This is a genomic window from Deinococcus depolymerans, assembly GCF_039522025.1.
GTDB lineage: Bacteria > Deinococcota > Deinococci > Deinococcales > Deinococcaceae > Deinococcus > Deinococcus depolymerans.
In genome coordinates, this window is record NZ_BAAADB010000029.1 from 169659 (window position 1) to 280341 (window position 110683).

General features: G+C 71.3%; 109 protein-coding genes and 5 tRNA genes (2 of these 114 only partly in view). 47 read left to right on the forward strand and 67 right to left on the reverse strand.

Annotation, left to right across the window (positions count from 1 at the left end):
* The 5 genes in view from ABDZ66_RS13360 to ABDZ66_RS13380 are tightly spaced (at most 18 nt apart) and all read left to right on the forward strand, a layout consistent with a single transcriptional unit that may run on beyond the window.
* Positions 1-297, forward strand: the 3' portion of a protein-coding gene (locus tag ABDZ66_RS13360) for a TolC family protein (protein ID WP_343759806.1). The gene continues 786 nt to the left of window position 1, outside the view; the window shows 297 of its 1083 coding nt (coding positions 787-1083); the start codon falls outside the window, past its left edge; its stop codon occupies positions 295-297.
* Entirely contained in the window at positions 294-1673 is a 1380-nt protein-coding gene (locus tag ABDZ66_RS13365) for an efflux RND transporter periplasmic adaptor subunit (RefSeq protein ID WP_343759808.1), read from the forward strand. The genes ABDZ66_RS13360 and ABDZ66_RS13365 overlap by 4 nt, the downstream gene beginning before the upstream one ends.
* A complete protein-coding gene (locus ABDZ66_RS13370) occupies positions 1670-2443 on the forward strand; it encodes an ABC transporter ATP-binding protein (RefSeq protein ID WP_343759810.1) in 774 nt (257 codons plus the stop codon). Before ABDZ66_RS13365 ends, ABDZ66_RS13370 begins: the two co-directional genes overlap by 4 nt.
* Positions 2440-3768 (forward strand): ABC transporter permease, encoded by a 1329-nt coding sequence (locus tag ABDZ66_RS13375; protein WP_343759812.1) that lies wholly within the window; start codon positions 2440-2442, stop codon positions 3766-3768. The genes ABDZ66_RS13370 and ABDZ66_RS13375 overlap by 4 nt, the downstream gene beginning before the upstream one ends.
* Before the next feature lie 18 nt (positions 3769-3786).
* Complete coding sequence (locus tag ABDZ66_RS13380) at positions 3787-4386, forward strand: hypothetical protein (RefSeq protein ID WP_343759814.1); 600 nt, start codon at positions 3787-3789, stop codon at positions 4384-4386.
* A gap of 181 nt (positions 4387-4567) precedes the next feature.
* Here ABDZ66_RS13380 and guaA read toward each other — a convergent pair whose 3' ends face one another.
* Together guaA and ABDZ66_RS13390 are read right to left on the reverse strand one after the other, a co-directional pair.
* Positions 4568-6085 carry a glutamine-hydrolyzing GMP synthase gene (gene guaA / locus ABDZ66_RS13385; RefSeq protein WP_343759816.1) on the reverse strand — a complete coding sequence of 506 codons (1518 nt, stop codon included), beginning with the start codon at positions 6083-6085 and terminating at the stop codon, positions 4568-4570.
* Between the two features lie 260 nt (positions 6086-6345).
* Positions 6346-8337, reverse strand: coding sequence for a hypothetical protein (locus tag ABDZ66_RS13390; RefSeq protein WP_343759822.1), 1992 nt, complete (start codon positions 8335-8337; stop codon positions 6346-6348).
* 118 nt (positions 8338-8455) lie between these two features.
* On the opposite strand from ABDZ66_RS13390, the gene ABDZ66_RS13395 reads away from it, so the two are divergent.
* From ABDZ66_RS13395 to ABDZ66_RS13405, 3 genes are read left to right on the forward strand one after another with little or no spacing between them, the layout of a single operon-like run.
* Complete coding sequence (locus tag ABDZ66_RS13395; RefSeq protein WP_343759825.1) at positions 8456-9520, forward strand: Mrp/NBP35 family ATP-binding protein; 1065 nt, start codon at positions 8456-8458, stop codon at positions 9518-9520.
* Positions 9517-10170, forward strand: coding sequence for a helix-turn-helix transcriptional regulator (locus ABDZ66_RS13400; RefSeq protein WP_343759827.1), 654 nt, complete (start codon positions 9517-9519; stop codon positions 10168-10170). Before ABDZ66_RS13395 ends, ABDZ66_RS13400 begins: the two co-directional genes overlap by 4 nt.
* Positions 10171-10194: 24 nt before the next feature.
* Positions 10195-10776 (forward strand): 2'-5' RNA ligase family protein, encoded by a 582-nt coding sequence (locus ABDZ66_RS13405; RefSeq protein WP_343759829.1) that lies wholly within the window; start codon positions 10195-10197, stop codon positions 10774-10776.
* Between the two features lie 78 nt (positions 10777-10854).
* Here the strand turns inward: ABDZ66_RS13405 and ABDZ66_RS13410 are convergent, their stop codons facing one another.
* The 5 genes from ABDZ66_RS13410 to ABDZ66_RS13430 form a co-directional block, all read right to left on the reverse strand.
* A complete protein-coding gene (locus tag ABDZ66_RS13410) occupies positions 10855-11949 on the reverse strand; it encodes a bifunctional 3-deoxy-7-phosphoheptulonate synthase/chorismate mutase (protein WP_343759831.1) in 1095 nt (364 codons plus the stop codon).
* Positions 11950-12070: 121 nt separating this feature from the next.
* On the reverse strand, positions 12071-12472 hold the full coding sequence (locus ABDZ66_RS13415) for a globin domain-containing protein (RefSeq protein ID WP_343759833.1): 402 nt from the start codon (positions 12470-12472) through the stop codon (positions 12071-12073).
* Between the two features lie 261 nt (positions 12473-12733).
* Positions 12734-13507: an ABC transporter permease gene (locus ABDZ66_RS13420; RefSeq protein ID WP_343759837.1), complete on the reverse strand. Its 774-nt coding sequence runs from the start codon at positions 13505-13507 to the stop codon at positions 12734-12736.
* 40 nt (positions 13508-13547) lie between these two features.
* Positions 13548-14486: an ABC transporter ATP-binding protein gene (locus tag ABDZ66_RS13425; protein WP_343759839.1), complete on the reverse strand. Its 939-nt coding sequence runs from the start codon at positions 14484-14486 to the stop codon at positions 13548-13550.
* 83 nt (positions 14487-14569) lie between these two features.
* Positions 14570-15454 carry a 1,4-dihydroxy-6-naphtoate synthase gene (locus ABDZ66_RS13430; RefSeq protein WP_343759841.1) on the reverse strand — a complete coding sequence of 295 codons (885 nt, stop codon included), beginning with the start codon at positions 15452-15454 and terminating at the stop codon, positions 14570-14572.
* 95 nt (positions 15455-15549) lie between these two features.
* Here ABDZ66_RS13430 and ABDZ66_RS13435 point away from each other — a divergent pair, with 95 nt between their 5' ends.
* Positions 15550-16101 carry a DUF6174 domain-containing protein gene (locus ABDZ66_RS13435; protein WP_343759843.1) on the forward strand — a complete coding sequence of 184 codons (552 nt, stop codon included), beginning with the start codon at positions 15550-15552 and terminating at the stop codon, positions 16099-16101.
* A 98-nt stretch (positions 16102-16199) separates the two neighbouring features.
* Here ABDZ66_RS13435 and ribF read toward each other — a convergent pair whose 3' ends face one another.
* Both ribF and ABDZ66_RS13445 read right to left on the reverse strand, forming a co-directional pair.
* Positions 16200-17096: a riboflavin biosynthesis protein RibF gene (gene ribF, locus ABDZ66_RS13440; protein ID WP_343759845.1), complete on the reverse strand. Its 897-nt coding sequence runs from the start codon at positions 17094-17096 to the stop codon at positions 16200-16202.
* Entirely contained in the window at positions 17093-17638 is a 546-nt protein-coding gene (locus ABDZ66_RS13445; RefSeq protein ID WP_343759850.1) for an NUDIX domain-containing protein, read from the reverse strand. Before ABDZ66_RS13445 ends, ribF begins: the two co-directional genes overlap by 4 nt.
* A 59-nt stretch (positions 17639-17697) precedes the next feature.
* Between ABDZ66_RS13445 and dgt the strand changes: the two genes are divergently transcribed.
* A complete protein-coding gene (dgt, locus tag ABDZ66_RS13450) occupies positions 17698-18828 on the forward strand; it encodes a dGTP triphosphohydrolase (protein WP_343759852.1) in 1131 nt (376 codons plus the stop codon).
* Between the two features lie 92 nt (positions 18829-18920).
* A tRNA-Ile gene (locus ABDZ66_RS13455) sits at positions 18921-18997 on the forward strand.
* 273 nt (positions 18998-19270) lie between these two features.
* Here ABDZ66_RS13455 and ABDZ66_RS13460 read toward each other — a convergent pair.
* Positions 19271-20149 (reverse strand): CBS domain-containing protein, encoded by an 879-nt coding sequence (locus ABDZ66_RS13460; protein ID WP_343759855.1) that lies wholly within the window; start codon positions 20147-20149, stop codon positions 19271-19273.
* 71 nt (positions 20150-20220) lie between these two features.
* On the opposite strand from ABDZ66_RS13460, the gene ABDZ66_RS13465 reads away from it, so the two are divergent.
* Positions 20221-20772: a chloramphenicol phosphotransferase CPT family protein gene (locus ABDZ66_RS13465; protein ID WP_343759858.1), complete on the forward strand. Its 552-nt coding sequence runs from the start codon at positions 20221-20223 to the stop codon at positions 20770-20772.
* Positions 20773-20934: 162 nt separating this feature from the next.
* On the opposite strand, the gene lipA is transcribed toward ABDZ66_RS13465, so the two are convergent.
* The 3 genes from lipA to ABDZ66_RS13480 all read right to left on the reverse strand — a co-directional run bounded on the left by lipA (position 20935) and on the right by ABDZ66_RS13480 (position 23571).
* Positions 20935-21924 (reverse strand): lipoyl synthase, encoded by a 990-nt coding sequence (gene lipA, locus ABDZ66_RS13470; RefSeq protein ID WP_343759860.1) that lies wholly within the window; start codon positions 21922-21924, stop codon positions 20935-20937.
* A 6-nt stretch (positions 21925-21930) separates the two neighbouring features.
* Positions 21931-22647, reverse strand: coding sequence for a lipoyl(octanoyl) transferase LipB (lipB, locus tag ABDZ66_RS13475; RefSeq protein ID WP_343759862.1), 717 nt, complete (start codon positions 22645-22647; stop codon positions 21931-21933).
* Positions 22648-22785: 138 nt separating this feature from the next.
* Entirely contained in the window at positions 22786-23571 is a 786-nt protein-coding gene (locus tag ABDZ66_RS13480; RefSeq protein ID WP_343759864.1) for a coiled-coil domain-containing protein, read from the reverse strand.
* A 193-nt stretch (positions 23572-23764) separates the two neighbouring features.
* On the opposite strand from ABDZ66_RS13480, the gene rplS reads away from it, so the two are divergent.
* From rplS to ABDZ66_RS13495, 3 genes are all read left to right on the forward strand, one after another.
* Positions 23765-24229 (forward strand): 50S ribosomal protein L19, encoded by a 465-nt coding sequence (gene rplS / locus ABDZ66_RS13485; protein ID WP_343759867.1) that lies wholly within the window; start codon positions 23765-23767, stop codon positions 24227-24229.
* Between the two features lie 120 nt (positions 24230-24349).
* Positions 24350-25123: an HAD family hydrolase gene (locus ABDZ66_RS13490; protein WP_343759869.1), complete on the forward strand. Its 774-nt coding sequence runs from the start codon at positions 24350-24352 to the stop codon at positions 25121-25123.
* Positions 25120-25932 carry an HAD-IIB family hydrolase gene (locus ABDZ66_RS13495; protein ID WP_343759871.1) on the forward strand — a complete coding sequence of 271 codons (813 nt, stop codon included), beginning with the start codon at positions 25120-25122 and terminating at the stop codon, positions 25930-25932. Before ABDZ66_RS13490 ends, ABDZ66_RS13495 begins: the two co-directional genes overlap by 4 nt.
* Before the next feature lie 265 nt (positions 25933-26197).
* Here the strand turns inward: ABDZ66_RS13495 and ABDZ66_RS13500 are convergent, their stop codons facing one another.
* Positions 26198-26779, reverse strand: a complete 582-nt coding sequence (locus tag ABDZ66_RS13500; RefSeq protein ID WP_343759874.1) for a PsbP-related protein — start codon at positions 26777-26779, stop codon at positions 26198-26200.
* Between the two features lie 5 nt (positions 26780-26784).
* Positions 26785-28248, reverse strand: coding sequence for an ATP-binding cassette domain-containing protein (locus ABDZ66_RS13505; RefSeq protein WP_343759875.1), 1464 nt, complete (start codon positions 28246-28248; stop codon positions 26785-26787).
* A 359-nt stretch (positions 28249-28607) separates the two neighbouring features.
* Here ABDZ66_RS13505 and ABDZ66_RS13510 point away from each other — a divergent pair, with 359 nt between their 5' ends.
* Positions 28608-29525 carry an SPFH domain-containing protein gene (locus tag ABDZ66_RS13510; RefSeq protein ID WP_343759877.1) on the forward strand — a complete coding sequence of 306 codons (918 nt, stop codon included), beginning with the start codon at positions 28608-28610 and terminating at the stop codon, positions 29523-29525.
* A 4-nt stretch (positions 29526-29529) separates the two neighbouring features.
* On the forward strand, positions 29530-29997 hold the full coding sequence (locus ABDZ66_RS13515; RefSeq protein WP_343759879.1) for an NfeD family protein: 468 nt from the start codon (positions 29530-29532) through the stop codon (positions 29995-29997).
* A gap of 145 nt (positions 29998-30142) precedes the next feature.
* Here ABDZ66_RS13515 and ABDZ66_RS13520 read toward each other — a convergent pair whose 3' ends face one another.
* From ABDZ66_RS13520 to murF, 15 genes are all read right to left on the reverse strand, one after another.
* On the reverse strand, positions 30143-30748 hold the full coding sequence (locus tag ABDZ66_RS13520; protein WP_343759882.1) for an antibiotic biosynthesis monooxygenase: 606 nt from the start codon (positions 30746-30748) through the stop codon (positions 30143-30145).
* Between the two features lie 438 nt (positions 30749-31186).
* A complete protein-coding gene (rpsI, locus tag ABDZ66_RS13525) occupies positions 31187-31588 on the reverse strand; it encodes a 30S ribosomal protein S9 (protein WP_343759884.1) in 402 nt (133 codons plus the stop codon).
* A gap of 2 nt (positions 31589-31590) precedes the next feature.
* On the reverse strand, positions 31591-32016 hold the full coding sequence (gene rplM, locus ABDZ66_RS13530; protein WP_055362765.1) for a 50S ribosomal protein L13: 426 nt from the start codon (positions 32014-32016) through the stop codon (positions 31591-31593).
* Positions 32017-32186: 170 nt separating this feature from the next.
* Entirely contained in the window at positions 32187-32582 is a 396-nt protein-coding gene (locus ABDZ66_RS13535; RefSeq protein WP_343759889.1) for a hypothetical protein, read from the reverse strand.
* 154 nt (positions 32583-32736) lie between these two features.
* Entirely contained in the window at positions 32737-33168 is a 432-nt protein-coding gene (aroQ, locus tag ABDZ66_RS13540) for a type II 3-dehydroquinate dehydratase (protein ID WP_343759891.1), read from the reverse strand.
* Between the two features lie 25 nt (positions 33169-33193).
* Positions 33194-34282: a 3-dehydroquinate synthase gene (gene aroB, locus ABDZ66_RS13545; protein ID WP_343759894.1), complete on the reverse strand. Its 1089-nt coding sequence runs from the start codon at positions 34280-34282 to the stop codon at positions 33194-33196.
* On the reverse strand, positions 34269-34967 hold the full coding sequence (locus ABDZ66_RS13550; RefSeq protein WP_425544438.1) for a shikimate kinase: 699 nt from the start codon (positions 34965-34967) through the stop codon (positions 34269-34271). Before ABDZ66_RS13550 ends, aroB begins: the two co-directional genes overlap by 14 nt.
* Before the next feature lie 96 nt (positions 34968-35063).
* Positions 35064-36212 carry a chorismate synthase gene (gene aroC, locus ABDZ66_RS13555; RefSeq protein WP_343759902.1) on the reverse strand — a complete coding sequence of 383 codons (1149 nt, stop codon included), beginning with the start codon at positions 36210-36212 and terminating at the stop codon, positions 35064-35066.
* Between the two features lie 106 nt (positions 36213-36318).
* A complete protein-coding gene (locus tag ABDZ66_RS13560) occupies positions 36319-38319 on the reverse strand; it encodes a secretin N-terminal domain-containing protein (protein ID WP_343759904.1) in 2001 nt (666 codons plus the stop codon).
* Between the two features lie 3 nt (positions 38320-38322).
* A complete protein-coding gene (locus ABDZ66_RS13565) occupies positions 38323-39450 on the reverse strand; it encodes a hypothetical protein (RefSeq protein ID WP_343759906.1) in 1128 nt (375 codons plus the stop codon).
* Positions 39447-40088: a type IV pilus inner membrane component PilO gene (locus ABDZ66_RS13570; protein WP_343759908.1), complete on the reverse strand. Its 642-nt coding sequence runs from the start codon at positions 40086-40088 to the stop codon at positions 39447-39449. Before ABDZ66_RS13570 ends, ABDZ66_RS13565 begins: the two co-directional genes overlap by 4 nt.
* The gene (locus ABDZ66_RS13575) at positions 40078-40770 is read right to left on the reverse strand and encodes a fimbrial assembly protein (RefSeq protein WP_343759910.1); all 693 of its coding nucleotides are present in this window, start codon (positions 40768-40770) and stop codon (positions 40078-40080) included. Before ABDZ66_RS13575 ends, ABDZ66_RS13570 begins: the two co-directional genes overlap by 11 nt.
* Positions 40763-41941 (reverse strand): type IV pilus assembly protein PilM, encoded by a 1179-nt coding sequence (gene pilM / locus ABDZ66_RS13580; protein WP_343759912.1) that lies wholly within the window; start codon positions 41939-41941, stop codon positions 40763-40765. Before pilM ends, ABDZ66_RS13575 begins: the two co-directional genes overlap by 8 nt.
* Before the next feature lie 388 nt (positions 41942-42329).
* Positions 42330-43088 (reverse strand): hypothetical protein, encoded by a 759-nt coding sequence (locus ABDZ66_RS13585; protein WP_343759914.1) that lies wholly within the window; start codon positions 43086-43088, stop codon positions 42330-42332.
* 68 nt (positions 43089-43156) lie between these two features.
* Positions 43157-44449 carry a UDP-N-acetylmuramoyl-tripeptide--D-alanyl-D-alanine ligase gene (gene murF / locus ABDZ66_RS13590; RefSeq protein ID WP_343759916.1) on the reverse strand — a complete coding sequence of 431 codons (1293 nt, stop codon included), beginning with the start codon at positions 44447-44449 and terminating at the stop codon, positions 43157-43159.
* 165 nt (positions 44450-44614) lie between these two features.
* Here murF and ABDZ66_RS13595 point away from each other — a divergent pair, with 165 nt between their 5' ends.
* Complete coding sequence (locus tag ABDZ66_RS13595) at positions 44615-46345, forward strand: bifunctional metallophosphatase/5'-nucleotidase (protein ID WP_343759918.1); 1731 nt, start codon at positions 44615-44617, stop codon at positions 46343-46345.
* A gap of 210 nt (positions 46346-46555) precedes the next feature.
* Positions 46556-47545, forward strand: coding sequence for an acetamidase/formamidase family protein (locus ABDZ66_RS13600; RefSeq protein ID WP_343759921.1), 990 nt, complete (start codon positions 46556-46558; stop codon positions 47543-47545).
* A 12-nt stretch (positions 47546-47557) separates the two neighbouring features.
* On the opposite strand, the gene ABDZ66_RS13605 is transcribed toward ABDZ66_RS13600, so the two are convergent.
* The 3 genes from ABDZ66_RS13605 to ABDZ66_RS13615 form a co-directional block, all read right to left on the reverse strand.
* The gene (locus ABDZ66_RS13605; RefSeq protein ID WP_343759923.1) at positions 47558-47740 is read right to left on the reverse strand and encodes a hypothetical protein; all 183 of its coding nucleotides are present in this window, start codon (positions 47738-47740) and stop codon (positions 47558-47560) included.
* A gap of 326 nt (positions 47741-48066) precedes the next feature.
* On the reverse strand, positions 48067-49638 hold the full coding sequence (locus ABDZ66_RS13610; RefSeq protein WP_343760324.1) for a DAK2 domain-containing protein: 1572 nt from the start codon (positions 49636-49638) through the stop codon (positions 48067-48069).
* Between the two features lie 55 nt (positions 49639-49693).
* Positions 49694-50026 (reverse strand): Asp23/Gls24 family envelope stress response protein, encoded by a 333-nt coding sequence (locus ABDZ66_RS13615; RefSeq protein ID WP_343759925.1) that lies wholly within the window; start codon positions 50024-50026, stop codon positions 49694-49696.
* Positions 50027-50138: 112 nt separating this feature from the next.
* Between ABDZ66_RS13615 and ABDZ66_RS13620 the strand changes: the two genes are divergently transcribed.
* Entirely contained in the window at positions 50139-51467 is a 1329-nt protein-coding gene (locus tag ABDZ66_RS13620) for a M17 family metallopeptidase (protein WP_343759927.1), read from the forward strand.
* Between the two features lie 49 nt (positions 51468-51516).
* On the opposite strand, the gene ABDZ66_RS13625 is transcribed toward ABDZ66_RS13620, so the two are convergent.
* The gene (locus tag ABDZ66_RS13625) at positions 51517-52437 is read right to left on the reverse strand and encodes a DUF4032 domain-containing protein (protein WP_343759932.1); all 921 of its coding nucleotides are present in this window, start codon (positions 52435-52437) and stop codon (positions 51517-51519) included.
* Between the two features lie 253 nt (positions 52438-52690).
* Here ABDZ66_RS13625 and ABDZ66_RS13630 point away from each other — a divergent pair, with 253 nt between their 5' ends.
* From ABDZ66_RS13630 to ABDZ66_RS13655, 6 genes are all read left to right on the forward strand, one after another.
* Entirely contained in the window at positions 52691-53287 is a 597-nt protein-coding gene (locus ABDZ66_RS13630; RefSeq protein WP_343759936.1) for a sulfite oxidase-like oxidoreductase, read from the forward strand.
* A gap of 52 nt (positions 53288-53339) precedes the next feature.
* Positions 53340-53861 carry a mismatch-specific DNA-glycosylase gene (locus tag ABDZ66_RS13635; RefSeq protein WP_343759939.1) on the forward strand — a complete coding sequence of 174 codons (522 nt, stop codon included), beginning with the start codon at positions 53340-53342 and terminating at the stop codon, positions 53859-53861.
* Positions 53862-53932: 71 nt separating this feature from the next.
* Entirely contained in the window at positions 53933-55744 is a 1812-nt protein-coding gene (locus tag ABDZ66_RS13640; RefSeq protein WP_343759941.1) for an HSP90 family protein, read from the forward strand.
* Between the two features lie 37 nt (positions 55745-55781).
* Positions 55782-56876 carry a hypothetical protein gene (locus ABDZ66_RS13645; RefSeq protein WP_343759943.1) on the forward strand — a complete coding sequence of 365 codons (1095 nt, stop codon included), beginning with the start codon at positions 55782-55784 and terminating at the stop codon, positions 56874-56876.
* Between the two features lie 61 nt (positions 56877-56937).
* Positions 56938-57699, forward strand: a complete 762-nt coding sequence (locus ABDZ66_RS13650) for a hypothetical protein (RefSeq protein WP_343759945.1) — start codon at positions 56938-56940, stop codon at positions 57697-57699.
* Positions 57700-57807: 108 nt separating this feature from the next.
* Positions 57808-59325 carry an alpha/beta hydrolase gene (locus tag ABDZ66_RS13655; protein WP_343759947.1) on the forward strand — a complete coding sequence of 506 codons (1518 nt, stop codon included), beginning with the start codon at positions 57808-57810 and terminating at the stop codon, positions 59323-59325.
* Between the two features lie 246 nt (positions 59326-59571).
* Here the strand turns inward: ABDZ66_RS13655 and ABDZ66_RS13660 are convergent, their stop codons facing one another.
* Both ABDZ66_RS13660 and ABDZ66_RS13665 read right to left on the reverse strand, forming a co-directional pair.
* Positions 59572-59970 carry a hypothetical protein gene (locus ABDZ66_RS13660; protein WP_343759949.1) on the reverse strand — a complete coding sequence of 133 codons (399 nt, stop codon included), beginning with the start codon at positions 59968-59970 and terminating at the stop codon, positions 59572-59574.
* The gene (locus ABDZ66_RS13665; protein WP_343759951.1) at positions 59967-61481 is read right to left on the reverse strand and encodes a glycine--tRNA ligase; all 1515 of its coding nucleotides are present in this window, start codon (positions 61479-61481) and stop codon (positions 59967-59969) included. The genes ABDZ66_RS13660 and ABDZ66_RS13665 overlap by 4 nt, the downstream gene beginning before the upstream one ends.
* Positions 61482-61906: 425 nt before the next feature.
* Between ABDZ66_RS13665 and ABDZ66_RS13670 the strand changes: the two genes are divergently transcribed.
* The 3 genes from ABDZ66_RS13670 to dusA all read left to right on the forward strand — a co-directional run bounded on the left by ABDZ66_RS13670 (position 61907) and on the right by dusA (position 65369).
* Complete coding sequence (locus tag ABDZ66_RS13670; protein ID WP_343759953.1) at positions 61907-63991, forward strand: HelD family protein; 2085 nt, start codon at positions 61907-61909, stop codon at positions 63989-63991.
* A 63-nt stretch (positions 63992-64054) separates the two neighbouring features.
* Positions 64055-64276: a hypothetical protein gene (locus ABDZ66_RS13675; protein WP_343759955.1), complete on the forward strand. Its 222-nt coding sequence runs from the start codon at positions 64055-64057 to the stop codon at positions 64274-64276.
* A gap of 67 nt (positions 64277-64343) precedes the next feature.
* A complete protein-coding gene (gene dusA / locus ABDZ66_RS13680; protein WP_343759958.1) occupies positions 64344-65369 on the forward strand; it encodes a tRNA dihydrouridine(20/20a) synthase DusA in 1026 nt (341 codons plus the stop codon).
* An 89-nt stretch (positions 65370-65458) separates the two neighbouring features.
* Here the strand turns inward: dusA and ABDZ66_RS13685 are convergent, their stop codons facing one another.
* Positions 65459-66514, reverse strand: coding sequence for a M42 family metallopeptidase (locus ABDZ66_RS13685; protein WP_343759959.1), 1056 nt, complete (start codon positions 66512-66514; stop codon positions 65459-65461).
* Between the two features lie 38 nt (positions 66515-66552).
* Here ABDZ66_RS13685 and apaG point away from each other — a divergent pair, with 38 nt between their 5' ends.
* On the forward strand, positions 66553-66957 hold the full coding sequence (gene apaG, locus ABDZ66_RS13690) for a Co2+/Mg2+ efflux protein ApaG (RefSeq protein ID WP_343759961.1): 405 nt from the start codon (positions 66553-66555) through the stop codon (positions 66955-66957).
* Here apaG and ABDZ66_RS13695 read toward each other — a convergent pair.
* The 5 genes from ABDZ66_RS13695 to ABDZ66_RS13715 all read right to left on the reverse strand — a co-directional run bounded on the left by ABDZ66_RS13695 (position 66950) and on the right by ABDZ66_RS13715 (position 72525).
* Positions 66950-67210, reverse strand: a complete 261-nt coding sequence (locus tag ABDZ66_RS13695; RefSeq protein ID WP_343759963.1) for a hypothetical protein — start codon at positions 67208-67210, stop codon at positions 66950-66952. The two genes, apaG and ABDZ66_RS13695, sit on opposite strands and share 8 nt — an antisense overlap.
* 257 nt (positions 67211-67467) lie before the next feature.
* The gene (locus ABDZ66_RS13700; protein ID WP_343760326.1) at positions 67468-69120 is read right to left on the reverse strand and encodes a GAF domain-containing sensor histidine kinase; all 1653 of its coding nucleotides are present in this window, start codon (positions 69118-69120) and stop codon (positions 67468-67470) included.
* 235 nt (positions 69121-69355) lie between these two features.
* Positions 69356-70141 (reverse strand): RNA methyltransferase, encoded by a 786-nt coding sequence (locus ABDZ66_RS13705; RefSeq protein ID WP_343759965.1) that lies wholly within the window; start codon positions 70139-70141, stop codon positions 69356-69358.
* 60 nt (positions 70142-70201) lie between these two features.
* A complete protein-coding gene (locus ABDZ66_RS13710; RefSeq protein WP_343759967.1) occupies positions 70202-71137 on the reverse strand; it encodes a hypothetical protein in 936 nt (311 codons plus the stop codon).
* A complete protein-coding gene (locus tag ABDZ66_RS13715; RefSeq protein WP_343759970.1) occupies positions 71134-72525 on the reverse strand; it encodes a glycogen synthase in 1392 nt (463 codons plus the stop codon). Before ABDZ66_RS13715 ends, ABDZ66_RS13710 begins: the two co-directional genes overlap by 4 nt.
* Before the next feature lie 108 nt (positions 72526-72633).
* Here ABDZ66_RS13715 and ABDZ66_RS13720 point away from each other — a divergent pair.
* A tRNA-Ile gene (locus ABDZ66_RS13720) sits at positions 72634-72709 on the forward strand.
* A gap of 5 nt (positions 72710-72714) precedes the next feature.
* Positions 72715-72789 (forward strand) — tRNA-Val (locus ABDZ66_RS13725).
* Positions 72790-72875: 86 nt separating this feature from the next.
* Here ABDZ66_RS13725 and ABDZ66_RS13730 read toward each other — a convergent pair.
* The gene (locus ABDZ66_RS13730; protein ID WP_343759972.1) at positions 72876-73085 is read right to left on the reverse strand and encodes a hypothetical protein; all 210 of its coding nucleotides are present in this window, start codon (positions 73083-73085) and stop codon (positions 72876-72878) included.
* 110 nt (positions 73086-73195) lie between these two features.
* On the opposite strand from ABDZ66_RS13730, the gene ABDZ66_RS13735 reads away from it, so the two are divergent.
* The 3 genes from ABDZ66_RS13735 to ABDZ66_RS13745 all read left to right on the forward strand — a co-directional run bounded on the left by ABDZ66_RS13735 (position 73196) and on the right by ABDZ66_RS13745 (position 74170).
* Entirely contained in the window at positions 73196-73894 is a 699-nt protein-coding gene (locus tag ABDZ66_RS13735) for a TrmB family transcriptional regulator (RefSeq protein ID WP_343759975.1), read from the forward strand.
* Positions 73895-73982: 88 nt separating this feature from the next.
* Positions 73983-74058: transfer RNA gene (locus ABDZ66_RS13740), tRNA-Ala, on the forward strand.
* A gap of 35 nt (positions 74059-74093) precedes the next feature.
* Positions 74094-74170, forward strand: a tRNA-Met gene (locus ABDZ66_RS13745).
* 252 nt (positions 74171-74422) lie between these two features.
* Here the strand turns inward: ABDZ66_RS13745 and ABDZ66_RS13750 are convergent.
* Entirely contained in the window at positions 74423-76540 is a 2118-nt protein-coding gene (locus tag ABDZ66_RS13750) for a hypothetical protein (protein ID WP_343759978.1), read from the reverse strand.
* Between the two features lie 206 nt (positions 76541-76746).
* On the opposite strand from ABDZ66_RS13750, the gene ABDZ66_RS13755 reads away from it, so the two are divergent.
* Positions 76747-77553 (forward strand): Nif3-like dinuclear metal center hexameric protein, encoded by an 807-nt coding sequence (locus tag ABDZ66_RS13755; protein ID WP_343759980.1) that lies wholly within the window; start codon positions 76747-76749, stop codon positions 77551-77553.
* Positions 77554-77564: 11 nt separating this feature from the next.
* On the forward strand, positions 77565-78194 hold the full coding sequence (gene tmk / locus ABDZ66_RS13760; protein ID WP_343759982.1) for a dTMP kinase: 630 nt from the start codon (positions 77565-77567) through the stop codon (positions 78192-78194).
* Positions 78195-78368: 174 nt separating this feature from the next.
* Here the strand turns inward: tmk and ABDZ66_RS13765 are convergent, their stop codons facing one another.
* From ABDZ66_RS13765 to gnd, 6 genes are all read right to left on the reverse strand, one after another.
* Positions 78369-79196: a glutaminyl-peptide cyclotransferase gene (locus ABDZ66_RS13765; RefSeq protein WP_343760329.1), complete on the reverse strand. Its 828-nt coding sequence runs from the start codon at positions 79194-79196 to the stop codon at positions 78369-78371.
* A gap of 314 nt (positions 79197-79510) precedes the next feature.
* Positions 79511-80614, reverse strand: a complete 1104-nt coding sequence (gene queG / locus ABDZ66_RS13770) for a tRNA epoxyqueuosine(34) reductase QueG (RefSeq protein ID WP_343759984.1) — start codon at positions 80612-80614, stop codon at positions 79511-79513.
* 63 nt (positions 80615-80677) lie between these two features.
* Positions 80678-81364 carry a 6-phosphogluconolactonase gene (gene pgl / locus ABDZ66_RS13775; RefSeq protein ID WP_343759988.1) on the reverse strand — a complete coding sequence of 229 codons (687 nt, stop codon included), beginning with the start codon at positions 81362-81364 and terminating at the stop codon, positions 80678-80680.
* The gene (locus tag ABDZ66_RS13780; protein ID WP_343759990.1) at positions 81361-82314 is read right to left on the reverse strand and encodes a glucose-6-phosphate dehydrogenase assembly protein OpcA; all 954 of its coding nucleotides are present in this window, start codon (positions 82312-82314) and stop codon (positions 81361-81363) included. Before ABDZ66_RS13780 ends, pgl begins: the two co-directional genes overlap by 4 nt.
* Before the next feature lie 88 nt (positions 82315-82402).
* On the reverse strand, positions 82403-83899 hold the full coding sequence (gene zwf / locus ABDZ66_RS13785) for a glucose-6-phosphate dehydrogenase (protein WP_425544439.1): 1497 nt from the start codon (positions 83897-83899) through the stop codon (positions 82403-82405).
* A gap of 290 nt (positions 83900-84189) precedes the next feature.
* Entirely contained in the window at positions 84190-85257 is a 1068-nt protein-coding gene (gene gnd, locus ABDZ66_RS13790; protein WP_343759994.1) for a phosphogluconate dehydrogenase (NAD(+)-dependent, decarboxylating), read from the reverse strand.
* Between the two features lie 208 nt (positions 85258-85465).
* Here gnd and mqnC point away from each other — a divergent pair, with 208 nt between their 5' ends.
* Complete coding sequence (gene mqnC / locus ABDZ66_RS13795; RefSeq protein WP_343759996.1) at positions 85466-86653, forward strand: cyclic dehypoxanthinyl futalosine synthase; 1188 nt, start codon at positions 85466-85468, stop codon at positions 86651-86653.
* 14 nt (positions 86654-86667) lie between these two features.
* Positions 86668-87024 (forward strand): hypothetical protein, encoded by a 357-nt coding sequence (locus ABDZ66_RS13800; protein ID WP_343759998.1) that lies wholly within the window; start codon positions 86668-86670, stop codon positions 87022-87024.
* Between the two features lie 31 nt (positions 87025-87055).
* Here ABDZ66_RS13800 and ABDZ66_RS13805 read toward each other — a convergent pair whose 3' ends face one another.
* The 4 genes from ABDZ66_RS13805 to ABDZ66_RS13820 form a co-directional block, all read right to left on the reverse strand.
* Entirely contained in the window at positions 87056-87325 is a 270-nt protein-coding gene (locus ABDZ66_RS13805) for a hypothetical protein (protein ID WP_343760000.1), read from the reverse strand.
* A 220-nt stretch (positions 87326-87545) separates the two neighbouring features.
* Positions 87546-88148, reverse strand: coding sequence for a YcjF family protein (locus ABDZ66_RS13810; RefSeq protein WP_343760002.1), 603 nt, complete (start codon positions 88146-88148; stop codon positions 87546-87548).
* Between the two features lie 268 nt (positions 88149-88416).
* On the reverse strand, positions 88417-89895 hold the full coding sequence (cysS, locus tag ABDZ66_RS13815; RefSeq protein WP_343760004.1) for a cysteine--tRNA ligase: 1479 nt from the start codon (positions 89893-89895) through the stop codon (positions 88417-88419).
* Between the two features lie 118 nt (positions 89896-90013).
* A complete protein-coding gene (locus ABDZ66_RS13820) occupies positions 90014-90973 on the reverse strand; it encodes a LysR family transcriptional regulator (RefSeq protein ID WP_343760006.1) in 960 nt (319 codons plus the stop codon).
* Between the two features lie 156 nt (positions 90974-91129).
* On the opposite strand from ABDZ66_RS13820, the gene ABDZ66_RS13825 reads away from it, so the two are divergent.
* Both ABDZ66_RS13825 and ABDZ66_RS13830 read left to right on the forward strand, forming a co-directional pair.
* On the forward strand, positions 91130-91429 hold the full coding sequence (locus ABDZ66_RS13825; protein WP_343760008.1) for a hypothetical protein: 300 nt from the start codon (positions 91130-91132) through the stop codon (positions 91427-91429).
* A gap of 196 nt (positions 91430-91625) precedes the next feature.
* A complete protein-coding gene (locus ABDZ66_RS13830) occupies positions 91626-92225 on the forward strand; it encodes a phosphate signaling complex PhoU family protein (RefSeq protein ID WP_343760331.1) in 600 nt (199 codons plus the stop codon).
* 68 nt (positions 92226-92293) lie between these two features.
* Here ABDZ66_RS13830 and ABDZ66_RS13835 read toward each other — a convergent pair whose 3' ends face one another.
* From ABDZ66_RS13835 to ABDZ66_RS13850, 4 genes are all read right to left on the reverse strand, one after another.
* Complete coding sequence (locus tag ABDZ66_RS13835; protein WP_343760010.1) at positions 92294-93421, reverse strand: LLM class flavin-dependent oxidoreductase; 1128 nt, start codon at positions 93419-93421, stop codon at positions 92294-92296.
* 202 nt (positions 93422-93623) lie between these two features.
* Positions 93624-94472, reverse strand: a complete 849-nt coding sequence (locus ABDZ66_RS13840) for a carbohydrate ABC transporter permease (protein WP_343760012.1) — start codon at positions 94470-94472, stop codon at positions 93624-93626.
* Complete coding sequence (locus ABDZ66_RS13845) at positions 94472-95392, reverse strand: carbohydrate ABC transporter permease (protein WP_343760014.1); 921 nt, start codon at positions 95390-95392, stop codon at positions 94472-94474. The genes ABDZ66_RS13840 and ABDZ66_RS13845 overlap by 1 nt, the downstream gene beginning before the upstream one ends.
* Before the next feature lie 103 nt (positions 95393-95495).
* The gene (locus ABDZ66_RS13850; protein ID WP_343760016.1) at positions 95496-96731 is read right to left on the reverse strand and encodes an ABC transporter substrate-binding protein; all 1236 of its coding nucleotides are present in this window, start codon (positions 96729-96731) and stop codon (positions 95496-95498) included.
* 194 nt (positions 96732-96925) lie between these two features.
* On the opposite strand from ABDZ66_RS13850, the gene ABDZ66_RS13855 reads away from it, so the two are divergent.
* Positions 96926-98695 carry a M3 family oligoendopeptidase gene (locus tag ABDZ66_RS13855; RefSeq protein ID WP_343760334.1) on the forward strand — a complete coding sequence of 590 codons (1770 nt, stop codon included), beginning with the start codon at positions 96926-96928 and terminating at the stop codon, positions 98693-98695.
* A 79-nt stretch (positions 98696-98774) separates the two neighbouring features.
* On the opposite strand, the gene ABDZ66_RS13860 is transcribed toward ABDZ66_RS13855, so the two are convergent.
* The 3 genes from ABDZ66_RS13860 to ABDZ66_RS13870 form a co-directional block, all read right to left on the reverse strand.
* A complete protein-coding gene (locus tag ABDZ66_RS13860; protein WP_343760018.1) occupies positions 98775-100388 on the reverse strand; it encodes a S49 family peptidase in 1614 nt (537 codons plus the stop codon).
* A gap of 8 nt (positions 100389-100396) precedes the next feature.
* Positions 100397-101248 (reverse strand): group III truncated hemoglobin, encoded by an 852-nt coding sequence (locus ABDZ66_RS13865; protein ID WP_343760020.1) that lies wholly within the window; start codon positions 101246-101248, stop codon positions 100397-100399.
* A gap of 242 nt (positions 101249-101490) precedes the next feature.
* Positions 101491-102159 carry a c-type cytochrome gene (locus tag ABDZ66_RS13870; RefSeq protein WP_343760022.1) on the reverse strand — a complete coding sequence of 223 codons (669 nt, stop codon included), beginning with the start codon at positions 102157-102159 and terminating at the stop codon, positions 101491-101493.
* A gap of 89 nt (positions 102160-102248) precedes the next feature.
* Between ABDZ66_RS13870 and ABDZ66_RS13875 the strand changes: the two genes are divergently transcribed.
* Positions 102249-102992, forward strand: a complete 744-nt coding sequence (locus ABDZ66_RS13875; RefSeq protein WP_343760024.1) for a helical backbone metal receptor — start codon at positions 102249-102251, stop codon at positions 102990-102992.
* 167 nt (positions 102993-103159) lie between these two features.
* On the opposite strand, the gene ABDZ66_RS13880 is transcribed toward ABDZ66_RS13875, so the two are convergent.
* The 4 genes from ABDZ66_RS13880 to ABDZ66_RS13895 form a co-directional block, all read right to left on the reverse strand.
* Positions 103160-103759, reverse strand: coding sequence for a TetR/AcrR family transcriptional regulator (locus ABDZ66_RS13880; RefSeq protein WP_343760026.1), 600 nt, complete (start codon positions 103757-103759; stop codon positions 103160-103162).
* A gap of 86 nt (positions 103760-103845) precedes the next feature.
* On the reverse strand, positions 103846-104502 hold the full coding sequence (locus tag ABDZ66_RS13885; RefSeq protein ID WP_343760028.1) for an LrgB family protein: 657 nt from the start codon (positions 104500-104502) through the stop codon (positions 103846-103848).
* Positions 104499-104909 carry a CidA/LrgA family protein gene (locus ABDZ66_RS13890; protein WP_343760030.1) on the reverse strand — a complete coding sequence of 137 codons (411 nt, stop codon included), beginning with the start codon at positions 104907-104909 and terminating at the stop codon, positions 104499-104501. The genes ABDZ66_RS13885 and ABDZ66_RS13890 overlap by 4 nt, the downstream gene beginning before the upstream one ends.
* Positions 104910-104916: 7 nt before the next feature.
* Positions 104917-105615: a 5'-methylthioadenosine/adenosylhomocysteine nucleosidase gene (locus tag ABDZ66_RS13895; RefSeq protein ID WP_343760032.1), complete on the reverse strand. Its 699-nt coding sequence runs from the start codon at positions 105613-105615 to the stop codon at positions 104917-104919.
* Positions 105616-105692: 77 nt separating this feature from the next.
* Between ABDZ66_RS13895 and ABDZ66_RS13900 the strand changes: the two genes are divergently transcribed.
* Complete coding sequence (locus ABDZ66_RS13900) at positions 105693-106886, forward strand: MalY/PatB family protein (RefSeq protein ID WP_343760035.1); 1194 nt, start codon at positions 105693-105695, stop codon at positions 106884-106886.
* Between the two features lie 65 nt (positions 106887-106951).
* Here the strand turns inward: ABDZ66_RS13900 and hisG are convergent, their stop codons facing one another.
* Positions 106952-107587, reverse strand: a complete 636-nt coding sequence (hisG, locus tag ABDZ66_RS13905) for an ATP phosphoribosyltransferase (protein ID WP_343760037.1) — start codon at positions 107585-107587, stop codon at positions 106952-106954.
* The gene (locus ABDZ66_RS13910; protein ID WP_343760039.1) at positions 107584-108786 is read right to left on the reverse strand and encodes an ATP phosphoribosyltransferase regulatory subunit; all 1203 of its coding nucleotides are present in this window, start codon (positions 108784-108786) and stop codon (positions 107584-107586) included. Before ABDZ66_RS13910 ends, hisG begins: the two co-directional genes overlap by 4 nt.
* A 111-nt stretch (positions 108787-108897) precedes the next feature.
* Between ABDZ66_RS13910 and ABDZ66_RS13915 the strand changes: the two genes are divergently transcribed.
* From ABDZ66_RS13915 to ABDZ66_RS13925, 3 genes are all read left to right on the forward strand, one after another.
* A complete protein-coding gene (locus tag ABDZ66_RS13915; RefSeq protein WP_343760041.1) occupies positions 108898-109473 on the forward strand; it encodes a hypothetical protein in 576 nt (191 codons plus the stop codon).
* A gap of 71 nt (positions 109474-109544) precedes the next feature.
* Positions 109545-110132, forward strand: coding sequence for a DedA family protein (locus tag ABDZ66_RS13920; RefSeq protein WP_343760043.1), 588 nt, complete (start codon positions 109545-109547; stop codon positions 110130-110132).
* A gap of 138 nt (positions 110133-110270) precedes the next feature.
* Positions 110271-110683: the 5' portion of an endonuclease III domain-containing protein gene (locus tag ABDZ66_RS13925; protein ID WP_343760045.1), read on the forward strand. It continues 304 nt past the right edge of the window; 413 of the gene's 717 nt are visible here — the first part of the coding sequence; it begins with the start codon at positions 110271-110273; the stop codon falls past the right edge of the window.

Below are 110683 nucleotides of genomic sequence, written 5' to 3' on the forward strand. Positions count from 1 at the left end.
ACCGCCAGCAGGAACGCGCAGCAGACCCTGGCGAGCGCCTACCAGAACGCCCAGAACGCCGCCGACCTGCTGGTCGTCGCGCAGAGCCGCGAGGCCGCCGCGCAGAAGACCTACACCCAGGACGCCGCCCGCCTGAAGAGCGGCACCATCAGCGCCGTCGAGTTGCAGGGCACGCAGCTGACCCTGAAGAAAGCGCAGTTCAGCCGACTGCAGGCGCAGAACAACCTGACCGAGGCGCTCGCGGCGCTGTCCGTCGCCGCCGGGCAGAACCTGACCGGCCTGGGCGGGACGTTGTGAGCGCCGTGACCGTACCGGCCGACCGCCCGGCCCGCCGCGCCCGCTGGCCCTGGATCGTGGGCGGCCTGCTGCTGATCGGTGCGGTCGGCGGGACCCTCGCGTACCGCGCCCGCAGCGCCGAACCCACCCGGGCGGTCGCCACGACCACCACCGCCCGCGCGCAGCAGGGCGTGATCCGCGTGTCCGTCAGCGGTCCCGGCACGCTGGAAGCCGCGCAGACCCGCACGGTCGGCGCGGACCTGACCGCCACGGTCGGCGCGGTCCCGGCGGTCGGCGAGCGCGTCACGCGGGGGCAACTGATCACCACCCTGAGCAGCGACACGGTCGAGCAGAACGTGGCGTCGGCGCAGCTGAACCTCGACAAGGCCCGCGCCGGACTGGAGGGTGCGCGCGCCTCGCAGGCCAGCAGCGCCGCGCAGCGCCAGAGCAGCGTGACCAGCGCCCAGAATTCCCTCACGCAGGCGCAGCAGACCCTCGCGGACGCCCAGCGCACCCTGGACGGCCAGCGGCAACTGGCCGCCATCGGGGCGCTGAGCGCCTCGGCGCTGGCGGACGCGCAGTCGGCCGTCACGAAGGCGCAGCAGACCGTGGACAGCGCCCGCGCCAGCCTGAGCGCCGCGCAGACCCAGGCGGAGACGGGCGGCGCCAGCGACGCCCAGAACCTCCGCAGCCAGCAGATCGCCGTGCAGCAGGCGCAGGACAGCCTGGAAGCCGCGCAGCAGGCCCGCGCGGACCTGAAGGTGTACGCCCCCATCACCGGCGTGGTCAGCACCGTCACCGCCACCGAGGGCGTGGTCGTGAACAGCGGCGCGACCATCCTGACCGTCCTGGACGACACCACCCTGAACCTGCCCGTTCAGATCGACGAGACCGAGATCGCCGGCGTGAAGGTCGGCCAGAGCGCCGACGTGACCCTGGACGCCTTCGACGGGCAGACCTTCACGGGCCGGGTCGTGCGCGTCTCGCCCGGCGCGACCCAGAGCAGCGGCATCAGCGTGTTCACCGCCACCGTGGGGCTCCCCAACCCCGACGGGCAGCTGCGCGCCGGCATGACCGCCGAGGCCGAGATCATCCAGAGCGAGGAAACCGGCCTGCTCGTGCCCAGCCGGGCCATCCAGACCGTGCGGGGCCGCAGTTACGTGCAGCTCCCCGCCGGGCAGGGCGCGGAACCCGAACGCATCCGCGTGGAGACCGGCGCGACCGACGGCACGAACACGGTCATCACCAGCGGCCTGGAACGCGGCCAGGAGGTCGTCGTGCCCGGCGCGGCCCGCACCACCGGTACGGGCAGCGGCAGTGGGAACCGCCAGAACAGCCAGGGCGGTTTCGGGACGGGCGGCCCGCCCGCCGGCGGCTTCGGCGGGGGCGCGCCGTGAGTGCCGCGCAGACCGCCGGTCCGGTCGTGGACCTCCGCGACGTGCGCAAGGTGTACGAGCAGGGCGACGTGATCTTCGAGGCCCTCAAGGGCGTCAGCGTGCAGATCGCGCAGGGCGAGATGGTCGCCCTGATGGGCCCCTCGGGCAGCGGCAAGACCACCCTGATGCAGGTCATCGGCCTGCTCGACCGGCCCAGCGGCGGCTCGTACCGGCTGGCCGGGCGGGACGTGACCACCCTCAGCGAGAACGAACGCGCGGAGGCCCGCAACAGCGACATCGGCTTCGTGTTCCAGGCCTTTCACCTGCTGCCGCGCCTGAACCTCGTCGAGAACGTCGAGGTGCCCCTCACGTACGCCGGCGTGCCGCCCCGCGAACGCCGCGAGCGGGCCATGCAGGTCCTGGACCGCGTGGGGCTGGCCGACAAGGCCCGCAACCTGCCCAGCCAGATCAGCGGCGGACAGAAACAGCGCGTGGCGGTCGCCCGCGCCCTGGCCGGCAGCCCGCGCCTGCTGCTGGCCGACGAACCCACCGGGAACCTCGACACCCGCACCAGCGAGGAAGTCATGGCCCTGTTCGGCGCCCTGCACGCCGAGGGCACCACCGTCGTCCTGGTCACGCACGAGGACGACATCGGCGCGTACGCCGAGAGGGTCATCCGCGTCCGTGACGGACTGATCGAATCCGACCGCCGCCAGACGCCCCGCACGTCCATGACCCACCACGCGCCCGCGCCCCTTCCCAGCGAGTCGCCCAGCGGACGGCGCCCGTGACGGCCACCGAACGGCCCGCCCCGGACCACATCCCCGCCCCCGTCCAGGCCGCTGCCCCCGCGCCGCGCCGCAACGGCGGCATCGGCCTGGGCGGCGCGTTCACCATCGCGCAGCGCGCCATCGTGGGCACCCCGCTGCGCTCGGTCCTCACGGCGCTGGGCGTGATCATCGGCGTGGCTGCCGTCGTCGCCCTGACCGCCATCGGGCAGGGCAGCACCGCCGGCGTCACGAAGAACCTCGAGAGCCTGGGCACCAACCTGCTGACCGTGCAGAGCGCCCGTGGCGGCGGCGGCGGCAGCCTGGTCCGCGCCGGCCCCCGCCAGACCGTCACCGTGAAGGACGCCGAGGCGCTGGCCGCCGCCTTTGCGGACCGCGTGGCGGGCGTGGCCCCCACCGTGAACAGCTCCGTGCAGGCCAAGGTCGGCAGCGCCAACACCCAGGCCAGCGTGCTCGGCACGTGGCCCGCCTACGAGACGGTCCGCAACAGTCCCGTCGAGACCGGCGCGTACTTCACGGACGCCGACAACAGGAGCCGCAAACGGGTCGCCGTGATCGGCCATCAGGTCCTGACCGACCTGTGGGGCGAGGACGCGACACCCGAACAGGCCATCGGGCAGAAGGTCCGGCTGGGCAGCGTGTCCTTCACCGTGACCGGCGTGCTGCCCGACAAGGGCAACAGCGGCTTCGGGAACGCGAACAGTCAGGTGCTCGTGCCGCTCGGCACGTACCTTCAACGCTTCGCGCGCACCAACAGCGCGGGCGGCGACCCCACCGTCAGCAGCGTCTACCTCCAGGCGGTCAGCGCCGACGACCTCACCGCACTGCAGGCGGACGTGACCGAACTGCTCAGCACCCGCCACAAGCAGACCGACCCGGACAACCTGGACTTCCAGGTGCAGAACCAGGCGGACAGCCTCGCCAGCCTCAACAGCGTGACCACCACCCTGACGCTGCTCGTCGGCGCGATCGCCGGGATCAGCCTGCTGGTCGGCGGCATCGGGATCATGAACATCATGCTGGTGTCCGTCACGGAACGCACCCGCGAGATCGGCGTCCGCAAGGCCCTGGGCGCCAAACCCCGCGACATCCTCACGCAGTTCCTGGTCGAGGCCAGCCTGCTGTCCATCAGCGGCGGCGTGATCGGCATCCTGCTCGGCGTGGGCGTGGCGTACCTGGGGAACCTCGCGGGCATCGCCCCGGTGTTCAGCCCGGCCCCCATGATCGTCGCGTTCCTGTTCAGCGCACTGGTCGGCGTGTTCTTCGGGTACTACCCGGCCGCCCGCGCCGCCCGCCTCGACCCCGTCGATTCCCTGCGTTACGAGTAACCCTCAAGGAGATCCACCATGAACAAGACCCTTCCCGCCCGCCTCGTTCCCGCCGCCCTCACCCTGACCGCCCTGACCCTGGGGGCCGCCTCGGCGCAGCAGAGCGCGCAGCGCCAGATGACCCCGGAAATGCAGGCCCGCATGAAAGCCATGCAGCCCATCACGGACCTCGCGCAGACCGTGCGCCTGCTCCCGGACCTCGAGAAGAACAGGGCCACCGCCCTGACCAAGGCGCAGGCCGCGCAACTGCTGCCCATCCTGACCACCCTTCAGAAGGCGGCGGCCGTGCAGCCCAACGACGCGAAAAAGTACCTCACGCAGATCGAGGATAAGATCCTGACCGCCAAGCAACTCACGGCGCTGGACGGCCTGTTCCTGAAAGCCGAGAAGGAACGCGAAGCGCAGCGCGCCCAGCGCCAGAGCAGTGGCCAGAACGCCGGAACCCGCATTCCCGGCCTGCCCGGCGGCGTGGGCGGCTTCGGCGGCAACCGCAGCGGCGGGCAGAACGCCCAGGGTCAGAACGGACAGGGTGGACAGCCCGGACAGTTCAACCCCTTCAAACAGGAACGCACGGCCGAGCAGCTGAAAGCCTACGTGGCCGTGCTGAAGAAGAAGTAAGTACCCACTCCGATGGAAGGGGATTCAAAGACCCTTCAGTCCGAGCGGATGCGAGTAGGAGAGAAACGGGTTCCGATCTGTTGACGAAACAAACGGAACCCGATAAGACGCACTCCGATTAAGCAGGAGGCCCCCACCGCTGATACGGGTGGGGGCCTCCTGCCTGTGTCGCTTCAGCGGGTCATTCCCACTCGATGGTCGCCGGGGGTTTGCCCGTGATGTCGTACACCACGCGGTTGATCTCGTGGACCTGGTTCACGATGCGGTTGCTCATGGTCGCCAGGAAGTCGTACGGCAGGCGGGCCCACTCGGCGGTCATGAAGTCGTCGGTGGTGACGGCCCGCAGCGCCGCCGTGAACGAGTACGTGCGCTCGTCCCCCATCACGCCGACCGACTGGATGGGCGTGAGGATCGCCAGCGCCTGCGAGCAGCCGTCGTACAGCCCGAACTCGCGCAGGCCGCTGATGAAGATGTCGTCCACGCGGCGCAGGATGTCCAGTTTCTCCTCGGTGATCGCGCCCAGGCAGCGGATCGCCAGGCCCGGCCCCGGGAAGGGGTGACGCATGCGCACGGCGTCCGGCAGGCCCAGCAGGCGCGCGATCTCGCGGACCTCGTCCTTGAACAGCGTGCGGAACGGCTCGACCAGCTTGAAGGCAAGGTCGTCGGGCAGGCCGCCCACGTTGTGGTGGCTCTTGATGTTCGCGGCGCCCTCGCCCCCGGCGGACTCGATCACGTCCGGGTACAGGGTGCCCTGCGCGAGGAAGTCGAAGGGACCGTACTGGCGGGCCTCGCGTTCGAAGGCGCGGATGAACTCCCGGCCGATGATCTTGCGTTTCTGCTCGGGGTCGGAGACGCCGTTCAGGGCCGCCATGAATTCCGCGCGGGCGTCCACGGTCACGAGGTTCACGCCCAGTGGCCGCAGCGCCGCCTCGACCTGCTCGCGCTCACCGAGGCGCAGCAGGCCGTGGTCGATGAACACGGCGGTCAGACGTTCGCCCACCGCGCGGGCCAGCAGCAGGCCCAGCGTGGAACTGTCCACGCCGCCGCTGATGGCCAGCAGCACCCGGCCGTCCCCGACCTGAGCCTGCACGTCCGCGATCAGCTCGTCGATGATGTGCTCGGCCGTCCAGTCGCGCGTGACGCCGCAGATGTCCAGGAAGTTGCCCAGTAGCTGCCCGCCCTTGGGCGTGTGCACGACTTCCGGGTGGAACTGCACGCCGTAGCGGCGCGTGACCGTGTTCTCGATGGCCGTGACGGGCGTGTCGGCGGTCTGCGCGACGACCTCGTACCCTTCGGGCAGCGCCGTGACGGAGTCGCTGTGGCTCATCCACGCGACGAACTCGCCCTGGATTCCCGCGAACAGCTGCCCGCCGTACGAGGTCAGGTCGGCCTTGCCGTACTCGCGTTTCCCGGCGCGTTTCACGTCGCCGCCCGCCTGCTGCGCCAGGAACTGCATGCCGTAGCACACGCCCAGCACCGGCACGTCCAGGTCCAGCACGCCTGGCGCGGGTCTGGGGGCGTTCTCGTCGTACACGCTGCTGGGGCCGCCGGACAGCACGATCCCCTGCGGGTTCTCCTGCAGGATGCGTTCCAGGGGCGCGCTGCCGGGAAGGATCACGCTGTACGCCCCGAGTTCACGGAACCGCCGCGCGATCAGACGCGTGAATTGACTGCCGAAATCCAGAATGACAACGCTCATCACCCTGATTGTGTCACGCGCCCGGCCCGCAGGCGTCCCGCCGGAGCAGACGGGTTCATGCCCGTCCCCCGCGCCGGGGCTGCGCGGGCCACGCCTCGGGCGGACCGCCGTTCGTTCCGACCGGTCCGCTCCGGGCCCGGAACCCGCCCAGCTCCTCCTCTGCGGAGCAGCTCTCCGAGCAGGAGAGAAGCGGGTTCCGGACGTGGAGCTGGCAATCCGGTGAACTTCCGGATTGTCGGCGAAACAAACGGCAGTCCGTATCACTTGCCCAGGTCGATGACCAGCGGGGCCGGGTGCGGCACGGTCACATTCAGGGTCGCCGGCGCGTACCCGCTGGCCCTGACGTTCAGGCGGTACGCGCCGCGCACCGGAAACAGGACGCGGCCCGGCGCGCTCCCGAACTCCTGGCCCGGCGTGAGGTTCGCGTCCGCCGGGGCCTCCTGCACCGTCAGGGCCAGCTGGACCTTCCCGGCGCCCTTCACGACAAACTCGACCGGACAGCACGGTGCGCCGCTGTCCGCCCCTCCGGCGGGCGCGGCCGGCGACGGGCGGTCACTGGCGAACGCGCTGACCGTCCCGCCGGGCCCGCTCGCCGCGTCGCCCGTGACCGGACCGCCCACCGCGGAGCCGCGCAGCGCCCACCACGTCCCGGCGATCAGCAGCGCCAGCGCCGCCAGCAGCGCCCAGCGGGGCCAGCGTGAACGTACCGGCGGCGGGGCGGGCGCCTCACGCACCACCCGCCAGGAGTCGTCCTCGTCCCAGCCGATCCGGATCGGATCGCCCGGCGCGCGGCGCGCCGGAAGGCGCGTGACAATCTCGGGTTCGGGTTCCGGCAGCGGGGCGCGCCGCAGGCCGGGCGGCAGGCGTTCCACGTCCCGGAGGTTCAGGCGCCGTGGCGTTCCCTCCTCGCCGCGCTCCTCGCCGGCGGGTGTCCAGGCCGGCAGGTCCTCGCCTTCCGCACCGCTGAACCCGATCCTGACCGGGCCGGGCTGGGCCGCCTGCTCTGTCTGCCGCGCGCGTTCGGTCCGCAGCCGCTCGGCCTTGCGGGCCGCGGCGGCCTGCGCGTCCAGCATGGCCTGCGCGCGGCGTTCCTCGTTCTGCCGGCGGCGGCGTTCCTGCGGCGTCTCCGGTTGCGCCGGGGCCGGCGGCCCGCCGGTCAGGGGCGCCGGGAGGTCGGGCTGGGTGGGCAGGGGAGCCGCGGCCTGCTCCGGGGCTGCCGCGCCGGGACCGTCCGGGGCGGTTCCGTCCGGGTTTCCCGCCTCCGCCGGGCCACCGTCCACCGGTCCCGGCAGGTCCGCCACTGCCGCTTCCGCCTCGCCCAGGATGATCGGCGACCCGTCGTGGGCCGCCCCGACCGGCGTGACAGGGTCCGGCGGCACGCGGTCCCGGGAGGCCCGCCACTCGAACGGGGCCGGGGCGGACAGGGCAGGTCCTGCCGCGCCGCCGGCCGGGCTGTCCGGTGCGGACGACGGTGGTGCCGGCGTGACCGGCTCCGCAGGCCTGCCGGCGCGGTTGCGGCGCCCCCGTTTCGATCCCCCGCTGCCGCCCAGCCGCGCCGCAACGGGCGCGGACGGCGCCGGAACGTCGGTGGCCGGCTCGGTGCCGCTCGGGGAGGGTTCCGGCAGGGACGTCCCGGCAGGTGGCGCCGGTGGAGCCGCGGGTTCCGCTGGGGCCTGCGCCGCCCGGCTTCCCGACGTGGCGGCGCCCTGCGTGCCGGGCGTGGCGTTCAGGCGGCTCAGGGCCTGCGCGGCACTCAGGGTGCCGGGCTGCTCGGCCAGTGGGCGCAGCGCCGCTGGCAGCGGCCCCATCCCGGAGAGGATCACCGCCAGCGCGTACAGGTCGTCGGCCGGGCCCGGATCGCCGCCCCACGGCAGGCCCGCGCCGGCCACGAGGACCTGCCCGTCCACGCTCCACAGTTGCGCCGGACTGAGGCCCCCGTGGACCACACCCTGCCCGTGCAGCGCTGCCAGGGCGCCCAGCGCGCCGCGCGCCGTGAGCAGCGCGTCCGAGGCGGGGCGGGCCTGCAGGGGCAGCTCGGTCACGAGGTAGCCGTGCTCGCCGTCCACACCGCTGTCCACGACCGGCAGCACGTTCGGATGTTCCGGCAGTGCGGGCAGCGCCGGGGGGTGAGGCAGCACGTGCAGCAGCACCGGCATGCCCGTCAGGCGGTCCGTGGCGCGCAGCGTCCGGACCGGACTGCCCGTCCGGCCTGGTAATTCACGCGCGGCCACATAGGGGCCAATGGACTTCATCCCGCGCAGTATATGTCGCGCCGCTGGGCGGCAGCGGCGATCTGTCGCCCCGCTACCGCGCGCTACTGTGACCGCGTGGCTTGCCCTGCCCCGGTGGATGCGCTACTAATTGCGGGATATGCGTGACGCCGTGATGGCCGCCCTGAGTACCGTGAACGATCCGGAACTCCACCGTGATCTCGTCTCCCTGGGCATGATCGAGCAGGCCACCGTGGAGGCGGGTGTGGCCAGCGTGAAGGTGAACCTCACGACGCCCGCCTGCCCCCTGAAAGGCAAGATCGAGGGAGACGTCCGTGACGCCGTCCTCGCTGTGCCCGGCGTGACGCGCGTGGACGTCACCTTCGGCGCCATGGTGCGCCCCCCCGCGCAGCCCGCCCTGCCCGGCGTGAAGCACGTCCTGCTGATCGGCAGCGGCAAGGGCGGTGTCGGCAAGAGCAGCGTCGCCGTGAACATCGCCGCCAGCCTGGCCCGCGACGGCGCCCGCGTGGGCCTGCTTGACGCCGACGTGTACGGCCCCAGCGTGGCGCACATGATGGGTCAGGGCGGCGCGAAGGTCACCGCGAACGCCGAACGCAAGATGCAGCCGCTCACGGCGCACGGCGTGCAGTTCATCTCCATGGGCAACCTCTCGCCGGCCGGTCAGGCGCTGGTGTGGCGCGGCCCGATGCTGCACTCGGCCGTGCAGCAGTTCCTGAAGGACGCCGCCTGGGGTGAACTCGACTACCTGATCGTGGACCTGCCGCCGGGCACCGGGGACGTGCAGCTCTCGCTCACGCAGACCATCCAGGTGACGGGCGCCGTGATCGTCACCACCCCGCAGGACGTCGCCCTGATCGACGCGGCCCGCGCCATCGACATGTTCCGCAAGGCCAGCGTGCCCGTGCTGGGCGTCGTGGAGAACATGAGTTACTTCGTGGCGCCCGACACCGGGCACACCTACGACCTGTTCGGCCGGGGCGGCAGCCGCAAGCTCGGCGAGGAGTACCCGCTGCTGGGCGAGGTGCCCATCGACATCGACGTGCGACAGGACGCGGACCGCGGCACCCCGGCCGTGCTGGCCCACCCGCAGTCGGCTGCCGCGCAGGCCCTCACGCAGGTTGCCCGTAACCTCGCCGGACAGGTCAGCGTCCGCTCGCTCGCGCAGTCCCTGGCAGACCTGCCCGACCAGCTGACCGTCGTATGAGCGCCGCGACCGTCCCTGCCCCGCAGCCGCCCGTGCCGGAACGCACCAAGACCCGGCTGCTGGAACTCGTCAAACGGCACGGCGCGCAGACCGCGCAGGACCTCGCGCAGGGCCTGGACATCAGCGTGCCGGCCGCGCGGCGGCACCTGTGCGACCTGCAGGAGCAGGGACTGGTCGAGTCGCGCACCGAACGGCCCGGCGGCCGGGGCCGCCCGCAGCACGTGTACGCCCTGACCGAACGGGGCGAGGCGGCCTTCCCGAAAACGTACTCCAGTCTGTGCGTGGACGTCCTCAAGCACATCGAGGGTCTGTTCGGCGGCGAGGCGCTGCTGCAGGTCCTGGACGCCCGCAACGCCGAGATCGCCGCGCGGCTGCGCCGCGACCTGCCGGCCGAACTGCCGCTGGGTGAACGCGTGCAGAACCTCGTGCGCCGCCTCAACGAGCACGGATTCGACGCCAGCGCTACCCAGGATGACCAGGGTGGCTGGACCTTCACGCAGCACAACTGCCCGAACCTGACCGTCGCCCGGCAGTACGCGCAGCTGTGCAGCGCCGAGATCACCCTGTACGCCGACCTGCTGGGCGTCCCGGTCGCCCGCGAGACCCGCATCGCCTGTGGGCAGGGCAGCTGCCGGTACCGGGTCGGGTAAAGGCCAGGGAACCGCGCCGTGCCCATGTTCCTGCCCCCGCTCGACGAGGCCCCCAGACCGCTGTACTCCATCGTGGCGTGGCCGCCCGAGGCCCTCGACAGCTGGCTGCGGCGCCTGCAGGACCGGCTGAACGTGCGCGGCTTCGGCCTGCCGCACCTGAACGTCCGCGCGCCCTTTCAGACACCGCTGCGCAGCGCGGAACTCGTGGACGCCTGCCGCGACGTCCTGCGCGGCCAGCCGGCCTTCGACGTGCAGGTCCGCGGCTGGAAACAGCTGCCCGGCGTGATCTTCCTGGAATGCGAACTCGGCGCCGAACTGCGCGCCCTGCACGACCGGACCCTGAGCATCGAACCCAGCAGCCGCGCCCGGTACGACGGGCCGGACTACCGCCCGCACCTGACGCTCGCGCTGGGCGTGCTGCCCTGGGCGGAACCGGTGCTGTGGGAGCAGGTCCGCGACCTGATCCCGCCGGTCCTGTCCTTCCGGGTGGAGGCCCTGAGCCTCACGCGGGAACACCGGGGAGAGGTGCAGGAACTCCACACCTTCCCACTGACCGGCCCCGCCGACCCCACCCCCGCACCCACCGCCGAGAGCGCCCCCAGCTGACCCCGGCGCGCAGTCCGCAACGCAGAGGCCGGTTTCCCAGATGGGAAACCGGCCTCTGCGTTGCGCCAGGGGGTGGGATCAAACCCCGACGGGGACCTTCAGCATGCTGCCCAGCGCCTCGCTGAACTGCTCGTACCCGGCGAAGTCCAGCTGCTGCTCGTTGTCGCTCAGGGCGGTGGCGGGGCTGGGATGCACTTCCACGTGAATGCCGTCGGCACCCACGGCCAGCGCGGCCTTCGCGAGGGGAATCAGCAGGTCGCGGCGCCCGGCGGCGTGCGTGACGTCCACGATCACCGGCAGGTGCGTTTCCTTCTTGGCGATCGCGACGGCGCTCAGGTCCAGGGTGTTGCGCGTCCACTTCTCGTACGTGCGGATGCCACGCTCGCACAGGATGACCTCGTTGTTGCCTTCCGACAGGATGTACTCGGCGGCGTACAGCCACTCCTCGATGGTGGCGCTCAGGCCGCGCTTGAGCAGCACCGGGCGGCGGGCGCGGCCCACCTCGCGCAGCAGCGCGAAGTTGTGCATGTTGCGCGCTCCGACCTGCAGGATGTCGGCGTACTCGGCGACGATCTCCACGTCACGGGTGTCCATGACCTCCGTGATGAACAGCATGCCGTGCTCCTTGGCAACGCGGTTGCCGAGAATCAGGCCGTCCACGCCCATGCCCTGGAAGCCGTAGGGGCTGGTGCGGGGCTTGTACGCGCCGCCGCGCAGGATCTTGATGCCCTTGCTGGCCAGGAACGCGGCCGTCTGCTCCATCTGCTCCTCGCTCTCGATGGAGCAGGGACCGGCGATGATGGTCGGCAGGGAGTTGCCGCCGATGCGCACGCCGTCAATGTCGAGCACGGTGTCCTCACTCTTGACCTTGCGGGAGACCAGCAGCTGTTTCTTGTCGTTGCTTTCTTCCAGGTCCAGGCTGGCCTTGAAGATCTCCTTGAAGATCGCCTTGACAGCGGCGCTCGTGAAGGGCCCCTGGTTGAGCGACTCGAGTTCCTTGAGCTGCTTGTCCTCGCGGGCCGGGTCGTAGTGGTTCGGGCGGCCCTCCTGGGTCTTGGCGTGTCCGATCTGCGCGACGACATGCCCGCGCCGGGACAGGAGGTTCAGAAGGTCACGGTTGATCTGGTCGACCTCGGCGCGGAGGTCCTCGATACTGCGTTGCGGCTGGGTCATGCTCAGCAGTGTAGGTAAGCCGCGCGGAACCCCGCACCCACCTTGCTAGTCAAATGCAAAGAGTTGTCCAACTCCGGCGCCGGTCACGATGTCCCGCGCGGGCGTCGCCGGCGGCATCCGGTCAGGTGGGGGGCGTGTTCACCATGTGCGCCGCGACCCGCGCCAGCGCCGCGTGCAACTCGCGGGCGTCGTCCGGCGCGATGCCGGGCGTGTCGCGCAGCGCGGCGTTCATGCAGGCCAGCCACGCCTGCGCCCGTTCCGGCGTGATCGGGAACGGCAGGTGCCGCGCCCGCAGCCGCGGGTGCCCGAACCGCTGGTGGTACAGCGGCGGGCCGCCCAGGAACCCCGTCAGGAACGCCAGCTGCTTCTCGGCCGTCAGGGTCAGGTCCGCCGGGAAGATCGGGGCCAGCCGCGGATCCAGGGCCACCAGGCCGTAGAAGCGGGTCACCAGGGCCGCCAGGGCCTCCGGTCCGATCCGGTCGTACAGGCTGCCGCCCGTGGTCAGCGAGAGGGGAGCCGTCATGCCCGCCAGGGTAGCGCCTGAACACCTACGGCGGAAAGGGGAGGGCGCGCCGTGCAGAAACGCGAGACCGGCACACGCGGGTGCGGTGTGCCGGTCCGGAATGAGCCGGGATCGTGAGGCGGCCCCTACACGAACTCCGATTGGATGGCTTGCAGAGCCGTTCAATCCGAGCGGATGCGAGTAGGAGCCGGGCGGGTTCCGGACGTGGAGTTGACAGATCGGTGGTGTTCCGATCTGTTAACGAAACAGACGGAATCCGTATTACACGTCGCGGCGGTCGAAGGCGAAGATGCTCATCAGGCCGAACCCGGCGGTGTAGATCAGCAGCAGCACCATCGGTTGCGCGATGTCCCCCTGCTGCACGTACAGGTTCAGCTGGCTGGTCAGCAGGATGCGCTGGATGGCCTCGGGCAGCACGACCAGCAGGCGCATGACGATCAGGGTCGCGAAGGTCGCCAGGGCCGCGGCGGCTGTGTTCAGGTACAGCACGCCGAACAGCAGGGACAGCGCCGCGATGGGCATCAGGACCACGCCGGCCAGGAACGAGCCGCGCAGCACCTCGGCGAAGGCCGCGTCGCTGGTCAGCTGGCCCACGCCCACGAACAGGCCCGGCCCCAGACCGGTGCCGCCCGTGAAACTCCCGAACCCCAGCGGAATCCCGGCCAGCAGGGAGCCCAGCACGGTCGAGAGGATCAGCAGGAAGGGGTAGGACAGCGCCGCGATCAGTTTGCTGGCGATGACCTTGGTGCGGTCCACCGGGCGCAGCAGCAGCGGCGCCAGGGTGCCCTGCGAGACCTCCGAGCCGATCATCTCGGCGACGGTCACGGCGATGAACAGCGGCAGCAGGTAGCCGATGGTCACGCCGATACTCACGGCCGGCAGCTGCCACCCGCTGACCAGATTCACCTGGATCAGGGTGCTCAGGCGCGGCGCGAACGCCCACAGCAGCGGCATCAGGAACGTCACCAGCAGCGCCAGCCGGACGCTGCGCGCCCCGAACAGCTTGCGGTACTCCAGGGCCAGCAGGGTCAGCATGCGCTCACCCGGCCGGTGCGGTCTTTGGGGTCAGGGGTCATCAGGCTTGCTCCACGCGTTCACGGTAGTACTCGTACAGGTCGAAGTGGTCCGGGCTGGCCTCGAACACCCGGATGCCCTCGGCACTCAGGTGCGACAGCGCGTCCGGCACGCGGGACTCGCCGCCCAGGTGAGCGATGGCGTACGGCGTGCGGGTGCTGACCCGGCGCACGAACGGCAGGCGTTCGAGCACGGCGGCCGCGCCGACCGGGTCGTCCACCCGGAAGCGGTACGCGGCCTGCCGGGCCCGGAGGTCCACGGTGTCCACCAGCCGCCCGCCGGTCAGGATGCCGACCGTGTGCGCGTACGTGGCGATCTCCCGCAGGTGGTGGGTGCTGAGCACGACCGCGCAGCCGCTCGTGGCGAGGCTGGTCACGATCCGGTGGATCAGGCCGATGCCCAGCGGGTCCAGGCCGCTGGTGGGTTCGTCGAGAATCAGGACCTTCGGTTCGGCCAGCATGGCGCTCGCCACGCCCAGCCGCTGCCGCTGCCCCAGCGAGTACTCCTGCACGCGCCGGTCGGCCATGCGGGTCAGTTCCAGCAGGGCCAGCACCTCGCGGATGCGGTCGCGGCTGATCTTGCGGCCGCCCGGCGCCATGGCCGAGAGGTTCGCGTGCACCTGCAGGTTCTGCGTGCCCGTGAACTGCGGGTAGAACTTCGCCGGGGCCTCCACCACCGCGCCCAGGTAGGCGCGGGCACGCTGCCCGTCGGTATGCACGTCCCGGCCCAGCAGACGCACCTCGCCGTCCGTGGGGAAGGCAAGGCCGGTCATGGTCCGGATCAGGGTGGTCTTCCCCGCGCCGTTCGGCCCGGTCAGCGCGTACACCTCACCGGGCTTCACGGTCAGGTGCACGTCCTCCAGGACACTGTTCTGGCCGTATTTCTTGTACAGCCCCCGGACCTCAATGGCCGGGATGGCTGGCGCACCTTGCTTCGTCACCCGCACAGCCTAACCCAACCGTCTCCACATGCGCTTTACATCCGTCAGGCAGCCCCCCTACCTGGGGGCCCGCCGGGCCACGGTCAGTCCAGCGGCACGAACAGCGCGCGGTCCGTGCCGGGCGCCGCGCCCAGCGCCACCGCGCGGCGGTGCAGTTCCTGCACGGCCCGCTCTCCCTCCTCACCCACGTCCAGGCTGAAGGGATTCACGTACAGGTCGATGTGCGCCTGCATGACCTCGTCGGACATCTCCAGCGCGTGCCCGCGGATGTACGCGCGAGACGCTTCCGGGTGCGCGTACGCGTACTCCAGGCTGCCGCGCACCGCCGCGTTCAGGTCGCGCTGCACGGCCAGCGGCAGGTCGCGGCGCACCAGGATCGCGCCCAGCGGCAGGGGCAGCCCCGTGTCCCCCTCCCACCACGCGCCCAGGTCCAGCAGGCGGGTCAGTCCGTACTCGTGGAAGGTGAAGCGCGACTCGTGAATGATCAGGCCCGCGTCGATGGGCTGCCCGGCGTACTCGCCGCGCTGCACGGCGGGCATGACCTCGTCGTAGCGCATCCGCACGACATTCACGTCCGGGAAGACCATCTTCAGCAGCAGTTCCGCGGTGGTCAGCGCGCCCGGCGAGGCGACCGTGCGGCCGTTCAGGTCCTGCACGTCCCCGCGCGTCACGATCAGCGGCCCCACGCCCCGCCCCAGCGCCCCGCCGGAGCGGAGCGCCACGTACCGGTCCATCACCTCGAAGTACGCGCGGTAACTGATCTTCGTCATCGGCAGGCGGCCGGACAGCGCCCAGTCGTTCAGGGTCTGCACGTCCTCCAGCACCTCACGCACCGGCAGCGGCCCCCGCACCAGTCCCGCGTGCAGCGCGTGAAAGATGAACGTGTCGTTCGGGCACAGCGAGTACCCCAGGTCCAGCACCGCCGGCAGCTCGGGGGAAGAAACAGGGGAGAGGGCATCCAGGCTCATGCCGCCCAGGGTACGCCCCGCCGCTCCCGACCACCGCGAACCCCGCCACGGAAGATTCTCAGATGCCCGTCAGTTTCGGCCCGTACGCTGCCCGCATGACCCCCCGCGTCCGCCACGCCGTCCCGCGCGTCCTCCTGACCAGCCTGCTGATGGCCGTGACCGGCGCGGCCCTCGCGGGCGGCGGTCACGGCCCCCGGACCGGGGCGCCCACCACCGCCCCCTTCGGCTGCCGCGCCGGGTACGTCCGCCCCGACTTCCGCGCCCTGAACGCCCAGCTGACCCGGGCCCGCGCCCTGTGGGACAGACAGCGCCCCGCGAACTACACCTACGACGTGAACCAGATCGCCGCGCCCGTCCTGTTCCCCGGCACCCGCGTCACCGTGAGCGGCGGCCGCGTGACCCGCACCGCCCTGGTCCCCGGGCAGACGGGCACCGTGAACCCCGCCCTCGCCGCGCGCACCATGGACGCCCGCTTCACCGAGATGGCCGCCACCCTGAAAGCCCAGGCGAAAGCCCCCTGCCCGGTCGTCCGGCAGAGCTTCGACCCTGCCTACGGCTACCCCACCCGCTTCGCGTCCGGCCTCGGCGACGAGGGCATCATGGACGGCTTCGGCGAATGGACCATCCGCACCTTCACCGTGAACTGAAGGCCGGCAGTCGGCTGAACCCCTCCGTCGGCTGCGCCGACAGCTCCCCGCTCCTGCGGAGCTTCGCAAGTCAAGGGAAGGGCTGGGCCGCACCACGTTTACCGGACGTCTTTCAGGGCGTCGCGGGCCGCCTGCGCGTCGCGGGCGATCTGGGCCTTCAGTTCGTCCAGCCCCGCGAATCTCTGCTCGCCGCGCAGGTGCGCGAAGAACTTCACCTGCAATTCCTGTCCGTACAGATCACCGCTGAAATCGAACAGGTGAACCTCGAAACGGCGGTCCTGACCGTTCACGGTCGGGCGGAAACCCACGTTCGCCATGCCGTGCCAGCGCCCGTGATCACCCACGGCGACCACCGCGAACACGCCCAGCGGCAGCGCCTTGCCGTCCGGCACGCGGATGTTCGCGGTGGGCCACCCGATCGTGCGGCCCAGGCGGTCGCCCTGCACGACCACGCCCTGCGCGTCGTAGTGGCGGCCCAGCAGGCGGCCCGCGCCCACCACGTCCCCGGCCCGCAGGTACTCGCGGATGCGGGTACTCTTGATGTCCTCGCCGCCCAGCTGATGCATGGGCAGCGTCACCACCTCCGGCGCGACCAGGCGCAGGTCGTCCACGCCGCCCGCCCGGCCCCGCCCGAAGTGAAAGTCCTCCCCGACCACGACCGTGCGGGGCCGCAGCTGCCGCAGGTCGTCCAGGAACGCCTCCTTGGGCCGCGACGCGAACTCCGGCGTGAACGACGCCGCGATCGTCTCGTCCACCCCGTAGCGGCCCAGCAGGTCCAGTTTCTCCGGCAGGGTGGACAGGAACTCCACGCCCTGCGTCAGCACCCGCGTGGGCGGATCGAAGGTGTACACCACGCTGGGAACCCGGTGCTCGCGCGCCTTGGCCTTCAACTGCGCGATCAGCGCCTGATGGCCCAGGTGCACGCCGTCGAACGACCCGATCGCCACGACCGTCGCCGTGTCCGGCCGCTGGCCGGGAGAAACGTACGTCTTCACGCCGGCTCCTGCCCCGCGCTCCCGGCCAGCAGTTGAAGGCCGTACAGGGCCGCCGTCACCGTCGAGGCACTCCCGACCAGCGACCCGTCCCGCAGGCCCGCCAGCACCTGCGCCGGCGGCAGCCACAGCACCTCAATGCCCTCCTCGTCCTCGTCGTGCGGCAACTTGCTCTCGCGCAGGTTCGTCGCGTGGAACACGAACAGCTCCTCGTCGCAGAACCCGGGACTGGAGTAGAAGCGCGTCAGGAGTTCCATGTCCCCGTCCAGCCCGGCCTCCTCCTGCAACTCCCGCCGCGCCGCGCCCGCCGGCTCCTCGCCCGCGTCGATCAGGCCCGCCGGGGCCTCCACCGTCACCGCGCCCACCGCCCGCCGCGCCTGCCGCACCAGCAGCATCTCCCCGCGCCCGTTCAGCGCCAGGACCGCCACGGCGCTCGCGTGCCGCACGATCTCCCACTTGCCGTCCATGATCTCCAGGCGCACGATGTGCCCGTCGAACACCACCCGCGTGCCCGCCGCGCCCGGCCCGTCCTGACTTCCGCTCATGCCCAGACTGTAAAGCACCCGCCCGCGCCCGGTCTGCCACCGTCTGCCACACTGACGGCATGATCACCCGCCGCGACCTGGAAGCCCGCGAGGCCAGCACCCTGGCCCCCCACGCGACCCTCAGCCGCGACCACCGCGGCCGCGAACACCCGGAACCCGAGAGCGACACCCGCACCGCCTTCCAGCGCGACCGGGACCGCGTGCTGCACACCACCGCCTTCCGCCGCCTGGAAGCCAAGACGCAGGTGTTCCTCTCGGCCGCCGGCGACCACTACCGCACCCGCCTCACCCACACCCTGGAAGTGCAGCAGGTCGCCCGCAGCGCCGCCCTGAGCCTCGGCCTGAACGAAACCCTCGCCGAGACCATCGCCCTGGCCCACGACCTCGGCCACCCCCCCTTCGGGCACGCCGGGGAACGCGTCCTGAACACCCTCATGCAGGCGCACGGGGGCTTCAACCACAACCTCCAGGTGCGCCGGATCGTCACCCTGCTCGAACACCCCAAACCCCACTACCCCGGCCTGAACCTGACCCTCGACACCCTCGACGGCCTGAACAAACACCACCGCGCCGGCCTGGGCCAGCCCAGCCTCGAAGCGCAACTCGTGGACGCCGCCGACGCCCTGGCCTACACCGCCCACGACCTCGACGACGGCCTGCGCAGCGGCCTGATCACCCCCGACCACCTCGCCGGACTGCCCCTCTGGCAGGAACTCCTCGAACGCACCGGCGTCAACCCCCACCCCCTGACCGAACAGGGCCGCCGCACCCTGCACCGCCACCTGCTCGGCTGGCTCATCCAGGACCTCACCCACGCCAGCGACCACGCCATCACCACCAGCGGCCTGCACACCCCCACCCAGGTCCGCGCGCACCCCGGCGGCCTGATCACCTACAGCCCCGCCATGCAGACCCTCCTGGGCGGCGCCCGCACCTTCCTGCGCGACAACCTCTACCGCCACTGGCGCGTCGAGATGCAGGTCGAACAGGCCACCCGCGTCCTCACCACCCTCTTCACCGCCCTCCAGGCCCGCCCCAGCATGCTCCCTCCCAGCTACCGCGACCTCGCCCACACCGGCGGCCTGCCCCGCGCCATCTGCGACTACCTGGCCGGCATGACCGACCGCTACGCCCTCGAAATGCACGCCGCCCTCACCGCCGCCGGCACCCCCACCACCTGGCCCCGCTGACCCCACCCGCCCCGCCAGTTGACAGCTTCCCGCCCCCCTGATACATTTATGCCCGCCTGCCCGAGAGGACAGCGCGAAGCAAGCAAAGGTGCGCGGGTGTAGCTCAGCTGGTTAGAGCGCACGCCTGATAAGCGTGAGGTCCCCAGTTCAAGTCTGGGCATCCGCACCAAGCAAGAGAAACCCCGTCAACGACGGGGTTCTTTCGTTATATCCGGGGCGCGGGCTGGCATGCATCCGGCGGCCAGCTGGTGGAAGTGCAGGGTCACCAGTCGGTCACCCGGCGGCTCATACCGACTCCGATTGGATGGCTTTGTAAGCCATTCAATCCGAGCGGATGCGACTCGTAGAGCTGCTCCGCAGAGGAGGAGCTGGGCGGGTTCCGGACGTGGAGCTGGCAGATCGGTGGTGTTCCGATCTGTCAGCGAAACAAACGGAAGCCGGATCAGGCGTCTGCGAGGGCCGGGCCGGGGGCCGTCGCCGCGTCGCCCAGCAGGGTGCGGATCACGTCGCTGATGGTCACGACGCCCAGCAGTTCGCCGTCCTGCGTGATGACCGGCAGGCCGTGTACGTCCAGGTCGAGCATGCGGGTCAGGGCGTCGTGCATGGGGACACCCTCGTTCAGGTAGCCGGTCGGGGGGCGCATCAGGTCGCGGGCCGTGACGCCCTGCAGGAAGAACCGGTCGGCCATCAGGGTGGGGCCGTGCGTGGCGGCGGCGCGGTCCACGGCGTCCCGCACGTCCCGCTGGTGCAGCACGCCGATCAGCTGGCCGTCCTGAACGACCGGCAGCACGTGCAGCCGCGTGACGGTCAGGGTGGCGGCGGCCTCGCTGGCGGGGGTGTCGGGGGTGACGGTCACCACGTCGCGGGTCATGTGCTGCGCTGCCGCGCCCCACTGCAACCGGGGCGCGCGTGCCTCGGCGCGCAGCACGTCGGTCAGGGTCAGCATGCCCATCAGGGCGCCCGTGTCCTCCTGAACGACCGGCAGGCCGCCCACGTGCCGGTCGAGCAGGGTGCGCAGCGCGGCGTGCAGGGGCGTCTGTGGGGTGACGGTGTGTACGGGAGAGCGCATGATGTCGCGCACGTGAACGCGGCCCACGTGGTTCGTGAACTCCCAGGGGCTCAGGCCGTCGGCCAGGGTGGGCAGTGCGCGGCGGATCTCGCCGTCCGTGACGATCCCGATCACGCGGCCGGCCTGCACGACCGGCAGGCGTTTCACGCCGAGTTCCTGCATGGCGATCACGGCGGCGCTGAGCGGTTCGTGCGCGCCGACGGTGACGGCGCGGGGGTGCATGGCGTCCTGAACGAGCAGGGGGGTGGTCATGGGTGAAACCTCCTGACCACAGGGTCGGCCCGGCCGGTTACAGGAGCATTACGGTCTGTTACGGTGGGCGGATGCCTGCCCTGATTCTGGTGAACGGCGCCTCCAGTGCCGGGAAGACCACGCTGTGCCGTGCCCTGCGGGACGTGCTGCCCGGCGTTTTTTTGCATTTCAGTCTGGATTTCTTCCTGTTCGACACGTCCGCGCTGCCGCGCACGCCGCAGGGTCGCCTGCGGGACTGGCCGACGCTGCGGCCGCGGGTGTTCGAGGGCTTCAACCGTTGCCTGCCCGCCCTGCTGGATGCCGGGAATGATCTGGTCGTGGATTACATCATTGAGACGCCGCAGATGTGGGCGCAGCTGTCAGGTCTGCTGCGGGGGTACGACGTGTTCCTGGTGGGCCTGGAGTGCCCGGTCGAGGAACTCGAACGCCGCGAGCAGGCGCGCGGTGACCGGGGCGTGGGGGACGCGCGGCGCGACGCGCTGACGGTACACACCTTCACGCGGTACGACCTGACCCTGCCCTGCGCTGCGCCGCTGGAGGACAACGTGGCGCGGGTGGTGCAGGGCTGGGCGCAACGCGAGCACGCCCCCCGGGTGTTCCCGGCGGGGCGAGCTGAGGCCTGATACGGACTCGGATTGAATGGGCTGCAAAGCCCGCTGGGTCCGAGCGGATGCGACTCGGAGAGCTGCTCCGCAGAGCAGGAGAGAAACGGGTTCCGGACGTGGAGCTGGCAATCCGGTGAAGTTCCGGATTGTCGGCGAAACAAACGGCAGTCCGTATGAGGGTCAGATCAGGCTGAGTTCGCTGCCTTCGCCGAGGTGCGCGAGGTGCTCGGGGAGGTTGCCGGGGCGGTCCATGACGATCTGCTCGGCCTTGTAGCTGCTGCGGACCAGGGGGCCGCTGACGACTTCCAGGAAGCCCATGGCCATGGCCTCGTCGCGCAGTTCGTCGAATTCGGCGGGGGAGACGTAGCGTTCGACGGGCAGGTGGTGCATGGTGGGGCGCAGGTACTGCCCGAAGGTCAGGACGTCCACGCCGGCGTCGCGGCAGTCGCGCATGGTCTGGGTGAGTTCCTCGCGGGTTTCGCCCAGGCCGAGCATGATGCTCGTCTTGGTGATCACATCGGGGCGGGCCTGTTTGGCGTGCGCGAGGACCTTCAGGGTCTGGTCGTAGTCGGCGCGGATGTCGCGGACGGGGTGGGTGAGGCGGCGGACCGTTTCGAGGTTCTGCGCGTGGGTGTCCACGCCGCTGTCGAGCACCAGATCGACGCAGTGGGTGTTCCCGCCGAAGTCGGGCGTGAGGGCCTCGACGCGCGTCTCGGGGTTGAGGCGTTTGATGGCCTGCACGGTCTTGGCGAAGTGGTACGCGCCGCCGTCCGGCAGGTCGTCACGGTCGACGCTGGTCAGCACGACGTACTTGAGGCCCATGAGCTTGACGCTCTCGGCGACGCCCTGGGGTTCGTCGAGGTCGAGTTTGCCCATGGGGTTGCCGGTGTCCACGGCGCAGAAGCGGCAGGCGCGGGTGCAGATGTGGCCCATCAGCATGAAGGTGGCGGTGCCGCGGCTCCAGCACTCGCCGATGTTGGGGCACATGGCTTCCTCGCAGACGGTGTGCAGGCGGTGTTCCTTGACGATCTTGCGGACTTCCGTGAACACCTGCCCCGTCGGGATGGTGACTTTCAGCCACTCGGGTTTCTTGTCGCGGACCGGGACGCTGTCCTTGCGGTAGATGCCGTTCTTGATGAACTTGGGTTCCTTGGGGGTTTCCTGGGTCATGTGGTGTCAGCTCCCGGCTGCCGCGGGGGTGGGCAGCGTCCAGTCGTACTGGGCGAAGGTGGTGTGGAAGGCGCGGGTCAGGGCGTCCCTGGCCGCCTGCATGCTGGCCGCTCTGTTCAGGCCGCGCAGGTCGTACTCGCGCTGCACGCTGGTCATGTGCGTCTGCGTCAGGCCGCACGGGACGATCAGGTCGAAGTGCGCGAGGTTCGGGGTCACGTTCAGCGCGAGGCCGTGCAGGGCGACGTGGCGTTGCACGGCGACGCCGAACGACGCGATCTTCTGGTCGTACGTCAGGCCGTTCACGTGCCGTTCGGTGACGTACACGCCGGCGTATCCGGGGTTGGGGCGCGCGTCGTTCAGTCCCAGGTCGTGCAGGGCGCTGATCGTCGCCTGTTCCAGCAGGCGCAGGAAGTCCGCGACGCGGCGGCCGACGGGGAAGATGGCGTACGCGACGAGCTGGCCGGGGCCGTGGTACGTGACGTCGCCGCCACGTTCGACCTCCAGCACCTCGATGCCCTGCGCCTTCAGGTACTCGCGGGTGACGATGATGTTGGTTCCCTCACGGGCCTTGCGGCCCAGCGTGAGGACGGGAGGGTGTTCCACGAGCAGCAGGGTGGGGCGGCCGCCGGCCGCGACCCGCTCGTGGTGCTGTTTCTGGAGGTCCCAGGCGTCCCGGTACGGCGTGAGGCCGAGGTCCAGAACGTCGAAGGGGGCGTGCGTCATGCGGCGATTGTACGCCGCGTCGCTGGCCTTTTATCGTGTCGCAGGCGGGTGTTCGGGCCGTATTGACCAGTGAACGTGGTGAATCCTGCGCCCCGCGCTGGTCAGGCGCGTCCGGTCCGCCTGGACAGCATGGGTGGGTCAGCCCTGCCGGACTTCCTCCGCCTTCTCTTCCATCAGCTGCGCGAGTTCCTCGAGGGCCTGCGCCTGCTCGCGGCCCGACGCGCCCGTCTCGGTCAGCCGGTCCGCCACGGCCTCCCCGATGCGGGTCAGCGCGTTCACCTGTTCCGGCGCCGCCTCGTCCAGCTGCGCGATGCGTTCCACCAGCTGCTCGCCTGCCCTGCCGAGCGCCTGCGCCTCGTCCGCGGCGCTCAGGTGCCGCAGCGACGACACCCGCTCCTGGTACTCGGCACTCACCTGCTCCAGCCGCTGCACCTGCGCCAGCGTGTCGGCCTGCACCTGCGCGGCCTGCATGATCGTTTCCAGCGCCCCGACCTGCTCGCGCACATGCCGGTGAATCGCCTGCAGGCGGCCCAGGCTGACCTCGTTCATGGGCGTCCGCGCGACGCTCTCCAGCGCCTCGCACACCAGCGTATCCAGCGCCTCGGCCGCCGTGGCCTGCACCTCACCACTCTCCCGGATGTGCAGCAGCGCCGCGACCTGCCCGCCACGCACCTCGGGGCTGACGTTCAGCGGCAGGGCGCGCAGCTGCTCGGTCGTCAGGGTCACGACCTGCCGCAGGGCGTCCGTGGCGGCCAGCCCCTCCCGGCCCGCGCGGATGATGGCTTCGAGCATGCTGGTCTGCTCCCAGCCGGCCGCGCCGACATGTTCACGCGCGCGCACCTCGGAGACGCGTCGGCGCTGCTGCAACGAGACTTCGCGGATCTCGGCCAGGGGGCCGGCCGCCGTTTCAGGCACGGGGTTCATGACCTGCAGATTGCCGCCTGCGTCACGCTCACAAGGTGACAGGCCCTTCACTTGCCTGACCACGCCCGCACCACGTATACTGTTACGGTCCGGTCGACTGCCCCTGGCGGCGACCTGTTCACCCAGGAGCAAGAACGTCTCTGCCCGCAGACAGCGGGAAGGTGGGACGGTCCGCTGCCCGAAGGAGCAAACCATGCAGCACGCAATCAAAGCGAACCGTGGCGCCATCCTGCGCGCCGTCGAGCAGCCCCACATCAAGACCGACGCCCCCGAATTCCGCCCCGGCGACACCGTCCGCGTGGAAACGAAGGTCGTGGAAGGCACCCGCACCCGCAACCAGGCCTTCGAGGGCGTCGTCATCGCCATCAACGGCACGGGCAGCCGCAAGAGCTTCACCGTCCGCAAGATCTCCTTCGGTGAAGGCGTCGAGCGCGTGTTCCCCTTCAGCAGCCCCCTGCTGGCCAAGATCAGCGTGCTGGAGCGCGGCAAGGTCCGCCGCGCCAAGCTGTACTACCTGCGCGACCTGCGCGGCAAGGCAGCCCGCATCAAGAACGACCGCAGCCGCGTGATGAAGGACGCCGCCCGCGCCCAGGCCGAGAAGGCCGCCAAGGCCGCCGCGCCCGCCGAAACCGCCGCTCCCGAAACCCAGGGCGAGTAAACCTACACGGGCTCAGGCCCACCGGTTTCACCGCGCCGCCCCCAGTCACGGGGGCGGCGCATTTTTTGGTGGTGCCTTGTTGCCTGTGGCCCGGCCCGCCCCCTGCGCTACCGTACCCGCGTGACCACCACGCACGCGCCTCCGGCTGCCCTGCTGGCCCTGGACCTCGACGGAACCCTGATCGGCCCGGACGGGCAGCCCCCACCCGGCCTGCTGGACGAACTGCGGGCGTGGCAGCTGGGCGGCGCGCACGTCGCGGTCATCACGGCGCGCGGGCGCCTTCCGCCTCTGTTGCGGGACTGGCCGCTGCACAGCGCTTCCCGCTGCTACGGCGCGTGGTTGCGTTGCGAGGGCCGTGTGCTGTGGGAGCGCACCCTGCCGACAACGGCCGTCCACGCGGCCCTGGGCGCCCTCACGCCCACCGAGCGCGGCGGCCGTTGTAAGACCCTGATCGTCACGCCCGACCCGCGCGGCATCCTGCGGCACACCGACCCCGACTTCGAGGACCGCTGGCCGCACGCCCCCGCGCCCCTGAAAGTCGTGCACGGCCAGCCGGACGCCGACCGCCTGGACGATCTCCAGGCGCAGTGGGCGGCCATTCCGGGCGCGCAGGTCATCCGCGAACGCCACGACCGGCTGGTCCTGGTCGCCGCGGGCGCCGGCAAGGGCGAGGCGCTGCGGGACCTCGCCACGCACCTCGGCGTGCCGGCCGCGCGCACCTGGGCGGCCGGGGACGGCCCCGCCGACGCCGCCATGCTCCCGCACGCCCGGACCTTCCTGCGGGTGGGCACGCACCCGGCCCTGCACGCCGCGCACCTGACCGCGCCCGGCCCGGCGGATGTGCCCCGCGTCCTCGCGCGCTGCCGGGCGGACGCGCTAGGCTGCCGCGCGTGACCGTGACCCTGCCCGCCGACCTGCCCGTGACCCTGCCGCTCCTGATGGCCTTCGACCTGGACGGCACCCTGATTCCCGACGCGGGCCGCGAGGTGCAGCCCGACGCGGCGCAGGCGCTGGCGCGGCTGCGGGCGCTGGGCGTGAAGATCGCCATCATCACCGGTCGGGACCTGCCGCCCCCACCGGTGCGGCAGGCCGCGCAGCCCGACGCGGTCGCCACGAACAACGGGGGGCGGGTCATGATCGGCGGCGACCTGCACACCGAGTCGCGCTTCAGTGACGAGGACCTGGAAGCGGCGCTGGCCCACGGCCTGCACGGAGCGCGGGTGGTGCTGTTCACCGCCGACGCGCTGTACGTGGACCTGCCGGACGGCGTGAACCCCGAACCGTGGATGGTGCAGCGCGGTTACCGTCCCCTGCACGAGGCGCCACGCGGCGGGATCCTGAAGGTCGGGTACTACCACCCGCAGGTCGCGGCGTTCGCCGGGCAGCTGCGGGATTCCCACCCGCACCTTGTCCTGACGGGCGCGCAGGATCCGTACCCGCACTTCCTGACCGTCACGCCGCAGGGAGCGCACAAGGGCGCGGCCCTGACCCTGATCGCTCAGGCGCTGGGCGTTCCGCAGGACCGCACCGTCGCCTTCGGAGACAGCGACAACGACGAGGCCATGCTGGAAGTCGCCGGGTACGCCGTGCAGGTCGGGTCGCTGCCGCTCCTGACGCCCCACGCGGACGTCCGCGTATCCGAGCAGGCGGAGCTGGGCGCGTTCCTGCACGCCTGGGCGGACCGGCTGGCCACGGCCCGCTGAGCGGCGCCGCTGGACCACCGCAAGGCGCCCGGCCGGGAGATGCTGCCGGCCGGGACGGACTGGAATGGCGCGGCAGGGAACCGGGTCCGCAGGACGCATGGTGCCTGATACGGATTCCGTTTGTTTCGCCAACAATCCGGAACTTCACCGGATTGTCGGCTCCACGTCCGGAACCCGTTTTTCTTCCACTCGCTTCGCTCGGATTGAACGGTGTTTGCCTTCCCCTCAATCCCAGTCCGACGCCCGGTTCCGGGAACGGCTCGGGTTACTTGCCGGTCAGCGCGAACGAGTTGAGGATCTCGCGGCCAGCCTCGATCAGGTCGGCCGGTGCGCCGTTCGGGGTCATCAGCGTGACGGTGTACAGGCGGTTGTTCCTGAGGGTGAACACCTGTGACCAGCGGACCCCGCCGCCCTCGCCGTCCCCGGTGTACGTCCAGAGGATGGCGGGCGTGCCGCTCACCCGGATGGTCTTCTCGCCCAGCATCTTCAGTTTCGGCACGTCCTTGACGAGCTGCCCGGCGAACAGGTCCCGGAAGTCCGCCAGGGTCGCCTTGATGGACGGTTCGACGTCCTGCGTGCGGACGGTCACGGTGGGCCGCAGCGCCCCGACCGTCCGGTACGCGAAGGCCACGTCGGTGTCCGGCACGTTCTTCAGGGGAGTCCAGCCGGCCGGCACGCGGATGCTGAAGCCGCGGTCGCTGCGGGCCGTGATGGCCTCGATGGTCCTCTGCTGCCCGCTGGCGGGGTTCGTGCCGGTCGTGCCGGTGGCGGGGGCGGTCTGTGCGAGGGCCGCGCCGGTCAGGGCGGGCGCGGCGAGCAGTGCGAGGGTCAGGAGGGCGCGCTTCATGCGGCTCAGGGTAGTGCCTGAAGGTGAGCCGAATCTGACGCGCTTCCCGGCGTGCGCGGCCCGCAGAACGCCACGCGGCCTGCCGACAGGTGCAGGTGGTGGGTCAGGCCATCCGGCGCGTCGGAGGCGCGGTGAGCGACGACCAGCAGGTGCGTGCCGCCGCGCACGAGGTCCGGCAGCAGGCCCAGGAACGCGGCGCGCGCCCCGCTGTCCAGAAAGTCGAGGCCCTCGTCGAGCAGCAGCAGACGCGGGCGGTGCGCGACCGAGCGGGCCAGCAGCAGCCGCCGCAGCTGCCCCTGCGAGAGCGTGTCGGCCGGCCGGTCCAGCAGGTCCGTGACGTTCAGGACGGCCGCCAGCCGGGCGACCTCGGCGTGCTGCGCGGCGTCCAGGGCGGGCGCGAAACCTTCCGTGCCGGCCCAGGCGCTGCCGATCACGTCCCGGCCCGTCCACTCGCGCCGCTGCCGGATGCCCAGTTCCGCGCTGACCAGCCCTGCGGCGCGCCGACGGTCGCTCAGCAGGTCGCGCGTCAGGAAGGGCCGCGTCACCTGCCCGCCCAGCGCGGGGTGCAGCTCCCCGGCGATCAGGCGGGCCAGGGTACTCTTGCCGCTGCCGTTCTCGCCGGTCACCAGCCAGTGCTGCCCGGCCCGCCACGACCATGAGAGGGGCCCCAGGGCGCGGTGCCCGTTGCGGTACACCTCGGCGCCGTCCACACGCACCAGCTCGCGCGGCAGTCCGGCCGTGGGCGGAACGGGCAGGGCCGGCCAGTCCGGCGCGTGAAGGCAGGTGGGGGGCGCCGCCTCGATCCGCCCGCCCTGCACGCCCAGCGTCCGCCACGGCAGGTCCGGCACCTCCTCCGGCCGGTGCGTGGCCAGCACGACCGATACGCCCGAGGCGTGCACGGCGGCCATCACGGCCCCCAGTTCCGCGCGCGCCTCGCCGCTCAGGCCGTCCGTGAACTCGTCGAGCAGCAGCAGTTCCGGCGCGGGCATCAGCGCCGCGCCCAGCACTGCCCGCCGCCGCTGCCCGTGACTGAGGGTCCGCACGTCCCGTTCCAGCAGAGGCCCCAGCCCGGTCAGGGCCGCCACGTCGGCCACGCGCCGTTCCTCGGTGGGGGTCGCCTCCCACAGGTTCAGGCGTTCGCCCCGCGCCGCGCCCAGCAGCAGGTCCCGCACCGTCACCGCCCAGTCGCGGGTCAGGTAGAACGCCTCGGCGTCCGGACCCACCACCGCCAGGGACCGCCGCGCCCGCACCGCCGACCGCTGCTCCTGCCCGCCCAGCCGGTACACCCGCTCGCCGCGCAGCGGGGCGACCTCGCCCGACAGCAGCCGCAGCAGCGACGTCTTGCCGCCCCCGTTCGGGCCGCGCAGCAGCAGCGCCTCGCCCCGGCCGACCTCCAGCGTCACGTTCTCCAGCAGGGTGCGGCCCCCGGCCACCACCGTCACGTCCTTCAGGGTCACCAGCGCCGTCATGCCCGCGAGTCTAGCGGGCGCGTGCCGGGGGCATGACCCGCACCCCGCACCTGATCAAGCACGGCTGTCCCCGCATTGACCCGCAGGTGCCCGCGCACGACTGGTGCAGGGCGCCCTGACCCGCTTCGCGAACGCCGTCACAGCCGTCATGGCGGCCCCCCGCAGCCGTGCGTGGCGGTCGTGGCGCACGGCACGGTCATCAGCCTCCTGGCCCCGCCCACCGGACCGCACGCGACCCGTGGACGGTCTGGCGGGCGCTGCCGCTGCTGGGCCACGTGACCCTGCCCTGGCCCGCGCCGGGCCGCGGGGGAACTTCCCGCCCGGCCGGCGCGTACCTGCAGACAACAGGAGGCACCACCATGGGATTCACCATTTTCGTCAGCGTGCTGCTGCTGCTGGTCATCGTCACCCTGCTCGCCGGGGTCAAGAGCGTTCCGCAGGGTTACCAGTGGACCCAGGAGCGCTTCGGCAAGTTTCAGGGCACCCTGAAACCCGGCCTGAACCTCATCATTCCGTACATCGACCGGATCGGCCGCCGGGTGAACATGATGGAACAGGTCATGGACGTACCCAGTCAGGAGATCATCACCCGCGACAACGCCCTCGTCACCGTGGACGGCGTCGTGTTCTACCAGGTACTCGACGCCGCCAAGGCCAGCTACGAGGTCGGGAACCTCGAACAGGCCAGCCTGAACCTCACCATGACCAACATCCGCACCGTGATGGGCAGCATGGACCTCGACGAACTCCTCAGCAACCGCGACCAGATCAACGCCCGCCTGCTCAGCGTCGTGGACGAGGCGACCGCCCCCTGGGGCGTGAAAGTGACCCGCATCGAGGTCAAGGACATCAAGCCGCCCGCCGATCTGGTCGCCAGCATGGCCCGCCAGATGAAGGCCGAACGCGAGAAACGCGCCAACATCCTCGACGCCGAGGGATTCCGGCAGGCCGCCATCCTGAAGGCCGAGGGTGAGAAACAGGCCGAGATCCTGAACGCCGAGGGCCGCCGGCAGGCCGCCTTCCTGGAAGCCGAGGCCCGCGAACGGCAGGCGCAGGCCGAGGCCGAAGCGACCCGCATGGTCAGCGAGGCCATCGCCGCCGGGAACGTGCAGGCCATCAACTACTTCGTCGCGCAGCGCTACGTGGACGCCCTGAAGGACATCGCCACGGCCCCCAACCAGAAGACCCTGATCCTGCCCGTCGAGGCGGTCAGTGTCCTGGGCAGCCTGCAGGGCATCGCCGAAGTGGCCCGCGAAGCCTTCGGACGCAGGGACTAGGCACGTGGACTGGCTGCCCACCCTGGAACGCGTGCAGCCCTGGCACTGGTGGGTGCTGGGCGCCCTGCTGCTGATCCTGGAGGTCGCCGCGCCCGGCATCTTCTTCGTGTGGCTGGCCCTGGCGTCCTTCACGCTGGGGCTGGTGGTGTTCGTGCTGCCGCTCCCGGTGACCGCGCAACTGCTGCTGTTCGCGCTGCTCAGCGCCGTGAGCGTCCTGCTGGGCCGCCGCTACCTGAGCCGCCTGCTGCCGGACACCCCGGAAGCGGCCGGCCTGAATCAGGGCAGCAGCCGGCTGGTCGGGCAGACCCTGACCGTCACGCAGGCCATCGAGAACGGCGTGGGCCGGGTGCGCGTCGGGGACGGCGAGTGGCGAGCCACCGGGCCAGACACGCCCGCCGGGGCCCGCGTGCTGGTCGTCGCGGCCGACGGCGCGACCCTGCACGTCCGCGAAGTTCACGGCACCTGGACCTGACCCCGGTCATTCGCACTGCGGCTGAAGGGTGGGCACAAACCGTTCAAGCCCGGCAGATTCGAGCAAGGAGCAGAGCGGATTCCGGGCGTGGCGTCGGCCCCCCGGTGCATGGGCGGGGTGTGAACGAAACGGACGGCCGTCCGGATCAGGCGGCGCGCCGCACCGGGTACAGCCAGGGCCGCAGCAACCGTGACAGCAGCGGCAACACCGGCCAGTTCAGGAACAGCGTGGACAGCGTCGCGGTCGCCAGCGTGGCCGCCCAGCCCGGCCACTCTCCCGTCAGGGGCCGCAGGAGCGTGGCGAACAGCATGATCAGCGGGTAGACCCCCACCACGCCCACGATCACGTTCTTCCACAGGGGCGGGGCGGGCAGCCGCGCCGGCCGGTCGAACCACGCCTCCAGCCCCTGCGCCTCGCGGTACTCGACCTCTGAGGCCGTGAAGCGGTCCAGTTCCGTCAGCGCTTCCCGGTAGGCGGGCGTGGCCCGCCACGCCTCCAGCGACGCCGGATCACGAAACCGCACCAGCGTCACGTACTCGGCGACCGGCCCGCTCAGGTCCCGCAGGACATGCAGCCCCACGAATCCCGGTTGCCTGCCCTGCGCGGCATGCAGCCGGCGGGCCCAGGCCTCGTAGGCCTCCAGTTGCGAGTGCCGGACCCGCTCGGTGACGATCAGGGTGATGCCCGTCCCGGCCGGCGGCGCGGCGGTGAGAGACGGGTCGTGAGTGGCGGGGTCAAGGTGAGCAGACATCAGCCCCGCAGTCTACCCGATACGGACCCCGCTCGAACGGGCGGCGTCGCAGGGCAGGAGCGCGGCCCTCCCCCGGGCACCTCACGCCAGACTGATACGGATTCCGTTTGTTTCGCCAACAATCCGGAAGTTCACCGGATTGCCGGCTCCACGTCCGGAACCCGTGTTGCTCCCACTCGCTTCGCTCGGATTGAACGGGCTTTGCAGCCCATTCAATCGGAGTCCGTATGATACGGATTCCGTTTGTTCTGCCGACCATCCGGAACTTCACCGGATGGCCAGTTCCACCTCCGGAACCCGCTTCTCTCCTTCTCTGCGGAGCAGCTCTCCGGGTCGCATCCGCTCGGATTGAACGGCTTTGTCAGCCATTCAATCGGAGTCCGTATGAAACTCCCCCGCCCGTTTCCGGACAGGGGAGCAGTGGCGGAACTCCGCGGATCAGCGCTTGCTGAACTGGGGAGCGCGGCGGGCCTTCTTGAGGCCGTACTTCTTGCGCTCGACTTCGCGGGGGTCGCGGGTCAGCAGGCCCTTGGGCTTCAGCTGGGTGCGGAAGTCGGGGTTGACCTTCAGCAGCGCGCGGGCGATGCCCAGCTTGATGGCGTCGGCCTGGCCGGTGGGGCCGCCACCGACGACGGTGATCACGGCGTCGTAACGGCCGGCGGTGCCGGTTTCACGGAACGCCTGAAGGGCGTGCACGGCGCGCAGCAGACCACGGAAGTAGGTCTGGAACTCCTTGCCGTTCACGATGATCTTGCCTTCGCCAGGGCGGAGGAACACGCGGGCCACGGCGCTCTTGCGGCGGCCGGTACCGTAGAACTGTTCAGGTTGCTGAATCGCCATGATTATTTGACCTCGAGCGTCTGGGGTTTCTGGGCGGCGTGGGGGTGCGTCTCGCCGGCGTACACCTTCAGGCGGGGGTGCATGGCGCGGCCCTGACGGCCCTTGGGCAGCATGCCGAACACGGCGTGCTCGATGACGCGCTCGGGGTGCTTCTTCAGCGCCTCGCGGGCGGTTTCGGTCTTCAGGCCACCCTGGTAGCCGCTGTAGCGGGTGTAGACCTTACCGTCGAGCTTGTTGCCGGTCAGGGCGACCTTCTCGGCGTTCAGCACGACCACGAAGTCGCCCTGAATCATGTTCGGCGTGAAGTCGGGGCGGTGCTTGCCACGGATGCGGCTCGCGATCAGCGTCGCCAGGCGGCCCAGGGGCACGTTCGTTGCGTCCACAACGACCCAGTTCTGCTCGTCATTTTTGGGGATGTAGGTTTTCACCGTGAAACTCCATGAAGATGGGATTTGGCTGCGACACACCCCGCTCCGACGGGGAGACGAAAACGTGTGTGTCCGGGTGCCTCCCGGTCGCCTCGGCCCTACCAAGCACGAGACACTAAAGGTCAAGGTATCAGATTTGAGGGCCTGGGAGCAAGCGGTGAAGCTGGATTCTACGTCCACCGTTGGATGGGAAGCTGCTCAAGTCGCCAGTTCGAGTACTCCTCAGGCGGGTTCCCGGTATCGCAGACATGTTCAGGAAGGAACGGAACCTCCACGCCGGTCTGCAGGTAGTCACCGGCCGCCGTCGTCTGTGGAGTGGAGTCCAGGACGCCTACGTACACGTCCCCCTCCTGCCGCGAGACGATGACCCACATGCGCTCTGTTCCGAGCATCGGCCTTCCGTCCTCCTGAAACCGGATGTCGAACAGGAGTTTCGCGGCCTGCCCCCGCCGGAGGCTGGACCGGACCTGAAGGGTCGGAATCCAGAAGGTATCGGGATTCGCCGCGTGACGTTCCTCGGCAGACAGGAGCTCAAAGCCGTCCCGTTCGTGGTCGGGCCATCTCATACGGACTCCGATTGAATGGGCTGTAAAGACCATTCAATCCGAGCGGATGCGACTCGTAGAGCTGCTCCGCAGAGTAGGAGAGAAGCGGGTTCCGGACGTGGAGCCGGCAATCCGGTGAAGTTCCGGATTGTTGGCGAAACAAACGGAATCCGTATCATCCCTGGCTTTCCACCAGGGCTTCCATGCCCAGGCGGTAACCCAGGAAGCCCAGGCCGCTGATCTTGCCGCGGCACACGGCGGCCGTGACGCTCTTATGCCGGAATTCCTCGCGGGCGTCCACGTTGCTGATGTGCACCTCGATGACCGGCAGGGGCTGCCCGGCGATCGCGTCGCGCAGGGCGTAACTGTAGTGGGTGAGCGCGCCGGGGTTGATGACCACGCCGCTGAAGCCCTGTTCCTGCGCCTCGTGAATCCATTCGATCAGCTGCCCCTCGTAGTTGCTCTGGCGGCAGGTGACGGACGTGCCGAGTTCCGCCCCCCAGGCCTCGCACTGCCGTTCGAGGTCCTCGAGGGTCTGGGAGCCGTACACGCCGGGTTCACGCAGGCCGAGGCGGTTCAGGTTGGGGCCGTTCAGCACGAGCAGCATGGCCCCAGCCTAGCGTCCCGGCCGCTCAGGTGAGCGCGGGGTTGTGCAGCGGGCCGCTCAGCTCAAGTTCTGCGAGGTCCGCCTGCCAGCCCGTGAATTCGGTTCTCAGGACATGGTCGGGCACGCGGGTCAGGTACGGGTCGGCCAGGGCGCGCAGCAGCACGAAACGCACGCCGTCCGCGTCGGCTTTCTTGTCGCGCGCCATGAACGGGGCCACGTCCTCGTGGCTCAGGGCGGGCAGGGGAGAGGGCCGCTGCCAGCGCAGGAACGCCCGCGTGTGCGCGGTCAGGTCCTCGCCGCCCAGCGCCCGGGAGAGCCGCGCGGCGTAGTGCAGGCCGTAGCCGACCGCGTCGCCGTGCGAGACGCCGTGGTGCGTGACGGCCTCCAGCGCGTGCGCCAGCGTGTGCCCGAAGTTCAGGTAGGCCCGCTCGCCCCGCTCGGTCAGGTCGCGGGTCACCACGCCGGCCTTCACGGCGATCGCGTCGGCCAGGGTGTCTTCCAGCAGCGCGCCGCCGGGCCGGAATTCGGGGTCCAGCACGCGCGCCAGCAGGCTGGGATCGCTGATCAGGCCGTGCTTGAACGCCTCGGCGGCGCCCTCGCGGAACACCGCTTCCGGTAGGGTCGCCAGCGTGCCGGTGTCGCACCAGACGGCGCGTGGCGGCCAGAACGCGCCCACCAGATTCTTGCCTTCCGGGAGGTTCACGCCGGTCTTGCCGCCCACGGCGGCGTCCACCATGCCCAGCAGCGTGGTCGGCAGGGTGTAGAACGCCACGCCCCGCAGGTAACTCGCGGCTGCGAAGCCCGCCAGGTCGGTGGCCGCGCCGCCGCCCAGGCCCACGACCGCCCCGTCACGGGGGATGTTCGCCGCCGCCAGCCGCGACAGCACGCCGCTCAGGACGTCCAGGGTCTTGCAGTCGTCACGGGCCGGCACCTCGACCGTCACGGTGGGGTTCAGCGCCGCCTGCACCTGCGCCACGAACGCGCGCGGCAGGTCTGCCGGGTGAATCAGCGCCACGTGCCGCTCGGGGACGCGCAGGTCCGCCAGCAGGTCCGCGCCGACCGTGACGGTGTACGCACCGGACTCTCCGACGCGGCCGACCTCAATCCGCCGCACGGTGATCCCCCCCGGCCGTTCCCTCGGGCGCGGATGCCGCCCAGGCGTGCTGCGCGTCCGCCCAGGCCCACAGCCGCTCGATGATCTCCTCGACGATCTCCTCGCTGGGGCGCCCGTCGCTATGCACGTGAATGGTGCCCTGCCGGTACACCGGCTCGCGTTCGTCCATCATCGAGCGGATGGTCGAGAGGGGATCTTCCACCCGCAGCAGCGGCCGGTCGCTGTGCTTGGTACGCTGGTACACCGTTTCCGGCGTGGCCCACAGGACCACGACCGGGCCGCGTTCCAGCAGCTGGCGGCGGTTGTCCTCCTGAATGAAGGTCCCGCCGCCCAGACTGATCACCGCGTGTTCCAGACGAGTGACGCGGTGCACGACCTCGTGCTCGCAGGCGCGGAAGTACCCCTCGCCCTCCTGCGCGAACACCTCCGGGATGGTCTTGCCGACCACCCGCGTGATCAGCTTGTCGGTATCCACGAAATGCAGCGCCAGTGCCCGCGACAGCTCCCACCCGATGCGGCTCTTGCCGGTCCCCATGAAACCGGCCAGCGCCACCCACGACACGGGGCGCTCGATGAGGCCGGAACTGAACATGGGGGACAGTGTAAGGGAATCCCCGGCGGGCGGCGTGACGGATGCACCCTCTGGGAGTCCCGCCGCCCGCCGCACCTCTGCCGGAACCTCCAGCAGGTGCGCGTTCAGACCAGCCTCCAGTCCCGCCCGGAACGCCGCCACGGTCCCCGCTCCTGCCGGCGCCGCGTCATTCAGCACGCGCCCGGCCCCTCAGTACGCCTGGGCGTAGGCGCGGGCGGCCGCCACGCGCTCCTGCAACTCGGGCAGGGTGTCGCCGCCGAACTTCTCCAGCATCGCCTCGGCCAGCACCCACCCGACCGCGCACTGCAGCACCACGCCCGCCGCCGGAACGGCCGTCGTGTCGCTGCGCTCACGGGCCGCGTCGGACGGCTCGTGCGACACCACGTTCACGGTCGGCAGCGGCTTCATCAGCGTGGCGATGGGTTTCATGGCGACCCGCACGATCAGCTCCTCGCCGTTCGTCATGCCGGCCTCCAGGCCGCCCGCGCCGTTCGTGTCGCGCGCGTACGTCCCCTCGCGGTAGTACACCGCGTCATGCACGCCACTGCCGGGGCGGCCCGCGTTCTCGAAGGCCCGGCCGATCTCCACGCCCTTCATGGCCTGCACGCTCAGGCACGCCTGCGCGATCCGCCCGTCCAGCTTGCGGTCGTAATGCACGAACGACCCCAGCCCCACCGGCAGGCCCCGGAACCGCACCTCCAGGATGCCGCCCAGCGTGTCGCCGTCCTTCTTGGCCTGATCGATCCGTTCACGCATCTGCTCGGCGGCGTCCGCGTCCGGGGTGCGCAGGTCGCTGTCCTCGATGGCGTCCAGCGCGTCCCAGCTGAACGGCACCCGCGTCTCGATCCCCGCGAGGCTCGACACGTAGTTCGCGCCCTGCACGCCCAGCTCGCCCAGCAGTTTCAGGGCCACGCTGCCCACCGCCACGCGCGCCGCCGTTTCACGCGCACTGGCGCGCTCCAGCACGTCCCGCAGGTCCCGGTGCCGGTACTTGATGCCGCCCGTCAGGTCCGCGTGACCGGGCCGCGCGTCCGTCAGGGCCTTCTTGCGCGGCTCGCCGCCCGGCTCGGGCGACATGATCTCCGTCCAGTTCCGGTGATCCCTGTTCGCGATGGTCAGCGTGACCGGCGCGCCCGTCGTGCGGCCCGCCCGCACGCCACTCAGGATCTCGGCCTCGTCCGTCTCGATCACCATGCGCCGGCCCCGGCCGTACCCGCCCTGCCGCCTGCGCAGCCACGGGTCGATGTCCCCCTTGCCCAGATTCAACTGCGCAGGCAGCCCCTCGATGATGGCCGTCAATTGCGGCCCGTGCGACTCCCCGGCGGTCAAGTACCTCATACCCCCGGACTGTAGCGCCCCCCCAGGCGCCGCGCGGCAGGCATGACCAAACAAACACGCCCCCCGCACCGCACCGCGGCCAGGGGGCGCAGTGAAGGAGAGCAGGTTACTTGACGACGTTCCCCGTGATGACCACCAGCAGCTGGGTCTTCTCCTTCTTGGCGCTCTGCGTGCCGAACAGGCCGCCGATCACCGGGATGCTCGACAGGAACGGCACGCCGTCCTTCTGGGTGGACTCGGTGTCCTTGAGCAGGCCGCTGAGCAGCAGCGTCTCACCGCTGCGGAAGGTCAGGGTCGTCTGCGCCTCGCTGTTCGTGAACTGCAGCAGGTTCGGCACGGTCGACGCCGTGATGGTCGTCGAGAGGTTGTTGATCTGCCCGCGCACCCGCATGGTGATCGTGCCGTCCGGCGCGACCTGCGGATCGAAGAAGTCCAGGTTCACGCCGTAATCGATCTGCTTCTGGATGGGGGCCACGTTCGCCGCGGTGGAGGGGATGTTCAGTTCCAGTCGCCCGCCGCTCTTGATGGTCGCCGCCGCGGACCCCGAGGCGTTCTGCGTGCTCGTGCCGCTGCCCAGCGAACGCTGACCGCTCTGCATGGTGATCGCGCCGTCATACACACTCTTGCTCAGGCCCTGGCCTTCGAGCGTCTTGAGGGTCGCGCCCAGGTTGAAGCCCACCAGACTGCGCGTCGGATCGAAGGCCGCCCCCAGCCCGCCGCTGCCCGCGCTGACCGTGAAGCCCCCGAAGCCGGCCTTCCAGTCCATGCCCAGGCTACGGCTGGCGGTCTCCGTGACCTCCTGAATGCGGACCTGCACGTTGATCTGCGGCACCCGCTGATCCAGGTTGGGGATCAGGTCCGCGACCTGCGCGACCTGATCGGCGGTGCCGCGCACGATCAGGGTGTTCGTGCGTTTGTCCGCGATGATCGACACGGTACTGGCCTTCGTGTCGGTCGCGGCCGACGCGGCGCCCGACGCGGCGTTCAGCGGCGCGTTCGCCAGCGCCCCCGTCGTGTACGGCTGCCCGGTCGTCGGGTCGATCAGCGTGGCGTTCGGCACGGTGGCACTGGTGGTCAGTTCACGCGCCAGCGTGCCTTCCAGCGTCGCCTTGACCTCCTCGGCGCTGGCGTTCACCAGCTGGAACACCCGCTGCGTGATCTGCGCGCCCGCCACGACCGGCGCCACGCGGTCCACCTGACCCAGCAGGGCCACGGCGGCGTCCAGCTGGTTCTGCGGTCCCGTGATCACCAGCTGCCCGGTCTGACCGACCGGCGTGACCTTCAGGCCCGGGTACTGCGCGGCCAGCAGCGCCACGATGTCCGCCTGCGCGCCCTTCACGGCGTACACGCGCTGCACGGTCTGCGTCTCGGTGGTGGTCGCGCCCGTCCCGGCCCCCGGGGTGCTGTCGAGCTGCCCCAGCAGGCGCGTGACCTCGGCCACCTCGCGGTTGGTGCCGCGGATGATCACGCTGTTGCTGCGCACGTCCGGAATGATCCGCAGGGTCGCGGAATCCAGTTTCACGTCCGCCAAGGTGCGCAGCACGCCGGTCGTGTTGCCCTGCGCGTCCTTCTGCGGCGTCTCGCTGTACGTGGGCGTCCCGAAGAACAGCTTCACCTGCTGCGACGCCTGCGTGGCGTCCGCGTTCTTGAGGGTCACGGTCCGCTGGATGGGCGTGTTGCTGACCCGCAGGACCGGCTCGCCGCTCAGGCGCACCACGTCGTAGCTCAGGCCGTACACGTCCATCAGCAGCGGCCAGACCTCGTTGAAGGGTTTGTTCTGGAAGGAGTACACGACCGGGCGGGCCGTGCCCGTGGCGGCCGTGTCGGTCGCCGGGGCCCCTGTCGCCGGGGCGGTGCCGGCCGCGGCCGGCAGGGCGTCCACGTTCGTGTCCAGGATCAGGCCGTACCCGGCCGACTTGGCCAGCGCGGCCAGCAGGCTCGACAGCGGCCCGCCGTAACGGCCGATCTCGATGGTCACGTTCGCGCCGGACAGCGCGGCGTCGGCCGCGGCGCCCGTCTGGACGACCGGGGTGGTGGGGGCGGAGGTCTGCGCGGCGGCCATGCCCAGCGCGGCGGTCAGCAGGAGGAATGCGAAGCGTTTAGTCATGGCTCACCTTTTATCCAGTTCGAGGGTCTTCGAGTTGTTGCCCAGGCTCAGTGTGGCGCTGGTCGCCGTGACTTCCTTGACGGTCACCCTGGTGTCAGGAATGGTCTGACCGACCGACACGACCACGTACCCGTTGCGGCTGCGGAAGATGGCGGTGTTCACCGGGCCGAGCACGACCGCGTTGAACGCCAGGTCCTGCGCCTGCACGAAGGAATCGAGGTCGTTGAGGGCCGCGGCGTTCCCGAGGCCCAGGTCCGTGATGACCTGCGGCGTGCCGGGCGTGGGGGCCGCCGTGACGGGGGTGCCGGCCGCGCCCGTCGCGCTGCCGTTCGTGGTGCCGTTCGTGGTGCCGCGGGCGGTCAGGGCCGGGATGCTGGTCACGCCGGGCACGCTGACACCGGCAACCGGCGGTTTCACCGGTGCGGGCGCCGGCGGGGTCAGGACGACCGGGCCGCCGGGAATCGGCGTCACGACCACGGGTGAGGCGACCGGGCCAGTGCTGCCGTCCGCACCCGGGATGACAGGTACCGGCACGGCGCCGCCCGCGCCGCTGTCCGAGCCGGTCGCGCCGGGCAGCGGGCTGATGCCCAGCGGACCGCCGGTGCTGCCGAGCGGGTCCACGGCCGGGGTGGGCACGCTGGCGGTCGTATCCGGAACCGCCGGACTGGTCGTGTCCGGCGTGCCGGGGATCGGGGCGGGCGTCTGGCCGGCCGGGGCGCTGCCGTTGTTCTTGACCTGCAGCGGCCGGAAGGGGTTGTTGCCGGGAACGGCCGCCAGGGTCGCCTCGGGGTTGATGCCGGCCGGCGTGGGCGGCACGTCGCCGGCAGTGCCGGCCGGGTCCACCGGGAGGCCATCGGTGGGGAAGGGCGGGATGACCTCCACTTCCACCTGCGCGTCCGGCTGCACTGCCACGCCGGGCACCGTGCCGGTGGCCGGGTCGGGCTCGCTGGGGGTCACCGGGATGGTGTCGTCGCCGGGACCACCGGTCACGACGGGCGGCTGCGGCTGACTGGCCAGATCGTCCGCGCTGGGCTTGGTCAGCAGGTAGTACACGCCGATCGCGGCGACCAGCAGCAGCAGCCCCAGCAGCACCTTCATTTCTCGGGAGAGTTTCACGGGCGCGCGCGTCACTGGGTGCCTCCTGCGGGCGCCGGAGCGGCGGGCGCGGCCGGCGCGGCGTCCGGCGCGCCGGGCGTGCCGGTGGCCGCCTGGCTGGGGTCGAAGGTGTAGACGGTCAGGGCCAGCGTGCCCTGCAGTTCAGGGTCGAGACTGGTGGCCTCCGGCAACTGCAGGCTCAGGTTGTTGACGGTCGTGAAGCGGCTCATGGTCTCCACGGAACGCAGCATCTGGAACAGCTGCGCGAAGCGGCCGCTGACGCTGAGGTTCAGCCCGATGGGCCGCACGCCGGCCGGGAGGCCCACGGCGTTGCCGCTCTGCACGTTGAAGCTCTCCATGCTGGCCCCGGCGGCGCTGGAGGTCAGGCGCAGCTCGTCCAGTACCCCGCCGAAGTTGGCGGTCTGCGGCAGCGCGGCCAGGAACTCGTCCTGCTGCACCTTGAGTTTCGCGACCTCCTCGCGCAGCGCCGGGACCTTGCGGGCATTGTCACGCAGGAGCGTCACGCGGGCGTTCACGGTCTCCAGTTCGCCCTTCAGGTTGCTGATCTCGGCCTGTCGCGGCTGGAAGCGCATGGTGTACCACAGCGCCAGGATCACGAGGCACAGCCCCAGCGCCGCCAGGAACAGGTTGCGGGGAGAGAGTTTAGTTAACACTGGGGCCTCCCTCCGCGTTGCCGGCCGGGGCGGCGGGCGCGGTGGCCGGGGCGTTCGGATCGGCGGGCGTGGTGGCCGCCGCGACGGGCTTCACGAGGCCCACGCTGGCGTTGAAGGTGTACTGACCGGTCTCGCCGTCGGCCTGCATGGAACGGAAGTTCACGCCGAAGTCCGGGTTGTTCTCGAAGGTCCGCAGGAACCCCACCACGGCCTGCTGACTGGCAGCCGAGCCGGTCAGGTCGATCTCGCGCGTGACGTTCTTGCCGCTGTACACGCCACCCTGCTGCAGCGCGGTCAGGGCGGCCGCGTCGAGCGCCTTGATGGTCATGCTCTGCACGGCCACGCCGCTGCCCGCCGGCAGCTGCGCCGTGAACGCCGCGAGGTCGTTCGTCCAGTAGGTCTTGCTGTCCCGCAGCTGCGTGGCGATGGAGGTGATCTGCTCCAGTTCGGTCTTCTCGCGCGTGAGTTCCCCGTACTCGCGGTTGACGGGCGTCAGGGCCGTGACCTCGCCGTTCAGGCTGTCGATCTGCTTGCGCAGGTCCCCGGCGCGCGTGGCGGTCACGACTTCCGGGATCAGGATGGCGGCGACCGTGACCGGGATCAGGGCGTACGTGGCAAAGCGCCAGGCGCTGGGTTCCGACTGCTTGCGGTACTGCTGCGGCAGCAGGTTGATCTCAACCACGGGTCGTCACCCCCCGCAGCGCGAGGCCCAGCGGCACCGTGAACTCGGGCGCGTTCGCCTGCAGGTAGCCGGTGTCCACGTTCGCCTGATCGGTCTGCACGGTCAGCCAGGGGCTGGCGACCTCCACCCGGAAGCCCAGCGCGTCGCTGATCGCGGCGGCCAGGCCGCGCAGTTTCGCGCCGCCGCCCGCCAGGAAGGTCCGGTCGATGACCACGTCGCCGCTCTGCACGCGGTAGAACTCCAGGCTGCGGCGGATCTCGGTGATCAGGTCCCCCAGGACCGGGCGGATCACCTCGAACACGCGCGCCGGGCTGTACTGTTCGCGGGCCATGTCGAAGTTCAGCAGGTCCTCCTCGTCCTCGGTGGGCGTGGTGGCGGTCGCGTACCCGAGTTTGACGTCCTCGGCGGCACTGAAGTCCAGATCGAAGGCCTTCTGCAGCGCGGTCGTGAAATCGTCGGCGGACACGTTGATGTTGCGGGCCATCAGCACCCGGTCGCCGCGCACGAGGTTGATCACGGAGCTGCTCGCGCCGATCTCCATGACGAGCGCCACCTCGCCGGCCTCGGTGTAGTTCGTGCCGGTCAGGGTGCTCTTGGTCAGGTGCTCGCCCAGCAGGTTGCCGCGCAGGGCGCGCAGCGACGCGAAACTCTTGAGGTCCACGATGGTGGGTTCCAGGCCGGCCAGCCTCAGCACCTCGACCTGCCGCGCGATGGCCTCGGTGGGTGCCGCGGCGATCACGACCTCCATCTGCCCGTCCTCGGGAATGGTGCTCAGGTCGTCGAGCAGGTCGAAGTCCAGGCTGACATCGTCGATGGGGTAGGGGATGTAGCGCTCGGCCTCCCACTTGATGGCCTCCTGCAGTTCCTTGCGGTCCATGCGCGGCACCATGATGTTGCGCGTGACCGCCACCTGGTTCGGCACGGCGGTCACGGCGTACTTGGTGGTGATGCGGTGTTCGGCCAGCAGGTTCTTCAGTTCGGTGGCGACCGCCTGCGGTTCCACGACCAGCCCGTCGCGCATGCTGCCGATGGGCGTGGGCACCATCACGGCGTGCTGGAGGGAAGGCGGTGAGCCGGGGCGCAGGGCCACGACCTTGATGGCACTCGTGCCGATTTCCACGCCGAGGGCATTCGGCCGTGGGTTTAAGAGGCGGTTCAGGAAACTCGACATTCTCCCTCCAGGATCACGCGGATTTTAGCATTCACTCATCTGGCGCCGTGCGGGAACCAGAGGGAGTTGGGGTGAGATGACGGATGCGAGAAGGCTGAACGGGACATGCCGCCCCATGCAACCACCCACACGCTTACGGAACTCTGACACCCGGAGGCTCCATGAAAAGATGCGCCTGGCGCACAATTCTTCCCTGCCGCGACCGGGAAGGATACCCCGGCGGAACACGGCACGGACCCGGCGCCACCCACCCCGAGCATGAAGACGCTCGCGTCGGGGTGAGCGCAGTACACCACAAACGCCGCGCCTTCATCTTGCTCACGCGGTCAGCACCCCGCGCGCCCTCCCCGCACGCCGCCCGGCCCGGGCACCGGAGCACGCGCTCCCCTCAGCGCACGCCGCGCAGGTCCATCCCGAAGACCCGCACCGTACCGGCGGCGTCCACCGTCACGAGCTGCGGACCCACCCGCCCCACCCGGCCCGGCCCGTGCGGCGTGGACGCCACCACCCGCCCGGTCGCGTCCAGGCGTTCGAGGTGCCCGCCGGTCAGGCGGTAGGTGCCCTCCGGCGTGACCAGCTGCGGCTGCGCGCTGCCCACCACCCCGTCCGGCGTGAGGCTCAGGAACGCCGCGCCGCGCGCCAGTACCGCGCCGTCCGCGACGCGGCGCACCTCGCCCCCGTCCAGCAGGACGAAATCCGCGTCCCGGCCCGTCACGGCGGCCGACGGGCGGCCGGGTACGCCCCGCGCCGGTTCCCCCGCGAACGTGACCGCGCTGCCGTCCTCGCGGAACACCCGCCCCGCGCTCAGGGCCGCCACGCGCCCCACGCTCAGGGTGCGGGCCGCGCCGTCCAGCGTGACGATCACCCCCAGGCCCGGCACGCCGGCCCAGGCGTCCGTGCCGTTCCAGGCGACGTCCACCGCCGGCGGCAGCGACGGGCAGCTGGCGCGGAAACCCGGCGCGCGCGCCACGCAGGCCCGCCCGGACGACACCCACGCCACCCCCTGGTCACTGAAGGCCGCGCGCAACGCCGCTTCGGGCGGCAGGGCGCTCAGGGTGGTCGGGGCGCACCCGGCCAGCGGCAGGGTCAGCCACCACGCGAGCCGGCGCAGGCGCCGGCAGAAACGGCCGGAGGAGGCAGGGAGCATGGCCGCATTGTGCCGCGCGACCCGGAACGCACCATGAGGGCCGGGCAGGCCGCCCGCGCCCGGCACGCTCAGGTCCCGTCGCGGGCGCGCAGCAGCGCCTGCACGACCACGTCCAGCCCCACGCCCTCCCGGGCGCGTCTCTCGGGGGTCCAGCTGATGCCGCGGCTGGCCTTGACCAGGATCACGTCCCCGTCTTGCACCTCGGCCAGCAGGGCGGTCACGAGGTCCGGCACGGTCGCGCAGGCCCGGTCGCCCAGCTCGGCCGCGAAGGCCCCCACCCCGAAGGTCAGGTCCGCCCGTTCCCGCGCGTACGCGCCCACCCCGGCATGCAGGTCCCGTTCGGTCGGCCCGAGTTCCAGCATGCGGCCCAGCACACTGATCCGCCGGCCCGGCCAGCTGCCCAGGGCGTCCAGCGCCGCCCGCACCGCCACCGGCGAGGCGTTGTAGGCGTCGTCGATCACCGTGAACCGCCCCGGATGCACCCGGTACCGGCCGCCGGGCACACTGACCGCCGCCAGCCGCGCCGCGGCCCCGGGCAGCGCCACGCCCGCCTCCTGCGCCAGCGTCAGCGCCAGCACCGCCGCCTCGGCCTGCACCCGCGCCGCCAGCGGCAACGTGACCGGCACACCCGCAAAGCGGAACGACGCGCCCTGCGCCGTCACGGTCAGGTCCTCGCCCGCGTGCGTGACATTCCCGAAGCCGTAACTGTCCACCCCCGGGTAGAAGTCGGACGCCTGCGCACCCACCAGCCCCCGCACCGCGCGGCCGTCCACGCCGCGCAGGATCACGCCCTTCTCCCGCACGATGCCCTCGATGCTGCCCAGCTGCTCCAGGTGCGCCGGGCCGATGCTGGTGATCACGCCCACATCCGGGCGCACCAGGTCCACCAGTTCGGCCATCTCGCCGGGGCGGTCGATGCCCATCTCGACCACCAGTGGCCGCCCGGAAGCGCCGAACTCGATCAGGAAGCAGGCGATGGCGGGCATGGTGTTGAACACCGGCATGAAGTGCGCGTCCAGCGCGGCCGCCACGTAACTCTTCGCGGTGGTCTTCCCGGCGCTGCCCGTCACGCCCACCACCAGCGGACTGCGCGCCCGCTCGGCCCGCGCCCAGGCCAGCAGCGCGCCATGCGCGTCCGGCACCCGCACGGCGCGCGGCACGTCCAGGTCCGTCAGCACGAACGGCGCCCCCGCGTCCAGCGCGGCCTGCACGAACCGGTTGCCGTGCGTGGACTCGCCCGGCAGCGCCACGAACGCCACGTCCGGGGAGGCCTCCCGGGAATCCCAGGTCAGACGCCGCGCCGGGCGGGCCTCCGGGTGGACGGTGGCGTCGAAGGGCAGTGCGGCGCGGGGATCAGGCATGACGCACCAGCATAGCGGCCCGCGCCGCAGACGCCATGAGCCGCGGCCGGCCGGTGCCGCCGTCCAGGACCTCCGGCCAGTGCGGCCGGGTTGCGCGGGCGGTCAGTTGCGGTTCCCGCCGAACTTTCCAAAAGCTGACGTTTCTGTGCATACAATGTGCCTTGCATGAACAAATCCACCGCTGTGCTTCTGCTGACCTCGGCCCTCGGCCTGACCGCCTGCACCACCACCACCGCCCCCCAGCCGGCCGACGTGACCATCCTCGGCCTGAACGACTTCCACGGGAACCTCGCGCCCACCTCGTTCACCAGGGCCGACAAGACCGCCATCAGCGCCGGCGGCATCGAGGCCATCGCCGCCGAAGTCAACGACGCCCGCAAGGCCAACCCCAACACCATCCTGGTGGGCGGCGGCGACCTGATCGGCGCGAGCCCCATCAGCAGCGGCCTGCTGCGCGACGAACCCGCCGTGTACGCCCTGAACGGCATGGGCATGAAGGTCAGCGCCCTGGGCAACCACGAGTTCGACCAGGGGCTGGACGAACTGTTCCGCATGCAGAACGGCGGCTGCGCCAGCAACGACGCGGCCAAGGCCTGCAAGTTCGACCCGAACTACAAGGGCGCGACCTTCAAATGGATCGGCGCGAACGTCGAGTACAACGCCGCCTCCGGCAAGACCGGCACGCCCTTCGCGCCGTACATCATCCAGGACATCAACGGCATCCGCATCGCCTTCGTGGGCGCCGTCACCAAGACCACGCCCGGCATCGTGTCCCCCGACGGCGTCAAGGCCCTGACCTTCACCGACGAGGCCGCCGCCGTCAACAAGTACATCCCGGAAATCAAGGCGCAGCGCCCCGACGCGATCATCATGCTGATCCACGAGGGCGGCGAACTGGCGACCGGCAGCACCGACAACTACAGCACCGTCGGCTGCAAGACCCTGAAGACCGACAGCCCCATCGTGGACATCGCCAAGCGCGTCGACCCGGCCGTCAGCGCCATCATCAGCGGCCACAGCCACCAGGGCTACAACTGCCTCGTGCCCGACCCGACCGGCAAGGACCGCATCGTCATCCAGGGCGACTTCTACGGCCACCTGCTGCAGCGCCTCGACCTGACCGTCGACAAGGCCAACCACCAGGTCATGAGCGTCAAGGCCGCCAACCTCGTCGTGGACTACACCGCCCGCGAGAAGGCCGGCACCCTCGACTTCGGCATGACCCAGATCCGCACCACCGCCGAGGCGAAGGTCGCGGCCATCAGCAACGTCGAGATCGCCAAGCTGGGCGACCCGCAGATCCAGCGCGGCGTGAGCAACGCCCGCAACACCGAGTCCCCGCTGGGCGACGTGATCGCCGACGCCCTGCTGGCCGCCACCAAGAACCAGGGCGCGCAGATCGGCCTGATGAACCCCGGCGGCATCCGCGCCGACCTGCCCGACACCACCCGCATCAAGCCCGGCAACGCCGTGAACTTCGGGGACGTGTTCGCCGTGCACCCCTTCGGCAACACCACCACCGTCCTGAGCCTCACCGGCCAGCAGATCAAGGAACTGCTGGAACAGCAGTGGAGCGGCGCGAACGCCACCGCCGTGAAACTCCTGCAGGTCTCCGAGGGCTTCAACTACAAGTACACCCTGAGCAACCCCGACGGGCAGCGCGTGAACATCGCCGACATCACCCTGAACGGCACGCCCATCAGCGCCACCGCCACCTACCGCGTCGCCACCAACAACTTCCTGGCGGCCGGCGGCGACAACTTCACGGTCTTCAAGGCCGCCACGAACGTCGTGCAGCTCCCCGGCCTGAGCGACACCGACGTCCTCAGCCAGTACCTCAAGGCCAACGGCCCCACCCTGAAGAACGTGGTCAAGGGCCGCATCACCAAGCTCTGAGCTGACTCCGATTGAACGGTTTGCAAAGACCGTTCAATCCGAGCAGGGCCAGCAGGCGCCAGGAGGATTCCGGGCGTGGAGTTGGCAACCCGGTGTGGCTGCGGGTTGTTAACGAAACAGACGGCAATCCGTGTGAGCTGACTCCCGGCCTGACCGACCACCGCCCGCCCTTCCACCGTGGAGGGCGGGCGCTGCCGTACCCTGAACGGCATGACCTATCACCTCGGCACCGGTGCCATTCACACGGTCTGGGATCAGGCCCTGCCCCCTGCCCTGACCATCGACAGCGGCGACACCGTCACGCTGGACACCCTGGACGCCTCGGACGGCGGCGTGGCCCGGCGGGTCGCGGGCGGGGACCTGAACGCCCCGGACAACCTGCGCGCCCTGATCGTCGCGGACGCCCACCCGGAACGCCCGGGCCCGCGCGGGCATCCGCTGACCGGCCCCGTTCACGTGCGCGGCGCGCAACCCGGCGACGCCCTGCGCATCGAGATCCTGGACGTGCAGACCGCCAGCTGGGGCTGGACCGGCTGCCGGCCCGACGGCATCGGCCTGCTCGACGCCGCGCTGGCCGCCGAGGGCCTGCGAGCCTACACGCACTTCTGGGACCTGCGCGCCCGCACGCACACCGACTTCCTGCCCGGCATCCGCCTGCCCCTCGCGCCGTTCCCCGGCGTGATCGGCGTCGCGCCCGCCGCGCCCGGCCCGCACCCCACCGCGCCGCCCCGCCCCGTGGGCGGCAACATGGACATCCGGCAACTCGTGACCGGCAGCACCCTCTGGCTGCCGGTCGAGGTGCCCGGCGCGCTTCTGTCGGCCGGGGACCTGCACGGCGCGCAGGGCGACGGGGAACTCTCGGGCACCGGCATCGAGACCGCCGGACAACTGACCCTGCGCGTCCACGTCGAGCCGCAGGCCGGGATCACCACCCCCGAATTCACCACCCCCACCAGCGGCGGCACCAGCCGGCAGTGGCACGCCACGACCGGCCACCACCCGGACCTGATGACCGCCGCCCGCACCGCCCTGCGCGTCCTGCTGCGCCGCCTGCAGACGCGCGGCCTGACCCTGGAGCAGGCGTACGTGCTGGCCAGCGCCTGCGTGGACCTGAAAATCAGCCAGATCGTGGACGCGCCCAACTACACGGTGAGCGCGTTCCTGCCGCTGGACATCTTCACGGAGGCCCAGGCCGGTTGAAGGACGGGAGGATCATGCCTCCAGGGCGGCGCGCAGGACCACCGGGTCCACGCATCGCCCGGCCTGCACGACCAGTCGGACGCCGCGCGTGGCGCGGATGTCGGCCGTGGGGTCAGCGCCGACTGCTTCATCGACGCCCGGCACCTGCCCCCGCACGCCGACCCCGAGGAGGCTCTCGACTCCCTGTTCCGCCACGCTACGCACCGCGAATTCAGCTGTGCCCTGAGTGATACGGACTCGGATTGAATGGTCTTTGCAGCCCATTCAATCGGAGTCTGTATGACTTCGCGCCCGGCTGGGGCCTGCGCCTGTACGCCACCCCGCACCCGCCCGGATTCGAGGTCATGAACGGCCCCCGCAGCGCCCGCCCGGTCAGCACCCTGCTGCGCATCGGACTGGCCCCACTGACCGACGAGGAATTCACGGGACGGCGCCGCTGACAGTCCATGACCGCGGGCGGGAGCAGGCGGCCCGGACACTCGAAAGTTTCCGGGCCTGCTCTGCGGTGCGGGTGGCGCTGTTTACTCCAGCGTCACGAGGTAGTCGTACAGGTCGGGGCCGCCGGCGTGCGCCTCGACTTCGACCATCGGGAAGGCGGCGCTGATCTTCGCGCTCAGGGCGTCGAGGTCCTCCTGGGTTTTCTGCGGGCCGCTGAAGACCGTGACGATCTCCTGTCCGCTGAAGTGGCGGTTGAGCATCTCCATGACGCTCTCTTCGGGCGTGCCGCCGCTCTGCACCAGTTCGTCGTCCATCAGGCCGATCACGTCGCCCTCGGCGATGTCCAGGGTGCGGCCGTCCTTCACGGTGATGTTGGTGGTGCGGCTGGCGCGCGTGACCTCGAAGGTCGTGACGGCGCGCGCGGCGTCGGTCATGCCGTCCACGAGGTCGGCAGCCGGGACGTCCGCGCTGAAGTTCAGGGCGGCCCCGATGCCCTGCCCGAGCGTGCGGGTGGGAATCACGACGGCGCGGCCTTCCATCAGTTCCATGGCCTTCTCGGCGGCCATCAGGACGTTCTTGTTGTTCGGGAGGATGATGACCTGCTCGGCGCTGACGCTCCGCACGGCGTCCACGATGTCCTGCACGCTGGGGTTGGCGGTCTGCCCGCCGGACACGATGCGCGCCCCGAACGACCGGAACAGTTTCACGAGGCCGTACCCGTTCGCCACGGCGACCAGGCCGCTGGGCGGGATTTCCTCCTCGGCGCGGGCGGACGCGCCGGCCATGCCGAGGATCTCGGTGTGCTGCTCGCTCATGTCCTCGACCTTGGTTTTGAGCATCTTGCCGTGACGGCCGACCGTGGCGAGCAGTTCGTCGGGCTGGTTGGTGTGAATGTGGCCCTTGACGTACCCTTCGGCACCCACGACCAGCAGGCTGTCCCCGAACGGGCTGACCAGTTCACGGATTTCCTCGATGGGCGCGGTGGCGTGGCTCATCAGGAACTCGGTGCAGAAGCCGAATTCCTCGTTCTCGAACTGCTCCTGCGCGTAACTGGTGATCTCGGGCGCGGGGGGCAGCGCCTCGCCGCGCAGCGCGGCCAGCATGCCCTGCACGAGGTACAGGTATCCCTGGCCGCCGCTGTCGATCACGCCCGCCTGCTTCAGCGCGGGCAGCATGTCGGGCGTCTGATCCAGCAGTTCCTGCCCGCGGAACAGCGCCTGTTCCAGGACGCCCTCGGCGGTGTCGGTCTCGCGGGGCAGCGCGGCGCCCTCGGCCACGCCGCGCGCGACGGTCAGGATGGTGCCCTCGACGGGTTTCATGACCGCGCCGTACCCGGTCTTCTGCGCGGCCTGGAACGCGCGCGTCAGGGTGGCGGTATCGACTTCCCGCGTGTCCTTGATGGTGTCCGCGAAGCCCTTGAGGAGCTGCGAGAGGATCACGCCGCTGTTGCCGCGCGCGCCGAGCAGGGCGCCGTAACTGATGGCGCGCGCCACGCCCGGCATGGAGTTCTCGTCGCAGGTGTCGAGTTCGCGCCGGACGGACTGCATGGTCAGGTGCATGTTCGTGCCGGTGTCGCCGTCCGGGACGGGGTAGACGTTCAGGGCGTTCACCTGCTCGCGGTACACGCCGAGCCAGTCGGTGGCGTAACGCAGCATGTGCGCCAGGGTGGCGGGGGCCAGGGTCGCGTGCCCGGCGGGCTGGGGGGCCTGGTCAGACACGCTGCACCCCGACGGCGTGCACGCGGATGGCGGTCAGTTCGGTGCCCGCCTGGGTTTTCAGGGTGTGTTCCACGCGCTCCACGATATTGCGCGCGACCGTGGGAATGCTGACGCCGTACGCGACGACCACGTACAGGTCCGCGGCGAGGCGGGTGCCGTCGCGGCTGATGACCACGCCGTCACTGACGTTCGCGCGCCCCAGCACCCGGCTGATGCCTTCTTTCAGGTTCGCGGGGGCCATGCCCACCACGCCCGGAATCTCGTGGGCGATCAGCCCGATAAGCGAGGCGAGGGCCGCCTCGGTGATTTGAATAGAGCCAGTCACAGTAAAGGGCAGTATACCGCCCGCCTGCTCGCTTCATGCCGACCGGTCCGCGCCGGGCCTGCTGTCCGGCGTGCCGGAACCTGCCGGGCGCGGGCCGTGCTGTACTGCGGGCATGCCCCTTGTCCAGAAGTTGGAGCGTGCCGATCTGACCCTCACGTTCGTCGGGACGGCCGACACCGACCGCGTGACCCGCGACCTGAAGCCCGGCGAGGTGCGCCTGCGTGCCCGCCGCGACTCGCACGACGAGGCCGCCGCCCTGACCCCCGCCAGCCCCGACGAGGCCCGCGAGGTCGGCGCGGCCCTGGCGCGACTGGCCCGCGAGCTGCGTGCCGCGTCCGTGCAGGTCGCCGCGACCCCGCACGCCGCCGCGCTGGCCGGGGCCGCCCTGGGCGGGGCGTGGCAGGACACCCGCTACCGCGCGCCCGCCGACCGCCCGGAACTGACCCTGGCCGCCGACGGCCTGGACGGCGCGGACGCTGCTCGCGTGACCGGCCTGCACGCCGGCGTGACCTTCGCCCGCGCCCTGACGGGCGCACCTGCCAACGTCCTGAACCCCGCCACGCTGGCCCGCGAGGCCCGCACCCTGGAACCCCTGGGCCTGGACGTGGACGTCTGGGACGGCGCGGACATCACGGCGCGCGGCATGGGCCTGCTGGCCGCCGTCGCCGCCGGCAGCACGCACGGCCCGCGCCTGATCCGCGTGACCATTCCCGCACGCGGCGAGGCCACGCAGGTGCTGGCCCTGGTCGGCAAGGGCATCACCTTCGACACCGGCGGGTACTCCATGAAACCCCCGGCCGGGATGTACGGCATGAAGAACGACATGGGCGGCGCGGCCGCCGTGCTGGGCGCCATGCGCGCCCTGGCCGACCTGCGCGCCCTCATCCCGGACGGCACCGAGGTCCGCGCGTACGTGGCCGCCGCCGAGAACATGGTCGGCCCGGACGCCATGCGCCCCGGCGACATCTACCGCGCCGCCAACGGCCTGCAGGTCGAGGTCACGAACACCGACGCCGAGGGCCGCCTCGTGCTGGCCGACACCCTGACCGTCGCCTGCCAGGAAGGCGCGACCGAACTCGTGGACCTCGCCACGCTGACCGGCGTGAAGATCAGCGCCCTGGGCAACGACATCGCCGCGCTGTTCAGCAGCGACCCTGCCCTCACCGACCGCCTGAAGGCGGCCGCGCTGGCCGCCGGGGAACCCGTGTGGGAACTCCCGCTGCACCAGCCGTACCTGAAAGCCTTCCAGAAGGGCACGCTGGCCGACCTGAAGAACAGCGACATGGCCCCCGCCGGAGGCAGCATCAAGGCCGCGCTGTTCCTTCAGCAGTTCGTCACCCGCCCCTGGGCGCACCTGGACATCGCCGGGAACGCTGCCCGCGACGAGAACGCCACCGGCTGGGGCGTGGGCACCCTCGTCGAGTACGTGCTGGCTCGCTGAGCCAGGGGAGTGGGCCGGGGGGTGAATGGCCCGCTCCCTGAGCGCCGGGCTACATGCTGGGGTGCAGGCGGCCGCGCAGCATCAGGCGCATGCGCTGGCCCAGGCGTTTGTACGCGGGCGGGGCGTGCCGCGCGCCGAAGTCGACGGTGGCCTCCTCGCTGCCCACGTCATGCCCGTACTTCTGGGTCAGGAAGTACCGGTGGTCCATGATCCACAGGTACAGGTCCGCCTCGGTCCGGCCGGGGAAGCGGGTCATGACGTCGTGCTTCTCGATGTTCTCCACGATGCGGGCGTACATGCGGCGGTACCAGCTCTCGACGGCCTCCTCGAAGGTCACGGGGGGCAGCCCGGCGCGTTCGGGTTTGCGGTCTAGGAAGTACTGGCGGGTGCGGATGTGTTCCAGCAGCCGCTCGTACCGGCCGGGCGTCGTGAAACGGATGTCGCGGTGGTGAGGCACGACCAGGTCGAGGTTGGTGCTTTTCAGGAACTGCGCGTACTCGCCCTTGATGATCAGGTCCTTGAGGGTGTCGTCCTCCTCGGGCGGCACGGCGACGTGCAACTCGATCACGTAGGCGTCGATGTACTTCTGCCCCTGGCGCCGGGCGACGGACACGCGGTGGTTGCCGTCCTTCACGAAGTACAGGTCCCCGACCTTGTACACCTGGATGGGCGGCAGCTCCTTGCCCTGAAGCTGCGCCGAGCGCACCCCGATCCAGCGTTCGTCCAGGTGGCGTTCCTTGGGCAGGTAGTGCCGGTCGAACTCGCGGTAACGGTCCACCGACCCGATGATGTGATCGACCTCGATGGTCTGGAGGCCCCGCTGGAACTCGCCGTCCGGCGCGAGGTGACGGACCCATTCGAAGGGCAGCAGTTCGTTCGGCTGGCGGCGCAGGATGGCCAGCAGGTCCCGGACGTCACCCAGGAAGCGGGCGCGTTCGACTTCGTGCTTGGCCTGATCAAATGCGGACATGGGGCTCAACTCTCCTTGCGCCCGCTGCTGGGCGCGACTGGGCCGGGAGCCTGCCGTCAACGGGGGAAGAGGTCAGGACCCCCGGTCGTGCCTTCAGGATACACCGGCCGGATGGGCTCCCTGTCCCGCAGGGTGCGCCGGGGCTGTCACCTGCCCGTCAGGGGGGCGCGGGCCTATCGGGAAACTTCATGTGCGCCCGCGATGGTGTCCTGCGCCCTGTGCGGGGCGGGGCCGGGCCGTGTTGAATGCGGACATGCTCGGGAAATTCTTCAAGAAACCGGCGGACGACATGGGAGGCCGCGTGCCGCCCGGCCAGACGCTCACGACCCGCTTTCCGGTCCTGACGTACGGCCCCACGCAGCACTACGCGCCGCAGGACGTGGTGATCCGCGTGACCGGACTGGCCGAGGAGAAGACCCTGACCTGGGCGGACCTGATGGCCCTGCCGCAGACCACCCTGACGTACGACATCCACTGCGTGACGCACTGGAGCAAACTGGACACCACCTGGACCGGCGTGCGCGTCGTGGACCTGATGGAGCACCTGCAACTGAAACCCGGCGCGACGCACGTCATGCAGCACTCGGTGGGCGGGTACACCACCAACCTGAGCCTGGAGGACTTCACGCGGCCCGAGAACCTGCTGGCCCACACCTTCGACGGGCAACCCCTGGACGCCGAGCACGGCGGCCCGCTGCGGCTGGTCGTGCCGCACCTGTACTTCTGGAAGAGTGCCAAGTGGCTGACCGGCCTGGAATTCATGGCCGGCGACCGGCCCGGTTTCTGGGAGAAGAACGGCTACCACATGCGCGGCGATCCCTTCATCGAGGAGCGCTACGACGACGACTGAGCGGCCGACGGCAGACGCGGCAGCCGACCTGACCGGTGCGGGCGAGTACCTCGTGCCGGACGTGCTGCGCCCCGGCCTGACGCTGGTGCTCGTCGGCACGGCGCCCAGCCGCATCAGCGCCGCCGCCCGCGCGTACTACGCCAATCCGGGCAACAAGTTCTGGCGCACCCTGCACGCCGTGGGCCTGACCCCCACCCTGCTCGACCCGCAGGAGTACCCCCGGCTGCCGGAGTTCGGGATCGGCCTGACCGACGTGGCCAAACGGCACAGCGGCGTGGACGCCGCCCTGCCCGCCCACGCCTTCGCGCCCGACGAACTGCGCGGCAAGCTGCGCCGCGACCGGCCACGCCTCGTGGCGTTCACGAGTAAACGCGGCGCGGCCGAGACGCTCGGCGTACCGACCGCCCGCCTCCCGTACGGCCCGCAGCTGGACCCACTGGAAGGCGCGGAGGTCTGGGTGCTGCCCAGCACCAGTCCACTGGCGCACTCTCACTTTGTGCTGGAACCCTGGCAGGCACTCGCGGCGCGGGTCGCCGCCCTGCGCCGCGACCCGCCCGACCCCACCCGGCCCTAAGCCGTTGCAGTCAGGGACGCTGCGCCAATATGCGCGGGTGGACAGGCGGGCCGTCTGGGAGAATGCGCCGCATGACCCGCTCCTTCGCCGTGGACCTCCGGGGCCTGATCGACCTGCTCAGCGAACACCTGTACGCCGGGCCGGAAGTGTACGTCCGTGAACTCATGCAGAACGGCGTGGACGCCATCCGCGCCCGCACCGACCTGGGCGGCGCCTTCAGCCCCGCCCTGACCTTCGACGTGCAGGAGGGCCGCCTGACCTTCACCGACAACGGCGTGGGCCTGTCCCCGGACGACATTCACACCTTCCTGGCGACCATCGGCCGGTCCTCCAAGCGCGGCAGCGTGGAATTCATCGGTCAGTTCGGCATCGGGCTGCTCGCCTGCTTCCTGGTCAGCGAGGAGATCGAACTGGTGTCCCGCTCGGCACGCGGCACGCCGCCCGTGCGCTGGGTGGGCCGCGCGGACGGCTCGTACACCCTGCTGACCGGCCAGGACGCCGCGCTGCCGGACGGGCCGGTCGGCACGCAGATCACCCTGCGCGCCCGCCCGGACCGCGCCGCGTTCCTGCTGCCCGACCGGGTGGCCTCCTGGGCCGCCGAGTACGGCGCGCTGCTGCCCTACCCCGTCACCCTGGTCGGTCCCGCCGGGTCTGTGTCCCTGAACGCCACGGGCGCGCCCTGGCTGGACCACTCGCGCGGTGAGGAGGCCCGCCGCGCCGCGACGCTCGCGTACGGCGAGGCGCTGCTGAACGCCCCCCCGCTGGACTTCGTGGACGTGAACACCCGCGCCGGGGCCGTGCGTGGCGTGGCGTTCATCCTGCCCTGGACCCCCAGCCTGGACGCCCGCGGGCACCACCGGGTGTACGTGCGGCACATGCTGCTCTCGGAACAGGAGGAGCAGCTGACGCCCCGCTGGGCGTTCTTCGTGAAGACCGTACTGGACGCCGGGACGCTGCGTCCCAACGCCGCCCGCGACGCCCTGCGCGACGACGCCGACCTGCACGCCGCCCGCGAGGAGATCGCCGGGACGCTGCGCGACTGGCTGCTGCGGCTGGCGCGCGAGCAGCCGGGCCGCCTGCGGGAACTGATCACGCTGCACTACCTGAGCATCAAGGCGCTGGCCGCCGAGGACGACGGCTTCCTGACGCTGTTCCTGCCGTGGCTGCCGTTCGAGTCCAGCGCCGGCCGGCAGACGCTGCCGGAACTGCTGGAACGCAGCGGTGGGGAACTGCGTTTCGTGGCGGACCTGAACCTGTACCGGCAGGCGGCGCAGCTCGCGGCGCCCGGCGGGCCGCCCGTCATTCACGCCGTGTACACCTACGACCACACCCTGCTGGAACGCTACGGCGCCCTGAACCCGCAGGTGCGCGTCACGCGCCTGAGCGCCGCCGATCTGGTGCAGGACCTCGCGCCGCCCACCCCGGCCGAACGCCGCGCGACCGCCACGCTGCTGGCCGCCGCGCAGGACACCCTGGCCCCGCTGGACGCCGGGGTGCGCCTGAGTCACTTCGAACCGGCCGCGCTGTGCGCCATGGCCTTTCCCGGCGCGCAACGCGACCTGCACCTGACCCGGCAGGCCGTCGGGCCGTCCGGCGGGCTGTGGGCGGACCTGCTCGACGACCTGAGGGACGTGAGCGGCGACAGCTACGCCATGGACGTCCACTTCAACCTGAACCACCCGCTCGTGCAGCGGGCCGCGCACCTGCCCGACGGGCCGCTGCTGCGCCGCGTGCTGGGCATGCTGTACGTGCAGGCCCTGCTGCTGGGCCACCACCCCCTGACCGCGCGGGAACTGGAACTGCTGAACGGCGGTCTGCTCGACCTGATCGGCGCCGCCCTCGGCGACCCGGACGCCAGCCGTCCCGCCCCGCACCTGAACTGACCGCCCCCGACCCACACCACACCCCGAGGAGTCCACCATGACCCACACCACCCTTGAAGAGGCGCAGAACCTCCCGCACGGCCCACAGCGCCTCGCCCTCGTCGAGGAGGCCGTCCGTCAGGCCGACCTGAGCGGCGACGGCGAGGCCGCCTACGAGGCCCGCAAGGAACTGATCTCCTCGGCCAACTATGCCGGGCAGAGCGAGAAGATGCTCGTCGCGTTCGCCTGGTGCCGCGCGTACCTTGACGAGCACGAGGCCGAACTGGGCGCCTGGGAACAGCGCGGCCTCGCCTGGTACCACAAGTGGGTGCTGATCGCCACGCACCACTTCCCGCAGATTCCGCTCGAACGCATCCAGAACCTGCACCGCGACTACGCCGACCGCATCCGCGCCCTCGGGGCCGGCGGGGGCACCGTGCCGTACTTCGACCTGCAACTCGCGCTGCACCGCGGCGACGTGAACGGCGCGCGCACCGCCTTCAACATCTGGCAGTTCGCGCGGCGCGACCACCTGAGCGACTGCCCCGCCTGCGAGGCGCAGACCATCGCCGACTACCACGAGTTCACCGGGGACGACGCCGGGTGCGCCGCGCAGGTGCAGCGCATGCTGGACCGCGGCATGAGCTGCTCGCACATCCCGCACTCCACGCACGGCATGGTCCTCCCGGCCCTGATCCGCCTGGGCCGCTGGGACGAGGCGCGCCGCCACCACGAACAGGGCCGCGACCTCGTGGCGGGCGACCCGGACCACGTGACCGCCCAGGCCCGCCACCTGGAGTACCTGAGCCTGACCGACCTGAGCGCCGCGCAGGACTGGTACGCCCGGCACGTCGGCTGGGCCGAACGCACCACCGAACTCGACACCCGGCTCGACTTCCACCTCGCGGCGGCCCTGCTGTTCAGCGGCCTGCGGGCCGCCGGTCAGGACACCCTCACCCTGACCCTCCCGCAGGACCTGCCCGGCCACCGCCCGGACGGCAGGTACGCAGCCCATGAACGATTCGAGCGTCACGCCGGGGCCGCCCGGACCCTCGCGCAGGCGTTCGACGCCCGCAACGGCCTGCCGTACCACGCCCACCGGCTGGAACGCACCCTGGCCCTGGCGGACCTGCCGCGCCCCACGCCCGCCTGACCCTCCCCTCGGCCGTGTCGCAGTCGGGAACGGCCGGGTCGGACGGCGCGTACTGTGGAGTATGGCGTCCCGCACCCCCACCTCCCGTCCGTCAGGCCCGGCCCGCCGCGTCGTGAGTGGCGCGGCCGGAGCGGCCCGCACCCTGGTCCGCGCAGCCCGCCGGGATCCGGCCGGCCCGACCGACCCCTGGGCGACGGGCGCGGCCCTGCAACCCACGGTGCGCCGCGCCGGGAGTCTGCTGGCCCTGACCGTGATCGGGTTTCTGGTTCTGGGCGTCCTGGTCCCGCTGGCGGTCCTGCTGGGCATCGGCGTGGCGACCGGCAGCGACGTGGCCGGCTGGCTGCTGGCACTCGTGCTGGCGCTGCTCGTGGCGTTCGGCGTGTGGGTGTTCAGGCGCGTCCGCACCCTGACCCGCCCCGCGCCGGTGACGCTGGACGCCGCCGCGCCGCCCGAGGAGTGGACGCTGCTGGAAACGTTCCGGCAGCACGAGCGCCGCCTGCCCAGCCCCGCGCGGCCCGCGCTGCAATCCGCCGTGCAGGCCACCCGTGAGGCCCTGCGCGTCACGAGCGGCGGCACCCTGACCCGCGACGCCTTCGACGCCCGGCAGGCCGCCCGCGAGGACCTGCCCGAGCTCCTGATGGCCTGGCAGAGCGGCCCGCGCCGCCCCGAGGACCTGACCCGCGAACTGCAGCTCATCGAGACCCGCATGCGGCAGGTCACGCGGGCGCAGGCCGCCGCGCAGGACCGCGAGGCGCAGGCCCGCCGCCGTTACCTGAGCGGCAAACTCAGACCAGACCCGGCCGACACCGACCCGCCCGTCTGAACATGAGCGCGGCCTGCACGTCAGCCCAAGAAACGGTCTGCGACCCCTCAAGCCGCTCCGTCAGGGAGAACACCTTCCGGCCAACCACACCGGACCAGCATGGGACCCATGAAGCGCCGCGCCCTGCTCACCCTCCTGCTGGCCGCCGCCCTGACCGCCCCCGCCACCGCCCAGGACAGCGTTCCCGCCGACCCGGCCGGGGACGCCGAGGCCAGCCTGACCGACGACCTGACCGACGACCTGAACGCCGACTTCGACCCGGGGGTCCTCGCCGCGACCGACCCGGCCCAGCGGACCCTGGACGCCGTTCCCGCGCGGCGCGTCGTGCGGCCGGGCCTGACCGTTCCCGGCACGCCCAGCCGCCTGAACGCCAGCGTCACGGTCCGGTACGGGCCGGACACGCCGTCCGCGGTGCTGCTGCTGATGCCCGGATACCTGGGCGGCGCCGGCAGCTTCGACCGGCTGGCCCGGCAGATCGTGCTCCTCAACCCCCGCTGGGCCGTGTGGGCCGTCGACCGCCGCAGCAACCTGCTCGAAGACCACACGGCGCTGCTCGGCCGCGACGTCCCCACCCTGCAACGCCTCGTCCGTGCAGGCGTGGACGTGCGCGCCCCCGCCAGCCTGACCTTCATGAAGGACTGGGGCCTGGACACCACCCTGCGCGACTGGCGGGCCGCCGTGCTGGAAGCCCGCAAACTCACCCCGAACGTCTTCCTGGGTGGGCACTCCATGGGCGGCACCCTGGCCGGCCTGTACGCCGCGTACGATTTCGGCGGCGCGGCCGGGGAACGCGACGTGCGCGGCCTGATCATGCTCGACGGCCTGCCCGGCCTGATGAGCGGCCCGCCCCTGACCCCCGACGAGTACGCGCAGGCGGCCCGCAACCCACTGGGACCGCTGCCCGGCCTGAACGGCCTGACCCGCGACCCCTACGTGGACTCGGTGGTGTTCAGCCCGAAACTCGCCAGTCGCGCCGCTGCGCAGGCCCGCCTCGCCGCGCTGGCCCCGGACGCCCCCGCCCCGACCGGCGGCCTCACCCCCTACCCCGCCACGAACCTCGCCGCCGCCATGACGCAACTCGAGCAGCGGTACGCCCTGCTGCCGTTCCTGGCCCTGAGGACCGGCCGCGCCACGAACGCCAGCGAGGCCCCCAACCTGGGCGCCCGCCTGCTGGGCGCCGCCTTTCCCGGCGCGGGCGACGCCCGCTGGATCATCGGCCCGCAGGACCCCGTCCGCCCGGTCGGCTGGGAAACGGACCCCGCCGCGCCCACCAATCCGCAGGACTTCGCGCGGCGCTTCCTGACCCCGCTGAGCGATTACAGCGAGTGGTACTTCCCGAACCGCCTGACCCTGGACCTCGCCGCGGCCCGCACCGGCACGCGCGGCACGCCCTTCGAGCAGACCCTGCCGGTCTGGCACGGCCGCCCGCTGCGGGTGCCGGTCCTCGGAATCGCCGCCGCCCGGGGGGTCACCAGCGAGGCGCAGTACCGCGAGTACGCCGCGGCCACCCAGGCGGCCCTCACCACCCGCACCCTGCCCGGCGCCGCGCACCTGGACATCACGGTGGCGCGCGGCGATCAGGTGGCCCGCTGGATTACCGGCTGGATGCAGCCCCTGACCCGCTGAACGCCCACGCGGATAAGCAGGCGCAGGCCCCGCCGCCCCCCCCGCCCGGAGTGACCTGGCAACGTGTCCCCAGGGATACGGACTGCCGTTTGTTTCGCCGACAATCCGGAACTTCACCGGATTGCCGACTCCACGCCCGGAACCCGCCCAGCTCCTCCTCTGCGGAGCAGCTCTCCGAGTCGCATCCGCTCGGATTGAATGGCTTTATAAGCCATTCAATCGGAGTCCGTATGAGCGGGTGCCGGTTCAGTCGAGGTCTATGAAGTCTCCGTCCCCGGCGTTCAAGTACTGCTCGATGTAGCGCAGGTACCCCTGCCGTCCGGCCTCGCGCGTCCAGGTTTTCACGCTGCTGCGCAGGCGGCCCAGGCCCAGCCGGAGCTCCTCGGCACTGGGGTGCTCGCCCGGCTGCGCCAGCAGGGTGGTCAGGTTGCGCAGCGCGGCGTCGTGCACCTCGGCGCGCAGGCCGTCCAGCTTGCCGGGCCTGAACGGGTGGTTCGTCGCCTCGGCCCGGTAGCGGCGCATCAGTTCCTCGAAGGCGCTGTCCACCTGCGCGTCCGTCAGGTCCGGATGCTCGCCGTACACGCCGAGGACCGCGAGTTCCACGGTCATCAGGTACGGCAGCAGGCGGTCGTCCGGGACGCTCATTTCAGTTTCGCCTGCAGGTACGCGGTCAGTTCGCTGATCTTCACGCGTTCCTGCGCCAGCGTGTCGCGGTCACGGACGGTCACGGTGTCGGTCAGGCTGGCATCCTCGCCCTTGCCGACGGTGTCGAAGTCCACGGTGACGCAGTACGGCGTGCCGACCTCGTCGTGGCGGCGGTACGCCTTGCCGATGTTCCCGCTGTCCTCCAGCAGAATGCGGCCCAGGCCGAGTTTCTGCAGGTCGTTCTTGATGCTGCGGGCCAGATCCACCAGTTCCGCCTTGTTGCGCGCCAGCGGAATGACGGCCACCTTGATCGGCGCGAGGTGCGGCTTCAGTTTCAGCACGATGCGCTCGTTCCCGTTCTCCAGCGTCTCCTTCGTGAACGCCTCGCTCAGGACGGCCAGCAGGGCGCGGTCCACCCCGGCGGACGGCTCGATCACGAACGGCACGACCGGCTTGTTCGTCTCCGGGTGCGGGATGGTCAGCTTGGCGATGGAGTCCAGGTTCTCCTCGACGTTCGCCACCAGTCCCAGCTCGCTCTGGTTCTTGGTGTGGCTGCCCAGGTCGTAGTCGCTGCGGTTCGCGATGCCCTCGATCTCCTCGTGCCCCAGGGTGGGGTAGTCGTACATCAGGTCGTACGTGCGCTTGGAGTAGTGCGCCAGGTCCTCCTTCGGCACGTCCAGAATCTCGATCTTGCTGCGCGGCACGCCCTGCGCCTCCCACCAGCTCAGGCGCTGTTCCAGCCAGTGCTCGTGCCACTCCTCGTCCGTGCCGGGCGTGCAGAAGAACTCGATTTCCATCTGCTCGAGTTCCCGCACGCGGAAGATGAAGTTGCGGGGCGTGATCTCGTTCCGGAAGGCCTTGCCGATCTGCGCGATCCCGAACGGCAGGCGGCGGCTGGTGGAGTCCACGACGTTCTTGAAGTTCGTGAAGATCCCCTGCGCCGTCTCGGGCCGCAGGTAACCGTAACTCTCGTCATCCGCGACCGGGCCGATGGTCGTCTTGAACATCATGTTGAACGGCTTGGGCTCGGTCCAGTCGCCCACCTCACCGCTGAACGGGTCGCGCACGCCTGCATCCTTCAGCGCCTGCGACGCCTGCGCCGGATTGGCGTTCAGGGCCGCCACGACCGCCGGGAAGTTCTCGGCGCTCTCACCCATCGCGGCCGCCACTTTCGCGATCACGTCGGCCTTCTGGTCCTTCACGAGATGATCGAGGCGGTACCGCTTGTTGTTCTTCCTGTTGTCGATCATCGGGTCGCTGAAGGTCGCCTCGTGCCCCGAGTGGCGCAGCACCTGCCGGTGCATGATGATGCTGGCGTCCAGGCCCTCCATGTCGTCACGCTCGTACACGTTGGAACGCCACCACGCGGCCTTGATGTTGTTCTTCAGTTCCACGCCCAGCGGGCCGTAATCGTAGAAGCCCTGAAGGCCCCCGTAGATCTCGCTGCCCTGAAAGATGAATCCACGGCGTTTACACAGGCTGACGAGTTCTTCCATCGAAGTTGCTGGCATACGTGCTCCTTTTCGTGCGGGTACAGGAAAACGCCCCAGACGGCGGCCTCTTTCCGGCACTCGCTCGTCTGGGGACGCATGAAGTCACGCGCGGTTCCACCCCAGTTCCGGTCACCGCCCTCCGCGGCCCGACCGGCACTTTTGTGTCTGTTTCAGCTCCCCGCCGCCCTTCCCGCGCCGCCTGACCGCCCGACTCTCACCGTCACGGGCTCGCTCTGTGGTGGCACCTGCGCGGTACTCCTGCGGATCAACACCTGCCGCCCAGTGTGCGCCGCGACAGGGGAGAGGGTCAAGGGTCACGTCTGACCGACCCGACCTGGGCTGCGCGTCGTATCCTGTACGTTATGCCTGTTGCGGAATCCCGTCCGGAAACACACCCGGATTTTGAACTTGAATGTGAGCACCTGTCCCAGACGGTCTCGGCCATGATCCGCCAGATCGAGTTCTGGGAGGACCGGGACCGGCAGATGGGCGCGGACCTGGAAACCAGCATCATCCTGGGTGATCAGGCCGAGGAGTTCGCGGCGCTGCTCTCGCCGCACGTGCACCAGCCGTACTTCGGGAGCCTGAAGGTGCGCGTGGCGGGCCGCGAGCAGACGCTGTACGTCGGCAAGCACGGCTTCCGGGACGTGAAGGGACCGTACTCCGTGGTCAGCTGGGACAGCGAGGTGGGCAGCCTGTTCTACTCGGACGCGCTCGGCTGGACGCCCCGCCGGGGCAGCGCCGGGGTCATCAAACGCCGCCGGCAGCTGGACGTGCACAGCAAGAAACTGCTGCGCGTGACCGACCTGTACGACGACGAGCACGGCGGCGACACCGGCGGCCGCGAGGAGGTGCTGCTGCGCCGCCTGCAGGAGGACAGCACCGCCGGGATGCGTGACGTGGTCGAGACCCTGCAACCCGAGCAGAACGCCGCCATGCGCGCCCCCGCCGGGACGCCCGTGATCATTCAGGGCGCGGCGGGTTCCGGGAAGACCACCATCGGCTTCCACCGCCTGACCTGGATGACCAACCCCGACCGGGGCGTGCACCGCGCCCGCCCGGAGGCGTGCATGGTCCTGATGCCCAACCGCGTGCTGGCCGCGTACGCTGCGCGCATCCTGCCGGAACTGGGCATCGAGCGGGTCGTGGTGACCACCCCGGAAGCCTGGGCGACCGGCCTGCTGGGGCTGGAGAAACTGGAGGTCACGGACCGCACCCTGAGCCTGCTGCTGACCGACCGGGACAACACCCGCCGGGCGCTCGCGTGGCGCAAGGCGAAACTGCTGGGCGACGCCCGCATGCTGGACGTGGTCCGCACGCACCTGTGGGGCAAGTTCAACGCGGGCCTCGCCGGGCAGAGCATCCGCGAGAGCATCGAGGTGCGCGGGCGCGAACCGGTCACGCTGCACTTCACCGAGGCGGAACTGGCCGCCATGCTGCGCGACGTGTTCGCCGCCGACCCCCTGGCCGGATACCGCGCCGGGATGCGCCGCGCCATCGAGACCGAGGCCCTGTCGCGCCTGAACGTCCCGGAAGGTGAGGAGGCGGGCGTGCTGCGGCAACTGTCCGCGCCGCTCACGACCTTCCTGGGCCGCGTGTTCGCCTCGACCACGCCCATCACCGAGGCCCGCCGCCTGCTGGGCAGCGCCGAGTCCCTGGCCGCCAGCGGCCTGCTGACCGACCGTGAGATTCAACTGCTGCTGACCGACCCGCTCAGCGGCATTCCCACGCCGCGCCGCGCGAACGCGGACGTCACCGAACTGCCCGTCATGCTGGCCGTGCAGGCCTTCACGGGCGGCATCGGGCGACTGGACGGCCGCACCCTGGAACCCTTCGATCACGTGGTGCTGGACGAGGCGCAGGACTACTCGCCGCTGCTGTACGCGCTGCTGGGCCGCGCCACCCGCCCCGGTCACATCACGGCGCTGGGCGACCTGAACCAGGGCATGCACGGCTACAAGGGCCCCAGTTCCTGGGAGGCCGTGCAGGCGCAACTGCCGGGCGCGCAGGTGCTCACGCTGGGCCGCACGTACCGCTCGACGCGGCAGATCACGGAACTCGGGGCGCGGATCGCCGCGACGTACAACCGCGCCGCCGCCGTGCAGGGCGTGGACCGCGACGGCGCCGACGTGCAGCGCTACGTGGCCCCCGCCGACGCCCCGCACGGGGAACTGCCGCTGATCGCGCAGGCCGTCAAGGAAGCGCAGGCCGCCGGTCACAAGAACATCGCCATCGTCACGCGGCGCGGCGTAGACGCCGACCGCCTTGCCGAGGCCCTGCGGGAATTCGACACGGACGCCCAGCCCATCACCACCCAGGAGCACCGCTTCCGGGGCGGACTGGTCATCCTGCCCGTGAACCTCGCCAAGGGCCTGGAATTCAGCGCCGCCATCGTCGCCAGCGCCAACGCGCAGACGTACGACGAGAGCACCGAGTACGAACGCCGCCTGCTGTACGTCTCGGCCAGCCGCGCCCTGCACTGGCTGGGACTGGTCAGCGCCGGCGAATTGCACCCGCTGATCGCCTGAACGTCAAGGCTTCCGTACGCAACGTTCATCCCCATCTGGTCGCTCGTACGGCACAGTGACGGCATGAGCGACGATCAGAAGACCACCGGCCAGGGCGGCCTGCCGGACGACGCCGGGAACGGCATGAGCGAACGCAGCGGCCACTCCGACGAGTCGGGCACGGGCGCGCAGGATACGCCCCTGGGCAGCGGTGCGCCCGCCACGCCCGGCGCGGTGCCGGAAGATCAGGCGTCCGGGACCGGCACGACCTTCGGCACGGACCCGGACGACGACCAGCGCCCCTGACCCCCACCTGCCTTCCGGGCCTCCGCCACCTTTCGGGCGGGGGCCTTTCCCGTACACTGATCGGCTGATGAGCGCCCCTGTCCGCCCACCCCTGACGCTGTCCGTCGCGCCCATGATGGACTGGACGGACCGGCACTGCCGGGTCTTTCACCGCACCCTGACCCGCCGGACGCTGCTGTACACCGAGATGGTCACGACCGGCGCGATCATCCACGGGGACCGCGACCGGCACCTCGGCTTCGACCGGGCCGAGCATCCGGTGGCGTTGCAGCTGGGCGGCAGTGACGCCGCCGCGCTGGCCGAGTGCGCCCGCATGGGCGAGGACTTCGGGTACGACGAGATCAACCTGAACTGCGGCTGCCCCAGCGACCGCGTGAGCAGCGGCTCGTTCGGCGCGTCCCTGATGGGCACGCCGGACACCGTGGCCCGCGCCGTGGAGGCCATGCGCGCCGCGACGCGCCTGCCCGTGACCGTCAAGCACCGCATCGGCATCGACGACCTCGACAGTTACGATCACCTGACGACCTTCGTGCGGACGGTGGAGGCCGCCGGGTGCGACACGTTCATCGTGCACGCCCGCAAGGCGTGGCTCTCGGGCCTGTCCCCGAAGGAGAACCGCGAGATTCCGCCGCTGCGCTACGACGTGGTGCGGCAGCTGAAGGCGGACTTCCCGCACCTGACGGTCGTCCTGAACGGCGGCGTGCTGACCCTGGACGCCGCGCAGGACGCGCTGGCCTGGGCGGACGGCGTGATGATCGGCCGCGCCGCGTACCAGGACCCGTTCATCCTGGCCCGCGCCGACCAGGACGTATTCGGCGAGAGTACCAAGCCCGTCACGCGCCGCGAGGCCATCGAGGCCTTCGTGCCGTACGTGGCCGCGCAACTGGAGGCGGGCCAGCCGCTGCCGCGCATGATGAAACACACCCTGGGCCTGTTCGCCGGTCAGCCCGGCGCCCGCCACTGGAAACGCACCCTGAGTGAGCAGGGCCACAAACCCGGCGCCGGCCTGGAAGTCGTGCGGGCCGCGCTGGAAGGCGTGCCCGCCGAGGTCCTCGACGCCCGCCCCGGCGTGACCGAACCCCAACCCGCCTGACCGCACCTGGAAGACAGCAGGGCGACACCGGCATTCCGCGTGTCGCCCTGTTCAGTAGGCTCAGGCTGTGCCCACTGTTTCCTGTCTCCTCAGCCCCGGCGGGTGAAGTCCGGGCTTTCCGGCAGCGCCCGGATCCACGTGGCGATGATGTCCGTGCAGGCCTTCACGTCGCGCTCGTCGACCATCTCGCTGGGGGAGTGCATGTAGCGGTTTGGGATGCTGACGACGGCGCTGGGCACCCCGGCCCGCACCAGGGTCAGGGCGTCGGCGTCCGTGCCGGAATAGCGGCCGGCGGCGCTGAGCGTGAAGGGAATCCCGGCTTCGCGGGCCGCGTCGGTCATCTGGCGGGTGATGACGGGGCTGACCATCGGCCCGACCGTGAGGTTCGCGCCGGACCCGAAGGGGGCCACGCCGTACTTCTTCTCGCTGACGCCCGGCTGCTTGGTCTCGTGCGTGACGTCCACCGCGACCCCCGCAATGGGGTCGAGGCGGTAGCCGCCGACCTGCGCGCCGAAGCAGCCGATCTCCTCCTGGCTGGTGCCGACGGCCACCACGCGGTACTTCAGGTCGTGGTCCTTCAGGGCGCGCAGGGCTTCCAGCACGATGAACGCGCCCACGCGGTTGTCGAGCGCGCGGCTCACGACGCGCGTGCCGACCATGATGGGGCCCTGCTCGATCACGCCGTACGTGCCGACCGGAATCAGGCTCTGCACCTCCTCCTTCGGGAGGCCCACGTCGATCCAGAGGTCTTCCAGCTTGCTGGCCTTGCTGCGCTCGTCGGCTTCCATGACGTGAATGGCCTTCTTGCCGATCACGCCGATCACGTCCCCGCCGGGCGCGAGCAGGCGGATGCGCTGCCCGACCAGCACCTGCGGGTCCCAGCCGCCCACCGGCAGCACCGCCAGGAAGCCGTCGTCGTTCACGTGCGACACGATCAGCCCGATCTCGTCGAGGTGGCCCATCAGGGCAATGGCGGGCGCGTCTTCCGGGCCGATCTCGGCGTAGGCGTTGCCGTAGTGGTCCTCGCTGGTCCGCGCGAAGGTCGCGGCCTCTTTCAGCCACACGTCGGCGGCGCGGCGTTCCAGGCCACTGGGGGCCGCCACTTCAAGCAGGCGGAACAGGAATTCACGGTTGATGTCGCTCACAGGGCCGAGTCTACGCCGCGCCCGTTATTCTGGGCCGCATGTATTCACCCAGCCGCTCCGAAGGGCCGGACAGTGCCTTTCCCGACATTCAGGTGCAGGTGCAGAGCCGCTACCTGCCCGAGCACAGCACCCCGGAGCGGCACCTGTTCGTGTACGTGATCCGCATCGAGAACCGCAGCGACCTGACCTGGCAGCTGCTGGCACGCCACTGGGACATCATGGACGCCACGGGCCGCGTGACCCGCGTGGACGGGGAGGGCGTCGTCGGAGAGCAGCCGGTCCTGGCGCCGGGCGGGACCTTCGTGTACGACTCGTTCGTGACGCTCGACGCCGCGCCCGGGCACATGGGCGGCCACTACGTGATGCAGGACGCCTGGGGGTCGCAGGTGCAGGTGCCGGTCCCGGCCTTCGCCCTGAGCCTGCCGGGCCGGACCCTCAACTGAACAGGTCTTCCACCGGCCGCTGCTCCGGGTCAAGCAGTTGATGCACCGCCTCGGGCGTCAGGTCGTTCAGGTTCACGGGCACCGCCCGGCCCGAGAAGCGAAGGCCGCGCGCCTCGCAGCCCTGAAGCATCTGCTCCCACAGCGCCTCGTAGTCCGCCAGGGTGACGGTCCCGCCGTCCTCGCGTGACACCAGGCCCATGACAGCCCAGGTGCTGGCCTCGAAACTCACTCCCGGGTGTCCGTGATCATTCATGGCCGCATGGTCGCACCGCGCGTCTGTCCGGCACGTCACAGGTGGGGGGGGCGCTGTGAAATTCACGACGTTGGCCGCTCCCCGGTGCGATCCGGACTCCGTCTGGTTCGCCGACCATCCGGAACTTCACCGGGTGGCCAGCGCCACCTCCGGAGGGGCGTTTCTCTCCTTCTCTGCGGAGCAGCTCTCCGAGTCGCATCCGCTCGGATTGAATGGCTTACAAAGCCGTTCAATCGGAGTCCGTATGAGAGGTGCGTTCAGGCCTGCGGCATCTCCGCCTCGACCAGGGTGCCGTGACCGGGGCTGGACAGCACGCGGTACAGGCCGCCGCGCGCCTCGACCCGCTCGCGCATCTGCAGCAGGCCCAGCCCGCCGGCGCTGCTGACCCGGCCCGTCACCTGCTCCGGGTCGAACCCGGCGCCGTCGTCCTGCACGCGCAGCGTCACGCGCGATCCGCCGTGCAGGGTCACGCGGACCTCCTGAGCGCGGGCGTGCTTGGCGACGTTGTTCAGGCTTTCTTGCAGGATACGGAACACCACCGCCTCGTCCCCGGGCGACAGGTGCACGTCGCCGCTGATGTCCAGCGTGGCGCGCAGTCCGTTCTGCTCGCCGAAATCCAGCACGTAGCGCCGCACGGTCTCCAGCAGCCCGTAGCGTTCCAGGTCGATGGGACGCAGCGCGAAGATCGAGCGGCGCACCTCGCGGATCTGTTCGCGCAGCAGGGTCGTCGCGGCCCGCACCTCATGTTCCGCCCGGGCCGGGTCGCTGTGCACCTGCCGGGCCACCACGTCCAGTTTCAGGGCCGCGAACGCCAGGGACTGCGCCACCCCGTCGTGAATCTCGCGGGCAATCCGGGCGCGTTCGTCACTGATGGCCAGTTCCTCGGAGTACAGGTACGCCCGCGCGTTCCGGACCGCCAGGGTCGCCTGCCCGGACATCAGGGCCAGCAGCGACACGCGCGCGTCGTCGAAGGCGCTCGGGCGGGCGTCTCCGAGCATCAGCACGCCCACCAGTCCCTCGTCGTCCCGCATGGGGATGCCCAGCACGCTGCGGGCGTCCGGGAAGACCTCGCCGGCGTCGTCGGCCGTGGTGATCAGCGGCCCGTCCGCCTGCGCGACCCGCAGCGCGAACGGCGGCGCGATCCCGCCGCCCCGCACCTCGCCCTGCCGGTCCTGCGCGTACTCCAGTCGCAGCACGCCGTCCTGATCGGTCAGGAACACCGCGCGGGCCTCGGCACCCACCCGGTCGGCCATGGTGCGCGTGATGCGCGAGAGCAGGCGCCGCATGTTCCGCTCGGCGCGGATGCTCTGATCCACCGAGTACAGCGTCATCAGGTCCAGCGTCCGCTGCCGCACGGCCTCCACGCCGCGCGCCACCTCGGCCGCCAGCGCCTGCGCCAGCGACTCGGTGTCCGGGGTGGGCGGCGAATCGAAGTGCAGCGCCAGCGCCCCCCCACCCGGAATGGACACCCGCAACGGGAACAGCGCCGCGCTGGGCGCCGACAGCAGCGTCTCGCCGCGTGCCGAGCCGCTCAGGCCCCCCGGCACGGTCAGGGTCGCGTGGGTCGCGCCGGTCACGCGGACCGCGCCGCGCGCCGCGACATCCAGCACCGCGCCCATGTCCGCGGCGTCCGTCAGGTCCCGCATCAGGGCCTGCACCGCGCCCAGCTGCGCGTGCGACGCCCGCAGCTGCCCGTACAGGTCCCGCAGTTCCCGTTCGGCCCGTTCGCGGGCGCGGGTGCCCTCGGCGATCCACTCCACGCTGAAGTACGTCACGGCCGGCCCCACCAGCCCGTAGAACAGCAGGTGCGCCCACAACTCCTGCCCGCCCGGCAGCAGCGAGATCAGGAACTCCACCGCGCCCACCACCAGCACGATCAGGGGCGGCAGCACGTTCCGGACGACCTTCACGCGGTCCGACAGCCGGAACGCGCCCGGCAGGTCCGCCGGGGGCAGCGTGCCGGACTCCTCGGCCGGCAGCGCCGGCACGCTCAGGTCGTCCGCGCCAGCCGCGGCGGGACCGGCCGCGTGGCGTGGGGTGTTCAGGGGACCGTCAGGGAGGGGCGGCGCGGGGGCGTCCGGCATGCCGGCAGTCTAGAGCAGCGCTCCCCGCGAACACCGCGGCAACCCACCCCAGGCGGCGGGCCTACCCGTCCTGCCCGGCGTCCTGCGGGGCGGGTTCAGCCGCGGGAAGGGAGTCACCGGCGGGCGGGCGGGCCTCGACCGTGCCGCGCGCCGCGGCGTCCCCGACCTTCCAGTGCACCTGTCGCAGCAGGCCGCGGAACAGGCGGGTCTCGGCGCTGGTCATCAGGGCGCGGTCCAGCATCGCGCGCCACAGCCGCAGCGTGTGCCGCGCCCGCACCGCGTCGGTGTACCCGATCAGGCGCATGGTCTCGTGCAGGTGCCCGTACATGGACTCCATCTCCTCGCGCGTGGCGGTCTTGCGGGTCCGTTCCGGCTGTTCATCCACGCCCTGCAGGAACTCGTAGCACACCAGCAGGACCGCCTGCGCGAGGTTCAGGCTCGCGTAATCCCCGGTCGGAACGCGCACCGTCACCTGACACTGCTCCAGGTCACTGTTGATCAGCCCGGTCTCCTCCGGCCCGAACACCAGGGCCGGCGCCGCCGCCGCACGCACCAGCGGGCGCACCTGCGCCGGATGCTGCGGGGCCGGGAGGTCCGCGCGGATGCGGGCGCTGGTGCCCACGCTCAGGTCCCGGTCGGCCAGCGCCTCCCGCAGGGTCGGGTACACGCGCGCGCCGCGCAGCAGATCGGCGGCGTGCACGGCCATCGCCACCGCCTGCGAATCCAGGTGATCGCAACGCGGCGCGACCAGCCGCAGGTCGTGCGCCCCCATGTTCAGCATGGCGCGCGCCGCCGAACCGATATTGCCGGGAGTTTTGGGAGAGACAAGGACAACGGCCAGATTCACAGCCGGGATGTTAGCGCGCCGCGCCCCCCGCACACGGTGAGCCGGAACCGCTCCCGCCCCTCAGGGAAACGCCAGGATCGGCGTTTCGTCGGCCACGTGCAGTCCCAGCCGCAGGTCGTGCGCGAGTTCCTCCGGCGTGTCCCCCCAGGAATCCACGCTGACCCGCGTGATCCCACCCGCCCGCAGGCGCGCGTTCACGGCGTTCAGCAGCGCCGCGCGGAGGTTCGTGTGCCGCCACGCCACCGTCACGCCCGGCGCGTCCACCCGGCCCAGGCCGTCCTCGATGGCCGCGCGGCACACGCCCACGCCCCGCCCGGCAGCGTCCAGCGCGACCACGCTCAGGTGCGAATCGAATCCGCCCGCGCCGTCCTGCGCGGCCTCCGGCGCGGCCGCGTGATGCCCGACGCGGTCCTCGAACGCCGCGAGCGCCTCCAGCCGCGCCGCCGCCCCCACCTCCGACAGGGGGCGCAGCGTCACGCCGTCCGGGGCGTCCACGTGACGGTACGGCACGCGGCCCTCCAGCCGCCGGTACGCGCCCACCTCGCGGAACCCCGCCTCGATCAGGGCTTCCGGCGGAAACAGGTGCCCCTCCGCGAAGGCGTACACCCGCCCGCACCGTTCCCACGCGGCGCGCGCCAGGGCCGCCGCGACCTCGGCCCGGCGCGGCCCGCCGAACACCCCCCCCAGCAGTTCCGACCCGTGCGCCGGACTGGGCCGCGTTCCGACCGCGCCCAGCACCACCTCGCGCGTTCCGTCCGGCTGTTCCGTGCCGTCCGCCCCCAGCGGCACGTGCCGCTCGAACGCCACCCAGGCGTCCGTGCAGGCCTGCGCCATCCACGCGACCGCCTCGCGCGGCGCCTCGTACAGGGCGGCCAGCACCAGTTCCAGCTGTTCGGGTCCCAGCGCCTCGACCTGCACCGGCCCCACCCGCACCGGTTCCGCCGCGCCCGGCGTCTGCGGCCGGTCCTGCCCGGCGGCGTGACCGTCGCCGCTCACGCCTCCACCAGGCCCGTCACGGCCGGCGCGGCGCCGCTCAGGACCCGCGCGTACAGCCCCAGGTACTCGCGCGCCGGGCCGTCCCAGCTGAACTCCAGCCGCATCGCCCGCGCCGCCCGCGCCGCCCACCCGGCCGGATCGTCGAACGCCGCGCGCGCCTCCCGGCACGCCGCGACCAGCGCCCCCGCCGACGCCTCCCCGAACGAGAAGCCCACGTCGGCCGGCACGGTGTCCACCAGTCCCCCCGTCGCCCGGACCACCGGCAGGGTCCCGTAGCGCATGGCGATCATCTGCGACAGCCCGCACGGCTCGAAGCGGCTGGGCATCGCGAACGCGTCCGCACCGGCGTAGATGCGGTGCGCGAGCGGCTCGTTCATGCCCTGCGCGAACACCACCCTCGGATGCGCCTCCCACTCCCGCAGGCCCGCCTCCAGCGCCGGATCGCCGCCCCCCAGCACCACCACGTTCCAGTCCTGCACCAGCTGCGGCAACGCCCCGATCAGCAGGTCCATGCCCTTCTGCTCGGCCAGCCGGCTGACGCTCGCCAGGACCGGCGCGCCGTCCAGTCCGAATTCCGCGCGTAGCGCCGCCACCGCCGCGCCCTTCCCGCGCGGGTCCGTGAACACCGGCACGTCCGGATCGGTCGCCGGATTCCACCGCGCCTGATCCAGCCCGTTCAGGATGCCGCTCAACCGCCCCTGCCCCTGAAGGTGCCGCATCAGTCCCTCCAGCCCCTCCCCGAACGCCGGCGTGGTGATCTCCCGCGCGTACGTCGGACTGACCGTCGTCACCTGCGACGAGAACACCAGCCCCGCCTTCATCAGGTTCACGTCCCCGTGAAACTCCAGTCCCTGATGCGTGAACGCCCACTCCGGCAGACCCGTCCAGCCCATGCCGTCCATCAGGTTCCAGCGGCCCTGGTACTGCAGGTTATGCACCGTGAACACCGACCGCACCCCCGCCAGACGCGCGTGCGCCACCACCAGCCCCGCCTGCCAGTCATGCCCGTGCAGCACGTCCGGCCGCACCCCCAGCTGCGCCAGGACCGGCAGGACCGCCCGCCCGAACAGACTGAACCGCCACACGTCATCCGGGTGGTACAGCCCCGCCCGGTCAAACGCGGGCAACCCCACGAACAGGAACCGCACCCCGCCGCGCCGCACCTCGCCCACCCGCACCTCCGGCAGCGGCGGCTGCCCCGGCACGCCCGCCAGCACCCCACGCCAGAGCGGCGTCACGGCCTCCTGCACGTCCGCGTACCAGGGCGACACCACCGTCACCTCCGCCCCCAGGCCCGCCTGCACCGCAGGCAGCACCCCCAGCACATCACCCAGCCCACCGGACCGCGAGAACGGGAACACCTCGGACGCCACGTGCACGACTTGCATACCCCGCACTGTACCCGCCACACCCCACCCGGCGCCCGGGTTTGACAACACAGGGCCGCGTTGCTACACTTCCCCTCGCCTGAACGACGGGCGCAAGACAAAGCCTCCGGGCTCTTAGCTCAACGGTCAGAGCAGTCGGCTCATAACCGATTGGTTGCCGGTTCAAATCCGGCAGGGCCCACCAGAAACGGGCGGTTAGCTCAGTGGTAGAGCATTCGCTTCACACGCGAAGGGTCGTAGGTTCAAATCCTATACCGCCCACCAGAACAGAAAAACACCCCCGCTCCGGCGGGGGTTTTTCTTATGCGTCCGTGGGTGGTGGCTCAGGCGAACGGTCCGTACGGACTCGGTCACTTCATGCCGGCATTCCCGGTCTGCTTGACCGCCCCCATGCGCCCCAGCGCCCGCAGCCACTCGGCCTCGCTCAGGCTGTCCGGGGACCGCCCGGCAAAGTCCTCGGCAAGCACGTCACGCATCGCCCCTGCCTCCAGCGGACTGGTGCCCTGACGGCCCAGGCGTTCCAGAATCAGGTCCAGACCCACCGAGCGGCTGACCATCATGCCCGCACGCTCCCCCCCACCTGCCGGGGGGTCCGCAGATGAACGCCGCCCCCGGCCGCCCTTCACGCGCGGCGCGCCCGGACCAGCCGCATCCCGTATGCTGAACGGCGATGAGCGCCGTGATTCACCTGCAAGCGCTCGGGCTGACCGAGTACGAAGCCCGTGCCTACACCGCCCTCCTGGCCCTCGGGCGAGCCGTACCGGCCCGCGTGGCCCGGCAGGCCGGCATTCCCCGACCCAAGATCTACGAGACGCTCGAACGCCTCGAGGGACGCGGTCTGGCCGCCAAGGTCGGACAGAACCCCCTCGAGTACGCGCCCCTCAGCGCCCGCGAGTACCTCGCCCGCGCCCGCCGCTCCTTCGATGACCGCCTCGGCGCCCTCGACCGGGACCTCTCCCGCCTCGCCCCCGATCCCGCCCCCGAAGCCGTGTACCACCTGCACGGCGAGGCCGCCATCCGCAGCCTCTGCGAGGACCTCACCCTGAACGCCCGCCGCAGCCTCTACATGGCCGGTGAGGCCAGCTTCGCCGACCGGCTCGAGCGCCTCACCCCGCGCGGCGTCGAACTGCACCGCACCGCCCTGGCCGACCTGCCCCGCATCGCCGCGCACGGACAGCGCGCCTTCCTGCTCGCCCGCGACGGCGAGGCCGCCCTCATTGCCCACTTCATCGACGAGGACGGCAGCGGCGAGGCGCACGGCGTCCACACGCACAACCCGGTCATCATTCACCTGATCGAAGGGTACGTGCAGCTGGCCGCCCGGACCACGGCGACGCCCGCCGCGACGGCCACCGTCACGAACGACTGACCCGCCCGGACCGCCCCGGCCGCAGTTGACAGGTCGGGAGGGCGCTGTTAATCTATCTGAGCCTCGAAAGAGGCAAGAGGGAAAAAGCGGGGCTGTGGCGCAGTTGGGAGCGCGTCTGAATGGCATTCAGAAGGTCAGGGGTTCGAATCCCCTCAGCTCCACCAGAGAACGCCCCCGCCCGCAGGCGGGGTTTTTTCAAGGCGATGTAGCTCAGCTGGTTAGAGCGAACGACTCATAATCGTTAGGTCCCCGGTTCAAGTCCGGGCATCGCCACCAAACACAAAAATCCCCGTCTTGGACGGGGATTTTTTGCTTTGTGCCTGATGCGGACTGCCGTTTGTTTCGTTGACAGATCGGACCACCACCGATCTGTCAACTCCACGTCCGGAACCCGTCCAGCTCCTCCTCTGCGGGGCAGCTCTACGAGTCGCATTCGCTCGGACCCAGCGGCTTTGTAAGCCATTCAATCGGAGTCCGTATGATTCGCACCCGGACTGATCCGGGAGAACCGTTCAGTCCGGGTCCGAATCAGGGTCTGCTGGGAGGGGTGGCGGGGATGCTGACGGGACTGAGGGCCGGCGGGGGAGGTGTGGTGGGCGTGAGGTCGGGGGGGCCGGCGGCGTCTGTTCCGGGGGTATCGGTGGGGACGGCGCTCGGCGTGGCGGGAGCCTCGGGGGGGGTGGAGGCGGGCAGGGGCGGCGCGATGAACGGCAGGTCCGGGGCCGGCGTGACGGGTTCCGGTGTTTTCGGGGGACGATTGGTGGATGCAGGGGCGGCGCGGCGGCTGGCGGGTGCTGTCGCGGCAGGGGTGACGCGCGGGGTGCGGCGTGCCGGCGCTTCCCCGGCGGACCGGGCGGGCGAGGGCCGCGCCGCCGTGGAAGGCTGAGGGGCTGTGGCGGGCGCCGGTGGCGTGGGGGGAGTCGGCGCCGGGCTGGTGACGGTCACGCGGGGCGGGGCGGGGGCCGCGAGGGGCGTTTCGGTCACGGTGACGGCCACACGCGGAGCTGGCCGCGCGACGGGCGCGGAGGCTGTCGGCGGCGTGGGGGCCGGGGTGGTGGGCGCGGCCGTCACGGGTGAATCCGGCTGGGCCGGCGCTGCGGTGGGTGCGCGGCTGTCGCGGCCGCCCAGGATCAGCCCGGCGATGATCGCCACGCCGAGCAGGCCCCCGGCGACCCAGGGCAGCGGGCCGGAGCGGCGGGGCGTGGCAGCGGGGCGGGCCGGTTCCGGCGTGACGGAGGGGCTGACCGGGGCCGGGCGGGGGTCAGGCCGGGTCACGGGCGCGGGTGGCGTCAGACTCACGTCGTCCGGGCCGGAACTGGCGGTGTCCGGCGGGGCCGGTGCGGTCTCGGCCGCGTCCCGGAGCGCGGCGGGGGAACCCGCGTCAGCTGCCGGACCGTCCGGGACTGCCCCGACCGGTTCCGGCCGGGTGGCCGTGTCGGTGAACGGCACGGTCCGCAGGGGCGGCGCGTTTTCCGGCAGCGGCATGGGCAGGCGGGGTTGCAGGGACGCCGGCCGGGCAGGGGGAGGTGCCGTGCGGCGCCGCTCGCTGCTGCGGCTCGCCGTGACGCGCGTCAGGGTGTCGATGGCGCGCTGCACGGCTGCCTGCTGCGGCTCGCCCGCCGCGCCGTCCAGGTCCGCAAGCGCCCGCCCGAGGTCCTGCGCCTGCGCGGTCAGCAGTTGCCGGTCCGCGGCGTGGCGCACCTGCACCGCCAGCGTCGCGCCGGACCCCGGTTCCTCCTGCTGCCGTTCGGTGACCTGCTGCGACGCCGAGCGCAGTTGCCCGCGCAGGTCCTCGATCACGGCGCCGAGCTGCCGGGCCGGGTCGGTCCACGCCTGCGGGTCCCGCGCCAGCTGCGCTTCCAGCCGGGCCTGCATGGCCTGCATCATCACGCCGCGGATGTCGTCCTCCGACAGGCGTGAGGCCCGTTCCGGCAGGCGCGTGGCCTCCACGCTCAGGTGCGGAGCGTCCGGGTGCAGGCGCAACGTGTCGGGCGCGCGGTAACGCAGTGGCGGCACGAACCCGATCTCGAGTTCCTGGCCCTGGTCGGCGCTCAGGGCGTAGCTGCCGTCCGCGTCCGTGACCGTGTTCAGGGTTTGCCCGCCCGCCTGGACCCAGACCTGCACGCCGGGCACGCCCTGTCCTTCCAGGGCGCTCAGCACCTGACCCTGCAGGAACGCCAGCCGGGCCGGACGGCCGTCCAGCCGGGCGATCACGTCGGCCGGGTCGAGCGGTCCATCGGGCAGCAGCGAGGCGTGCAGGGCGCCGGCCAGGGCGTCCGGGTCGCCGTCCGGCACCTGCTCCGGGTGCGGGTCGGCCGGGTGCGGGTCGGCCGGGTGTGCCCGGTCGGCCTGCAGCAGCGTGACCGTGACCGGCGCCGGGGCCGGCAGCAGGCGGCGCAGCCGGGCGGCCGCCGCGAGGGTGCCGGGCAGGTCGCCACCGAGGTCGATCAGGTCCGCGCCGCCCGGCCCGAGCAGCAGGGCGTGAACCGGGCGGGCGTCCGGGCCGGGCAGCGTGACGTTCAGCAGCGCCCACAGGTGCGGCGCGGCGCGCAGGACGCGCTCGATGGCCCCGACACGCGCCTCGGTCAGGGTGGGGTGCAGCGGCCCGGGGCCGGTGAACACCCGGCCGCGCAGGTCGGCGTTCACGCGCCCCTGCCGGGCCGGGCGCCCCTGGGCGGAACCGGAGGAACAGCGGAAGGAAGGAACCGGGCGGCGCAGCAGGACATCCCGGTGAGTCTAGAGGATGACCGCGCCCCGCCGGACGCCTCGCCCGCCCCGCTGCGCCCCCCGGACCCCGGAACTGCAACCCGGGCCGGCATTCGTCTCGGGCCGGGCCGCCTAGAATGCCTGTCATGTCGGACGTTTCTGCCAGCTCTTCCCCCGCTTCCCTGACCCGCGGCGAGGTGCCGCGCGACGCGCTCGTGGCGTGGCTGAACACCTACCTGAACGTCGGCGCGTACCCGGACCCCAGCCTGAACGGCCTGCAGATCAGCGGGACCGACGTGATCCGCCGCGTGGCGGTCAGCGTGGATACCAGCCTCAAGACACTGCAGCACGCCGCTGACAGCGGTGCGGACCTGTTGATCGCCCACCACGGCCTGTTCTGGGGCCAGCCGCTCGCCGTGACCGGCCCGCACCGGGAGCGGCTGCGCACGGCCCTGTCGGCAGACCTGAACCTGTACGTGTCGCACATCCCGCTCGACGCGCACCCGGAGGTCGGCAACAACGCCATGATCGCCCGCGCCCTGACCCTGCAGAACCTGCAGCCCTTCGGGAACTGGCAGGGCCAGAAGATCGGTCTGGCGGGCGAACTGCCGTTCGAACAGACCCTGCAGGACTTCGCGGACCGCGTGCAGAAACTCACGGGCGAGATCTGTCTCGTGCACGGCGGCGGGCAGTCCCCCACCGTGCGCCGACTGGGCGTCCTGAGCGGCGGCGGGGCGGGCAGCGTGGCCGAGGCGGCCGCCATGGGCCTGGACACCCTGCTGACCGGCGAGCCCGAACACAAGCACTTCCATGACGCCTTCGAGTACGGCGTGAACGTCGTGTACGCCGGACACTACGAGACCGAGGTGTTCGGCGTGCGTGCCCTGGCCGCCCGCCTGGAAGACGAGTTCGGGCTGGCCTGGCAGTTCCTGCATCACCCCACCGGCCTGTGATTCACCATGCCATGAGCGCCGCGCCCACCCCCGGCCTGTTCCTCTCGCTGGAAGGGCCCGAAGGTGCCGGGAAGAGCACGCAGCTGGCCCGCCTCGCCGCGCAGCTGCAAGCCCAGGGACGGGCGCACACCGTCACCCGCGAACCCGGCGGCACCCCGCTGGGCCTGCGGGTGCGCGAGGTGCTGCTCGACCCGGCCCTGACCATCGATCCCCTGCCGGAATTCCTGCTGTACTCGGCCAGCCGCGCCCAGCTGGTCCGCAACGTCATCCGCCCGGCGCTGGAACGCGGCGAGGTGGTCATCTGCGACCGCTACGCCGACTCCAGCCTCGCGTACCAGGGCGGCGGGCGCGGCCTGAACGCCAGCCTGCTCCGGCAGATCACGCAGGAGGCGACCGGCGGCCTCACGCCGCACCTGACGGTCCTGCTGGACCTCGACCCGGCCGTGGGCCTGGAACGCGCCGCCCGGCGCGGCCAGCCCGACCGGCTGGAACAGGCGGACCTGGACTTTCACCGCCGGGTCCGGCAGACGTTCCTGGCGCTGGCCGCCGCCGACCCCGACCGCTTCCTGGTCCTGGACGCCACGCAGGACCAGGAAACCCTGGCGGACCTGATCTGGCAGGCCGTGACCCGCCGGTCCTGACCGGCCCCCCGGGCCGACGGCAGTCCGCTCTGCTCCCACGCGCCCTGCGGCGCAGCGGTTCGGGTCCGCCCGGCCTGCATGGTTTGGCACAACCATTCAAGCGGAATCCGGATCAGGCACCCGCCGCCCCGAAAGGCAGTCCGGCGGCGCGCGTTGATGGCAGGCGGACGCTGTTCAGCGGCGCGGCGCGGCGCGGCCGCCGATGCCAGCGTCAACCTTCACGCCCGGCACCCTGACCTCGAACAGCGTGCCCCAGCGTTTACCGGTCAGCAGCAGCGTACCGCGCTCCGGCACGAACGCAATGCCGTTGGGCACGTCGTCGAAGGTCAGGGAATGGCCGGCGCGGGCCGCCGCGGCGCTCGCCTCGCGGGTCAGGGCGCTCAGGTCCAGCCAGGCCGTGACCCGTCCACTCTGCGGGTCGATGCGAGCCACACGGTCGGTCAGCCAGACGTTCGCGTACACGCTGCCCTGCACGTACTCCAGTTCGTTCAGGTTCCGGACCGGCTGTCCCTGGTCCGTGACCCTCACGCTGCGCGTCACGCGGAAGGTCTTCGGGTCCCGCCAGACCAGCGTGGACGTGCCGTTACTCATGATCAGCTGCCGGCCGTCGTTGGTCAGGCCCCAGCCCTCCCCGTCGTACCTCAGGCGTCCGGTCTCCCTGAGGGACGCCGCGTCGAACGTGAAGGCCACCCCCTCCTGCCAGGTCAGGTGGTACACGACGTTTCCCAGCGCGGTCACGCCCTCGCCGAAGGCCGTCGCGAGCGGCGTGCTGACCTGGGTCAGGACCCGTCCGGATTTCAGGTCCACGCGCCGCACCCCGGACTGCCCGACCTGCCCGGTGCTCTCCAGGTAACTGCCCCCCAGGTACTGAAGCCCCTCGGTGAAGGCGGCGCGGTCATGCGGGTGCCGGGCCGTGACGGTGGGGACCAGGACGGGCGTCGCGGCTGCCGTCTGGGCCGCGCCGGGCGAGAGAAGGAACCCTGCCGCCAGCAGGGGGGACATCAACAGGGGGAGGACACGGGCGCGCACGTCCTCATGGTAGACGCTCCGGCGCCGGCCTCCTTCACGGTTCCTGAAGCGCGGCCCCGGCGCGTGGATGGATGCCCGCCGGCGCGGGTGCCGGACGGCCGCGCGCAAGGTCAAACGGGCTGCCGTCCGTTTCGCCCTCCACCCGCCAACCCACCGGGTTGCCGACTCCACGCCCGACCGTCCGCCCTGCTCCCACTGTGCGGGGCAGCTCTCCGAGTCGCTTCGCTCGGAGTGAACGGCTTTGCAAGCCATGCAATCGGAGTCCGTGTCAGACACCGGAGTCCGGGTCATGCTCCGGCCAGGGCGCGCACCGCGCCCTCCCGCACCGCCGCGTGCGGGTCGTCCAGCAGCGCGCGCACGCGGGTCATTTCACCCCACTGGGCCAGCGCCCAGGCGGCCGCCTCGCGCACCTCCCAGGCGGGGTCCTGCGCGCCGGCCAGCAGCAGCGGCCAGCCCTGCGGCGCGCGGGTGTTCCCCAGGACCGTCAGCGCGTTGCGGGCCATGCCCTTGCGGCGCGGCCGCAGGAACGCCGTGCCCGCCCACTGCCGCTCGAACTCCCGCTCACTGACCCCGAAGAAGCGGCCCAGGTCCGGGTGCGCCAGGTCCGGGTCGGGTTTCAGCAACTGCGCCAGCGGCCCGGCCTTCACGGTCCACGGGCAGACCTCGCTGCACACGTCGCAGCCGAACAGCCAGTCGCCCACCCCGGCCCGCAGGTCGTGCGGGACCGGCCCCCGGTGTTCGATGGTCAGATACGACACGCAGCGCCGCGCGTCGATGGCGCGGTCCGGGCCGATCGCGCCGGTCGGGCAGGCCATGACGCAGCGCAGGCAGCGGCCGCAACGGTCCGGGTGCGCCGCGCTGCCGTCCGGTGGGGGAAGGTCGGTCAGGACGACCGCCAGCGTCACGAACGCCCCCAGGCCCGTGTTGATGGTCATGCCGGACCGGCCGCGCCAGCCCAGCCCCGCCCCGGACGCGAACAGCCGCTCCATGACCGGCCCGTGATCCACGTACCCGCGCGCCCGCACGCCCAGCGCCGCCGCCTCCTGCTCCAGGCGGGTCAGGACCGGCTGCAACTGATCGTGGTAGTCCGGCGTCCATGCGTAGCGCGCCACGCGCCCCACCCGCACGCCCCCGTCCGGCACGAGCGGCGGCTCGAAGGCGTGCGACACGCCCAGCACCAGCACGCTCCCCACGCCCGGCAGCCGCTGGGCGGGATCGGCCCGCACCGGCAACTGCCGTTCCAGGTAGGTCATGCCCGCGTGCCGCCCGGCGTCCAGCCACGACTGGTACTCCTGCACGGCGGCCTCTGGCACCGGCGCCGGCGCCCAGCCGACCGCGTCGGCACCCAGCGACAGGGCCAGTTCAGACAGTTGATCGGCCGGACTCCTCACGGGGCGCAGTATGCCCCGAAAGCAGCCCGGCCGACCGTGCCCGGCGACTGGAGTGGCTGACCCTTACCCGAGGTGCGCGGCGGCCGCCCCGTCCAGGAACCACACGGGACCGGTCACGCCGGCGACCGGGTGGTTGCCCTCGCCGCGCTGCACCTCGGCCAGCACGCCCGCCTTGCCCGCACCCGTGACCAGCAGCCAGCGCTGACGCGCCGCGTTGATCTCGGGGAACGTGAAGGTCAGGCGCTCCGTGTCGAGTTTCGGCACCCGGTTCGCCGCGACCCGCCCGCCGGCGTTCAGGGCGTCCGTGCCGGGGAACAGGCTGGCGGTGTGCCCGTCGTCGCCCATGCCCAGCAGCACCACGTCCAGTTGCGCGGGCAGCGCCTGCGCGTAGGCCCGCGCGGCGTCGCTCAGCGGGCGGACCTCGCCCTGCATGCGACGCACCTGTTCCGGCGGGACCGGTACGTGGCGCAGCAGTTCCTCGTGCGCGAGGCGGTAGTTGCTGTCCGGGCTGTCCGGCCCGACCGCGCGTTCGTCGCTGAAGTACACGTGCGTGGCCTCCCACGGCACGCCGGGCAGGTCGCGCAGCGCGGCGTACATCAGTTTCGGGGTGCTGCCGCCGGACAGCGCCACGTGAAACGCGCCGCGCGCCGTGACGGCCTCGCGGGCCGCCTGCACGAAGGCGTGCGCGGCCGCCACGGCCGTCGCCTGCGGGGTGGGGAAGACGCGGCGTTCACCCAGGGCGGCGCTCACAGCGTCTCCTTGGCGAGCGTCCAGGCGTGCTCGAACACCTCGCCGCGCTCCGGGCGGGCCATGACGCGCGCCAGTCCCTCGGCCAGCGTCATGGTGGGCACCGGCACCTCGGACTCGCGGTTCACGCCGTCCCAGCGGCACTCCAGGCGCACCACGTCGTTCCCGGCGCCACTCTCGGCGCTCAGCACGAAGCGCACGCCGTCGCCCAGCAGTTCCACGCCGCACAGGTCGCCGTTCTCGCGCCCGCAGCGGCCCGAACGGAACTCCACGTTCCGCAGGTCCTTCCAGCCCAGCGTGTCGGCAATGAACCCCGCGTACAGCCGCGCCGGAAGGTCCTTCTTCCCGGCGTGCCGCACGACCAGCCGGTCGATGCGCGGCAGTTGCCGGGCCGCGTCCGGACTGTCGAACACCTGCGCCAGCGCCTCACGCCACGGCGCCGAGCGGCTCCAGCCCAGGTCCGCCAGCGCGTAGTGCCGCGAGGGCGGCATGTCCAGCGTCAGGCTGTCCACGATCACCTGATCGGCCAGGTCGGTCAGTTCGGCCAGCAGCGTGCCCTCCGGGCGGCTGTCCGCGCCCCACCACACGTGGTTCACGGTGGCCGGACGGATCAGCGGCAGGATCGCGCCCTGCAGCTGCTCGGCGCTGGCCTCCAGCGTCAGGCGCTCCACGTACAGCCCGCCGCGCTGCGGGACGAGGCTGGCATGCACGGTCAGGTCGTCCGTGCCGTCCATCACGCCGATGATCTGCCGCCCCGCGTAGCGGCCCTCCAGGCCCGCCAGGGCTTCCTGCACGCGTTCCAGGTGCTTTTTCACGGTCAGGGCGATGATGTTCCCGGTGTACGCGCGGGTCTCGACGTTCGTCTGCACCCACAGCTCGTCCAGCGTGACCTGGGCCTTGCGGACGGTGGTGTCCACCGGGCCCAGCGGTTTCAGGTCGGTCGCGTAGGTCATGGGTGCCCTCCGGGCAGGCGGATGGCGGATGGCACATGGCGGATGGCGAGGGCCTGATCCATCACCTGTCCTCCACGCTCCAGCCTGTTCACAGGCGCCGCCAGCGGCGGTCGTCGCCCATCAGTTCGTCGGCCTCGTCCGGCCCCCAGGTGCCGGACGTGTAGTTCGGGAAGTCCGGTCCCTTCTCGCGGCGGCCCGGTTCGGCCTCCCAGACGTCCAGGATGCCGCTCACGATCTGCCACGCGAGGTCCACCTCGTCCTCGCGGGGGAACAGCGTGGCGTCCCCGACCATCGCGTCGAGCAGCAGACGCGAGTACGGACTCTCGAGCTGCGCGCCGAACGCGTCGTAGCGGAAGTCCATGACCACCTCGCGCAGCACCATCTCCTGCCCCGGCGTCTTGGAGCTGAACTTCAGGCTCACGCCCTCGTCCGGCTGGATGCGGAACGCCAGCACGTTGCGTTCCAGCCCGCCGGGGAAGATGCCCAGCGGCGGGCGTTTGAACACCACGGCGATCTCCGTGACCTTCTTCGGCAACCGCTTCCCGGTCCGCAGGAAGAACGGCACGCCCTGCCAGCGCCAGTTGTCCACCTCCAGTTTCAGGGCCACGTAGGTGGGCGTGACGCTGCCCTCCTTCACGTTCGGTTCCTCGCGGTAGCCCGTGACCTTCTCGCCGTACATGGTGCCCGGCCCGTACTGCCCGCGCACCGCGACCGACTTCACGCGGCCCGAGGGGATCTCCTTGACGGCGCGCAGCACCTTGACCTTCTCGTCGCGGATGGCGTCCGCGTCGAACGCCGCCGGGGGTTCCATGGCGGTCAGCGCGAACAGCTGCATCAGGTGGTTCTGCAGCATGTCGCGCACCACGCCCGCCTCCTCGTAGTACCCGGCGCGGCCCTCCAGGCCCAGGTCCTCGCTGGCCGTGATCTGCACGTGATCCACGTACCCACGGTTCCAGAGCGGCTCGAAGATGGCGTTCCCGAAGCGGATCGCCATCAGGTTCTGCACGGTCTCCTTGCCCAGGTAGTGGTCGATGCGGTACACCTGCGACTCGTCCCAGACCTTGTGGATGGCGTCGTTCAGCGCGCGGGCGCTGGCCAGGTCACGCCCGAAGGGTTTCTCGATCACCAGGCGGCGCCAGCCCTCGCTCTGATCCGCCAGGCCCAGGCGGCCCAGGCCGTTACTGATCGGCTCGAACAGGCTGGGCGGGGTCGAGAGGTAGAACAGCGCGTTCTTGCGGCCCCCGTGCGCCTCCTCGGCGCGGTCGAGTTCACGGCCCAGCTTGGCGTACACCTCGTCCCCGGCGAAATCACCGAACTCGTAGTACAGCAGGTCCCGGAACTTCTCCAGACTGCCGGGCTGGATGGCGTCCGTCTCCTTGCTCTCCTGCAGCGCGGCGATGGCGTAGTCCTTGAACTGCTCGTCCGTCATCTCCTGACGGCCCACGCCCACGATGTTGAAGGCGCTGCCCAGCAGGCCGTCCTGCCACAGGCCGAACACGGCGGGCAGCAGCTTGCGGCGCGACAGGTCGCCGGTCGCGCCGAAGATCACCAGGGTCGCCGGTTCCGGCGCGCGGTTGCGGCGCATCAGCGCCCGGAAGGGATTCTGACCGTCGTGACCCGGCGCGACGCTGCCCTTGCGGGGCGCGGAGGTCTGCGCGGTCTTCACGCTGGCCCGGCGCTTGGCGGGAGCGGCCTGCGCCACGCCCACCGTGCGGGCCGCGAGGTCCGCCTCCACGTTCGCCTGCACTGTGGCCGCGACCTTGCCCTTCCTGGCGGTGGTCTGTCCGGACGCCTTGCTGGCCGGGGCCTTGGCGGCGGCTCCGGGCTTGGCGGGCTTCGTCGTGGCGGTCCTGCCGTCCTGTTTCTTCGCGGGGCTCATTCGTCGCCTTTCACGCGCTGCTGCCCGGTCTCACCCAGCTGCTCGGCGCTGCTGCCGGTCCCCGCGCCACCCTGGCCGATGTTGGCGGGCGCGGCGGCGCTGGGGTTCTCTCCGGCCTGCACCTCGGGCACCAGGCCCTCCTGGCGGGGCGTCTCGATGGTCTTGACCGCGTGACCGCCGAAGGCGCGGCGCATGGCCGAGAGCATCTGCCCGGCGTAACTGACCTCCTGCTGGCTGCGGAAACGCATCTGGGTGGCGAGCGTGATGACCGGCGTGGGCACGCCCAGCTCGATGGAATCGATGATGGTCCAGCGGCCCTCGCCGCTGTCGGCCACGTAATCCGAGAGCGCCTCGAACTCGGCCTTGTTCTGCAGGGCCTCGGCGGTCAGGTCCAGCAGCCACGAGCGCACCACGCTGCCGTGACGCCACAGTTCGGCGATCTGCGCCATGTCCAGGTTGAAGCCCTGGTGGGCTTTCATCAGCTCGAACCCCTCGGCGTAGGCCTGCATCATGCCGTACTCGATGCCGTTGTGGACCATCTTCACGTAGTGGCCGCTGCCGGCGGGACCCATGCGGCCCCAGCCGCGGTCCGCGCCGGGAGCGAGCACCTCGAACACCGGGCGCAGGCGCTCGACGGCCTCCTCGGGCCCGCCGATCATCATGGCGTAGCCTTCCTGAAGGCCCCACACGCCGCCCGAGGTGCCGACGTCCACGAAGTGCAGGCCGCGTGCGGCGAGCGCCTCGGCCCGCTGGACGCTGTCCTTGTAGTTGCTGTTGCCGCCGTCGATGATGATGTCACCGGGCGCGAGGCGCTGCGCGAGGTCGTCGATGACCCCCTGCGTGATCTTGCCGGCCGGCACCATCAGCCACACGGCCCGCTGGCCCGGCTCGCCGAGCGCGGCGATCAGTTCGTCCATGGAGCGCGCCCCGCGTGCCCCCTGGCCCTCGATGTGGGCGACGCTCTCCTCACTGCGGTCGTACCCGGTGACCTCGATACCGCCGCGTGTCAGGCGGAGCACCATGTTGCCGCCCATCTTGCCGAGTCCAATCATGCCGATCTTCATTGCGTGACCTCCTGACCATGCCGGAATCGGTTCCATCCCGGTGGCCTTACCGCCCGCCACTATACGACTCACCCCTGGCGGCTCCATCCGGTTCCAGCTCACCTTTCCGCCCTCGGACCCACGCTGATCCCGGCTGCCGGCGTTCCCGACCGACGGTCCTGTGCGCCCGGAGACCAATGCCCGCGCCTGCCGGTGCTACCGTACCCGCATGACCGCTCCCGCCCCCACCGGAACCGACCTGGCCGCCGCTGCGCTTGACCGGGCCGTGCAAGGCGACCGTCTCGACCACGCCAGCATCGAGGCGCTGTACGCCCTGCCGCTGCCGGACGTGGCCGCCGCCGCTCACCACCTGCGCCTCGCGCGCCGCGACCCGCGCACCGTGTCGTTCCTGATCGACCGGAACATCAACTACACCAACATCTGCAACGTCGGCTGCAACTTCTGCGCCTTCTACCGCACGCCCCGCCAGAAAGACAGTTACACCCTGGACTACGAGCAGATCAGCCACAAGATCCGCGAACTCGAGGCGGTCGGCGGAACGCGCATCCTGCTGCAGGGCGGCGTGAACCCCGCGCTGGGCCTGGACTACTACACCGGCCTGCTGCGGCACGTGAAGGCCAACCACCCGACCATCCGCATCGACGCCTTCTCGCCCGAGGAGGTGCTGTTCATGGAGAAGACCTTCGGGCACACCCTGGACGCCCTGCTGGACATCCTGATCGAGGCGGGCCTGGACGGCCTGCCCGGCGCCGGCGGCGAGATCCTCGAAGACGACGTGCGCGCCAAGGCCGCCCCGGCCCGCATCCGCAGCGAGGACTGGTTCCGGATCATCGACGCCGCGCAGCGCAAGGGCCTGTACACCATCGCCACCATGGTCATCGGGTTCGGCGAGACGTACGCGCAGCGCACCAGCCACCTCCTGAAGATCCGCGCGCAGCAGGACCGGGCCAACCGCGAGTACGGCGGGAACGGCTTTTCCGGCTTCGCCATGTGGACCCTGCAGACCGAACACACCCGCCTGCACGGCAAGGCGCCGGGCGCGACCGCGCACGAGTACCTGCAGCAACTCGCCATTGCCCGCATCGCGCTCGACAACGTGCCGAACATCCAGGCGTCGTGGCCCGCGCAGGGCTTCAAGGTCGCTCAGTCCGCGCTGTACTACGGCGCGAACGACCTCGGCTCCACCATGCTCGAGGAGAACGTCGTCTCGGCCGCCGGCGGGCACGGGCGGCACAACGCCACCGTCCGCGAACTGATCCGCATCGCCGTGGACGCCGGCTTCGAACCAGCCATCCGCAACAGCCGCTTCGAGATCATCGAGCGGCCCGACGTGACCGCCATCCTGGGCCGCGACGACGCCAACCCCGAGGGGACCCGCGCCGTCGGGGCGAGCTGACAGGCCTCCCCGGCATGACCGGGCAGGCACTGGTCCTGTGCGAACACCGCCCCGACCCGCAGGGCGGCTGGGAACTCACGGCCCGGTTCCTGCACGCCGCGCCCGCCACCCTGCGCGACCAGCTGGAACGGGCCGGCGTGGGGGGCCGGCCCCACCCGGACGACCTGAGCCTGCAGAGCCGTTCGGAGCTGCTGTTCCAGGACGAGGAGGCGCTGGACACCACCACCCTGAGCGTCACCGAACTGCACGCCGTTCAGGCGCACGCCCCGCCGGACGAGTGGGGGAACCTGCACGCCTGGGCGGCCTTCATGTACGCCCTGGACCCCAGCGGCGAGCAGACGCGCCTGATCGTCTGGTTCACCGAAAACTGAGCCGGCGGGGGACCGGCCCGGTCCTGCCGGGTCAGGCGGCGCCGGGGTAGGACTGCCGGCCGGGCACCTGACCCGTGAAGCGCACCTGCCGCTCAATGTCGTCGAGGGTCGCCTCGTACAGGTTCTCACCGACGCGCGGCAGCAGCGCGAGTTCCAGTGTGGCGTCGGCCAGCGTCAGGTGGACGCTGCGGTGCTGCCAGCCCTGTCCCTCGGCCTCCAGCAGCACGCGGTCGGCCACGGCAAGAATCCTCACGCGGCCCTCTTCCGTCCGCGTGTCGCTGAAATGACGGGGAACGCTCATGCGCCCAGCATACGGTTCCGGCGGGCAGCGCGGCATCCGCCAAACGAATGATACGGACTGCCGTTTGTTTCGTTCACAGATCGGAACACCACCGATCTGTCAACTCCACGTCCGGAACCCGCCCGGCTCCTTCTCTGCGGAGCAGCTCTCCGAGTCGCATCCGCTCGGATTGAATGGCCTGTGCAGTCCATTCAATCGGAGTCCGTATGATGGGACAGGCTCAACGCCGGTCCGGGTCTTTCGGGGCCGCGCCCGGGCTTCCCAGGTCGGCGTTCTTCTGCTCGGCGCGGCGGCGCAGCTCGGCGGCCAGGTCCGTGAAGTCCTGCGCGCCCGGCAGCACCCGGCGGGACTCCTGTTTGGCCTCCTGCACGACCCGCACCTGCTGGTCGCGCGAGGCGGGCAGGCCCAGCGTGCGCCGCTCGAAGTAGTTCTGCGCCAGTCGCCCGAGCGCGAAGGTCCAGCCGTACACGGCGGGCGCGGTGATCAGCCCGCCGATGACCGGCAGCGCCAGTTTCGCCAGGCCGCGCATGACCTGCCGGGCCGCGAACCCGTACGCGAAGGTCACGCCGAGTTCCTGCGCGATCTCGCGCGCCCGGTCGGCACTCACGTCGAACCCGTAGATCTTGCCGATGTGCAGCACCATCTTGGCCTGCACGGGCGAGATCAGCAGCATGTCCGCGAAGGGGATGGGTTCCACGGCGATCGCGCCGGACAGCAGCGCGGCGCTCTTGATGACCTCCTCGGCGTTCTCCTCGCGGCTCAGGGCCGGGTCCACGTCGAAATTGAAGTTGTCGAGCACCTGTTTCACGAGCGGCGGCAGCATACGGCGAGTGTAGCGCCGCGCTCCGGGCGCGCGTGAGCGGCCGCTGATGCCCCGTTCACCTTCCCGCCGCGGTGCCGGTCGCCCGGCATGAAAGAGCGGGCACGCCCAGGGGGGGGAGGTGGCGTGCCCGCGTCGGAGGGAAGGATGAGGGGTTCATCACCACTCGCCCCTCAGTGTAGGCGCCGGCCCTGACAGCCCTCTGACAGCCAGTTCAGGGAGCGCCGGGTGAAGTTGTCATGCGCGGCTCATTCCCGGCGCGTCCGGCCGGTCAGCGTTTCCAGCGCACGCCGTCCTTGGTGTCCTCGACGGTCACGCCGACCTTCGTGAGGGTGTCGCGCAGCTCGTCGGCCTCGGCGTACTGCTTGTTCAGGCGGTAGTTCTGCCGGGCCTTCAGGACCAGGTCCATCAGGGCACTCACGACCTGCGAGTCGTCGGTCTGCGCGGGGCCGCTGCCGCCCGCGAACAGGCCCAGCACCTCGCCCCCCAGGTCACGGTAGGCGGCGCGGGCGGCCTCCAGCGTGCCGCGCGGCACCTCGCCGGTGTTCAGCGCGGCGTTCAGGTCGGTGGTCAGGCCGAACAGCGCCGCGACGGCCTTGGGCGTGTTGAAGTCGTCGCGCATGGCGTCCTCGAAGGCCTGGACGTGCGCGGCGATCCTCGCGTCCAGCGCCGAATGCTGCCCGGCGGGCGCGCCCGGCAGGCGGCGTTCGACCTCGTGCAGCGCCTCGCTCAGGCGGCGGTAGCCGCTGCGGGCCGACTCGAAGGCCGCGTCGCTGAATTCCGTGATGGAACGGTAGTGGCTGCCGACCAGCAGGAAGCGCACCACCATCGGGTCGTGCTGCGCGAGGACGTCCTGGATGGTCAGGAAGTTGCCCTTGCTCTTGCTCATCTTCTCGCCGCCGATGGTGAGCATGTTGTTGTGCATCCAGTAGCGCGCGAAGGCGTGTCCGGCCGCCTCGGCCTGCGCGATCTCGGCCTCGTGGTGCGGGAACTGCAGGTCCAGGCCGCCGCCGTGAATGTCGAAGCCCTCCCCGAGGTACTTCAGGCTCATCGCGGAGCACTCGATGTGCCACCCCGGGAAGCCCACGCCCCAGGGGGACTCCCAGCGCATGATGTGGCCCGGCTCGGCCCGTTTCCACAGCGCGAAGTCACGCGGGTCGCGTTTCTCCTCGCGGACCGCCTCGCGCACGCCTTCCTCCTGATCGTCCAGCTTGCGGCCCGACAGCTTGCCGTACTCGGGCCAGGAGCGCACGTCGAAGTACACGCTGCCCGCCGATTCGTAGGCGTGGCCCTTCTCGATCAGTTCCGTGATCAGCGCGATCTGCTCGCCGATGTGCCCGGTCGCGCGGGGGTTGATGCTGGGCTTGAGGACGTTCAGGGCCTCCATGTCCTTCACGAACGACCACATGTACTTGTCCGCGACCTCCATGGGTTCGAGCTGCTCCAGGCGGGCGCGGGCGAGCATCTTGTCCTCGCCGTCGTCGGAGTCGTTCTGGAGGTGCCCCACATCCGTGATGTTCGCCACGTAGCGCACCTGATACCCGAAGTGCGTGAACGCCCGGCGGATCACGTCGAACGCCACCTCCTTCTTCGCGTGGCCCAGGTGCGCGTCGCTGTACACGGTCGGTCCGCACAGGTACATGCCCACGCGGCCCGGCGTGGTCGGCTCGAAGCGGACCTTCTGGCGGGTCAGGGTGTCGTACAGGACGATGTTCGGATCGGGCAGGCGGGGTTCGGGACGCTGGGTCATGATGTCTCCTCGTTCAGTTGGCAATAAAAAGACCGCGCCACATGGATCAGGGGCGCGGTCACGGACGCTGGGCTGCGCGTGGGCCGCTAGCGGAGGCAACACAGGGTCGTCATACGCTTCAATGTAGCAGAGAAGCCCCACCCGGCAACGCGGCCGCCGGTTCCGGCGCGGGCGCGTGGGGCCGGTGCAGCGCCGCGAGCAGCGCGTCCGTGAACGCCCGGATCACCGGCAGGTTCGCGCGGTGCGGCAGGGTCGCCAGCGCCAGCGGCCGCATCAGCCGCTCGGGCAGCGGCAGGGCCACCAGTCCGTCGGGCAGCGGTTCCAGCGCCAGCCGGGGCATCACGCTCACGCCCAGCCCGTGCGCGACCATGCCCAGGATCACGCTGTCCTCGCCGATCTCGGTCACGCGCCCCGGCTGCACGCCGCAGCGGCGCAGGTACCCCATCACCCGCAGGTTGCAGGAATTCGGCCCCGGGGCCAGCAGCAGCGGCCCCCCCAGGTCGTCGGGCGTGACCGGGTGCGAGCCGCGCCGCGCGGGGGCCACGAACAGGTACTCGTCCATGACCAGCGGGGTCAGGCGCAGATCGCCCCAGTTCTCCTCGATCACGATGGCGGCGTCCGCCTGACCGCGCCGCACGAGGTCCTGACCGCCACCCCCCGTCTCGCCGTCCATCAGGCGGACCGTCACGCCCGGATGCTGCGCCCGGAACGCCGCGAGTGCCGGCGGCAGCAGGTGCGTGGCGGTCGAACGGAACGACGCCACCCGCAGCACGCCGCGCAGCTGCGTGTCCTCCTGCGCGGCCAGCAGCGCGTCGCCCGCCGACTGCACCGCCGCACGCGCGTGCGTCAGCATCCGCTCGCCGGCCGGGGTGGGCACCGTCCCACCGCGCCCACGCCGCAGCAGGGGCCGCCCCGCCAGCGCCTCCAGTTTGCTGATCGCCTCGCTGAGCGTGGACTGAGACACGCCCAGTTCCGCCGCCGCCTCGCTGAAGCCCCCGGCGTCCGCCACCGCCAGCAGGGCGCGCAGCTGCGCCAGCGACGGCAGGCCCGTGGTGGGGGAGAGGCGCGTGGAGGTCATGCCCCAGTGTAGGCCCCGCCCAGCCCGGCAGGCATCGGGAAAACCGATGCATTACGGGAGGGGCAGCGTCCGCACCGATGGTCAGACCGACCCCCACCGGCGCACGCTGGGGGCATCACCGGCCACCCCGGCCGCGCCCCCGACGAGGTGCCCCCCATGACCGCCACCCAGCACCGCCCGAGCCCCACCCACCTCCCCACTCCCACGCCCTCTGAACCCGCCGCGGCCCACCCCCTGCCCCTGGACAGCCTGCCCCTGTACAGCCTGGAAGTCATCGCCCCCAGCGGACGCACCCCGCAACTGGACGGCTGGACGGTGCAGAGCTGGCCCATCGCCAGCCTGGGCGACCTGACCCTCCAGGCCCGCCCCCACCACGCCGCCACCCCGGACGACCTGCGCGCCGCGCTGCACGCCGCCGGCATCACGCCGCTGGGTCCCGTCCGCACCCACCGCTGACCCGTCCCGCCATCCGGGGCGCCTTCACCTGGGGCGTACCGCGCTGTCCCTTGACCCGGTCATCACAACACGGCACGATACTGGCCGCATGAACAGCGACCACCCCCCTCAGCAGGCCAGCGCCGGACCCGTCCAAGCGGGACCGGCCAGCGCCGGCCAGTTGAGTGTCGCGCTGGTCACCGTGCGTTTCCTGCGGATGCTGAGCATCACCCTCGAACAGCTCGACGCCGTCCGGGACGCCAACGACCGCGCCGAGTTCGCCGGCCTGACCGCCCGCGCCGAGACGCTGGAAGCCGAAACCGACGCCCTGGAACGCGAGATCGAGGACCTGTGCCTCCAGGCCTTCGCCGCCGGGCTGACCGAACAGGAACTCGCCTTCCACCTGATGGTGTTCCGCAGCCTGTCGAACCTCGAACGGGTCGGGGATTACGCCTTCAACGTCGCCCGCGACCTCGAGACCTTCGCGCCCCGCGCCCGCAGCGCCACCCTGCAGGACGTCCTGCCGCTCGTGCGCCTGCTCTCGGAGATGCTCGAACGCCTCGCCTACGCCTTCGCCGAACGGGACGTGGAGGCCGCCCGCGACGTCATGCGCCTCGACTACGAACAGGTGGACGCCCTGTACGAGCAGATGCAGCGCGCCAGCCTCACCCGCCTGCTCGAACGCCCGGAAGACACCAGCGTCGCCCTGACCGCCAGCCGCATGGCCCGCAACCTCGAACGGCTCGGGGATCACCTCGTGAACGTCGCCGAACGCCTGGAACACGTCGTGACCGGCATGCCCCCAGTCCCCAGCTGAATCCAGCCACCGGCAACGGGACGCGGGGTGCTCCGGCTGGAAGGCACCCCGCGCACCCGTTGTGGCGATCAGGCGACCGGCGCGACCCGGTCCGTGTGAATGGCGCGTTCCTCGCTCTGCGCGCCCTTCAGCAGCGGCATGACCAGTTCCCCGAAGCGCCGCGCCTCCTCCTCGTGCGGGTAGCCGCTGAAGATGAACGAGCTGAAGCCCATGTCCTCGTAGCGGCGGATCTTGGCGGCCACCTGCTCGGGGCTGCCGATCAGGGCGACGCCCACCCCGCTGCGGGCCATGCCCACGCCCGCCCACAGACCCGGTTCGACCATCAGGTCCGCGTCCAGGCCCTTCATCATGTCGATCTGGCGTTTCTGGCCCACGCCGTCCACGTGCGCGTGGCTCGCCACGAACGCCGCCCGCACGTCCGGGTCCACGCGGCTGATCAGACGCTCGGCGGCCGCGCGGGCCTCGGCCTCGGTCTCACGGACGATCACGTGCGTCCGCAGCCCGTAGCGCAGCCGGCGGCCGGTCTTCTCCTCCAGCGCCCGCATCTGGTTCAGGCGTTCCTGCAGCATGTCCTCCCGCTCGCCCCACATCAGGTACACGTCCGCGAGGTCCGCCGCGATCTCCTGCGCCACCGGCGACGCCCCCCCGAAGTACAGCGGAATCGGCTGCACGGGCGCCGGGTCCAGCACGGCGTTCTCGAAGGCGTACAGGTCGCTGCGGAACGACTGCGGCGGCGGGGCCGTCCACAGCTGCCGCAGGATCTGCATGAACTCCCGCGTGCGCTCGTAGCGTTTGCCGTGGTCCTCGTTGTCGCCGTACATGGCGTTCTCGGCCGGGCTGCTGCCCGTCACGATGTTCAGCCGCACCCTCCCCGGAAACAGGTTCTGCAACGTGGCTAGCATCTTCGCGTACATGGCCGGGTGGAACATGCCGGGCCGCACCGCGATCAGCAGCGCCGGATCGGTCGGCGCGCTGCGCGCCAGGGCCGCCACGGCCGCCGTGTAATTCTCGTGCTCGCTGTGGTAGTTCGTGGCGGTCAGCAGGCCCGTGAAGCCCGCCTCGCCCGCCGCGCTGATCAGCGACTGAAGGTACGCCAGCGTGGGCTTACGCGGCGGCTTGGTTTTCGTGCCGATGAACTCACCGTCACGCGACAGTTGCAGGAACCACAGGAATTCGGACTGGGAAGGATTGGTCATAAGTCACCTGAAGGGGAGAGGTATGGGGTGTGATACGGACTCCGATTGAATGGGCTGCAAAGCCCGCTGGGTCCGAGCGAAGCGAGTGGGAGCTGGGCGGGTTCCGGACGTGGAGCTGGCAATCCGGTGAAGTTCCGGATTGTCGGCGAAACAAACGGCAGTTCGTATGACAGGGTTCCATCAACCATGAACCATCAACCTTCTACGCCTTCACGCCTCCGGCGGTCAGGCCGGACACGAAGCGTTTCTGGAAGATGGCGATTAGCAGCACGAGGGGCACGGTGGCGACGACGACGGCGGCGGCGATCAGCGGCCAGGGGAACGCGAACTCGCCCTGGTAGAGGGTCACGCCGACGGACACGGTCCGCATGCTGAGTTTGGTGTTGAAGCTCAGGGCCAGCAGGAATTCGTTCCAGGAGTTCACGAACACCAGCAGCGCGGCCGTCACGACGCCCGGCGCGGACAGCGGCAGGACCACGCGGGTCAGGGCGCCCACGCGGGTGGTGCCGTCCACCATGGCGGCCGCTTCGAGGTCGCGCGGGATGGCGCTGAAGAACGCCACCAGCGTCAGGATGCCGATGGGGAGGCTCAGCGCGGCGTAGGGGAGGATCAGGGCGGGGTAGGTGTTCAGCAGGTTCGCGCCGCGCATCAGGCGGAACAGCGGAATCAGGAGGCTGACGACCGGGAACATGCTGAACGCCACGACGGCCGTGAGCAGCAGCCCGCGCCCGCGCAGGTTCAGGCGGGCCAGGGCGTACGCGGCGGGCACGGCGGCCGCGATGCACAGCACGGTGCTCAGGAGGCTGACGGTCAGCGAGTTGAAGAAGAACTGCGCGAACGGCTGCTCACTGAACACGCGGGCGTAATTGCTGAAATCCAGTTTCGAGGGCAGGTACTGCACCGGGAACTTCTGAAGCTCGCCTTCGGTTTTCAGGCTGGTCAGCAGCATCCAGATGAACGGGAAGAACCCGCCCACGATCAGCGCGGCCAGCGCGGCGGCGCGGCCCAGGCGCTGGGCGGGGCTCAGGTTCTCTGGGGTGTGTTCTTCCATCAGGAGTTCGCTCCGTCCCGCACGAAGCGGACGTACACGGCGGTCACGGCCAGACTCAGGGCGAACAGCGCCACGCTCAGCGCGGCGGCGTACCCGAAGTCCAGGAATTCGATGCCCGTGCGGTAGATGTACACGCCCAGCGTCTCCAGCAGGCCCTGCGCCGGCGCCTGCTGGATGAAGGTGTACGGGATGTCGAACACCTGCACGGCGCTGATGGTCCGGAAGATGAACGCCACGGCCAGACTGGGGGCCAGCAGCGGCAGGACCACCCGGAAGAACGTCTGCGTGGGGGTCGCGCCGTCCACCTGCGCCGCCTCGATCATCTCCCTGGGGATCCCCTGGAGGCCGCCGAGCACGATCAGCGCCACGAAGGAACTGGTCTTCCAGATGATCGTGACGACCATCGCCAGGACGCTCAGGCCCGGCGTGCTGAGCCAGCGCAGCGGCTCGTCGATGATCCCGGCGCGCACGAGCAGGTCGTTGAACACGCCGTACTGCGCGTTGAACAGCCACGCGAAGATCAGGCCCGTGATGACGGGCGGCATCGCCCACGGCAGCAGCAGCGCCACGCGCGCCAGTCCGCGCGTCCGGCCCGGCAGGTGCGCGGCGAGCGCCATGGGAATGCCGACCAGGAACGAGCCGCCGACGGTCAGCACGCCGAACAGCAGCGTGTTGCGCAGCGCCTGACCGAAACGGGCGTCGTGCAGCATCTGCGCGTACTGCTTCAGGCCGACGAAGCCCTGGAGCCACGGTTCGGTCAGTTTGTTCAGGTACAGGCTGTCGCGGAAGGTGGTCAGCATGGGAAACAGCAGGACGCCCAGCAGCAGCGCGGCGGCCGGGAGCAGCAGCAGCGTGGCCAGCAGCGCCTCGCTGGGTTCCCGGCGGGGTCGGCGGGCCGGGGTGGGGTTGGGTGTGGTCATGAGGGTCACGTCTTTCGGGCAGGGGGGCGGGGGTGTCCGGGCCGGCATGGGGGGGCGTGCCGTCAGGCGACGTGGCGCCCCCCCCATGCCGGTGTCCTGGTGGTTACTTGAGCAGCGGCGTCAGGTCGCGTTTCATCTCGCTCAGGGCGGCGTCCACGGTCTTGCTGCCGGCAACGGCGGCCGAGACGTTGTTGCGGATGATCTCGCTGACGCGCGGGTAGCTGGGCGTGACGGGGCGCGGGCGGGCCTTGGTCACGATGGGGTACAGGGACTTGAAGTGCGGGTTGGCGGCCAGCACGGCCTTGTCGTTGTACAGGCTCTTGCGGACCGGCAGGTACGCGCCCTTGATGGCCATTTCCTTCTGCACGTCGCTGCTGGCCATGAACTGCAGGAGTTTCACGCTGGCGGCCTTGTTCTTGCCGAAGGCGTTCACGCCCCATTCCCAGCCGCCGGTGCAGGTGGCGCTGGCGTTCTTGCCGAAGGCGGGCAGCGCGGCCACGCCCACGTCGCCCTTCACCCGGGTGGGCTGGGGGCTGTTGCCCTGGAAGTGCGCCCAGGCGTAACTCCAGTTCAGGCCGAACAGGACGTTCCCGGCCTGGAACTGCTGGCGGGAGTCGTCGGTTTTCATCTCGGCGCTGGCGGCGGGGGAGAGTTTGGTCTTCACGGCGTTCACCAGGAAGCCCAGACCCTGTTTCGCGGCTGCGCTGGTCACGTCGTCCACGCTGCCGCCGCCGGTCCAGGTCATTTCGAGGAAGTTGCAGACGGTGCCCTCGATGGGCGCGCCCTGGAAGTTGAAGCCCTGGAGGTTGCCGCCCTCGGCTTTCTGGATGCGGGCGGCGGTGGCGGCCAGTTCATCCCAGGTTCTGGGGACCTTGGCCTTGTGCTTCTCGAGCAGGTCCTTGCGGTAGTACAGGAACTGCGCGTCGGTGAAGGCCGGCATGGCGTACAGTTTGCCGCTGACGCTGGCGGCGCCGATGGGGCCGGCCAGGAAGGCTTTCAGGTAGGTGTCCTTGCTGGGCAGGTAGGCGTCGAGCGGTTCGGCCCAGCCGGCGGCGGCGAAGGTGGCGGTGCGGACCACGTCGATCAGGAAGATGTCCAGGGTGCTGTCCCTGGCGGCCAGGACGGTGGTCAGGTACTGGTTCTGGGCTTCGCTGGTGGCGCCGCCGGTCTCGATCTTGATCCTGATGTTCGGGTTCTGTTTCTGGAAGCGGTCGAACAGCGGCTGGAAGATGTCCGGGCGTTGCTGGCTGCCCATGAACACGGTCAGGGTGGTGGCGGCGCTGGCGCTGCCGAGTGCAGTCAGGGTGAGCAGGGCGGTCAGGGTGAGGCGGGTACGCATATGAACCTCCGGAACGGACTCAAAAGTGGACTTGTTTTATCAACTAATGGCGCGGTGGTCCAGTCGCGCGCCCCGCGCAGTCCAGACCTCTGGGTGTGCCGTCCCCAACAGCATGGCACGCCCGCCGCGCTGCGCCAATTGGCCTACCGCCCGGCCCGGACCCCGCCGTACACTCAGGCGTGACCACAACCGAGATGCCCCGCTGGCGCACCGACGACCTGTACGCCAGCCTGAACGACCCGCAGCTGGACCAGGACCTCGCCGCCCTGGACCAGGACGTGCGGGCCCTCGAAGCCCTGTTCGACACCCACGCCGTCCGCGCCGGGGCGCCCGTCACGCCGACCGCCGTGGACGCCGTGCTGGGTGACCTGAACGCCGTCCTGACCCGCGCGGGGCGTGTGCGCGCCTTCGTGTACGCCTTCGTGACCACCGACAGCCGCGACGAGGCCGCGCAGGCCCGCATGGCCACCCTGACCACCCTGACCCTGCCGCTCGGCCCGCTGAGCGCCCGCCTGACCGCCTGGCTGGGCGGCCTGGACGACGCCGCCCTGACCGCCCTGCTGGAAGGCAGCGCCGCCGCCCGCGCGCACGAACACCGCCTGCGCCGCGCCGCGCAGCTCGCCCGCCACCAGATGACCCCGCCCGAGGAGGACCTCGCCGCTCGCCTGCACCCCGCCAGCGGCGGCGGCTGGGGCAAACTGCACGGCAACGTCTCCAGCACCCTGAAAGGCGAGTACCGCGGCCAGACCCTGCCCGTGACCGCCCTGCGCGCCCTGGCCAGCGACCCCGACCCGCAGGTCCGCCAGGACGCCTACCACGCCGAGGTGGCCGCCTGGAAGACCCAGGAGACCGTCTTCGCCGCCTGCATGAACGGCGTCAAGGGCGAGGAGGGCACCCTCGCCGCCCGGCGCGGCTTCACGGACCCCGTCGCCCCCAGCCTCCTGAGCAACGGCATCGACCGCCAGACGCTGGACGCCATGCAGGCCGCCGTTGTCCGCGCCCTGCCCGACTTCCGCCGCTACTTCCGCGCCAAGGCCCGCCACCTCGGCAAGACGCAGCTGGACTGGTGGGACCTGTTCGCCCCGGTCGGCAGAAGCGACACCCACTGGGACTACGACGCCGGGGAGGCCTTCGTGGAACGCCAGTTCCGCGCGTACAGCCCAGCCCTGGGTGACTTCGCCGCCCGCGCCTTCGGTGAGCGCTGGATCGACGCTGGCCCCCGCGACGGCAAACGCAGCGGCGCGTTCTGCATGAAATGGCAGGGCGCCGACAGCCGCATCCTGATGAACCACGACCCCAGCCTCGACTCGGTCAGCACCCTCGCGCACGAACTGGGGCACGCATACCACAACCTGCAGCTCGGCGGCCTGCGCCCCCTCCAGCAGGAGACACCCATGACCCTCGCCGAGACCGCCAGCATCTTCTGCGAGACCATCATCCAGAACGCCGCGCTGCAGACCGCGCGGGGCGACGAGCGCCTGTACGTCCTCGAAACGCAGCTGATGGGCCACGCGCAGGTCGTCGTGGACATCCACAGCCGCTTCCTGTTCGAGAAGGCCGTCTTCGAACGCCGCGCGGGGGGCGACCTGAACCCCAGCGACCTGAACACCCTGATGGTGCAGGCGCAACGCGACACCTACGGCGACGCCCTGAACACACCCCACCCCTACATGTGGGCCGTCAAACCCCACTACTACGGCCGCTCCTTCTACAACTACCCGTACACCTTCGGCCTGCTGTTCGGCCTGGGCCTGTACGCCCAGTACGAACAGGCCCGCGCCCAGGGCCAGGAGGCGGACTTCCAGGCCCGCTACGACGCCCTGCTGGCCGCCACCGGACAGGCCACCCCGCTGGCCCTCGCCGCGCGCTTCGGCATCGACCTGCACGCCCCGGACTTCTGGGAAGGCAGCCTGAACGTCATCCGCCGCCAGATCGACGCGTACGAGGCCACCACGCAGGCGTAAACCGGCCGGGGGCAGGGGGGAGCCGGGGGCCTGGACCTCGACTCCCCCCTCCCTCCTAACCTCCTTCTGGCCTCCCGCCTCAGCGCACCTTGACGTCCTGATCGAACCACGTCAGCACACGCTCGTTGCCGAAGGGCCACACGTTGACGCTGACGCTGGCGACCTGCGCGGCTTCCTGCGCGAACTGCGGCAGGGGGCCGTGATTCTTCGGGGTGACGTTCCAGGCAGGCGCGTCGTGCGGGAGGCCCGCGAGTTCCCGCGCGCGGGTCAGGCCGGTGCTCAGGTCCCCGAGTTCGTCGATCAGGCCGCGTTGCAGGGCGTCCTGACCGCTCCAGATGCGGCCGCGGCCGAGTTCGTTCACGCGCTCCTTGCTGAGCTTCCGGCCCTCGGCGACGCGGGTGGTGAAGCGGTCGTACACCTCCAGAATGCCCTTCTCGACGTGGTCGCGTTCCTCGTCGGTGTACGGGCGGGCCGGGGAGTACATCAGGGCGCGGTCGCGGCCCACCCGTTCGGGGTTCAGGCCGTGACGGCGGTTGAATTCGGTCAGGACGGGCTTGCCGCTGACCACGCCGATGGAGCCGGTCAGGGTGTACGGCGAGGCCACGATGGTCCTGGCGTGCGTGGCGACGTAGTACCCGCCCGACGCGGCGTACTCGCCCATGACGACCACGACCGGTTTCTCGCTCTTGGCGACCTCGCGCCAGATCAGGTCGCTGGCCAGGGCGCTGCCGCCGCCGCTGTTCACGTACAGGACGATGGCTTTCGTGGCCCTGTCCTCCTTCGCGCGGCGCAGGGCCGCCACGACCGTGTCGGACCCGGCCATCGGGCCGCCCAGCAGCGGCAGCGGAATGGGGTTGGTGCGGCTCTTGCCGGTGATGATCGTGCCGATCAGGGGCACGACCGCCACCCGCCCCGCCTTCGCCTTCGCGGGCCGGTGGGGCGTCAGCAGGTCCAGCACCGCCTCGAAGGGCCGCGAGGCCGGCCCGACCAGTTCGTCCTCGTAGGCGACCTTGGTGATCACGCCGGCATCCAGCGCTGCCTGCGCACTGGTCAGGTCGGCGCTCAGCCAGCCGGCTGCGACGTCCTCCGAGACCCCCCGCGCCGATGCGAGATCCCGCACCCACGCGCCCTCCAGGCCGTCCAGGTACGCCTGGAGCTGCTCGCGGTTGTGGTCGTCCATGTGGTCCTGCGAGAAGCGCGTCAGGGCGGCCTTGTACTCGCGGACGCGCAGGTTCTCGAACTCGATGCCGCGTTTCTTCAGGAACTCGCCCAGGAAGGTGCTCTCCACCCCGAAGCCTCCCAGGTTCACCTCGGCGGATTCCGGCGCGACGAGTTCGCCTGCGCCGCTCGCGGCGATCAGGGTGGTCATGGTCAGCTGCGGCAGGTACGCCACCACGCGCTTCTCGGCGGCGAGGTCCGCCAGGATGCCCCGCACCGCGTGCGCCGCCGCGGGCGCGGCCGTGAACTCCCCGAAGCGCACCAGCACGCCGTGCAGCCACCCGGCCCCGCGCAACTTCTGCACGCGCGCCGCGAGCGCCTCCAGCGACTCGGTGCGGCTGAGCAGCGCCGCGACCGGGTTGCCCGGCTGACGCTCCGGGAAGGGGCCGCTCAGGTCCAGGATCACCCAGGTGGGTCGCGTCACGCCGCCGGGCAGCGCGTCGTCACGGTTCAGGAACGGGAGGTTCAGGTTCATGCCCCACGCTACGCGCCGCCCGCCTGAGAAGTTCCGCCGCCTGCTCCCGCGGCGCGCCCCAGCCGCTCGCCCATGACGGCCGCCCGCGCGCTCAGCAGCGCCGCCGCGTCGGCGGGCAGCACCTCGCGGGCCGTGGCGTCCCACAGCGCCAGCCAGCGGCCCAGGTGCGCGGCGCGCACGCCCAGCCCCGCGTGCGCGGCGTTCAGGTTCCCGCGCCACGCCGCTGCGCCCGGCTCGCCGCCCAGCAGCGTCACCCAGAAGGCCGTCACGCGCTCCAGGTGCGCGGGCCAGTCGGTCACGTGCGCCGCGAACACCGGCCCCAGCAGGCGGTCGGCCCGCGCCCGCGCGTAGAAGGCCGTGACCACCGCCCGCACCGCCACCACCCCCCCCACCGCCTCCAGCGGCGAGCCCGGCGTGCGGTCCGACCAGCCGGGCAGCGCCGCCAGGAACGCCGACAGCAGCGCGGGCGGCAGGTCCGTTTCCGCCCAGGCGACCGCGCGGCCCACCGTCCAGTGCAGCGGCTGCGTGCCGGCCCAGGCGTGCGCCTGCGCGCCGCGCGGCAGGGCCGAACAGTCCGGGGTGCCCGGCGTGACGGCCGCCCCCAGCGCCCGGCCCAGCAGCGCCGCGCCCGACCCCCAGCCCAGCACCGGCACGCCCCGGCGCAGGGCGCCCGTCACCAGCGTCAGCGTCTGCCAGCGTTCCGGGTGCGCCCGCACGTCCGCGACCGGCAGGCCGTCGTGCGGCAACAGCAGCCCCGGGGCGCCCGCCAGTGCGTCGGGCGTGGCGGCCTGCACGGTCCAGCGCGGCCCGGTCAGCTCAGGGGTGGGCAGGGGAGGCGTGGACAGCAGCGGCCCGGTCATCCGCCCAGCATACCGGCCGCCCCGCACAGCAAACGGACCTCCGCCGCTCCTGCGTGAAGGTCCGTTCCGCATCCGTCCTGCGGACTGCCGTCTGGTTCGTTCCCACCCCGCAACACCACCGTCCTGCCAACTCCACGGCCGACAGTCCGTTCTGCTTCTCCTCTGCGGGGCCGCTCTCCGGGTCGCCTCCGCTGGGATGGAACGGTTCTCGCATACCGTTCCCGCGGAGGCCGTGGCCGGGGTCAGTTCAGGGTCTTGATGTACGCCTGCAGGTTCGCGATGTCCGAATCGGTCAGCTGGGTCTCGTTGAAGCGCGGCATGACGGCCCCCAGCTCCCGCTCCGGGGTCTTGCCCTCACGCAGGGCGGTCGTGAACTGCGCCAGCGTCCAGTTCTTCGGGCCGTCCGCACCCACGAGCGTCGGGCCGACCTGCCCCTGACCGTTCGCGCCGTGGCAGCCGGCGCAGCCGCTGCTGGCGTAGGTCTTCTCGCCGGCGGTCGCGTCGCCCTGCGTCTCGGCGGCGGCGGCGGTCGCTGCCGGGGACTTCCCGGTCTCGCCGGCGGCGCTCGCTTCCGGCGCGGGGTCCGTCCGGGTGCCCTCGGTGCTGGCTGCCGGAGTCTCGGGCGTGGTCAGTTCGCCGCTGGCGGCCACGGCGCCGTTCTCGCCACCCTGCGTGCCGCCCTCGTTCGGAGCGGTGACGTCACCCTGCGCCTCGGCGGACCCGGCCGCGCCGGTCGCGGCGCTGTTCGCGCTGGGCGCGGACTCGCTGAGAGGAGTCGCGCCTTCCTTCTCGCCGCCCTCGGACTTGCTTTCCTCGTGGTGAGGTTTGGTGGCAATGTTGTACGCGGCGAACGAGCCGCCCAGCGTCAGGGCCAGCAGCAGCGTCATGGAGACGGCGAACGTGTTCTTCATACCCGCGAGCTTACCATACGGTCAGGGGGCGTTTGACCGCCCAGCACGCACCCCGCGCGCCCGGCGGCAGGCCGCACTACACTGCCCACATGCCTCCCCTGCGCCTCGCCAGCCTGACGTGCAGCAACACTGACATCCTGCACGCCCTGGGTGCCACCCGGCAGCTGGTCGCCGTGGACAGCCACAGCGACGGCCCCGGCCTGGAGCACGCCGCGCGCCTCGGCCCGGACCTGAACATCGACGTGGACACCCTGATCGCCGCGCGCCCCGACCTGGTCCTGGCGAGCCTCAGCGTGCCCGGCATGGAGCGCGTCGTGGACGCCGTGCAGGCCGCCGGGCTGCCCACCCTGATCCTCGACCCCCTGAGCGTCCCGGACGTGCTGCGCGACATCCGCCTGATCGGCGCGGCCACCGGGCAACCCGACCACGCAGGCGCGGTGGCCGACGCCCTGGCACGCGACCTGGCCGCCCTGCACCGCGCCCACGCCCGCCCGCCGCGCGTGCTGATCGAGTGGTGGCCCCGGCCCATCATCGCCGCCACCCGCGACTCCTGGGTCACGGACCTGCTGGCGGGGCTGGGCGCTGTAAACGCCCTCGCCGGCCGCGCGGGCCGCAGCACACCCCTGACCCTGGACGAGGTCCGCGCCGCCCGCCCGGACCTGATCGTGTGCTCCTGGTGCGGCGCGAGGAAACTCCGCCCGGAGGTCATCGAGGCGCGCGGCCTGGGCGTGCCGGTCGTCGCCATCCACGAGAGCGGCCTGGGCCGCCCCGGCCCCCGCCTGCTGGAGGGCGCGCGGCAACTCCGCGCCGCGCTGGACGCCCTGCCCGTCTGATACGGATTCCGTTTGTTTCGCCAACAATCCGGCACTCCACCGGATTGCCGATTCCACGTCCGGAACCCGCCAAGCTCCCACTCGCTTCGCTCGGATTGAATGGCTGACAAAGCCATTCAATCGGAGTCCGTATGATCGGCCCGGCCCCCGGCCGCCCACAACCGGCGCTACGTCCCGCCGTCCGCCTCCCAGCCCAGCACCGCCCGCAGGCCGCTCAGGCAGTCCTCGCGGTACGCCGCGAGGTCCGGGTCCGGGTCCGCCAGAAACCGCACGCTGAGACCCTCGACCAGCGCCCGCAGCAGCCGCGCCCGCCCCTGGGCGCCCGCCTCGCCGGACAGCCGCGCCAGTTCCAGATCCACCGCCAGCGAATCCGCCAGGAACGCCCGCTGGACCGCCATCAGCTCCGGGTCGCGGGTGGCGGCCGCCAGGAAATCCAGCGACACCGTGTAGAACCGCCGGGTGTTCTCCAGGCCGTAGAACTGGTTGTCCACGTACGCCCGCAACTTCCCCTCCGGCGAATCCGAGAGCCGCACCGCGCGCCGCGTCGCCACCGCGATCGTCCGCGAGAAGCGCCGCATGACCGCCGCCAGCAGCCCCGCCCGGCTGCCGAAGTGATACACCAGCGTGCCCCGGCTCACGCCCGCATGCGCCGCGATGTCCGCCAGCGTCACGCCCGCGTAGCCCCGCTCGTAGATCGCCAGGTACGCCGCCTTCTCCAGCGCCGCCCGCCGCGCCCGGTCCTGAATGGGATTCACCTTGCGCGCCATGCCGCCCAGCATCCCGGCTGCGCGGGCCGAGGTCAAGGGAGGCGGGGGAAGGGAACGTCCCCTCACTCCCACTGCCTGCACTCCCCTCAGGCCAGCAGCGCCACCAGCAGCGTCACGCTCAGGGCCGCCAGGCCCATGCCGATGGAACTGGCCGCGCCCGCATGTTCACCTTCCTCGCGGGCGCGGGCGGTGCCGATGCCGTGCGCGACCGCCCCGATGGCGATGCCGCGCGCCAGCGGATGCCTGACGCCCAGCGCGGTCAGGAAGGCGGGCAGCAGCAGCGCACCGATCAGGCCGGACAGGACCGCCAGCGTGGCGGCCAGCGCGGGCGGCGCGTGCGTGAACGGCGCGAGCTGCAGCGCGACCGGGCTGGTGGCGGGCGCGGTCAGCAGCGCTCGGGCGGCGTCGGGGCTGACGCGGAGCACCTGCGCCAGCCCGGCGTCGGCGGCCACGGCGACCAGGGTGCCGCCCAGCCCGCCGAGCAGCAGCGCCCGCCACTGCCGGGCCAGCAGGGCGCGCAGGCGGTACAGCGGCACGGCCAGCGCCACGACCGCCGGGGCGAGCAGGGTGGTCAGGGGCTGCACGTCCCGCAGGTACGTGCCGTACGGCACGCCGCCCGCCAGCAGCACGGCCGCGACGAGCAGCGTGGCGATCAGCGTGGGATTCGCCAGCGGGGAGCGCAGCCGCAGTTGCCCCAGCACGCCCGCCGCGAAGGCCAGCAGCGTGACGGTCAGCCAGATCACGGGCGGCCTTCCGGGCGGTCCGGGCGCAGCAGCCGCGAGGCGAGCAGGCCCGCCACGCCCGCCCCGAGCAGCAGCGCGGCCGTCATGACCAGCAGCCACACGCCCCACGCCGCCCCGGCACTCAGGAACTGCAGGAAGCCCACGGTGGCCGGCACGAACAGCAGACCCAGGATGCCCAGCAGACCGTCGGCGGCGTCCGCGATCCAGTGCAGGCGCACCAGTCCGCTACCCAGCGCCGCCCACAGCAGCGCCAGGCCCACCACCGACCCTGGCAGCGGCAGGTGCAGCGCGCCCACCAGCGCCTGCCCCAGCGCCGCGAAGGCCATCAGGATGCCCAGGCCCAGCAGGAAGCGGGCCGGGACGTTCAGGCGGGCGGTCAGGGAGGCCGGGTGGGCGCGTGGGGTCACGGCCGCTTCAGGCGGTGGGGGCCGCGAGGCGGGCCAGCATGCCGCGCACGACCTGCTTGGCGTGCCGCGCGACGAGCGGCATGAACTCGCGGTAATCCACCTTCGCGTCGTGGTCGGCGGTGTCGCTGACCGAACGGATCACCACGAACGGCACGCCCGCCTTGGCGCACACCTGCGCGACCGCCGCGCCCTCCATCTCGGCGCACGCCGCCCCGAAGCGGGTCCAGAGGCGCTGCACGCCCTCGCGGGACGCGATGAACTGATCCCCGCTCGCCACGCGGCCGTCCAGCACGCGCACGCCCTCCACGTCCCGCGCGGCGTCCAGCGCCACGGCCCGCAGGTGCGGGTCGGCGGGCCAGGCGGGCAGTTCGCCCGGCACCGTCCCGACCTCGTAGCCCAGCGGGGTCACGTCCACGTCGTGCTGCACGAGGTCCGTGCTGACCACGATGTCCCCGACCCGCAGTTCCGGGTGAACCCCGCCCGCCACGCCCGTGAAGATCACGCGGGTCGCGCCCTGCGTCAGCAGGTACGTGGTGGTCATGGCGGCGTTCACCTTCCCGATGCCGCCGCGCGTCAGCAGGACCGGCACGCCGTCCAGGGCGCCCCGGTGCAGGGTCACGCCGGGGAACGTCAGGTCCTCGCGGCCCCGCAGGTCCGCCAGAAGCAACTCGATCTCTTCATCCATCGCGCCAATAATCGCCAGCATTCCCCAGAGTGTACGCCCCGGCGCCCATGAAAGGCGGGTTCCCGGACCACTCATGGGCGCGGCGTATGCTCGGAAACATGACCGACGCTGGACTGAAGCCCGCCGATCCCCGCGACACGCTGGACAGAGCGGCCCTGCGCCACCCGGACTCCCTGAAGTGGACGGCGTTCGACCCGGACGTGATTCCCATGTGGGTCGCGGACATGGACTTCGCGGTCGCGCCGCCCATCATGGACGCCCTGCGCGCCCGCCTGGAACGCGGCCTGGGCTACCCGCAGCTGATGGGGGACCCTGGCCTGAAGGCGCAGGTCGGCGAGGCCCTGGCCCGCCACGGCCTGACGGGTCTGGGCGCCGAACACCTGACCTTCCTGCCCGGCGTGGTGCCCGGCATCTACGCCGCCGTGCACGCCCTGACCAGCCCCGGCGAGCCGGTGGTCACCATGACCCCCATCTACCATCCCTTCCACCTGGCGATCACCGACCAGGACCGCCGCGTGGCGGGCGTGCCGCTGCGCGACGCCGACGGCGGGTACGAGATCAACTGGGCCGCCATGGACGCCGCGTCGCGCGGGTCGCGGCTGCTGCTGCTGTGCCACCCGCACAACCCCACCGGGCGCATCTGGACGGCCGAGGAACTGCGCCGCCTGCGTGACCTCGTGCTGGCCCGCGACCTGTTCGTCATGAGCGACGAACTGCACGCCGACCTGCGCTACACCGACGGACCGTTCGAGAGTTTCGCCGCCGATCCGCGCGTGCAGAGCCGCACCGTCACCCTGACCGGCCCCTGCAAGGCCTTCAACACCGCCGGGCTGGGCATCGGCGTGATGGTCAGCCACAACGCCGCGCTGCTGTCCCGCGTGCGCCGCGCCGCCGGGGGCCTGATGGGCCACGAGAGCGCCCTGAGCATCACCATGTGGCAGGCCGCGCTGCGGGACGGCGGCCCCTGGCTGGCCGACACCGTGGCGTACCTGCGCGGCAACCGCGACTTCCTGGCCGACCACCTGCGCGAGCACCTGCCCTGGGTGCGCTTCCATGTGCCGCAGGCCACGTACCTCGCGTGGCTGGACCTGCGCGCCCACCCGCGCGCCGCCGACATCCACGCCTTCCTGCTGCAGGAGGCCAGGGTCGCCGTGCATGACGGCCCGGTCTTCGCGCACGAGGGCCACAAACCCCAGTACCAGGGCTTCATCCGCCTGAACTTCGCCACCAGCCGCGAACTGCTGACCGAGGCCCTGAACCGCATGACCGCCGCCCTGAAGCGCGAGATGTAATGAGGACGAGGGGAGTGGATCGTGGTCGTTCCACTTCCCACTCCCTGGTTACTGGGCGGTGAGGCTCACTGTGCGGTGAGGGCGCGCAGGTTCTCGATCAGGGGGCGCAGGCGCGCGGCGCGGACCTTCAGCGCGGCGCGGTTCACGATCAGGCGCGCGGTCGAGTGGAACAGCACCTCGACTTCCTCGAGGTTGTTGGCTTTCAGGGTGCCGCCGGTCTGCACGAGGTCCACGACCGCGTCGGCCAGTCCGGTCAGGCAGGCCAGTTCGATGTTCCCGCTGAGTTTCACGGTCTCGGCCGTGATGCCGCGCGAGTGCAGGTACGCGCGGGCCGCGCGGGGGTACTTGGTGCCCACGCGCGTGATCTCACCGGTCGCGCCGACCTCGCGGATCAGGGACAGGCGGCACCCGGCAAACTTCAGGTCCACCGGCTCGTACACGGTGCGGCCCGACTCGATCAGCACGTCCTTGCCCACGATCCCGGCGTCGGCCACGCCCAGGTCCACGTAGATCGGCACGTCCTGGTTACGCAGTTCCAGGATGGTCACGCCGGGAAATTCATGCCGCAGCGCGCGGGATTTTTCCGGCATGGTCAGCGGCAGGCCCGCCTGTGAGAGCAGCGCGATGGCGTCCTCCAGGATGCGGCCCTTGGGGAGCGCGAGCGTCAGGTGGTCGGGGCCGCGGACCGGGGCGGGGCTCACAGCGTCACCTCCGTGCTGTTCAGGTCGGTGAAGGTCAGCTCCGTGAAGGTCAGGCCCGAGGGTGAATCACTCACCCAGCGGCGGATGCCGCGCGCCGCGCTGAAGGACCGCAGTTCGGCCCGGTCGTCCGTCCAGGCGAGTTCCGCGTGCAGGCCCTGCGCCCGCGCCGCCCGCGCCCCGGCCAGATCCAGGGCCAGCACGACCTCCGGTTCGGGCGGCAGGACCGGCGCGAGCGCCTGCATCAGCCGTTCCAGCCCCATCGCGAAGCCCGCGCCGGGCAGCCCGCCCTCCAGCGCGTACCGGCCGCCGCCCAGCACCGGCTGGTTCAGGCCCGCCGAGTACGCCCGGAAGGTCAGGCCCGTGTAGTACCCGTAGCGGCGGCTGACGCCCAGGTCGAACAGCAGCGGCCCACCGTACAGCGCCGCCACGGCCCTCAGGTGCGCGACGGCCTCCTGCGCCCGCACGCCCGGCGCGAGGGCCTGCGCGGCGTCCAGCACCTCGGGACCGCCGTACAGGTCGGTCAGGGCGTGCAGCGTGCCGCGCACCGCGTCGCTCAGGCCGTGCTGCGCGGCCAGCAGGTCCACGTCCGCGCCACTCTTGCGGTCGATGGCCTCATGCACGGCGGCGCGCGCCTCGCCGTTCAGGCCCGCGTCCTCCAGCACGGCGTCCACGAAGCCCGGATACCCGACTTCCAGCTGCGCCTGCACGCCCGCCACCCCGATGGCGGCCGCCGCGAGGTGCAGCAGTTCCGCGTCGGACTGCGCGGTCTGCACGCCGATCAGTTCCACGCCCAGCTGATTGAACTCACGCAGGCGGCCCAGTTCGCTGTTCAGGGCGCGCAGCCACAGCCGGCCCCCGTACTGCAGGCGCAGCGGGAACGGCCCCTGCGGGAAGCGCGAACGGACCAGCCGGCCCACCGCCGTCGTGAACTCGCTGCGCAGCGCCAGCACCTGCCCGCCCGAATCGATCAGCTTGAACGCCAGCGCGTCCTGCGGATGGTCCGCGCTGGCGAACTCCAGCGCCGGGACCTCCACCCCCCGGTACCCCCACGCGCTGAAACACGCGCTCAGGCGGGCGCGCAGGGCCTCGCGCTGCGACCACTCGGGCGGCAGCACGTCGCGCGTGCCCTCGGGAATGAACCCGGCGCGGGTGGACGGACGGCTGGATGGACGGGAAGCGGACGAACTCACGCCCGGCATTCTAGACGCCGCCCGCCACGCAGACCGTCAGCCCACCTCACCATCCGCCCGCCCCGGCCCGGTGCCTGCCGCGCCAGAGTCACGCCGCGGGCCCTGCCCTATACTCGGGGCATGTTGCGCCGCCCGTTTCACCGTGCCCTGGCCGCCGCTGCGCTGGCACTGACGCTGGGCAGCTGCGCCCGCACCAACGACACCTTCACGCCGCACATCAGCGTCACGAGTGAGGGCAGCGCCAGCCGGCAGAACAGCTTCCTGATCCAGGGGTACGTGCTCGACGACACCGGCGTCACGCAGATCGCCGTGGACGGCAAACCCATTCCCATCGAACCCGGCAGCGACAAGCTCGCGCGTTTCAGGTTCCAGACGCTGCTCAACACCCCCACCGGCCGGTACACCATCACGGCCCGCGACGCCGCCGGGAACGAGGGCACGCTGGTCCTGCCGGTCAGCGTGGACCCCGCGCGGCCCGTCATCCGGGTCACGCGCTTCGAACGCAGCGGGAACACCGTCCGGGTCGCCGGGACCGCCACCGACAACGTGCGGGTCGCGCAGATCGTCGTGGACGGCAACCGCCTGAACATCACGCCCGGCCCCAGCGTGGACTTCTACGCCGAGACGACCGGCATCTGGGCCGACATCGAGGTCACGGACGGCGCCGGCAACCGCGCCACCCTCCGCGCCCGCTGACAGCCCACCCCGGGTCCCCTCATCCGGGCGGATGACGTGCCCCCGCCCCGGCGCGCGGTAGCCTGTGCGGCATGCACGATCTGACCGCCCTGATCCTCTCCGCGTCGTACGTCGGAATTCTGGCCATCGTCTTCGCGGAAACCGGCCTGCTGGTCGGCTTCTTCCTGCCCGGAGACAGCCTGCTGCTGGCCGCCGGGGTCCTCGCCGCGAACGGGGACCTGAACCTGGGCGGCGTGATGGGCGCCGTGATCGTCGGCGCGTTCCTGGGCTGCGTGGTCGGGTACGCCATCGGGCAGCGCTTCGGGCGGGGCGTGTTCTCCCGGCAGGACTCCCGCTTCTTCAAGCCCGAGTACATCACCCGCGCGGAGCTGTTCTTCCAGAAGTACGGCTGGCTGGCCGTCGTCCTGGCACGGTTCGTGCCGGTCGTGCGGACCCTGGTCCCCACCATGGCCGGCGTGAGCCGCATGCCGCTCGGGCCGTTCAACCTGTACAACATCCTGGGCGCAGTGCTGTGGGGTGTCAGCGTGCCCGCCCTGGGGTACTACCTGGGCGGCCTGATTCCCGACCTGGACCGGTACATCCTGATGATCGTGGGCGGCGTGGTCGTGGCGAGCGTCATTCCCATCCTCGTCAAGGTCTTCCAGGCCCGCCGCGCCTGAAGCCCGGCCCCCCCCGGCCCCGCCCCCGCCCTGTCCGGGGGCGTTTCGCTGCCCCGCTGCCCGCCCCCTGCCCGCTTTCCGGCCCCAACCGCGCCCGCGCGCACGGTTCCCGGGCGTCCGCGCCGCTAGCCTGCGCGGATGCCCGCCCGCCCCCTGCCCGCCGCGCCCGCCCCGCCAGCCTCGTTCGCGCCGGTCAGCGCCCGGCTGCAAGCGGCGTACCTGCCCGGCGGCCCCACCCTCCCGCCGGGCCGCCCGGAGACGCTGCTCGCCGGACTGATCCGCACCATTCTCGGCCAGCAGAACACCCGCGCGGCCGCCGCCCGGCAGTACGCGGCGCTGCGGGAAAACTACCCCCGCTGGGAGGCCGCGCTGATCGACGGTCCGGACGGCATCGAGGCCACCCTGAAAGGCGCGGGCGGCGGCCTGCACCGCAGCAAGGCCCGCCACATCCACGCGCTGCTGGGCGCGCTCGACGCCACCGCAGGGTTGAGCCTTGAGGGCCTGCGCGACCTGCCGGACGCCGCGGCCCGCGCCCACCTGGAAGCGCTGCC

Coding starts and splice junctions, on each gene's coding strand:
- ABDZ66_RS13825 (WP_343760008.1), top strand. CDS start 91,130: ATGACCGCCACCCAGCACCGCCCGAGCCCCACCCACCTCCCCACTCCC.
- ABDZ66_RS13510 (WP_343759877.1), top strand. CDS start 28,608: ATGGGATTCACCATTTTCGTCAGCGTGCTGCTGCTGCTGGTCATCGTC.
- ABDZ66_RS13715 (WP_343759970.1), bottom strand. CDS start 72,525: ATGCAAGTCGTGCACGTGGCGTCCGAGGTGTTCCCGTTCTCGCGGTCC.
- ABDZ66_RS13445 (WP_343759850.1), bottom strand. CDS start 17,638: ATGAGCGGAAGTCAGGACGGGCCGGGCGCGGCGGGCACGCGGGTGGTG.
- ABDZ66_RS13800 (WP_343759998.1), top strand. CDS start 86,668: ATGACCGGGCAGGCACTGGTCCTGTGCGAACACCGCCCCGACCCGCAG.
- ABDZ66_RS13400 (WP_343759827.1), top strand. CDS start 9,517: ATGAGCGCCGCGACCGTCCCTGCCCCGCAGCCGCCCGTGCCGGAACGC.
- ABDZ66_RS13880 (WP_343760026.1), bottom strand. CDS start 103,759: ATGGCGCGCAAGGTGAATCCCATTCAGGACCGGGCGCGGCGGGCGGCG.
- ABDZ66_RS13535 (WP_343759889.1), bottom strand. CDS start 32,582: ATGAGATGGCCCGACCACGAACGGGACGGCTTTGAGCTCCTGTCTGCC.
- aroC (WP_343759902.1), bottom strand. CDS start 36,212: ATGAGGTACTTGACCGCCGGGGAGTCGCACGGGCCGCAATTGACGGCC.
- ABDZ66_RS13585 (WP_343759914.1), bottom strand. CDS start 43,088: ATGCTCCCTGCCTCCTCCGGCCGTTTCTGCCGGCGCCTGCGCCGGCTC.
- ABDZ66_RS13870 (WP_343760022.1), bottom strand. CDS start 102,159: ATGAAGAACACGTTCGCCGTCTCCATGACGCTGCTGCTGGCCCTGACG.
- ABDZ66_RS13840 (WP_343760012.1), bottom strand. CDS start 94,472: ATGGAAGAACACACCCCAGAGAACCTGAGCCCCGCCCAGCGCCTGGGC.
- ABDZ66_RS13595 (WP_343759918.1), top strand. CDS start 44,615: ATGAACAAATCCACCGCTGTGCTTCTGCTGACCTCGGCCCTCGGCCTG.
- dgt (WP_343759852.1), top strand. CDS start 17,698: ATGATCACCCGCCGCGACCTGGAAGCCCGCGAGGCCAGCACCCTGGCC.
- ABDZ66_RS13855 (WP_343760334.1), top strand. CDS start 96,926: ATGCCCCGCTGGCGCACCGACGACCTGTACGCCAGCCTGAACGACCCG.
- ABDZ66_RS13620 (WP_343759927.1), top strand. CDS start 50,139: ATGCCCCTTGTCCAGAAGTTGGAGCGTGCCGATCTGACCCTCACGTTC.
- rplS (WP_343759867.1), top strand. CDS start 23,765: ATGCAGCACGCAATCAAAGCGAACCGTGGCGCCATCCTGCGCGCCGTC.
- ABDZ66_RS13390 (WP_343759822.1), bottom strand. CDS start 8,337: ATGAAGTCCATTGGCCCCTATGTGGCCGCGCGTGAATTACCAGGCCGG.
- ABDZ66_RS13810 (WP_343760002.1), bottom strand. CDS start 88,148: ATGCTGCCGCCGCTCGTGAAACAGGTGCTCGACAACTTCAATTTCGAC.
- zwf (WP_425544439.1), bottom strand. CDS start 83,899: ATGCGCCGCAACCGCGCGCCGGAACCGGCGACCCTGGTGATCTTCGGC.
- ABDZ66_RS13505 (WP_343759875.1), bottom strand. CDS start 28,248: ATGACGGCGCTGGTGACCCTGAAGGACGTGACGGTGGTGGCCGGGGGC.
- ABDZ66_RS13610 (WP_343760324.1), bottom strand. CDS start 49,638: ATGCTGCGTTACGCCACCGACTGGCTCGGCGTGTACCGCGAGCAGGTG.
- dusA (WP_343759958.1), top strand. CDS start 64,344: ATGAGCGCCCCTGTCCGCCCACCCCTGACGCTGTCCGTCGCGCCCATG.
- ABDZ66_RS13765 (WP_343760329.1), bottom strand. CDS start 79,196: ATGTCCCCCCTGCTGGCGGCAGGGTTCCTTCTCTCGCCCGGCGCGGCC.
- ABDZ66_RS13845 (WP_343760014.1), bottom strand. CDS start 95,392: ATGACCACACCCAACCCCACCCCGGCCCGCCGACCCCGCCGGGAACCC.
- ABDZ66_RS13560 (WP_343759904.1), bottom strand. CDS start 38,319: ATGACTAAACGCTTCGCATTCCTCCTGCTGACCGCCGCGCTGGGCATG.
- rpsI (WP_343759884.1), bottom strand. CDS start 31,588: ATGGCGATTCAGCAACCTGAACAGTTCTACGGTACCGGCCGCCGCAAG.
- ABDZ66_RS13675 (WP_343759955.1), top strand. CDS start 64,055: ATGAGCGACGATCAGAAGACCACCGGCCAGGGCGGCCTGCCGGACGAC.
- ABDZ66_RS13730 (WP_343759972.1), bottom strand. CDS start 73,085: ATGATGGTCAGCCGCTCGGTGGGTCTGGACCTGATTCTGGAACGCCTG.
- ABDZ66_RS13835 (WP_343760010.1), bottom strand. CDS start 93,421: ATGACCAATCCTTCCCAGTCCGAATTCCTGTGGTTCCTGCAACTGTCG.
- cysS (WP_343760004.1), bottom strand. CDS start 89,895: ATGACCCAGCGTCCCGAACCCCGCCTGCCCGATCCGAACATCGTCCTG.
- ABDZ66_RS13655 (WP_343759947.1), top strand. CDS start 57,808: ATGAAGCGCCGCGCCCTGCTCACCCTCCTGCTGGCCGCCGCCCTGACC.
- ABDZ66_RS13860 (WP_343760018.1), bottom strand. CDS start 100,388: ATGAACCTGAACCTCCCGTTCCTGAACCGTGACGACGCGCTGCCCGGC.
- ABDZ66_RS13910 (WP_343760039.1), bottom strand. CDS start 108,786: ATGCCGGGCGTGAGTTCGTCCGCTTCCCGTCCATCCAGCCGTCCGTCC.
- ABDZ66_RS13460 (WP_343759855.1), bottom strand. CDS start 20,149: ATGACCACCCCCCTGCTCGTTCAGGACGCCATGCACCCCCGCGCCGTC.
- lipB (WP_343759862.1), bottom strand. CDS start 22,647: ATGACGCACGCCCCCTTCGACGTTCTGGACCTCGGCCTCACGCCGTAC.
- ABDZ66_RS13435 (WP_343759843.1), top strand. CDS start 15,550: ATGACCCCCCGCGTCCGCCACGCCGTCCCGCGCGTCCTCCTGACCAGC.
- ABDZ66_RS13915 (WP_343760041.1), top strand. CDS start 108,898: ATGTTGCGCCGCCCGTTTCACCGTGCCCTGGCCGCCGCTGCGCTGGCA.
- ABDZ66_RS13640 (WP_343759941.1), top strand. CDS start 53,933: ATGACCCGCTCCTTCGCCGTGGACCTCCGGGGCCTGATCGACCTGCTC.
- gnd (WP_343759994.1), bottom strand. CDS start 85,257: ATGAAGATCGGCATGATTGGACTCGGCAAGATGGGCGGCAACATGGTG.
- ABDZ66_RS13650 (WP_343759945.1), top strand. CDS start 56,938: ATGGCGTCCCGCACCCCCACCTCCCGTCCGTCAGGCCCGGCCCGCCGC.
- ABDZ66_RS13670 (WP_343759953.1), top strand. CDS start 61,907: ATGATCCGCCAGATCGAGTTCTGGGAGGACCGGGACCGGCAGATGGGC.
- murF (WP_343759916.1), bottom strand. CDS start 44,449: ATGCCTGATCCCCGCGCCGCACTGCCCTTCGACGCCACCGTCCACCCG.
- ABDZ66_RS13630 (WP_343759936.1), top strand. CDS start 52,691: ATGCTCGGGAAATTCTTCAAGAAACCGGCGGACGACATGGGAGGCCGC.
- ABDZ66_RS13600 (WP_343759921.1), top strand. CDS start 46,556: ATGACCTATCACCTCGGCACCGGTGCCATTCACACGGTCTGGGATCAG.
- ABDZ66_RS13500 (WP_343759874.1), bottom strand. CDS start 26,779: ATGAAGCGCGCCCTCCTGACCCTCGCACTGCTCGCCGCGCCCGCCCTG.
- apaG (WP_343759961.1), top strand. CDS start 66,553: ATGTATTCACCCAGCCGCTCCGAAGGGCCGGACAGTGCCTTTCCCGAC.
- ABDZ66_RS13920 (WP_343760043.1), top strand. CDS start 109,545: ATGCACGATCTGACCGCCCTGATCCTCTCCGCGTCGTACGTCGGAATT.
- tmk (WP_343759982.1), top strand. CDS start 77,565: ATGAGCGCCGCGCCCACCCCCGGCCTGTTCCTCTCGCTGGAAGGGCCC.
- ABDZ66_RS13865 (WP_343760020.1), bottom strand. CDS start 101,248: ATGACCGGGCCGCTGCTGTCCACGCCTCCCCTGCCCACCCCTGAGCTG.
- lipA (WP_343759860.1), bottom strand. CDS start 21,924: ATGACCCAGGAAACCCCCAAGGAACCCAAGTTCATCAAGAACGGCATC.
- ABDZ66_RS13410 (WP_343759831.1), bottom strand. CDS start 11,949: ATGACCCAGCCGCAACGCAGTATCGAGGACCTCCGCGCCGAGGTCGAC.
- guaA (WP_343759816.1), bottom strand. CDS start 6,085: ATGAGCGTTGTCATTCTGGATTTCGGCAGTCAATTCACGCGTCTGATC.
- ABDZ66_RS13665 (WP_343759951.1), bottom strand. CDS start 61,481: ATGCCAGCAACTTCGATGGAAGAACTCGTCAGCCTGTGTAAACGCCGT.
- aroQ (WP_343759891.1), bottom strand. CDS start 33,168: ATGCTGCTCGTGCTGAACGGCCCCAACCTGAACCGCCTCGGCCTGCGT.
- ABDZ66_RS13480 (WP_343759864.1), bottom strand. CDS start 23,571: ATGAACCCCGTGCCTGAAACGGCGGCCGGCCCCCTGGCCGAGATCCGC.
- ABDZ66_RS13420 (WP_343759837.1), bottom strand. CDS start 13,507: ATGCTGACCCTGCTGGCCCTGGAGTACCGCAAGCTGTTCGGGGCGCGC.
- ABDZ66_RS13850 (WP_343760016.1), bottom strand. CDS start 96,731: ATGCGTACCCGCCTCACCCTGACCGCCCTGCTCACCCTGACTGCACTC.
- ABDZ66_RS13875 (WP_343760024.1), top strand. CDS start 102,249: ATGCCTCCCCTGCGCCTCGCCAGCCTGACGTGCAGCAACACTGACATC.
- ABDZ66_RS13430 (WP_343759841.1), bottom strand. CDS start 15,454: ATGAGCCTGGATGCCCTCTCCCCTGTTTCTTCCCCCGAGCTGCCGGCG.
- pilM (WP_343759912.1), bottom strand. CDS start 41,941: ATGTCGAGTTTCCTGAACCGCCTCTTAAACCCACGGCCGAATGCCCTC.
- mqnC (WP_343759996.1), top strand. CDS start 85,466: ATGACCGCTCCCGCCCCCACCGGAACCGACCTGGCCGCCGCTGCGCTT.
- ABDZ66_RS13380 (WP_343759814.1), top strand. CDS start 3,787: ATGAACAAGACCCTTCCCGCCCGCCTCGTTCCCGCCGCCCTCACCCTG.
- ABDZ66_RS13520 (WP_343759882.1), bottom strand. CDS start 30,748: ATGTCTGCTCACCTTGACCCCGCCACTCACGACCCGTCTCTCACCGCC.
- ABDZ66_RS13415 (WP_343759833.1), bottom strand. CDS start 12,472: ATGACGGCTCCCCTCTCGCTGACCACGGGCGGCAGCCTGTACGACCGG.
- ABDZ66_RS13405 (WP_343759829.1), top strand. CDS start 10,195: ATGTTCCTGCCCCCGCTCGACGAGGCCCCCAGACCGCTGTACTCCATC.
- ABDZ66_RS13660 (WP_343759949.1), bottom strand. CDS start 59,970: ATGAGCGTCCCGGACGACCGCCTGCTGCCGTACCTGATGACCGTGGAA.
- ABDZ66_RS13805 (WP_343760000.1), bottom strand. CDS start 87,325: ATGAGCGTTCCCCGTCATTTCAGCGACACGCGGACGGAAGAGGGCCGC.
- ABDZ66_RS13780 (WP_343759990.1), bottom strand. CDS start 82,314: ATGACCTACGCGACCGACCTGAAACCGCTGGGCCCGGTGGACACCACC.
- ABDZ66_RS13755 (WP_343759980.1), top strand. CDS start 76,747: ATGTCGGACGTTTCTGCCAGCTCTTCCCCCGCTTCCCTGACCCGCGGC.
- ABDZ66_RS13645 (WP_343759943.1), top strand. CDS start 55,782: ATGACCCACACCACCCTTGAAGAGGCGCAGAACCTCCCGCACGGCCCA.
- ABDZ66_RS13895 (WP_343760032.1), bottom strand. CDS start 105,615: ATGCTGGCGATTATTGGCGCGATGGATGAAGAGATCGAGTTGCTTCTG.
- ABDZ66_RS13820 (WP_343760006.1), bottom strand. CDS start 90,973: ATGACCTCCACGCGCCTCTCCCCCACCACGGGCCTGCCGTCGCTGGCG.
- ABDZ66_RS13465 (WP_343759858.1), top strand. CDS start 20,221: ATGCCTGCCCTGATTCTGGTGAACGGCGCCTCCAGTGCCGGGAAGACC.
- ABDZ66_RS13900 (WP_343760035.1), top strand. CDS start 105,693: ATGACCGACGCTGGACTGAAGCCCGCCGATCCCCGCGACACGCTGGAC.
- ABDZ66_RS13735 (WP_343759975.1), top strand. CDS start 73,196: ATGAGCGCCGTGATTCACCTGCAAGCGCTCGGGCTGACCGAGTACGAA.
- ABDZ66_RS13395 (WP_343759825.1), top strand. CDS start 8,456: ATGCGTGACGCCGTGATGGCCGCCCTGAGTACCGTGAACGATCCGGAA.
- ABDZ66_RS13830 (WP_343760331.1), top strand. CDS start 91,626: ATGCTGAGCATCACCCTCGAACAGCTCGACGCCGTCCGGGACGCCAAC.
- ABDZ66_RS13695 (WP_343759963.1), bottom strand. CDS start 67,210: ATGAATGATCACGGACACCCGGGAGTGAGTTTCGAGGCCAGCACCTGG.
- ABDZ66_RS13625 (WP_343759932.1), bottom strand. CDS start 52,437: ATGTCCGCATTTGATCAGGCCAAGCACGAAGTCGAACGCGCCCGCTTC.